General features: G+C 72.2%; 95 protein-coding genes (1 of these 95 running past the window's edge). 48 read left to right on the top strand and 47 right to left on the bottom strand.

Features of this window, described 5'->3' with window-relative positions; all coding sequences use genetic code 11:
- Nucleotides 1-98: 98 nt before the first annotated feature.
- Nucleotides 99-686 carry a hypothetical protein gene (locus ACFWYW_RS32575; RefSeq protein WP_379616913.1) on the bottom strand — a complete coding sequence of 196 codons (588 nt, stop codon included), beginning with the start codon at nucleotides 684-686 and terminating at the stop codon, nucleotides 99-101.
- Nucleotides 683-1,450 (bottom strand): hypothetical protein, encoded by a 768-nt coding sequence (locus ACFWYW_RS32570; protein ID WP_379616911.1) that lies wholly within the window; start codon nucleotides 1,448-1,450, stop codon nucleotides 683-685. Before ACFWYW_RS32570 ends, ACFWYW_RS32575 begins: the two co-directional genes overlap by 4 nt.
- A 175-nt stretch (nucleotides 1,451-1,625) precedes the next feature.
- Here ACFWYW_RS32570 and ACFWYW_RS32565 point away from each other — a divergent pair, with 175 nt between their 5' ends.
- Both ACFWYW_RS32565 and ACFWYW_RS32560 read left to right on the top strand, forming a co-directional pair.
- Nucleotides 1,626-2,381, top strand: coding sequence for a tRNA(His) guanylyltransferase Thg1 family protein (locus ACFWYW_RS32565; protein ID WP_379616909.1), 756 nt, complete (start codon nucleotides 1,626-1,628; stop codon nucleotides 2,379-2,381).
- Between the two features lie 2 nt (nucleotides 2,382-2,383).
- Entirely contained in the window at nucleotides 2,384-3,307 is a 924-nt protein-coding gene (locus tag ACFWYW_RS32560) for a phosphotransferase (protein WP_379616907.1), read from the top strand.
- 4 nt (nucleotides 3,308-3,311) lie between these two features.
- On the opposite strand, the gene ACFWYW_RS32555 is transcribed toward ACFWYW_RS32560, so the two are convergent.
- On the bottom strand, nucleotides 3,312-4,001 hold the full coding sequence (locus ACFWYW_RS32555) for an SDR family oxidoreductase (protein ID WP_379616906.1): 690 nt from the start codon (nucleotides 3,999-4,001) through the stop codon (nucleotides 3,312-3,314).
- Between the two features lie 51 nt (nucleotides 4,002-4,052).
- Nucleotides 4,053-6,020 carry a hypothetical protein gene (locus tag ACFWYW_RS32550; RefSeq protein WP_379616905.1) on the bottom strand — a complete coding sequence of 656 codons (1,968 nt, stop codon included), beginning with the start codon at nucleotides 6,018-6,020 and terminating at the stop codon, nucleotides 4,053-4,055.
- A gap of 298 nt (nucleotides 6,021-6,318) precedes the next feature.
- On the opposite strand from ACFWYW_RS32550, the gene ACFWYW_RS32545 reads away from it, so the two are divergent.
- Both ACFWYW_RS32545 and ACFWYW_RS32540 read left to right on the top strand, forming a co-directional pair.
- Nucleotides 6,319-7,596, top strand: a complete 1,278-nt coding sequence (locus ACFWYW_RS32545) for a proprotein convertase P-domain-containing protein (RefSeq protein ID WP_379616903.1) — start codon at nucleotides 6,319-6,321, stop codon at nucleotides 7,594-7,596.
- A gap of 53 nt (nucleotides 7,597-7,649) precedes the next feature.
- The gene (locus ACFWYW_RS32540; RefSeq protein WP_379616901.1) at nucleotides 7,650-8,537 is read left to right on the top strand and encodes a multiprotein-bridging factor 1 family protein; all 888 of its coding nucleotides are present in this window, start codon (nucleotides 7,650-7,652) and stop codon (nucleotides 8,535-8,537) included.
- Here ACFWYW_RS32540 and ACFWYW_RS32535 read toward each other — a convergent pair.
- Nucleotides 8,534-9,028 carry an ion channel gene (locus tag ACFWYW_RS32535; RefSeq protein ID WP_379616899.1) on the bottom strand — a complete coding sequence of 165 codons (495 nt, stop codon included), beginning with the start codon at nucleotides 9,026-9,028 and terminating at the stop codon, nucleotides 8,534-8,536. The two genes, ACFWYW_RS32540 and ACFWYW_RS32535, sit on opposite strands and share 4 nt — an antisense overlap.
- Before the next feature lie 63 nt (nucleotides 9,029-9,091).
- Here ACFWYW_RS32535 and ACFWYW_RS32530 point away from each other — a divergent pair, with 63 nt between their 5' ends.
- Nucleotides 9,092-10,306 (top strand): glycosyltransferase, encoded by a 1,215-nt coding sequence (locus ACFWYW_RS32530; protein ID WP_379616897.1) that lies wholly within the window; start codon nucleotides 9,092-9,094, stop codon nucleotides 10,304-10,306.
- Nucleotides 10,307-10,308: 2 nt separating this feature from the next.
- On the opposite strand, the gene ACFWYW_RS32525 is transcribed toward ACFWYW_RS32530, so the two are convergent.
- On the bottom strand, nucleotides 10,309-10,902 hold the full coding sequence (locus tag ACFWYW_RS32525) for an Lrp/AsnC family transcriptional regulator (RefSeq protein ID WP_246509277.1): 594 nt from the start codon (nucleotides 10,900-10,902) through the stop codon (nucleotides 10,309-10,311).
- A 136-nt stretch (nucleotides 10,903-11,038) separates the two neighbouring features.
- Here ACFWYW_RS32525 and ACFWYW_RS32520 point away from each other — a divergent pair, with 136 nt between their 5' ends.
- From ACFWYW_RS32520 to ACFWYW_RS32490, 7 genes are all read left to right on the top strand, one after another.
- The gene (locus ACFWYW_RS32520; protein ID WP_379616895.1) at nucleotides 11,039-12,619 is read left to right on the top strand and encodes an ABC transporter substrate-binding protein; all 1,581 of its coding nucleotides are present in this window, start codon (nucleotides 11,039-11,041) and stop codon (nucleotides 12,617-12,619) included.
- Nucleotides 12,616-13,662 carry an ABC transporter permease gene (locus ACFWYW_RS32515; protein ID WP_379616893.1) on the top strand — a complete coding sequence of 349 codons (1,047 nt, stop codon included), beginning with the start codon at nucleotides 12,616-12,618 and terminating at the stop codon, nucleotides 13,660-13,662. The genes ACFWYW_RS32520 and ACFWYW_RS32515 overlap by 4 nt, the downstream gene beginning before the upstream one ends.
- Nucleotides 13,659-14,540, top strand: a complete 882-nt coding sequence (locus tag ACFWYW_RS32510) for an ABC transporter permease (protein WP_379616891.1) — start codon at nucleotides 13,659-13,661, stop codon at nucleotides 14,538-14,540. The genes ACFWYW_RS32515 and ACFWYW_RS32510 overlap by 4 nt, the downstream gene beginning before the upstream one ends.
- The gene (locus ACFWYW_RS32505; protein ID WP_379616889.1) at nucleotides 14,537-15,328 is read left to right on the top strand and encodes an ABC transporter ATP-binding protein; all 792 of its coding nucleotides are present in this window, start codon (nucleotides 14,537-14,539) and stop codon (nucleotides 15,326-15,328) included. The genes ACFWYW_RS32510 and ACFWYW_RS32505 overlap by 4 nt, the downstream gene beginning before the upstream one ends.
- Nucleotides 15,325-16,233: an ABC transporter ATP-binding protein gene (locus ACFWYW_RS32500; RefSeq protein ID WP_379616887.1), complete on the top strand. Its 909-nt coding sequence runs from the start codon at nucleotides 15,325-15,327 to the stop codon at nucleotides 16,231-16,233. Before ACFWYW_RS32505 ends, ACFWYW_RS32500 begins: the two co-directional genes overlap by 4 nt.
- Entirely contained in the window at nucleotides 16,230-17,522 is a 1,293-nt protein-coding gene (locus ACFWYW_RS32495) for a M24 family metallopeptidase (protein WP_379616885.1), read from the top strand. Before ACFWYW_RS32500 ends, ACFWYW_RS32495 begins: the two co-directional genes overlap by 4 nt.
- A gap of 85 nt (nucleotides 17,523-17,607) precedes the next feature.
- On the top strand, nucleotides 17,608-19,176 hold the full coding sequence (locus ACFWYW_RS32490; RefSeq protein WP_379616883.1) for a Na+/H+ antiporter: 1,569 nt from the start codon (nucleotides 17,608-17,610) through the stop codon (nucleotides 19,174-19,176).
- Here the strand turns inward: ACFWYW_RS32490 and menC are convergent.
- Together menC and ACFWYW_RS32480 are read right to left on the bottom strand one after the other, a co-directional pair.
- Nucleotides 19,173-20,273: an o-succinylbenzoate synthase gene (gene menC, locus ACFWYW_RS32485; RefSeq protein WP_379616880.1), complete on the bottom strand. Its 1,101-nt coding sequence runs from the start codon at nucleotides 20,271-20,273 to the stop codon at nucleotides 19,173-19,175. The genes ACFWYW_RS32490 and menC overlap by 4 nt on opposite strands.
- Nucleotides 20,270-21,034 (bottom strand): GNAT family N-acetyltransferase, encoded by a 765-nt coding sequence (locus ACFWYW_RS32480; protein ID WP_379616878.1) that lies wholly within the window; start codon nucleotides 21,032-21,034, stop codon nucleotides 20,270-20,272. The genes menC and ACFWYW_RS32480 overlap by 4 nt, the downstream gene beginning before the upstream one ends.
- 327 nt (nucleotides 21,035-21,361) lie before the next feature.
- On the opposite strand from ACFWYW_RS32480, the gene ACFWYW_RS32475 reads away from it, so the two are divergent.
- Together ACFWYW_RS32475 and ACFWYW_RS32470 are read left to right on the top strand one after the other, a co-directional pair.
- The gene (locus tag ACFWYW_RS32475) at nucleotides 21,362-24,745 is read left to right on the top strand and encodes a beta-N-acetylglucosaminidase domain-containing protein (protein ID WP_379616876.1); all 3,384 of its coding nucleotides are present in this window, start codon (nucleotides 21,362-21,364) and stop codon (nucleotides 24,743-24,745) included.
- 78 nt (nucleotides 24,746-24,823) lie between these two features.
- Nucleotides 24,824-26,290: an RCC1 domain-containing protein gene (locus tag ACFWYW_RS32470; protein ID WP_379616874.1), complete on the top strand. Its 1,467-nt coding sequence runs from the start codon at nucleotides 24,824-24,826 to the stop codon at nucleotides 26,288-26,290.
- Between the two features lie 42 nt (nucleotides 26,291-26,332).
- On the opposite strand, the gene ACFWYW_RS32465 is transcribed toward ACFWYW_RS32470, so the two are convergent.
- The 9 genes from ACFWYW_RS32465 to ACFWYW_RS32425 all read right to left on the bottom strand — a co-directional run bounded on the left by ACFWYW_RS32465 (nucleotide 26,333) and on the right by ACFWYW_RS32425 (nucleotide 38,320).
- Nucleotides 26,333-27,019 (bottom strand): ABC transporter ATP-binding protein, encoded by a 687-nt coding sequence (locus tag ACFWYW_RS32465; RefSeq protein WP_379616872.1) that lies wholly within the window; start codon nucleotides 27,017-27,019, stop codon nucleotides 26,333-26,335.
- Nucleotides 27,016-28,815 (bottom strand): dipeptide/oligopeptide/nickel ABC transporter permease/ATP-binding protein, encoded by a 1,800-nt coding sequence (locus tag ACFWYW_RS32460; RefSeq protein WP_379616870.1) that lies wholly within the window; start codon nucleotides 28,813-28,815, stop codon nucleotides 27,016-27,018. Before ACFWYW_RS32460 ends, ACFWYW_RS32465 begins: the two co-directional genes overlap by 4 nt.
- Nucleotides 28,815-29,741 carry an ABC transporter permease gene (locus ACFWYW_RS32455; RefSeq protein WP_379616868.1) on the bottom strand — a complete coding sequence of 309 codons (927 nt, stop codon included), beginning with the start codon at nucleotides 29,739-29,741 and terminating at the stop codon, nucleotides 28,815-28,817. The genes ACFWYW_RS32460 and ACFWYW_RS32455 overlap by 1 nt, the downstream gene beginning before the upstream one ends.
- Nucleotides 29,742-31,316, bottom strand: a complete 1,575-nt coding sequence (locus ACFWYW_RS32450; RefSeq protein ID WP_379616866.1) for an ABC transporter substrate-binding protein — start codon at nucleotides 31,314-31,316, stop codon at nucleotides 29,742-29,744.
- 103 nt (nucleotides 31,317-31,419) lie between these two features.
- Nucleotides 31,420-33,024: a PucR family transcriptional regulator gene (locus ACFWYW_RS32445; RefSeq protein WP_379616864.1), complete on the bottom strand. Its 1,605-nt coding sequence runs from the start codon at nucleotides 33,022-33,024 to the stop codon at nucleotides 31,420-31,422.
- Between the two features lie 8 nt (nucleotides 33,025-33,032).
- On the bottom strand, nucleotides 33,033-33,872 hold the full coding sequence (locus tag ACFWYW_RS32440; RefSeq protein WP_379616862.1) for a serine hydrolase: 840 nt from the start codon (nucleotides 33,870-33,872) through the stop codon (nucleotides 33,033-33,035).
- Nucleotides 33,865-35,187 (bottom strand): serine hydrolase domain-containing protein, encoded by a 1,323-nt coding sequence (locus ACFWYW_RS32435; protein ID WP_379616860.1) that lies wholly within the window; start codon nucleotides 35,185-35,187, stop codon nucleotides 33,865-33,867. Before ACFWYW_RS32435 ends, ACFWYW_RS32440 begins: the two co-directional genes overlap by 8 nt.
- A gap of 2 nt (nucleotides 35,188-35,189) precedes the next feature.
- A complete protein-coding gene (locus tag ACFWYW_RS32430; RefSeq protein ID WP_379616858.1) occupies nucleotides 35,190-36,503 on the bottom strand; it encodes a serine hydrolase domain-containing protein in 1,314 nt (437 codons plus the stop codon).
- On the bottom strand, nucleotides 36,467-38,320 hold the full coding sequence (locus ACFWYW_RS32425; RefSeq protein WP_379616856.1) for a S9 family peptidase: 1,854 nt from the start codon (nucleotides 38,318-38,320) through the stop codon (nucleotides 36,467-36,469). Before ACFWYW_RS32425 ends, ACFWYW_RS32430 begins: the two co-directional genes overlap by 37 nt.
- Nucleotides 38,321-38,635: 315 nt before the next feature.
- On the opposite strand from ACFWYW_RS32425, the gene tuf reads away from it, so the two are divergent.
- The gene (gene tuf, locus ACFWYW_RS32420; protein ID WP_379616854.1) at nucleotides 38,636-39,802 is read left to right on the top strand and encodes an elongation factor Tu; all 1,167 of its coding nucleotides are present in this window, start codon (nucleotides 38,636-38,638) and stop codon (nucleotides 39,800-39,802) included.
- 41 nt (nucleotides 39,803-39,843) lie between these two features.
- Here the strand turns inward: tuf and ACFWYW_RS32415 are convergent, their stop codons facing one another.
- The 10 genes from ACFWYW_RS32415 to ACFWYW_RS32370 all read right to left on the bottom strand — a co-directional run bounded on the left by ACFWYW_RS32415 (nucleotide 39,844) and on the right by ACFWYW_RS32370 (nucleotide 48,046).
- A complete protein-coding gene (locus ACFWYW_RS32415; protein WP_379616852.1) occupies nucleotides 39,844-40,677 on the bottom strand; it encodes a class I SAM-dependent methyltransferase in 834 nt (277 codons plus the stop codon).
- 80 nt (nucleotides 40,678-40,757) lie between these two features.
- Entirely contained in the window at nucleotides 40,758-41,666 is a 909-nt protein-coding gene (locus tag ACFWYW_RS32410; RefSeq protein WP_379616850.1) for a hypothetical protein, read from the bottom strand.
- Entirely contained in the window at nucleotides 41,663-42,733 is a 1,071-nt protein-coding gene (locus ACFWYW_RS32405; RefSeq protein WP_379616848.1) for a hypothetical protein, read from the bottom strand. Before ACFWYW_RS32405 ends, ACFWYW_RS32410 begins: the two co-directional genes overlap by 4 nt.
- Nucleotides 42,730-43,176 carry a DUF4188 domain-containing protein gene (locus tag ACFWYW_RS32400; RefSeq protein ID WP_379616846.1) on the bottom strand — a complete coding sequence of 149 codons (447 nt, stop codon included), beginning with the start codon at nucleotides 43,174-43,176 and terminating at the stop codon, nucleotides 42,730-42,732. Before ACFWYW_RS32400 ends, ACFWYW_RS32405 begins: the two co-directional genes overlap by 4 nt.
- 69 nt (nucleotides 43,177-43,245) lie before the next feature.
- Entirely contained in the window at nucleotides 43,246-43,926 is a 681-nt protein-coding gene (locus tag ACFWYW_RS32395) for a response regulator (protein WP_379616844.1), read from the bottom strand.
- A gap of 130 nt (nucleotides 43,927-44,056) precedes the next feature.
- Nucleotides 44,057-44,776, bottom strand: a complete 720-nt coding sequence (locus tag ACFWYW_RS32390) for a MerR family transcriptional regulator (protein WP_379616842.1) — start codon at nucleotides 44,774-44,776, stop codon at nucleotides 44,057-44,059.
- Nucleotides 44,777-44,808: 32 nt separating this feature from the next.
- A complete protein-coding gene (locus ACFWYW_RS32385; protein WP_379616840.1) occupies nucleotides 44,809-46,230 on the bottom strand; it encodes a serine hydrolase domain-containing protein in 1,422 nt (473 codons plus the stop codon).
- A 49-nt stretch (nucleotides 46,231-46,279) separates the two neighbouring features.
- Nucleotides 46,280-46,915, bottom strand: a complete 636-nt coding sequence (locus tag ACFWYW_RS32380) for a DUF1707 domain-containing protein (protein ID WP_379616838.1) — start codon at nucleotides 46,913-46,915, stop codon at nucleotides 46,280-46,282.
- A 60-nt stretch (nucleotides 46,916-46,975) separates the two neighbouring features.
- Complete coding sequence (locus tag ACFWYW_RS32375) at nucleotides 46,976-47,293, bottom strand: hypothetical protein (protein ID WP_379616836.1); 318 nt, start codon at nucleotides 47,291-47,293, stop codon at nucleotides 46,976-46,978.
- A 141-nt stretch (nucleotides 47,294-47,434) separates the two neighbouring features.
- Nucleotides 47,435-48,046, bottom strand: a complete 612-nt coding sequence (locus ACFWYW_RS32370; protein ID WP_379616834.1) for a MerR family DNA-binding transcriptional regulator — start codon at nucleotides 48,044-48,046, stop codon at nucleotides 47,435-47,437.
- Nucleotides 48,047-48,139: 93 nt separating this feature from the next.
- On the opposite strand from ACFWYW_RS32370, the gene ACFWYW_RS32365 reads away from it, so the two are divergent.
- The 6 genes from ACFWYW_RS32365 to ACFWYW_RS32340 all read left to right on the top strand — a co-directional run bounded on the left by ACFWYW_RS32365 (nucleotide 48,140) and on the right by ACFWYW_RS32340 (nucleotide 55,292).
- Complete coding sequence (locus ACFWYW_RS32365) at nucleotides 48,140-49,903, top strand: ABC transporter ATP-binding protein (protein ID WP_379616832.1); 1,764 nt, start codon at nucleotides 48,140-48,142, stop codon at nucleotides 49,901-49,903.
- Nucleotides 49,900-51,651, top strand: coding sequence for an ABC transporter ATP-binding protein (locus tag ACFWYW_RS32360; RefSeq protein ID WP_379616830.1), 1,752 nt, complete (start codon nucleotides 49,900-49,902; stop codon nucleotides 51,649-51,651). Before ACFWYW_RS32365 ends, ACFWYW_RS32360 begins: the two co-directional genes overlap by 4 nt.
- Nucleotides 51,648-52,631: an ABC transporter substrate-binding protein gene (locus ACFWYW_RS32355; RefSeq protein ID WP_379616828.1), complete on the top strand. Its 984-nt coding sequence runs from the start codon at nucleotides 51,648-51,650 to the stop codon at nucleotides 52,629-52,631. Before ACFWYW_RS32360 ends, ACFWYW_RS32355 begins: the two co-directional genes overlap by 4 nt.
- Nucleotides 52,628-53,620: an iron chelate uptake ABC transporter family permease subunit gene (locus ACFWYW_RS32350; protein ID WP_379641141.1), complete on the top strand. Its 993-nt coding sequence runs from the start codon at nucleotides 52,628-52,630 to the stop codon at nucleotides 53,618-53,620. Before ACFWYW_RS32355 ends, ACFWYW_RS32350 begins: the two co-directional genes overlap by 4 nt.
- A complete protein-coding gene (locus ACFWYW_RS32345) occupies nucleotides 53,617-54,600 on the top strand; it encodes a FecCD family ABC transporter permease (protein WP_379616824.1) in 984 nt (327 codons plus the stop codon). Before ACFWYW_RS32350 ends, ACFWYW_RS32345 begins: the two co-directional genes overlap by 4 nt.
- A 119-nt stretch (nucleotides 54,601-54,719) precedes the next feature.
- Complete coding sequence (locus ACFWYW_RS32340) at nucleotides 54,720-55,292, top strand: hypothetical protein (RefSeq protein ID WP_379616822.1); 573 nt, start codon at nucleotides 54,720-54,722, stop codon at nucleotides 55,290-55,292.
- Between the two features lie 14 nt (nucleotides 55,293-55,306).
- Here the strand turns inward: ACFWYW_RS32340 and ACFWYW_RS32335 are convergent, their stop codons facing one another.
- From ACFWYW_RS32335 to ACFWYW_RS32325, 3 genes are all read right to left on the bottom strand, one after another.
- Nucleotides 55,307-55,705, bottom strand: a complete 399-nt coding sequence (locus ACFWYW_RS32335; RefSeq protein WP_379616820.1) for a DoxX family protein — start codon at nucleotides 55,703-55,705, stop codon at nucleotides 55,307-55,309.
- A 158-nt stretch (nucleotides 55,706-55,863) separates the two neighbouring features.
- Complete coding sequence (locus ACFWYW_RS32330; RefSeq protein ID WP_379616818.1) at nucleotides 55,864-57,396, bottom strand: phenylacetate--CoA ligase family protein; 1,533 nt, start codon at nucleotides 57,394-57,396, stop codon at nucleotides 55,864-55,866.
- A gap of 138 nt (nucleotides 57,397-57,534) precedes the next feature.
- Nucleotides 57,535-60,912: a phosphodiester glycosidase family protein gene (locus tag ACFWYW_RS32325; RefSeq protein ID WP_379616816.1), complete on the bottom strand. Its 3,378-nt coding sequence runs from the start codon at nucleotides 60,910-60,912 to the stop codon at nucleotides 57,535-57,537.
- A 104-nt stretch (nucleotides 60,913-61,016) separates the two neighbouring features.
- On the opposite strand from ACFWYW_RS32325, the gene ACFWYW_RS32320 reads away from it, so the two are divergent.
- Nucleotides 61,017-62,198 carry a cytochrome P450 gene (locus tag ACFWYW_RS32320; RefSeq protein ID WP_379616814.1) on the top strand — a complete coding sequence of 394 codons (1,182 nt, stop codon included), beginning with the start codon at nucleotides 61,017-61,019 and terminating at the stop codon, nucleotides 62,196-62,198.
- Here ACFWYW_RS32320 and ACFWYW_RS32315 read toward each other — a convergent pair whose 3' ends face one another.
- Both ACFWYW_RS32315 and ACFWYW_RS32310 read right to left on the bottom strand, forming a co-directional pair.
- Nucleotides 62,199-64,016, bottom strand: a complete 1,818-nt coding sequence (locus ACFWYW_RS32315; protein WP_379616812.1) for a PQQ-dependent sugar dehydrogenase — start codon at nucleotides 64,014-64,016, stop codon at nucleotides 62,199-62,201.
- A gap of 110 nt (nucleotides 64,017-64,126) precedes the next feature.
- Nucleotides 64,127-67,015, bottom strand: a complete 2,889-nt coding sequence (locus tag ACFWYW_RS32310; protein ID WP_379616810.1) for a YbhB/YbcL family Raf kinase inhibitor-like protein — start codon at nucleotides 67,013-67,015, stop codon at nucleotides 64,127-64,129.
- A gap of 179 nt (nucleotides 67,016-67,194) precedes the next feature.
- Between ACFWYW_RS32310 and ACFWYW_RS32305 the strand changes: the two genes are divergently transcribed.
- Together ACFWYW_RS32305 and ACFWYW_RS32300 are read left to right on the top strand one after the other, a co-directional pair.
- A complete protein-coding gene (locus tag ACFWYW_RS32305) occupies nucleotides 67,195-67,854 on the top strand; it encodes a hypothetical protein (protein WP_379616808.1) in 660 nt (219 codons plus the stop codon).
- Between the two features lie 323 nt (nucleotides 67,855-68,177).
- Nucleotides 68,178-68,900, top strand: coding sequence for a VIT1/CCC1 transporter family protein (locus tag ACFWYW_RS32300; RefSeq protein ID WP_379616806.1), 723 nt, complete (start codon nucleotides 68,178-68,180; stop codon nucleotides 68,898-68,900).
- 334 nt (nucleotides 68,901-69,234) lie between these two features.
- Here ACFWYW_RS32300 and ACFWYW_RS32295 read toward each other — a convergent pair whose 3' ends face one another.
- Nucleotides 69,235-70,419, bottom strand: a complete 1,185-nt coding sequence (locus ACFWYW_RS32295; RefSeq protein WP_379616804.1) for an MFS transporter — start codon at nucleotides 70,417-70,419, stop codon at nucleotides 69,235-69,237.
- Nucleotides 70,420-70,486: 67 nt separating this feature from the next.
- Here ACFWYW_RS32295 and ACFWYW_RS32290 point away from each other — a divergent pair, with 67 nt between their 5' ends.
- Nucleotides 70,487-71,089 (top strand): ArsR/SmtB family transcription factor, encoded by a 603-nt coding sequence (locus ACFWYW_RS32290; RefSeq protein ID WP_379616802.1) that lies wholly within the window; start codon nucleotides 70,487-70,489, stop codon nucleotides 71,087-71,089.
- Here the strand turns inward: ACFWYW_RS32290 and ACFWYW_RS32285 are convergent.
- On the bottom strand, nucleotides 71,079-71,666 hold the full coding sequence (locus ACFWYW_RS32285; protein WP_379616800.1) for a DUF1989 domain-containing protein: 588 nt from the start codon (nucleotides 71,664-71,666) through the stop codon (nucleotides 71,079-71,081). The genes ACFWYW_RS32290 and ACFWYW_RS32285 overlap by 11 nt on opposite strands.
- 58 nt (nucleotides 71,667-71,724) lie before the next feature.
- On the opposite strand from ACFWYW_RS32285, the gene ACFWYW_RS32280 reads away from it, so the two are divergent.
- Nucleotides 71,725-72,330 carry a TetR/AcrR family transcriptional regulator gene (locus ACFWYW_RS32280; protein ID WP_379616798.1) on the top strand — a complete coding sequence of 202 codons (606 nt, stop codon included), beginning with the start codon at nucleotides 71,725-71,727 and terminating at the stop codon, nucleotides 72,328-72,330.
- Here the strand turns inward: ACFWYW_RS32280 and ACFWYW_RS32275 are convergent.
- From ACFWYW_RS32275 to ACFWYW_RS32255, 5 genes are all read right to left on the bottom strand, one after another.
- On the bottom strand, nucleotides 72,289-72,813 hold the full coding sequence (locus ACFWYW_RS32275; RefSeq protein ID WP_379616796.1) for a hypothetical protein: 525 nt from the start codon (nucleotides 72,811-72,813) through the stop codon (nucleotides 72,289-72,291). The two genes, ACFWYW_RS32280 and ACFWYW_RS32275, sit on opposite strands and share 42 nt — an antisense overlap.
- Entirely contained in the window at nucleotides 72,813-73,133 is a 321-nt protein-coding gene (locus ACFWYW_RS32270; RefSeq protein WP_379616794.1) for a hypothetical protein, read from the bottom strand. Before ACFWYW_RS32270 ends, ACFWYW_RS32275 begins: the two co-directional genes overlap by 1 nt.
- A gap of 15 nt (nucleotides 73,134-73,148) precedes the next feature.
- Nucleotides 73,149-74,366 (bottom strand): MFS transporter, encoded by a 1,218-nt coding sequence (locus ACFWYW_RS32265; RefSeq protein WP_379616792.1) that lies wholly within the window; start codon nucleotides 74,364-74,366, stop codon nucleotides 73,149-73,151.
- 44 nt (nucleotides 74,367-74,410) lie between these two features.
- Entirely contained in the window at nucleotides 74,411-75,892 is a 1,482-nt protein-coding gene (locus ACFWYW_RS32260) for an RCC1 domain-containing protein (RefSeq protein WP_379616790.1), read from the bottom strand.
- Between the two features lie 69 nt (nucleotides 75,893-75,961).
- Entirely contained in the window at nucleotides 75,962-76,411 is a 450-nt protein-coding gene (locus tag ACFWYW_RS32255) for a winged helix-turn-helix transcriptional regulator (RefSeq protein ID WP_379616788.1), read from the bottom strand.
- An 86-nt stretch (nucleotides 76,412-76,497) separates the two neighbouring features.
- On the opposite strand from ACFWYW_RS32255, the gene ACFWYW_RS32250 reads away from it, so the two are divergent.
- Nucleotides 76,498-77,655 carry a thiolase family protein gene (locus ACFWYW_RS32250; RefSeq protein ID WP_379616786.1) on the top strand — a complete coding sequence of 386 codons (1,158 nt, stop codon included), beginning with the start codon at nucleotides 76,498-76,500 and terminating at the stop codon, nucleotides 77,653-77,655.
- On the opposite strand, the gene ACFWYW_RS32245 is transcribed toward ACFWYW_RS32250, so the two are convergent.
- Nucleotides 77,652-77,951, bottom strand: coding sequence for an SH3 domain-containing protein (locus ACFWYW_RS32245; protein WP_379616784.1), 300 nt, complete (start codon nucleotides 77,949-77,951; stop codon nucleotides 77,652-77,654). The two genes, ACFWYW_RS32250 and ACFWYW_RS32245, sit on opposite strands and share 4 nt — an antisense overlap.
- 67 nt (nucleotides 77,952-78,018) lie before the next feature.
- On the opposite strand from ACFWYW_RS32245, the gene ACFWYW_RS32240 reads away from it, so the two are divergent.
- From ACFWYW_RS32240 to ACFWYW_RS32225, 4 genes are all read left to right on the top strand, one after another.
- Complete coding sequence (locus tag ACFWYW_RS32240) at nucleotides 78,019-79,713, top strand: IlvD/Edd family dehydratase (RefSeq protein ID WP_379616782.1); 1,695 nt, start codon at nucleotides 78,019-78,021, stop codon at nucleotides 79,711-79,713.
- 97 nt (nucleotides 79,714-79,810) lie between these two features.
- Nucleotides 79,811-81,445, top strand: a complete 1,635-nt coding sequence (gene pgi, locus ACFWYW_RS32235; RefSeq protein WP_379616780.1) for a glucose-6-phosphate isomerase — start codon at nucleotides 79,811-79,813, stop codon at nucleotides 81,443-81,445.
- A 1-nt stretch (nucleotide 81,446) separates the two neighbouring features.
- Nucleotides 81,447-82,799, top strand: coding sequence for a glucose-6-phosphate dehydrogenase (zwf, locus tag ACFWYW_RS32230; RefSeq protein WP_379616778.1), 1,353 nt, complete (start codon nucleotides 81,447-81,449; stop codon nucleotides 82,797-82,799).
- Between the two features lie 27 nt (nucleotides 82,800-82,826).
- Nucleotides 82,827-83,174: a spore germination protein GerW family protein gene (locus ACFWYW_RS32225; protein ID WP_379616776.1), complete on the top strand. Its 348-nt coding sequence runs from the start codon at nucleotides 82,827-82,829 to the stop codon at nucleotides 83,172-83,174.
- Nucleotides 83,175-83,224: 50 nt separating this feature from the next.
- On the opposite strand, the gene ACFWYW_RS32220 is transcribed toward ACFWYW_RS32225, so the two are convergent.
- Nucleotides 83,225-83,830: a nitroreductase family protein gene (locus ACFWYW_RS32220; protein WP_379616774.1), complete on the bottom strand. Its 606-nt coding sequence runs from the start codon at nucleotides 83,828-83,830 to the stop codon at nucleotides 83,225-83,227.
- Nucleotides 83,831-83,894: 64 nt separating this feature from the next.
- Between ACFWYW_RS32220 and ACFWYW_RS32215 the strand changes: the two genes are divergently transcribed.
- Nucleotides 83,895-84,617: a carbon-nitrogen hydrolase family protein gene (locus tag ACFWYW_RS32215; RefSeq protein WP_379616772.1), complete on the top strand. Its 723-nt coding sequence runs from the start codon at nucleotides 83,895-83,897 to the stop codon at nucleotides 84,615-84,617.
- 63 nt (nucleotides 84,618-84,680) lie between these two features.
- Nucleotides 84,681-86,648, top strand: a complete 1,968-nt coding sequence (locus tag ACFWYW_RS32210) for a family 20 glycosylhydrolase (protein WP_379616770.1) — start codon at nucleotides 84,681-84,683, stop codon at nucleotides 86,646-86,648.
- Between the two features lie 14 nt (nucleotides 86,649-86,662).
- Here ACFWYW_RS32210 and ACFWYW_RS32205 read toward each other — a convergent pair whose 3' ends face one another.
- Both ACFWYW_RS32205 and ACFWYW_RS32200 read right to left on the bottom strand, forming a co-directional pair.
- The gene (locus tag ACFWYW_RS32205; RefSeq protein ID WP_379616768.1) at nucleotides 86,663-87,343 is read right to left on the bottom strand and encodes a cache domain-containing protein; all 681 of its coding nucleotides are present in this window, start codon (nucleotides 87,341-87,343) and stop codon (nucleotides 86,663-86,665) included.
- A complete protein-coding gene (locus ACFWYW_RS32200; RefSeq protein WP_312896444.1) occupies nucleotides 87,324-88,091 on the bottom strand; it encodes an FCD domain-containing protein in 768 nt (255 codons plus the stop codon). Before ACFWYW_RS32200 ends, ACFWYW_RS32205 begins: the two co-directional genes overlap by 20 nt.
- A 74-nt stretch (nucleotides 88,092-88,165) precedes the next feature.
- Between ACFWYW_RS32200 and ACFWYW_RS32195 the strand changes: the two genes are divergently transcribed.
- The 5 genes from ACFWYW_RS32195 to ACFWYW_RS32175 are packed head-to-tail and all read left to right on the top strand — an operon-like array spanning nucleotide 88,166 to nucleotide 93,596.
- The gene (locus ACFWYW_RS32195) at nucleotides 88,166-89,350 is read left to right on the top strand and encodes a (Fe-S)-binding protein (RefSeq protein WP_379616766.1); all 1,185 of its coding nucleotides are present in this window, start codon (nucleotides 88,166-88,168) and stop codon (nucleotides 89,348-89,350) included.
- Nucleotides 89,347-90,849, top strand: coding sequence for an FAD-binding oxidoreductase (locus ACFWYW_RS32190; protein WP_379616764.1), 1,503 nt, complete (start codon nucleotides 89,347-89,349; stop codon nucleotides 90,847-90,849). The genes ACFWYW_RS32195 and ACFWYW_RS32190 overlap by 4 nt, the downstream gene beginning before the upstream one ends.
- A complete protein-coding gene (locus ACFWYW_RS32185; RefSeq protein ID WP_379616762.1) occupies nucleotides 90,846-91,100 on the top strand; it encodes a hypothetical protein in 255 nt (84 codons plus the stop codon). Before ACFWYW_RS32190 ends, ACFWYW_RS32185 begins: the two co-directional genes overlap by 4 nt.
- Entirely contained in the window at nucleotides 91,084-92,547 is a 1,464-nt protein-coding gene (locus ACFWYW_RS32180; RefSeq protein WP_379616760.1) for an APC family permease, read from the top strand. The genes ACFWYW_RS32185 and ACFWYW_RS32180 overlap by 17 nt, the downstream gene beginning before the upstream one ends.
- Entirely contained in the window at nucleotides 92,544-93,596 is a 1,053-nt protein-coding gene (locus ACFWYW_RS32175; protein ID WP_379616758.1) for an LLM class flavin-dependent oxidoreductase, read from the top strand. Before ACFWYW_RS32180 ends, ACFWYW_RS32175 begins: the two co-directional genes overlap by 4 nt.
- A 44-nt stretch (nucleotides 93,597-93,640) precedes the next feature.
- On the opposite strand, the gene ACFWYW_RS32170 is transcribed toward ACFWYW_RS32175, so the two are convergent.
- Complete coding sequence (locus ACFWYW_RS32170; protein ID WP_379616756.1) at nucleotides 93,641-94,228, bottom strand: TetR/AcrR family transcriptional regulator; 588 nt, start codon at nucleotides 94,226-94,228, stop codon at nucleotides 93,641-93,643.
- A gap of 71 nt (nucleotides 94,229-94,299) precedes the next feature.
- Here ACFWYW_RS32170 and ACFWYW_RS32165 point away from each other — a divergent pair, with 71 nt between their 5' ends.
- A complete protein-coding gene (locus tag ACFWYW_RS32165; RefSeq protein ID WP_379641140.1) occupies nucleotides 94,300-95,172 on the top strand; it encodes an NAD(P)H-binding protein in 873 nt (290 codons plus the stop codon).
- Here the strand turns inward: ACFWYW_RS32165 and ACFWYW_RS32160 are convergent.
- Entirely contained in the window at nucleotides 95,141-95,662 is a 522-nt protein-coding gene (locus ACFWYW_RS32160; protein WP_379616749.1) for a GNAT family N-acetyltransferase, read from the bottom strand. The two genes, ACFWYW_RS32165 and ACFWYW_RS32160, sit on opposite strands and share 32 nt — an antisense overlap.
- A 45-nt stretch (nucleotides 95,663-95,707) precedes the next feature.
- On the opposite strand from ACFWYW_RS32160, the gene fxlM reads away from it, so the two are divergent.
- Together fxlM and ACFWYW_RS32150 are read left to right on the top strand one after the other, a co-directional pair.
- On the top strand, nucleotides 95,708-96,877 hold the full coding sequence (gene fxlM, locus ACFWYW_RS32155) for a methyltransferase, FxLD system (RefSeq protein ID WP_379641139.1): 1,170 nt from the start codon (nucleotides 95,708-95,710) through the stop codon (nucleotides 96,875-96,877).
- Between the two features lie 105 nt (nucleotides 96,878-96,982).
- On the top strand, nucleotides 96,983-97,270 hold the full coding sequence (locus ACFWYW_RS32150) for an iron-sulfur cluster biosynthesis family protein (protein WP_184963581.1): 288 nt from the start codon (nucleotides 96,983-96,985) through the stop codon (nucleotides 97,268-97,270).
- Nucleotides 97,271-97,327: 57 nt separating this feature from the next.
- Here ACFWYW_RS32150 and ACFWYW_RS32145 read toward each other — a convergent pair whose 3' ends face one another.
- On the bottom strand, nucleotides 97,328-98,305 hold the full coding sequence (locus tag ACFWYW_RS32145) for an acetylxylan esterase (protein WP_379617793.1): 978 nt from the start codon (nucleotides 98,303-98,305) through the stop codon (nucleotides 97,328-97,330).
- A 109-nt stretch (nucleotides 98,306-98,414) separates the two neighbouring features.
- Between ACFWYW_RS32145 and ACFWYW_RS32140 the strand changes: the two genes are divergently transcribed.
- From ACFWYW_RS32140 to ACFWYW_RS32110, 7 genes are all read left to right on the top strand, one after another.
- Nucleotides 98,415-99,632, top strand: a complete 1,218-nt coding sequence (locus ACFWYW_RS32140; RefSeq protein WP_379617795.1) for an alpha/beta fold hydrolase — start codon at nucleotides 98,415-98,417, stop codon at nucleotides 99,630-99,632.
- A gap of 33 nt (nucleotides 99,633-99,665) precedes the next feature.
- A complete protein-coding gene (locus ACFWYW_RS32135) occupies nucleotides 99,666-100,256 on the top strand; it encodes a DsbA family protein (RefSeq protein ID WP_379617797.1) in 591 nt (196 codons plus the stop codon).
- A gap of 227 nt (nucleotides 100,257-100,483) precedes the next feature.
- On the top strand, nucleotides 100,484-100,849 hold the full coding sequence (locus ACFWYW_RS32130; RefSeq protein ID WP_379617799.1) for an ArsR/SmtB family transcription factor: 366 nt from the start codon (nucleotides 100,484-100,486) through the stop codon (nucleotides 100,847-100,849).
- Complete coding sequence (locus tag ACFWYW_RS32125; protein ID WP_379617801.1) at nucleotides 100,846-101,460, top strand: SRPBCC family protein; 615 nt, start codon at nucleotides 100,846-100,848, stop codon at nucleotides 101,458-101,460. Before ACFWYW_RS32130 ends, ACFWYW_RS32125 begins: the two co-directional genes overlap by 4 nt.
- A gap of 114 nt (nucleotides 101,461-101,574) precedes the next feature.
- Entirely contained in the window at nucleotides 101,575-102,684 is a 1,110-nt protein-coding gene (locus tag ACFWYW_RS32120) for an alkaline phosphatase PhoX (protein ID WP_379617803.1), read from the top strand.
- Between the two features lie 10 nt (nucleotides 102,685-102,694).
- A complete protein-coding gene (locus tag ACFWYW_RS32115) occupies nucleotides 102,695-103,540 on the top strand; it encodes an SGNH/GDSL hydrolase family protein (RefSeq protein ID WP_379617805.1) in 846 nt (281 codons plus the stop codon).
- A complete protein-coding gene (locus ACFWYW_RS32110; protein WP_379617807.1) occupies nucleotides 103,537-104,406 on the top strand; it encodes a bile acid:sodium symporter family protein in 870 nt (289 codons plus the stop codon). The genes ACFWYW_RS32115 and ACFWYW_RS32110 overlap by 4 nt, the downstream gene beginning before the upstream one ends.
- On the opposite strand, the gene ACFWYW_RS32105 is transcribed toward ACFWYW_RS32110, so the two are convergent.
- On the bottom strand, nucleotides 104,366-104,920 hold the final stretch of the coding sequence (locus tag ACFWYW_RS32105) for a PucR family transcriptional regulator (RefSeq protein ID WP_379617809.1). 654 nt of this gene lie beyond the right edge of the window; the window shows 555 of its 1,209 coding nt (coding positions 655-1,209); its start codon lies beyond the right edge, outside the window — the gene reads right to left on this strand; the stop codon is at nucleotides 104,366-104,368. The two genes, ACFWYW_RS32110 and ACFWYW_RS32105, sit on opposite strands and share 41 nt — an antisense overlap.

The raw sequence follows: 104,920 nt of genomic DNA, 5'->3' as shown, positions 1-104,920 counted from the left end.
TTTTTTTTTTATATTCACTTCTATCTTTTTGCCCCCGCCCCCCCCCCCCGGCGCCCGGGGGGGGCCCCCCGCGCCGGGGGGGGGGCCCCACGGCGGCGCTAACGGAAGGCGCCGAAGGCCACGGCGGTCGTCGAGGCGATCGCGGTGGTCAGCACCACCAGCAGGAGCACCGTGCCCAGCGGATTTCTGCGCGGGGGCGGGGGCTCGGGGACGCGCACGCGGGCGCGCCGCGCGCTGGGTGTCGGTTTGGGGGACGGGGTCGGTGTGGCCGTCTCACGCTCGACGACCCTCGGCTGGACCACCGGCTGGGTCGCGGGTGAGCGCGTGGGCGTGGGTGTGGGCCGCACGGGCGTCGGCGTCGGTTCGGGGGTCGGCTCCGGTGTCGGTTCCGGGGTCGGCTCCGGTGTGGGCTCCGGCGTCGGCTCGGGGGGCGGGGGCGGCGGAGGTGGCGGCGGAGGCGGCTCCTGCGCGCACCCCAGCCGCACGCTCACCGGCCCAAGCTCCAGGCAGAGCGAGATGTCCACCGGCCCCGCCACGGCCTCGGAGTCCGGCTCCGGGTCCTGCCCGTACCTGGCCGTGGCGTGGTCGGGCGGAGGCGAGAAGGCGGCCGCGCCCGGCGCGACCGCGCACAGCACGAGGGTCATCGCCGCCACCAGCAGCGGCGTGCGCGGCAGAGCCACGGTCACACGCCCCCGGATATGCGGGCGAACTCCTGCAGCGCCGCGCGGAACGCGTCGGGCCCGACCGCGAGCGGCCCGTCGAAGACGCGCATGATGTCCCAGGTGAGGTAGATGCCGAAGCCGAGCATCCCGGCCAGCGCCATCAGCGGCAGCACCGACCAGCCGCGCGGCCGGGCGCCGGCCAGTAGCGGGAACAGCACCACGATGACGCCGGACAGCGCCGTCAGCAGGAGCAGGCCGTTCGGCGGCGTGGCCCCGGCGTCGATGACGCGCTGGGATCGCGCGGCGGCGAGCTCCTGGACGTGCGCGAGGACCTGGTCCTGCGCGTCCGCCACGTCGTCGGACTTGGTCGCGAGCCCGGTCACCTGCGTGCGCAGCGCGTCGACCCGCTCGGCGCCGACGGGGTCGACCGCGCCCTGGGCCATGAGCGGCCACTCGCTGTCGACGACGAAGCCCACGTAGTCGCGCAGCCCGGAGCGGACCGCGTCGCGCGTCGCGGGGGGAAGGCCGTCGGCCGCCCAGTAGGCCTCGACGGCCGCCTGGCTCTCCGTCTGGGTGTTCTGGCGGGCGGAGTCGGCCTTGGTCCAGGGGACGATGATCGCGATCGCGAACGCGATCAGGAACAGCGCCGACAGCATGGCGCCCGCGTGCGCGACCGACGGACCGCCGGGGTCGTTGTCGTCGCTGCCCTTGCCGATCTTCCTGAACACGAGGGCGGCGAGCGCCACCACGCCCACCGCCGCCCCCACCGCGAGCGCGTAAGCCACCATCGTTTGTTCTCCCGAGAATCGCCGTGATTACCGTGCGTCACGTAGCTATCACGTACGGCAGCCGCGTGTCCGACGATCTCGGTGAACTGGCCGGACCCGGCCAGGACGGAACAGGACTTTTCGGCCAGGGCCAAATCCGGATGCCGCGCCGCCGCATCCTGTGCCAGGCTCGGGTGTGCACTACAGCGAACTCGAAGCCCGGATGCGGGCCGGCGATCGATTCCACGATCTCCGGCTGGACCCCGGAGCCTGGGCGATCGTGCGGGTCGACGGCCGCAACTTCTCGCGCTATACCGAACGGCGCTACGGCAAGCCGTTCGACGAGAGATTCTCGGCGATCATGGCGGACACGGCCCGCGCGCTGCTGGAGGAGTTCGGCGGACGCTACGCCTACACCGAGAGCGACGAGGTCTCCGTGGTGCTGGCGCCCGACTTCGCGATGTTCGGCCGCGGGCTGCAGAAGCTGGTGTCGATCTCGGCCGCGGTGGCCGCCTCGGCGTTCACGCACGGGGCGGGCGAGCCGGTGCAGTTCGACAGCCGGGTGTGGCTGGGCGCGGGCGTGGAGGACGTGATCGACTACCTGTCGTGGCGGCAGGCGGACGCGGCCCGCTGCGCGGTCAACGGCTGGTCCTACTGGACGCTGCGCGGCACCGGCCAGAGCCGGCACGAGGCCGCCAGGGCGCTGGAACGTACCAGCGTCGCGGCCAAGAACGAGCTGCTGTCCCGTCACGGCGTCGACTTCAACGCCCTGCCCGCCTGGCAGCGCCGCGGCGTCGGCCTGTGGTGGGAGAACCACGAGCACCCCGGCCACGACCCCATCCGCGGCGTGGACGTGATCACCCGGCGCCGGCGCGTACGCGTCGAGCGCGAGCTGCCCATGAAGGGCGACTACCGGCGGCTGCTCGCGCGGCTGCTGCACGAAAGGACGTGACCTTGCGCAACCCTCCCGCCGACATCCGTGCCGACGACCTGCTGCGCGCGCTGCGTGAGCACTGGGACCTGCCCTTCGAGCGGCTGACCCACGCCCCGGTCGGCTTCGGCGACCACCACTGGACGGCCGACGGCCGCTGGTTCGTCACCGCCGCGCGCCCGGCCCGCTCCTTCGCCGCCCTGGCCGCCGCGATGCGCACCGCCGCGAGCCTGGACCTCGACTTCGTGGTCCGCCCGCTGCCCGCCCGCGACGGGGCGCCGATCGCGGCCTTCCCGCCGCACTACGCGCTGACGGTCTACCCCCTCGTCGAGGGTACGGCCGGCGAGTTCGGCCAGGAGCAGACCGGCTCCGACCGTACCGCGATGGCCGCCCTGCTGGCCGACCTCCACGGCAGCACCGCCACCGGCGTCCCGGTCTTCGACCCGTCGCTGACCGGCCGCGCCGCCCTGGAGCGGGCCCTGGACGAGCTCGACCGGCCGTGGACAGGCGGCCCGTACGCGGAACCGGCCCGCCGCCTCCTGTCCGGCCACGGCGCGGCGAAGCTGCGCGAGGTCCTGGCCGGGTTCGACGCCCAGGCGGCCGCGCACGGCACCGGCACGGTGATCACGCACGGCGAGCCGCACCCGGGCAACGTCCTGCGCGCCGGGTCCAGGCGGCTGCTGATCGACTGGGACACGGTGGCGCTGGCCCCGCCCGAGCGGGATCTGTGGCTGGCGCTGGGCGAGTGCCGCCGGGCGCGGGAGGCGTACACGGCGGCGACGGGTCACGAGGTCGCGCAGCCGGCCATGGACTTCTTCCGGCTGCGCTGGCAACTGGACGACATCTCCATCTACGTCCAGGACTTCCGTTCCCCGCATGAGGACGACCCCGACACGAGGACGGCCTGGGCGGGTTTCCGCGAATACGTGGCGGCCGTGGCCCGCTGACCGGTCACAGGGACGCGGAGAGCCCGGCCTTCACCTCGCGCGTGAACACGTCGGCCAGGACCTCTTCGCGCCCCTGCTCGACCGCGTCGAGCGCCTGCGCGGCCACCTCGGCCGGGCTGATCTTGGGCTGGGTGACGCGGGCGGCCATGTCGGTGTCGATGAACGCCGCGTGGACCCCCACGACCAGGGTCTTCTGCTCGCGCAGCTCCTGGCGAATCCCGTTGGTCAGCGACCACGCCGCCGCCTTGGAGACGGAGTAGGAGGCGGCCTGGGGCAGGACCATCCAGGACAGCACCGACAGCATGTTGACCAGCGCGCCGCCGCCGTTGCGGGCCAGCACCGGGGCGAAGGCCCTGGACATCTCCAGCGTGCCGAAGACGTTCGTCTCCATCTCCGCCCGCGCGGCCCGCGCGTCGGGCTCGGTGACGAGCCCGCCGGTGCGGGAGATCCCGGCGTTGTTGATCAGGAGGGTGACGTCGCCGAGCTCCGTGGCCCCGGCGGCGACCTGGTCGGGGTCGGTGATGTCGAGCCGGACCGGCACGACGCCCGGTTGCGTGACGGCGCCCGGGTCGCGGGCGCCCGCGTAGACGGTCCGCGCGCCCCTGTCCAGCAGGGCCCGGGTGAACGCCCGGCCCAGCCCTCGGTTGCCTCCGGTCACGAGCGCGACCGCGCCTTCGATCGGCAGTCCGGTCATGGCGGCCCTCCTAGTGAGTTTGAATTTCCAACTCACTCTACACCCGGCGGATCACCTCAGGACAGGCACCTTGTATCCGTGCTCGTTGACGGCCGACAGGGCGGGGGCCGCGCTCGTGGCCTTGGCGGCGTACCGGCCGGTGCTCTCGCGGCCGTCGAGCGTGATCCGGACGACCCGGCGGCTGCCCGCGCTCACGAAGTACCGCCTGCCGGAGGGCGCCGTCCACGTCGCCCCCGCGACCACGTCCCGGCTCAGGCGGCTGCAGTCCCAGGTGCCGGTCCTGGCCGCGGTCGCCGTGCCCACGATGCGCCCGCCGCGCCGCGTGACCAGGACCGCCCGCACCGAGTTGCCACCGGTCGCGTCGGACAACCGCAGGCACATCCACCGCCCGCCAATCCCCTCGGGCAGCCGCCCGGCCCAGAACTCCCACGCCGTCGCCGCCTGGATCTCCCCCGACGGCCGGTCGAGCACGCAACCCAGCGCCCGCCACGCGCCGAACCCCTCCTCCAGCGCGTCCAGCTCCCACGGCCCGTACCGGTTCACGTCGGCCGGTGGCGGCGGCTGGTAGGTGGCACTCGCCGACGACAACCTCCCGAAGTCCAGCATGGTGTACGGCATGCCGTGCGCGATCTCCGGCGCCCGCAACCGCAGCACCGGCCCCCGCCAGCACCCCTGCCCGGAGGCGGCCGATCCCGTGACATCGGGGGCGATCGGGGCGGTGACCCCGTCCTTCAGAGCGATCTTGCGCCAGCGTGGTTCCCCGCCCGACAGGGCCGCCGCCGACACCTCGGTCACCCACGGGGGCACCAGGTAACGGTTGCCGCGCGGGGTGAGGAGCAGCTTCAGCGGACTCGTGCCATCGGGCTTGACCCGAGGCGCGGGCAACACCTCCAGCCCGTCCCGCCCCCCGCCGGCACCCTGCCCGCCCACAACCTCCCGCCCGCCCGTGACACCCTGCCCGCCCGCAGCACCCTGCCCGCCCGCAGCGCCCTGCGCGCCCATGGCCTCCTTGCCGCCCGAAGTCGCCTGTCCGCCCATAAGCCCCTTGCTGCCCGTGACGCTCTGCCCGGCCGTGGTGCCGTCCGGGGTGCCATGCCCGTCCGGGGTGCTCTGACCGGCGGGGGTGCTCTGACCGGCCGTAGCGCTCTGCGCGCCGGTCAAGCCCGTGGCGGGCTGGCCGGTGGTGGGGTTGTGGCCGGTGGTGGTGAAGCGGGCGATCCGGTCGTGGCGGCGGAGCAGGACGATCCGGACCCCGTCCAGCTCGCCCGCGTAGATCAGCTGGACAGGGCCGGAGCCCCAGGCTCGCTGGGCCCGCCGTACCAGCTCGACGTCGTCGGTGAGTGAGCCGCGCGGTGGCCAGGAGGCGAGCGTGAGGTCGGTGCCCGCGCGCCAGGCACCGGCCTGCGCGCGCTCGACCCGCAGCGGCGCGGCGCTGACCGGCCCGCCGGAGCCCACGTCGGGCGCGGCCACGGCCACCGCGCCGAGCAGCAGGAGGGCGGCGAAGGCGATCCGGGCGCGGCGCAGCGGGCGGCCGTAGACGCGGGCGACGGTCGGGTCCAGGGCGAGGGTGCCGTGCGCCCGCTCCACCGCCCTCGCCTCGGCCAGCGCGCCGCCGGGGTCGGCGGCTCCGGCGCCCGCGAGGATCTCCACCACCTCGGCGGCCGGGCGGCCCTCCAGCAGGAGCATCGCGTAGGCGGCACGGCCCGCCCCGGTGAGGCCGTTGAGCTCGCGCAGGAGCGCGACGTCGGACCTGGACACCACGACGGGCACCACCTCGACCGGCCCGAGCCGCCCCGACCACGGCATGAGGCGCAGCCGCAGCACCCTGCGCAGGAACACGCGGCGCAGGCCGGCCTCGTCCAGCCTGCCGTGGCGGGCGACGGCGGCGGCGGCCAGCCGGTGCGCCCAGGCCAGGCGGCGGTCCTCGCCGCCGGTCGCGGGCAGGGCGAGGTAGCCGAGCAGGACCAGGTCCCGGTAGGGCTTGGCGAGGATCCGGTTCCCCCGTATGGACCGCCGCATCACAACTTCACCGTCCGTGTCCGCATGCCTGCATATCGTGACTAGGAAGGTACGGCAGGCATTGCGGCCGTGAGGGCGTTATCAGGAAATCTCCGCCGGCGGCCTCAACGCTGAAACTTCAATCCCCCAGTAACAGCTCATGCCGCCGACCTGCCAGAACACAAGCCGTCTTCAGCGTTGAAGGCGGATTTATCAGCGTATTGGGGCGGCCGCCCCAGCGGGTGGTTGTTGCCCTGCCGCGGACTGGTGGACGGTACACGGCGAGAGACCGCCTCCGGAGTGAGAAGGAGAGCCTTCGATGAGGCACCGCCGTTTATCCACCGTTTTCGCAGTCATCGTCCTTTCCGCCGCGTCCATGGGCGCGGCGGCCCCCTCAGCCTCCCAGCCTGACCTCGACTCGACCGTCGTCCAGCTCATGACCGCCCGCAGCCAGGCCGACGGATCCCGACTCGCCGCCGCCGGCGCCGGCACCGAAGTCAACGTGCAGCGCCGCAGCCCACGGGGCGACTGGGTGTTCGGCTCCTCGGTGATCAAGGCGCCCAACGTCGAGGGCGCCTACCCCGAGGGCTGGCTGTTCGTCGCCCAGCGCACCGCCGCCGGATGGAAGGCCGGCCTGGACGGCACGCCCGAGTTCGCCGCCCTGGCGCAGCGGGCGCCCACGTCCGTGGTCAGCGACGGCGAGAAGCGTACCTTCGCCGGCAACGCCAGGGCCCAGACCCAGGCCGCCCCCACCGGCCTGTCCCTGCCCTACCAGCAGGGCGCCTCCTGGAAGATCATCGGCGGACCGCACGGCTGGTCGGGCCAGCCCAGGCCGTGGAGCTCGATCGACCTCGACAGCCGGGCCAGCGACCGCAGCGTGCTCGCCGCGCAGTCCGGCCGCGCCTACTGGGTCTGCTCCAACGGCGGGCACATCCGCATCATCCACGACAACGGCTGGACCACCGAGTACTACCACCTGCTCAACGAGATCCGCCCCAACGGCACCCAGCTCAAGATGGGCGACTACCTCGGCCTGACCAGCACCCGCATCCCCTGCGGCGGCTCGGCGGGCAGCAACCACGTGCACTTCGCGCTGAAGAGCGGCTCCTCGTGGGTCCCGCTGCAGGACAAGACCATCGGCGGCTGGACCTACTTCGAGGGCTCCGGCGCGTACGGCGGCGGCGCCCGCAGAGGCACCACCACCCGTTACGTCGGCGACTGGATCCAGAACTACGGCCCGGAGACCCCCGGCGGCCGCACGTTCGAGAACGCGGCCAACGTCGACGTCGCCGACCTGGGCCAGGGCGAGTCCCCGATCACGGTCACCGGCGTGCCGGGCAACGCGCCCGCCACGCTCGGCGTCTACGCCGACGTGCACCACGGCTGGCGCGGTGACCTGCAGCTCGACCTCGTCGGCCCGACCGGCGTGGTCTACCGGCTGCGCGATCCGGCGCCGGCCGACGACGGCACGATCATCCACGAGACGTACACGAAGAACGCCGCCGACTCGCCCGCGAACGGCACCTGGCGGCTACGGGTCAAGGACGTCGACTCCAACCACTCGGGCTACATCGACGCCTGGAGCCTGACTTTCTGACACATGCGCTGTAAATTCGGGCTGATCACTCCTGAAACAGGGGAGTTGTCCCGATGGAGCAGCATTTCGACCGCCTTCTCCGTGACGCGATCACCGCGCGCGGACTCAGCCTGGAGCGCCTGCACGCCCGCCTGTCCCAGCGCGGCATCAAGGTCAGCCTGGCCAGCCTCAGCAACTGGCAGCGCGGGAAGTGCCGCCCGGAGCGATCGCAGTCGCTCCGGGCGCTCCACGCGCTGGAGGAGATCCTCGCCCTGCCGGGTGACACTCTCATCGCCAGCCTGGGTCCGCCCAGGCCGAGGGGACGCTGGGTGAGCCATGTGCCGGGCGCGGTGCCGTACCGCGATCTGTGCCCTGAAGCGGGGAGCCTGCAGCGGCTTCTCGGCGAGATCAAGAACGTCACCGACGGACAGCTCGCGCTGCTGTCCTACCACGACCACATCACCACGGGGACGGACCGCGACGAGCGCTCGGTGCGCACCCGGGCGGTCTTCCAGGCCCGCTCGGACGGCGTGGACCGGCACGTGGCCATCCACTACAACGAGCGCTCGCACCTGCCCGAGGACTTCTCGGCGTCCTTCTGCCGGCTGGGCCGGGTCAAGAAGGACGAGCCCGCCGGGCTGACCGCGCTGGAACTGCTGTTCGACCGGCCTTTGGCGGCCGGGGAGACCTATGTGGTGGAGTACGAGTTCCGCTACAGGAAACGCGGGCCGCAGGCGCTGTTCTACAACCGCTGGTTCCGCTTCCCCGCGCACGCGTACCTGCTGACCGTGCAGTTCGCGCCGGGGACGACGCCGGTGCGCTGCTTCCGCACGCACCAGCCGACGACCGCGACCCCGCCCGCCGACGTGGGCGAGTTACGGCTGAGCGGCTGGGACTCGGTGCACATCGCCGACGTCGAGGTACGGCCCGGCGTGCACGGCGTCCGGTGGGAGTGGGCCTAGTGTTCCTCGCGGGTCATGGCGGCGCGGTAGGCGCCGACCAGGGACGCGAGGATGACCAGGTCGAAGATGATCTGCGTGGCGACCAGCGCGCGGGCCAGTTGCCCGACCGCGTGCACGTCGCCGAAGCCGACGGTGGCGATGGTGGAGACGGTGAAGTACAGAGCGTCCGTGCGTGTGCGCAGGCCGGCGAACTGGGCCGGGTCGATCGTGGCCACCATGAGGTAGCCGAGGGCGAAGAAGATCGTGACCACGTACAGCAGCAGCAGGAGCGTGCGCAGCCTGGCCTGCTTGTCGTGGTGGGCGACCGCGATCGTGTGCCGGCCGAACACCCAGACCAGCACCAGCACGCCGAGCATGAACAGCCCGGCCGCGACCCCGAGCCGCGCCACGTTGGAGCCGTCGCCCAGCGGGACCAGGTAGTAGAGGGCGACGAGTCCGGCCATGACGGCCAGGTGCTGCAGGCCGGTCAGCAACCGGCGGCGATCGGCCATGACTCACTGTGACCGCACGGTGGCTCCGGCTTCGGGCGGGACACGCCGGGGTAGTGGGAAAACGTGAAGGTGCTCCTGCTCACGATGGGCAGCCGGGGCGACGTGCAGCCGTACGTCGCGCTGGCGCGCGGGCTGCTGGCCGCCGGGCACGAGCCGGTCGTGGCGGGGCCGCGGCGTTTCGGGTCGCTGGCGGCGCCGTTCGGGATCGCCTTCCGGCCGCTGCCCGACGAGATGCTCGACCTTCAGGACCAGGTCAAGGGGCAGGGGGCGGGCGCGGCCATCACGGCGGCGCGCTCGGTGAAGCCGATGGTGCGCCGGGTGCTGGACGAGGAGGCCGCGCTGATCGAGCCGGGCCTCGACGTGATCGTCTACCACCCGAAGGCCCTCGGCGGACCCTATCTGGCGGAGAAGGCCGGGATTCCGTCGCTGGCCGGGCTGCTGCTGCCGCTGTACGTGCCGACCGCCGCCTTCGCCTCCCCCATCCTCCCGGTACGGCTGCCGCCCGCCGTCAACCGGGCCACCTGGCGGGTCGCGGCGGCGGTCGAGGCGCCCTACCGCTCGGTGGTGCGCACGTGGCGGACGGAGGTCCTGGGCCTGTGCGAGGGTTTCCGCCCGGCGGCGGAGCTGATCGCGGCCGGGCCGGTGCTGCACGCGTGGAGCCCGCGCCTGCTGCCGGCGCCGGCCGACTGGCCCCCGCGGGCGGATCCGATCGGCTTCTGGACCCTGCCCGCCGCCGGTGACTGGACGCCGCCAGAGCGGCTGGCCGCGTTCCTGGAGGAGGGACCGCCACCGGTCTACGCGGGGTTCGGCAGCATGGCGGGGCGTGATCCGCGCGGTCTCGCGGCGACCGTCGTGGAGGCGGCGCGGCTGGCCGGGCGGCGGGCGATCCTGGCGACGGGCTGGGGCGGCCTGCGCCCCGGCGAGGACGCGGAGGACGTCCTGGTGATCGAGGAGGCGCCGCACGACTGGCTGCTGCCGCGCGTGGCCCTGGCCCTGCACCACGGCGGCATCGGAACCGTCGCGGCGGCCCTGCGCGCCGGGATTCCGCAGGTCGTCCGCCCTTTCCTCGGCGACCAGCCGTTCTGGGCCGACCGCCTGCACCGGCTGGGCGTCGCGCCCCCGCCGCTGCGGGGACGGCCGCGCGCGCCGGAGGTGGCCGCCGCGTTCGCCTCAGCCCTGGAGCTCTCCGGTACGGCGGGCGCCGTCGCCGCCGGCGTGGCCGCGGAGGACGGCGTGACCGAGGCGGTCTCCCGCATCGAGGCCCTCGCGGCCCGCTAGGTTCATTCCTTCCGGAGGGCGGCGCGGCCCTCGGCGGCGCCGACGAAGCGCATCTTGCCCAGCGGCACCTCGGCCGGGCTCGGGTCGGGAGCCTGGCGGCGCTGCGGGCGGGGCCCGTCGCTGGGCAGCACGTACGGCCGCTTGAGCACCTCGTCCAGGATGAAGACGGTCTCCGTGGCCTTGACCGCGGGGATGCCGGCCAGGCGGTCGGTAACGAGCGTGTGCACCTCGGCCACGTCGGAGACCCGCACCTGGATCATGGCGTCGTGCTGCCCGGTGGTGATGGCGCAGTACTCCACCTCCGGCATCCGGGCCAGTTCCGCGCGGAACTGCTTCCACATCTGCTGGCGCACGGTCACGAAGATGAGCGCGGTGATGCCGAGCCCGGCCCTGACATGATCGATCTCGGCGGTGAAGCGCTTGATGGCGCCGTCGGCGCGCAGGGCCTCGAAGCGGGTGTAGGCGTTCGCCCGCGAGATGCCCACCCGCTCGGCCAGCGCGGCGACCGAGATGCGGCCGTTCTCGCGCAGGACCTGCAGGATCTTCAAATGGACGGCGTCCAGCTCAAGGCCGATGCCGATCCGTCCAGAGCGCAACCCACTCTCTCCACCATTTCTGGAAATTTCCGCCATCAGTACCACACTCCTCGACAAACCGTCTCACCGACGTGACACGGGCTGGACGTTCTGCCGGACAATCCACGACAACTTTCACAGAATATCTGGAGGACCCATGGCGACCCGCTCGCAGACGGCGGCTGTACTGCTCGCCGGTGCACTCGCCCTCGCCGCCTGCGGAAGCGGCGGCTCCAAGACCCCCGCTGCCGGTGGCACCGCAGCCGGCAAGACCCTCGTCATCGACACCTCCTTCGACCTCAAGACCGGCGACCCGGGCCGCACCTACGAGCCGACCGGCCTCATCATCGGCAAGGCGGCCTACGAGACGCTTCTCACCTTCGACGGCGCCGATGTGACCAAGCCCGTCCCGGCGCTGGCCGAGTCGTACGAGCTGTCGCAGGACGGCAAGACGCTCACGCTCAAGCTGAAGCAGGGCGCGGTCTTCGCCGACGGCTCCCCGGTCACCGCCGACGACGTGGTCTTCTCGCTGACCCGCGTGCGCGACATGAAGGGCACCCCGTCGTTCCTGCTGGACGGCGTGGAGGTGGCCAAGGACGGCGACTCGACGATCAAGCTGACGTCGAAGGCGGCCAACCCGGCGCTGCCGTTCATCCTGCCGAACCCGGCGCTCGGGATCATCAACAGCAAGGTCGCCCAGCAGCACGGCGCGACCACCGACGCCAAGGACAAGGCGGAGCAGTACCTCAACTCGGCCTCGCTCGGCTCCGGCCCGTACGCGATCGAGTCCTTCAACGTCAGCAGCCAGGTCGTCCTCAAGGCCAACCCGAAGTACTACGGGACCAAGCCCGCCTACGACAAGGTCGTCATCCGCAACGTCGAGGCGGCCACGCAGAAGCTGAACGTCCAGCGCGGCGACAGCCAGGTGGCGCTCAACCTGTCCGGCGACCAGGTCACCGGCATGCCGAACACGCTGCAGGTCAAGAAGACCGCCTCGGCCAACGTCATCTTCCTGCTGGCCAACCAGAACTCCGAGATCAGCAAGACCACCACGAACGCCAAGTTCGTCGAGGCCGTGCGCAAGGGCGTCGACTACGCGGGCCTGCTGGAGCTGGCCGGTGAGGGCTCGACCCAGGCGCCGGGCGTGATCCCGTCGCAGCTGCTCGGTGCGCTGCCCGCCGACCAGGCCGCCAAGCGGGACGTCGAGGGCGCCAAGGCCGCGCTGGCCGCCAGCGGGCTGTCCAACCCGAGCGTCAAGCTGGAGTACCCGAGCGAGCTGACCGTCAACGGCCTGTCCTTCCAGCCGCTGGCCGAGCGCATCCAGGCCAACCTCAAGGAGGTCGGCATCACGGTCGAACTGGCCCCCGCGCCGGTCGCCACCGCCCTGGACAACTACCGCAACGGCAAGGAGGAGATGGGCCTGTGGTACTGGGGCCCTGACTACCCGGACCCCAGCGACTACCTGGCCTTCCTGCCCGGCAAGACGGTCGGCCTGCGCGCCGGATGGAAGCCCGGCGCGGCCAAGGAGATCGAGGCGGCCGGCGAGAAGGCGGCGGCCACCATCGGCGACGACGCCCGCAAGACCGTCTACCACGACGTCCAGACCAAGCTCAACGCGGGCGGCCCGTTCGTCCCGCTGATCCAGCCGAGCCAGAACATCGTGACCGCCGCCACGGTGACCGGCCTGGAGTACCACCCGGTCTGGACCGTCGACGTGGCCGACCTCGGCGTGAAGTGAAGGCCACCGGCACCCGGGCCAGGCACCCCCTGGCCCGGTTCCTGATCCGCCGGATCCTCATCGCCCTGCTGCTGGCCTGGGGGATCACGCTGGTCACGTTCGTGCTGACCAACATGGTGCCCGGCGACCCCGTCGCCGCCAACCTGGGCCAGCGGGCGCTCGGCGACCCGGCGATCGTCGCCCAGTGGAAGGCCGAGCACGGCCTGGACAAGCCGCTGCCGGAGCAGTACCTGCTGCACCTGCGGGGCATCCTCCAGGGCGACCTGGGCACCAGCCAGCAGAGCCACCGCCCGGTCAGCGACGACCTCGCCGAGTTCGTCCCGGCGACGCTGGAGCTGGCCGGGGCGGCGATCCTGATCTCGCTGGTGCTGGGCGTGGCGTTCGGCGTCGTGGCGGCCCTGCGCCGCGACCGGCTGCCCGACCACCTGCTGCGGGTGCTGAGCCTGATCGGCATCTCGGTGCCGACGTTCTGGCTGGCGCTGCTGGCCTTCTACGTCTTCTTCTACCGCCTGCAGCTCACCCCGGGCAGCGGCCGCATCGACCCCGGCATGACCGCGCCGGGGCCGATCACCGGCCTGCACACGCTCGACGCGGCGCTGACCGGGCAGTGGGACGTCTTCGCCAGCGCCGTCGGCCACCTCATCACCCCGGCGCTGGTGCTGGCCCTCTACACGATCGGGCTGCTGACCCGCTTCACCCGCAGCGCGGTGCTGGAGGTCCTGGGCCAGGACTACGTGCGCGCCGCGCGGGCCAAGGGCCTTCCCGGGCGGACGGTCCTGTTCCGTTACGTCCTGCGCTCGGCCCTGGTGCCCATCATCACCGTGGCCGGTCTGGCGTTCGGCTCGCTGTTGTCCGGGACCGTGCTGGTCGAGGCGATCTTCGCCTGGCCGGGGGTCGGCCAGTACGCGTACAAGAGCGCGACCTCACTCGACCTGCCCGCGGTGATGGGCGTCGGCCTGGTGGTCGGCGTCGTGTACCTGGTCATCAACCTGATCGTGGACGTCTTGTACGGGATCATCGACCCGCGAGTGAGGCTGCAATGAGGCGTGCTCTGAGGCGTGACCCGCTCGCGCCCCGCAGGCGGCGCGTGCCCGAGGCGTGGCGGCAGCCGCTGGCCGTCGCCGGGGCCGTCATCGCGGTGGCCTGGCTGGTCATCGCGCTGGCCGCGCCGTTCCTGGCCCCGCACGACCCGCTCGCGCAGGACCTGCCCCGCCTGGCCGAGCCGGGCCCCGGGCACTGGTTCGGGACCGACCAGCTCGGCCGCGACATCCTCAGCCGCGTCATGTACGGCGCCCGCGTCTCCATCCCGCTCACCCTGCTCCTGGTGGCCATGAGCGTGCTGGTCGGCGGGTTGCTCGGCGCCGCCGCCGGATATTTCGGCAGGTGGGTGGGTGAGACCATCATGCGGATCGCCGACCTGGTCTTCGCCTTCCCCACGGTCATCCTGGCCATGGTCGTGGCCGCGGCGCTCGGGGCCAGCCTGACCAACGCGGTGCTGGCCGTACTCGTGGTGGCCTGGCCCGCCTACGCCCGCGTCACCCGCGGCCTCGTGCTCGGCGTGCGCGAGCGGGAGTTCGTGCTCAGCGGGCGGCTGCTCGGCTTCTCGCCCTGGCGCTCGCTGCGCGTGGACGTGCTGCCCAACGTGACCGGCCCCGTCCTGGTGCTGGCCACGCTCGACATCGGCACCGCGCTGCTGCTCCTGTCCGGACTCAGCTTCCTGGGCCTCGGCGCGAAGCCGCCCTCGCCCGAGTGGGGCGCGATGGTCGCCTCGGGCGTGGAGGTCTTCGACTCCTGGTGGGTGGCGACCTTTCCCGGTCTCGCCATTCTGACCGTGGTGCTGGCCTTCAACTTCCTCGGCGACACCCTGCGCGACGCCCTCGACCCGCGTACGGCCCGCGCCATCAAGGAGCGCGCACTGTGAAGATCACCGACCTGAAGGTGGACATCCACGGACGGCAGATCCTCAAGGGCGTCTCCGTCACCCTGCGCGAGGGCCGCGTCCACGGCCTGGCCGGCGAGTCGGGCTCCGGCAAGACCATGACCGGCCTGGCCGCCCTCGGCCTGCTCCCGCACGGCGCGAGCGCGACGGGCTCGATCGTCCACAACGGCCGCAACCTGCTCGAACTGTCCGCCAAAGAGCTCAACAAGGTACGCGGCGGCGAGGTCGCCATGGTCTTCCAGGACCCCGCCACCAGCCTGCACCCCATGCTCACCGTCGGCAGGCAGCTCACCGAGCACATGCGCCACCACCTCGGGCTGGGCAAGGCCGAGGCGCGGGCGCGGGCCGTCGAACTGCTCGGCAAGGTCCGCATCCCCGGCGCCGACGAGGCGTACGGTCGCTACCCCCACCAGTTCTCCGGCGGCATGCGGCAGCGCATCGCCATCGCGATCGCGCTGGCCTGCTCGCCCCGGGTGCTGATCGCCGACGAGCCGACCACGGCGCTCGACGTGACCGTCCAGGCCGGCATCCTGCGGCTGCTGCGCGGACTGTGCGACGAGCTGGGGCTGGCCGTACTGCTGGTCACCCACGACCTCGGGGTGATGTCCGCGGTGGCCGACGAGGTCAGCGTCATGAAGGACGGCCTGATCGTGGAGAGCGGGCCCCGCTCCCACGTCCTGCGCACCCCCGACCACCCCTACACCCGCTCCCTCCTGGCCTCCCTGCCCGAGAGTCCGCTCGCCCCCGCACCCGACGAGGAGCGCTCATGAGCCTGCTCACCATCGACGACCTGGTCGTCGAGCACCGCTCCCCCGGCCGTCCCGTCGTCCGCGCGGTCGCCGGGGCCAGCCTCACGGTGCGCGCCGGTGAGGTCGTCGGCCTCGTGGGCGAGTCGGGATGCGGCAAGTCGACGCTGGCCAGAGCCGTCTGCGGGCTGAACCCGGTGACCGAGGGCGCCATCCGGTTCGAGGGACAGCCGGTGACGCCGCTCGGGCTGCGGCGCCGTACGCTGACCGGGATTCAGATGGTCTTCCAGGACCCGTACGCCTCCCTCAACCCGCGCCGGCGCGTGGGCGACCAGATCGCCGACGGCCTGCGGGTGGCGCGCGGCAGCACCGCCACCCCGGCCGACCTGCTCGAACGCGTGGGCCTGCCGAGAGAGTTCACCGATCGCCATCCGCACGAGTTCTCCGGCGGGCAGCGGCAGCGCATCGCCATCGCCCGCGCGCTGGCCGCCGAGCCCCGCCTGCTCATCGGCGACGAGCCCATCTCCGCCCTGGACGCCTCGGCGCAGTCGCAGGTGGCCCGCCTGATGCGCGACCTCGCCGTGGAGTCGGGGGCCGGGCTGCTGTTCATCAGTCACGACCTGTCCGTGGTACGCCTGATCGCCGACCGGATCGCCGTCATGTACCTGGGCAAGATCGTCGAGATCGGCGGGACCGCCGAGGTGTGGGACAACCCCCGCCACCCCTACACCCAGGCCCTCCTGAACGCGATCCCCCTGCCCGACGGCCAGGGCACGCTGCCGGCGGAGCTGCCCGGCGACGTCCCCGACCCGGCCAGCCCGCCGGGAGGCTGCCGCTTCAACCCGCGCTGCCCGCACGTGATGGACGTCTGCCGCGACAAGGAGCCGGACTTCGGCCCGGTCGCCTGCTGGCTCCACGAGCCCACGTGACCCCCACACCCGACCCCGGCCCCCTCGGTTCCGGCCGTCCGGGGTCCGACACCCCGGGCTTCGACCCCTCGGCCGCCACCCCGCACCCCTCCAGCTCCCCCGAGGCCACGGCCAAGCCCCGTCAGGGGGAAGGCGGTCAGGTGGAAGACTGCCTGGCCGAGGACACGTCCTCCGAAGGCGGTTCGCCCGGCGCCGCGCTTCCGGCGAGCGGACACGACCAGGACCAGCCACCCGCGAGCGGGCTGAGCCAGGACCGTGGGCAGAGGCAGGACCGGCCTGTCGTGTGCGGGCCCAGGCAGGACGGGCAAGGCGCGGGGCCGGCTGAGCGGGTGGAGGCGGTGCGGGCTGCCATGACCGCGGCCGAGGTGGACGCGCTGGTGCTGCGGCCCTCGCCCGACTTCCGGTTCCTGGGCGGGCGGGGCGAGGGGTTCCTGGTGGTCACGCGGGACGACTACGCCGAGACCACCACACCCGGTGCGCTCATCCCGGCCGCGGCCCGCCGGGTCGGGGTGGATCCGGAGATGCGGGTGCGGGAGCTGTTCGGACTGTCGGTGGACGCCGAGCTCGTGCCGGCGGGAGCCGTACTCGCGCCTCTGAGGTTGCGGAAGGACGCAGGCGAGCTCGACGCGATCGCCACGGCGGCCGCGGCGGCGGACGGGGTGGTGGCGCGGGCTCGGGAGTGGCGGTGGTTCGGGGCCACCGAACGCGCCATGGCCCGCCACCTGCGGGTCGCGATGCTGGAGAGCGGCTGCGAGGAGATCCTGGGCGTTCAGGTGGCGGCCGGGGAGCACACCGCGGTCCCCGCGCACCGCCCGACCGACCGGGTGATCAACCCGGGCGACGCGCTCCAGGTCGCCGTGCGCGGGCGGTGGGACGGCTACTGCGCCGAGGTGGCCAGGGCTCTCGCGGTGGCCGAGCCGCCGGAGGACTTCGACGCCCTGTACTCGGTGGTCCTCGCCGCTCAAAGCGCCGCCCTCGACGGTGTACGGCAGGCCCTCCCCGCCGCCTCCGTCGCCAGGTCCGCCCAGTCGATGATCGAGGAGTCCGGCTACGGCCAGTTCGCCGCCGGCCACTACGGCAGAGGCGTGGGCCTGGCCGGCGACGAACCGCCGCACCTGTCCCCCGCCGACCCCACCACGCTGGCCCCCGGCATGGCGCTCTGCCTCGAACCGGCCGTCTACCTCCCCGACCTGTTCGGCGCCCGCCTCGCCGACGTGGCCGTCTGCACGGAGTCCGCCCCACGCCTCCTCACCACCCCGCCCCCGGCCCTCCTCGTGCTCGACCGCTGACGACCCCCAAGACCCGGGGCCGAGGTGCGCCTTTTCTCCCGGTGCCCTGTGGCACGCTGGTTGACGACGATCATCGGGGGGTGTCGTGGGCCAGTTCGTGCTGCTCATGCTCGTGCTGCTCGGGGCGCTGGTCACGGTGCCGCTCGGCGACCGGCTGGGGCTGCCGGCACCGGTGCTCATGACGTTGTACGGCATCGTGCTGGCGGTGCTGCCGTTCGTGCCGAACGTGGACATCCCGCCGGAGCTCGTGCTGCCGGCCCTGCTGCCTCCGCTGCTGTACGCGGCGGCCAGCCGTACCTCGTGGCGGCAGTTCGCGGCCAACTGGCGGCCCATCTTCCTGCTGGCCGTGGCGCTGGTGTTCGTGACCACGGCGGCGGTCGCGGGGGTGGCGCACGCGCTGGTGCCCGGCCTGTCGCTGGCCGCGGCGGCGGCGCTGGGCGCGCTGGTCGCCCCTCCGGACCCGGTCGCGGCCACCAGCGTCGCGGGCTCGCTCGGGCTGCCCAGGCGGCTGGTGTCGCTGCTGGAGGGCGAGGGGCTGTTCAACGACGTGACGGCCATCGTGCTCTACCACGTGGCGATCGCCGCGGCCCTCACCGGCAGCTTCTCGTGGCCGGTCGCGGCGGGCGAGCTGGTGTTGTCGGCGGTGGTGGCGGTCGTGGTCGGGTTCGGGGTGGGGTGGGTGGCGGCCCGGCTGGACAGCCTGCTCGGCGATCCCACGTTGCAGATCGGGCTGTCGGTGCTGGTGCCGTACGCCAGCTACGTGCTGGCCGACCAGTTGCTCGGCTCCGGCGTGCTGGCGGTGCTGACCACCGCTTTCTACCTGCGCGAGAAGACCAGCGACGCCGACGACTCGATCGGCCGGCTCACCGGCGCCGCCTTCTGGCAGGTCGTGGACACGCTGGTGACCGGGGTGGCGTTCGGGCTGATCGGGCTGGAGCTGCACAACGTGCTCGGCACCGTGACCAGCAGGTTCGGCGAGGTGATGGTGTGGAGCCTGATCGTGGTCGCCGTGGTCGTGGGGGTCCGGCTGCTTTGGCTGCTGCCGACCGCCTCGCTGGCCAGGCGGCTGCACCAGTTGCGCGGCGACGACTCCGAGACGCCGATGAGCTGGCGCGAGACGGTCGTGATGTGGTGGGCGGGCATGCGCGGCGTGGCCTCGGTGGCGCTCGCGCTGGCCATCCCGCTGGAGGTGCCGCAGCGCGACGTGCTGGTCTTCGTCGCGTTCGCGGTCATCCTCGCCACGCTGCTGGTGCAGGGCCTGACCCTGCCCTGGGTGGTACGCCTGCTCGGCGTCACCTCCGACACCGAGGCGGAACGCGCCTTCGAGCGCAGGCTCGCCAAGCAGGCCGCGGGCGCGGCGAAGCAGCGGCTGAGGGAGCTCGTCGACACCGAGCAGGTGCCCGACGACATGGTGGAGATTCTCGGCCGCCGCCTGTCCGACATCGCGGTACGGATCAGCCCCGAGCTGGCCGACGAGGAACGCCGCGAGGCGTTCGGCCAGCGCCTCGAACGTTTCAGGGTGGTGCGCCGGGTCAACGACGAGATGATGTCGGCGGCCCGGCGCGCCGTCCTGGACGCGCGCCGCGACCCGGACGCCGACCCGCAGGTCATCTCACGCGTGCTGCGCCAGCTCGACCTGCGGAATCTGGGCTAGAGCGTGATCCACTCGGTGGACGTGGTGACCTCGTCGAGTATCGCCTGGATCGGCTCGACGCCGAGCCCGGGTCCCGCGGGGACGTCCAGGTGGCCGTCGCGCAGCTCGAACGGCTCGGTGATGTCGGTCGCGTAGTAGCGGCGCGAGCCCGAGGTGTCGCCGGGCAGCGTGAAGCCGGGCAGCGCGGCGAGCGCCACGTTGGCGGCCCGGCCGAGGCCGGTCTCCAGCATGCCGCCGCACCACACCGCGACCCCGTGCGCCCGGCACAGGTCGTGGATGCGGCGGGCCTCCAGGTAGCCGCCGATGCGGCCGGGCTTGATGTTGACGATGGAGCAGGAGCCCAGCGCGATCGCGGCCGCCGCGTGCTCGGCCGACTCGATGGACTCGTCGAGGCAGATCGGGGTCCTCAGCTGCTTGGCGAGCTGGGCGTGCTGGACGAAGTCGTCGTTGGCCAGCGGCTGCTCGATGAGCAGCAGCTCGAAGTCGTCCAGTTTGGCGAGCTGGCGGGCGTCCACGAGCGTGTAGGCGGCGTTGGCGTCGACCTGCAGGAGCACGTCGTCGCCGAAGCGCTCGCGCACCGCGCGCACCGGCTCGACGTCCCAGCCGGGTTCGATCTTCAGCTTGATCCGGACGTAGCCTTCGTCCAGGTAGCCGCCGACGGCCTCCAGCAGTTCGGGGATGGAGTCCATGATGCCGACGGAGACGCCACAGGGCACCCGGTCACGTTCGGCGCCCAGGAAGCGGCCGAACGACTCGCCGGCCGCGCGCAGCTGGGCGTCCAGCACCGCGGTCTCCACGGCCGCCTTGGCCATCCGGTGGCCCTTGATCGGCTCCAGGGCGCGGCCCACGCCGTACGCGTCGACCTGGGCGGGCAGCGACGGCAGCAGGAACCGCTTGATCACCTCGGCCGCGCCGTCGACGAACTCGGAGGAGTAGAGCGGCTCCGACATGGCCACGCACTCGCCCCACCCCTCGGCGTCCGGTGTCACCACGCGCACGAGCAGCACGTCGCGCGAGGTCTCGGTGCCGAACGAGGTGCGGAACGGCGCCACCAAGGGCATCGCGATCCTGCGCAGCTCTACTCCTGTGATTTTCACGCCTTCTCCACTACGTAGTACTTCTTGTCATGAAATCCAGTGACCTTGCGGCCTTCGGCCAGCATGCCGCCCAGCACGTCGCGTACGGCATGCCGCCACGCCTTGGCCGTTCCCGGATCAACGCCGCGCAACCCCTCCACATCGGCGGGGATCGCCACCAGCACGACCGGCGCGTCCATGTCACCGGGCACCGGCCTGCCGCCCTCGTTGCGCAGGGCGATCACCGTTCCCGTGGGGATGTCCGGCGTGTACGGCTCCCGCCGTACCGCCGCCTCGACGTGCGGCGCGGTCAGGTCCCAGACGGCGAGCACCCGATCGGACTCGTCGCCCTGGTTGATCGCGTCGCCCATGACCCCGTAGAAGCTGGGCAGGTACTCGTGCGGCCTGGCCCCCAGCTTGGCGAGGTTGAAGTGCGCGTTGCGGCGCACCAGGGGGTCGTAGGTCCAGGAGATGCGCGTCAGCCCGCGCTCCAGTGCCCAGCGGCGCTGGTGCATCTTGAGCTCGAACCCTATGCCGCGCCCGACGGCCGCACCGGTGATGTGCGAGTGCAGTACGCCGCCGACCGCCATGAAGCCCACCGACGCGCCCACCAGTGTGGCTCCGTCGTATGCGCCGGTGATGTAGTTGCCGGCGTGCGAGAAGGCCCGCATCAGCTCGACCGAGATCGGCTCGCCGCCCGGGTCGAAATGCCAGATATCACCGAACAGCGCGTGGACCTCTTCCAGGTCCGCGATCTCGTGAAGCTCCCTGATCGCGATCACGCATGCCCTCCGAGTCGTCCGTTGTCACGGCGACGGTAAACCATCGTGAGGACGCGTCGATTCGTGCCAGCCCACCAAGCACCCCCGCACCCTTGGTGCGCGTGCCCAATGGCCCGATCTTCGTCGGGGCGGCGGGTACGGCGCGGTCCGTACCGCGCCGGGGCGGACGACCAGGTCGGGTCTCATGAGCGGGCGTTCCGCCCTCCGGCTCGGGGCGGGCCGGAGAGCCCGCCTGGTCCGTACCAGGGATATTCGTGACTTGTACTGGTATTGACCAGTTGCGGGGAGGATGATCCTATGGTGGCACCTTCTCGTCTAGGAGACAGTGTGCACCTGAACCGTCTTTTAGCCACCGCCCTCCTCGCGACTCCCCTGCTCATCGCCGCTCCCGCCGCGGCCGGCACCCTCCGGCTCGCCCCCGTGGCCCAGCAGCTGAAGCCCCGCTCCGACGGCTTCCCGATCCCGTCCGTCGTGGGACTGGTCCGTACCAGCGAGAGCGACCCCCACGCCGAGGCCGTCGTCAGGAAGGTCCTCGCCGACGCCGGCGTCAAGCGGGTGACCACCACCGACGGGACCGACCCCCGCACCCCCGTGACCGTCTGGCTCGGGGACGGCGACGCCCGCCTGACCAGGCTCGGCGTCAAGAACGCCGACGGCCTGCCCGCCGAGGGCTACGTCCTGGCCGCCGGGCGCGGCGACATCGTCCTGGACGGCGTGGACGCCGACGGCACCTACTACGCCGCCCTTTCGCTGCGCCAGCTCGTCCAGAGCCGCCACGGCCGCGACCGGATGCCCGGCGTGGAGGTCCGCGACTGGCCGTCGATGCGCTACCGCGGCTCCATCGAGGGCTTCTACGGCACGCCGTGGTCCCACCAGGACCGGCTGAGCCACCTGGACTACCTGGGCGCCCACAAGATGAACACCTACGAGTACGCGCCCAAGGACGACCCCTACCACCGGGACCGGTGGCGCGAGCCGTACCCGCAGGACAAGCTCGCCCAGCTCGGCGAGCTCGTCACCCGCGCCCGCCGGAACCACGTCGACTTCACCTTCGCCCTCTCGCCCGGCCTGTCCGTCTGCTACACCGACCAGGCGGACGTGGCCAAGCTGCTGGCCAAGTTCGAGGCGATCTACGGGCTCGGCGCGCGCGCCTTCAACGTCGCGCTCGACGACATCGACGCCGGCCGGTGGAACTGCGCCGGCGACCAGGCGAAATACGGCCCGCCCGGCGGCGCGGGCGCGGGACGGGCCCAGAGCGACCTGGTCAACGCCGCCCAGGCGTGGGCGCGCTCGAAGGGCGACGTCGCGCCGGTCCAGATGGTGCCGACCGAGTACTACGACGCCAGGGAGACGCCCTACAAGAAGGCCGTCAGGGAGGTCCTCGGCAAGGACGTCGTCGTGCACTGGACCGGCCTCGGCGTCATCCCGGCCACCATCACCAAGGCCCACGCCGCCGAGGCGAGGCGCGTCTTCGGCCACGAGATCCTGATCTGGGACAACTACCCGGTCAACGACTACAACCCGGGCAGACTCCAGATCGCCGACTACGCCGGGCGCGAGCCTGGCCTGTCGGAACACCTGGCCGGCATCATCTCCAACCCGATGAACCAGGCGGCGGTCAGCGAGATCGCCCTGTACTCCTTCGCCGACTTCGGGTGGAACGACCCGGTCTACGACGCGCAGGCCTCGTGGCTGCGCGCGCTGGACGAGGTGGCGGGCGGCTCGCCGCAGGTCGTGCGGGCGCTGCGCGACTTCGCCGACCTCAACACCTACGACGGCACCGTCCACCACAGGCAGGCGCCCGCACTGGCCGCCGAGATCGCCCGCTTCTGGCCCGCCTGGCGAGCCGGCGACCGATCCACACACAACGCCCAGCCCCCCGCCAAACCCGATGAAGCCGGCGAGCGCGCGGAAGCCGCCGCGAGTGCCAGGGACGCCCTGCGTGAGCACGCGCAGCGGCTGCTGGCCGCGCCCGCCGTGATCGAGCGCGGCGTCGCCGACCGGGCCTTCCTGGAGGAGGCCGGGTCGTGGCTGGAAGCCGCCCGGCTCTGGTCGCGCGCGGTGCTCAAGGCCCTCGACGTGCTCGACGCCGTCCGCCGCGACGACGGACGTACGGCGGTGCGCGCCAGGCAGGAGGCGCTCGACCTGGTCACGCGGGCCAAGGCCATCCGCGACCCGCGCCAGCCGCACGCCGGCACCTTCCCCCGCGTCGGCGACGGCGTGATGGACCGCTTCGTCGAGGACGCGCTGAAGGAGCTCGACCGCTGGATCGGCGTGGCCGACGAGCGCCCGTCCGCCTCCAGCACCCTCGGCACCTACGCGGACAACACCCCGGACCGCATGACCGACCGCGACCCGGCCACCTTCTACTGGAGCAACAACGCCCCCGGCCCCGGCGACGCCGTCACCCTCGACCTCGGCTCCGTACGGTCCATCGGCGAGGTCGCGGTCCTCATGGGCAAGCAGGGCAGCCCTGACGACTACATCCGCGCCGGCGTCCTGGAGCACTCCCCGGACGGCGCCGCCTGGACGCCGCTGGCCACCGCTACCACGGCCGAGGTGAAGGCCACCGCCCCGGACGGCACCCGCGCCCGCTACGTCCGCTACCGCGCCACGGGCGCCAACGCCAACTGGCTGGTCGTGCGCGAGTTCCAGGTGTCGACGCCGGACGACGACCGTACCCGCATCACGGTCACCGGCACTCCGGCGGGCACCGGCCTGGCCGCCGCCGCGGACGGCAACCTCGCCACCGCCTGGACCGCCTCGGCCGCGCCCGCCGCCGGTGACGCGCTGGAGGCGGCGCTGTCGCGGCCCAGGGTGCTCGACCGGGTCGCCGTTGTGGGTACCGGGCAGGCGTCGGTGCAGGTCAGAGCAGGTGGGCAGTGGCGGACGATCGGGCGGCTGGCGGGGCCGTACACGGAGATCGATCTCGCGGACACCACCGCGGACGCGGTACGGCTGGCCTGGACGCCCGGCGGCGCGGCGCCGAGCGTCGCCGAGATCGTCCCGCGCTACGCGGACGTGCCCGGCGTGATCCTGGCGGCCGACCCGGCGGCGCTGGAGAGCGCGGCGGGTGCCGAGGCGACGACGACGCTGAGCGTCAGCGGCGAGCGGGCGGCCGACGTGGGCGGCACGCTGGCCGTCCGCGGCCCGCGGGGATGGAAGCTGCCCGCCGACCGGCGGCTGACGCTGCCGCGCGGCGGGCTGCTGACGGTGCCGGTCGTGTTCACGCCGTCGGGCTCGGGCACGCTGGAGATCTCCTTCGCCGGTGTGACGACCAAGGTCGAGGTCACCGCCCACCGGCCCGTCGGGACGGAGAACCTGGCCAGGGGCAGGACCGCCACGGCCTCCGGCGTCGAGGGCGGCACCACGTTCGAGCCGGGCAAGGCGGTCGACGGCGACCCCGCCACCCGCTGGTCGTCGCCGCCCGCGGACGGCGAGTGGCTCCAGGTGGACCTCGGTACCGCCGTGGACGCCGGCCAGGTGGTGCTGCGCTGGGAGACCGCGTACGGCGCCGCCTACCGCGTCGAGTCCTCCACCGACGGCGCCGCCTGGACCCCGCTGGCCGAGGTCAGCGCGGGCGACGGCGGCGTGGACACGCTCTGGATCGACCGGCCCAACGTCACCCGCCACCTGCGCGTCCAAGGGGTACGGCGGGCCACCGACTTCGGCTACTCGCTCTGGGAGGTGGAGGTCAGGGCGGCCGCCTGACCCCGATGGAACGGCCGTGGAACGGGATGTCACGCCCCTTCGCTGTGAAGCACGAAATCAGTGAGAGGAGCAGGCGTGGTGTCACGATGGAAGACCTGGGCGGCGGCGCTGGCCGTCGCCGGGGCGGCCCTGGCCGTTCCCTCCCACCGGGCCGCGGCACAGGCGGACCCGCCCGTGCACGCGGTCTCATGGGGAGACAACCACACGGGGCAGCAGGGCATCGGCTCCCTCATCCCGGACCGCAGGACCACGGCCGGCGTGGTGAACCGGATGGAGCTGCGCTTCGCCAAGGTCGCGGCGGGCTCGGCGCACGCCCTGGCCGTCGCCGGTGACGGCACCCTGTGGGCGTGGGGCCTCAACGGAAACGGCCAGCTCGGGGACGGCACCACGACCAACCGGCCGAGCCCGGTCCAGGTGCCCGGCCTCACGGACGTGGTCGGCATCAGCGCGGGGTCCGGGCACAGCGTCGCGGTCACCGCCGACGGCGGCGTGTGGACGTGGGGCGACAACTTCGGCGGCCAGCTCGGCGACGGCACCACGCAGGACCGCCCGGCCCCCGCCAGGGTCGCGGGGCTGCCCGGGGCCGTCTCCGTGGCCGCCGGGATGGACCACACCCTGGCGGTGCTCGGCGACGGCACCGTGCGTTCCTGGGGCAGGAACCTGTCCGGCAAGCTCGGCGACGGCACCACGACCAACCGGCCCACCCCGGTGCCGGTGCTCGGCCTGACGCAGGTCCGCGGCGTCTCGGTCGGACCCGAGCACAACCTGGCGCTGCGCTCGGACGGCCGGGTGTTCGCCTGGGGCAACAACAACCACGGCCAGCTCGGCGACGGCACCTTCCAGACGCGGATCACCGCCCAGGAGGTGGGAGGGCTCCCGCCCATCGCGCAGGTCTCGGCCGGGTTCTTCTACGCCCTGGCCCGCGGGGTGAACGGCGCCGTCTTCGGGTGGGGCTCGAACACCAGTGGCCAGCTCGGCGACGGCACGTTCACCGACCGGCTGCTGCCGATCCGTGCGCAGGCCGGGCCGGTGTCGCAGATCTCCGCCGGTGACACGTTCGGGGCCGCGGTCCGCGCCGACGGGCGGGTGGTGGCGTGGGGCGCCAACCACAGCGGCCAGCTCGGCGACGGCACGCTGACCTCGCGGCCGGTTCCGGGACTGGTCACGGGGCTGGTCGACGTCCGCCAGGTCGCGGCGGGCGGCCAGTTCGCGCTCGCCGTCCAGAAGATCCCGCAGTTCACCCTCAAGGTGACCTCTGGCAGCGGAACCGTCGGTTCCGGCACCTCGATCACGATGACCATCGAGAACGTGCCGCGCAACGGCTTCTCCCCCACGGTCTCCCTGTCGCTGTCCGGCCTGATCGCCGGCCTGGACTTCACCCTCACGTCGGAGACGCTGGGCCCCGGTGAGATCGCCGAGCTGACCATCGCGGGCACGGGCGACGTCATCTTCACCCCGCCGCGCAAGATCCTCATCGGGATCCGGGGCAGCGCTCCCGGCGTGCCCACCGAACAGGCGGCCTTCATCCTGGTGGCCAGCGGCTGACCGGTGAAGCTCCGGCGGCGCCTGCCCGCCGCCGGAGCGGCTTCAGCGCTGCAGGCGGGGCACGGCCTCCAGCAGGGTGCGGGTGTAGTCGTGCGCGGGCCGGCCGACCACGGCCTCGGTCGGGCCGTGCTCGACGATGCGGCCCCGGTGCATGACCGCCACCGTGTCGCAGACGTAGCGGACCACCGCGAGGTTGTGCGAGATGAACAGGATCGACAACCCCAGGGTGTCGCGCAGGGAGCGGATGAGGTTGAGCACGGAGCCCTGGACGGAGACGTCCAGGGCGCTGGTGATCTCGTCGGCGACCAGCAGGTCGGGGCGGGCGCCGAGCGCGCGGGCGATGGCGACGCGCTGGCGCATCCCGCCCGACAGCTCCCGCGGGTAGCGGGAGGCGAGCTCCGCGGGCAGGGAGACGAGGCCGAGCAGGCGGGTCACCTCGTCGGGGCGGGCGGCCCTGGGCAGTTCCAGCAGGCCCTCGGCCACCGACTCGCCGACCTTCATGCGCGGGTCGAGTGAGGCGTAGGGGTCCTGGAAGACCATCTGCACCCGGGAGACGCCGGTGATCTCCCCGGAGTACCGTACGAGGCCGCTGACCGCCTTGGCCAGCGACGACTTGCCGGAGCCCGACTCTCCCACCAGCCCGACGATGCCGCCGGGCGGCACCTCCAGGCTGACGGAGTCGACCGCGGTGAACGATCCGAATCGCACCGTCACGTCAGTAAATTTCATGAAACCTCCCAGCAGGCCACCGTGTGCGCGATGCCGTACTCGGTGACCGGCGGCAACGACGTCGAGCAGCGATCGGTCGCCAGCGCGCACCGTCCCGCGAACGCGCACCCCGCCCCCACCATTGCGGGCGCCGGCTGCGTGCCGGGGATGCTGGCCAGCGGCAGCGAGCGGTCGGTCTCCATGTCGGGCAGCGAGTCCACCAGGGCCTTGGTGTACGGATGCGCCGCCCCCTTGGCCAGCGCCGACACGGGCAGTTCCTCCACCACCCGCCCCGCGTACATGACCACGACCCGGTCGCACAGCTCCCCCACGACCGCGATGTCGTGCGAGATGAACAGCGCCGCCGCCCCGCTCTCGTCGACCACCTCGCGCAGGAGCTTGAGGATCTGCCGCTGCACGGTGACGTCCAGCGCGGTCGTCGGCTCGTCGGCGATGATCAGCTTGGGCGAGCCCATGAGCCCCATCGCGATCACCGCGCGCTGCCGCATGCCGCCCGACAGCTCGTGCGGATGCCGCCTGGCCTGCTTCTCCGGCTCCGGCAGGTGCACGTGACCGAGCCGGTCCACGGCCCGCCGGGCGGCCTCGGCGCGGGTGGCGCCCTGGTGCACGATCGCCACCTCGGCCAGCTGCCCGCCCACGCGCAGCGCCGGGTTGAGCGAGGCCATCGGGTCCTGGAAGACCATGGCCAGGCTCGTGCCGAGCTCCTTCTGGCTGAGCTCGGCGACCTCCCGGCCGTCCAGGCGCAGCGCGGCGTGCGTGACCGTGCCCGGATAGGGCACCAAGCCGCCGATCGCCGCCGCGGTCAGGCTCTTGCCGCTGCCGGACTCGCCGACGATGCCGACGATCTCGCCGGGCCGTACCGTCAGCGACAGGCTCCGCACGGGCGTGACGCCGCCGGGGAAGGTGACGGTCAGGTCCCGCACCTCCAGCAGGGCCCGCGGATCGGGCGCGCCCGCCGGCTCCGGCGCGGCGAGCTCTTCCTTCCTCGCCGGTACGGCGGTGCGCGAAGCCCGCTTGGCCAGCGTGTCGCCGAGCAGGTTGAACCCGATGCCGGCCAGCGCGACCGCCACCGCGGGCCCGATCGCCACCTCCGGCGTGACGTAGATGCGGGCGAAGCCGTCGAACAGCAGCCGCCCCCAGTCGAAGTCCGGCGGCTGCACGCCGAGGCCCAGGAACGACATGCCGGCCAGCCCCAGCAGCGCGCCGCCGAGCGCCTGGGCGAGGTTGAGGATGAGCGGTTCGGCGATGTTGGGCAGCACGTGCCTGCCCAGCACGCGCCGGCGCGGGACGCCGAGCATGCGGGCGGCCAGCACGTAGTCGGCCCCGGCGACGGAGGCGGCCAGCGTCTGGGTGAGCCGGGCGAAGCTGGGCGCGATGGCCACGCCGATGCCGAGGACGGCGCCGCGCGCCCCCATGCCGGACACGACCGCGGTGAACATCGCCAGCAGCAGTCCGGGGAAGGCGACCAGCGCGTTGACGGTGCCGGTGACCAGGCGGGCGCCGCGCCGCGGCAGCACCGACGGCAGAGCGCCGAGCACGATGCCGATGACGGCCCCGATGAGCGTGGCGGCCAGGGCCAGCGCCAGCGAGTAGCGGCCGGCCACGAGCACGCGGGCCAGCAGGTCGCGGCCCAGGTTGTCGGTGCCCAAAGGATGGGCGGCCGAGGCGCCCTGCAGGATGGCGCCGGCGTCGATCTTCTCCGCGGCCTCGCCCCAGATCGGCGGGCCGATGATCGCCAGCACCACCATGAGGGTGACCAGCACCGCCGAGACGACGGCGGCGGGAGTGCGTGGCATCAGGTCTCCTTGATGGAGGAGGTCGGGTCGAGCTTGCCGAGGAGCAGGTCGACGGCGAAGTTGACGACCAGGACGATGGCGCCGTAGACGAGGATCACGCCCTGGGCCACGGGATAGTCCTTCTGGGTGATCGACTCGACGATCTTCAGGCCGAGGCCGGGCCAGGCGAAGACGTACTCCACCAGGACGCTGCCCGCGATCAGCGCGGTGAGCAGCAGGCCGCCGATGGTGAGGGTGGCGGTCAGCGTGTTCGGCAGCACGTGGCGCAGGTAGAGGCGGGCCGCGGGCAGGCGCTTGGCACGGGCCAGCCGTACGTAGTCGGTGCCGAGCTCGCGCAGCGTCTCCACGCGGGAGATGCGGGAGATCATCGCGATCGGCCCGATCGCGAGCGCGAGGATGGGCAGCACGTACGAGGCGGGCCCCGACTTGCCCGCGGGCGGGAACAGCCCGAGGCCGATGGCGAAGACGGTGACCAGGCCGATGGCGTAGAGGAACTCGGGAACGGCCACCGCGGTGCCGGTCACCGAGGTGAAGGTGGCCTCGGTGCCGCGGTTGCGGCCGTTCTCGGTCCTGATCGCCGCCCACATGCCGATCGGCACGGCCGCCAGCATCGCCACGACGGTGGCCAGCAGGGCCAGCCCGAGCGTGTTGGGCAGCCGGGTGAGGATCACCTGTCCGACGGGCTCGCCGGTCAGGAACGAGACGCCCATGTTGCCGGAGAACAGGTTCGCCACGTAGGTGGTGAACTGCTCCAGCAGGGGGCGGTCAAGCCCGAGCGCGGCCGTCCTGGCCTGAACCAGCTCGATCGGCGCGGCGGGGCCCAGCGAGGCGCGCACCGGGTCGCCGGGGATGAGGTGGATCATCGCGAACGACGCCACCAGCAGCACCCCCAGCGACACGATGAAGCGCACCAGATGCCGCAGCACTCAGCCTCCTTCGGTCAGGCGGATGGACGTGGGGATGAGGACCGTGGCGACCAGGTCGAACGTCACGCCCTTGCCGGCCACGAGCACGGTGTTCTCGGTGACCGGGACCATGTCGGAGTTGTCGAACAGCGCGGACTCGGCCTCCAGCCAGAGCTTGCAGCCCTCCTCGCCCGGCTTGAGCTTGGCCTGGGCGATCAGCTCGGAGTAGCGGTCGTTGTCCAGATGGGCGAAGTTGGCGCCCTTGGGCGCGGCCGGGCCGGACAGGAAGCCTTCGAGCTGCGAGGGCAGGAAGACGCCGATGGGCAGCCAGACCACGTCCCAGTCCTGGGTGGCGTTGAGCGACTCCGACATCTTGGTGTCCAGCACGCCGTTGAGCTTGACCTCCACGCCGGCGCTCTTCCAGGCCGCGGCCACGTACTCGGCGGCGGCCTGGACGCCGGCGCCCCTGGTGGTGCCGTAGAGGTAGCGCAGCGTCAGCCGCTTGCCGTCCTTGACCCGGACGCCGTCGGGACCGGGCTTCCAGCCGGCGGCGTCCAGCCCCGCGGCGGCCGCGGCGGCGTCGAAGGCGGGCACGTGGCCGGTGACGGTGTCGCCCTTGCACGGGCGGGGCTCCATGACCAGGCCGGTGACGGGCCTGCCGGTGCCGCTGGAGGCGATCCCGGCCAGCTCCTTCAGGTTGAGCGCCTGGGTGAGGGCCTTGCGTACGGCCGGGTCCTTGGTGGGCCGGTCCTCGCCCTGGTGGTAGAAGAACTGGCCGTTGCCCGCCATCGGGGTCTTCTTGAGCAGGCCGGGCGTGGCCTCCAGGCGGGTGCGGTCGGCGCCGAAGAAGACGGCGGCGTTGAGGCCACCGGAGATCAGCAGGTTGGCGGAGGTCTGCTCGTTCGGCACGATCTTCAGCACGACCTTGTCGGGCATGCCCTCGGTGCTCGCGCCGCCGGGCGCCCACTTGTAGTCCTTGCGGCGGGTGAAGGTGTAGTGGTCGCTGGGCATCGACTCGCTCAGCACGTACGGGCCGCTGCCCGAGGTGGCGCGGGCGATGAGCGAACGGTCCTTGACCGCCTTGCCGCAGACGATGAACAGGTCCCGGGCGCTCTGCAGGATGAAGGCGAACGGCTTGTCCGTAGCGAGCGTCACGGTCCCGGCCGCGTCGTCCGCGGTGGCCTTCATCCCGGACGGCAGGAGCACGCCGTAGACGGGCGACTTGGTGGCCGGGTCGGCGATGTGGTTGACGTTCTGGGCCACGTCGGCGGCGGTGAGCTTGGAGCCGTCGGAGCAGGTGACGTCCTTGCGCATCGTGAAGGTCACCGAGTCCGGCTTGACCTCCCACTTCTCGGCCAGGCCCGGGACGGTCCGCCCGTCGCGGTCGGTGCTGACCAGCGTGTCGTAGGCGAAGCCCAGCACGGTGTTGGTCACCGACAGGACGGCCGTCGCGGGGTCGAGCACACCGGGGTCGGCGGGGATGGCATAGGTGAAGGTGCCGCCGGCCACAGGCCGGCCGGAGGGCGCTTGGGCCGTTCCGCCGCCGCACGCGGAGGCGAACATGGCCAGGCAGGCGAGCGCCGCGACTTTCTTCATACGGGACTCCGTGTGAGCGGGTGGGGGGGTTGGTCACCCACCTTCGTCCCTGCCCGGCGCGGGTTCTTCGTGCCCTGTGACGAAAACTACAGCCGCCCTCGTCCTAGGGCCCGAAGATCCGCATCTGGAGCATCACGGTGAGCCGGGCGTCGGGGTCGGCCAGGTCGAGACCGCTGATCTCGACCAGCCGCTTGAGCCGGTAGCGGAAGGTGTTGGCGTGCACGTGGACCTGCGCGCTGGCCAGGTTGACGTCGCCGAACGCGTCGAGATAGGCCCGCAGGGTGGCCACGAGGTCGCTGCCGTGTTCGGCGTCGTGCTCCAGCAGCCGCTGGTACGGCCCGGTGGGCGTCTGTTCCTCCGCCGTCACGACGTCGGCCACCTGCATGAGCAGCGACTCGAAGTGAACCGTGGTGTAGCCGGCGGCCTGCCCGGAGGTGCCGCGGGCACGCAGCACGCGCAGCGCCCGGTCGGCGTCGGCACGCGATCTGGCCACCTGGGCGAGGTTGGCGGCCAGCCGGCCCACGCCGATGTTGGCCTCGTAGCGCGGGCCCACCCGCGACAGGAAGCTCTGGGCGACCCGCACGGCCCGCTCCTCCTCCTCGCCGCCGGTGCTGAGCGGCAGCACGGCGTAGGCGACCGAGCCGACGAGGGCGGCGGCGGCCCGCGGGTGGATGGCGCCCACGTGCAGGGCGAAGGCGTCGCAGAAACGCTGGCGGTCGCTCTCCCCGCGCGCGGGGTCGGCGTCGGTCAGGTCGGTGAGCTGGGCGGCCAGCACGCAGAGCCGTTCGGTGGCGACGCCCAGCCGGCCCGCCGCCTCGGCGGCGTCCGCGCCGCCGGCCAGCACGGTCGACAGCAGGTCGGCGCGCAGCCGCCGCTGGGTGTCGGCCCCGGCGCGCTCGCGCAACAACTGCAGCGCGACGATCTTCGCCGCGTCGGCGAAGGCCCGCTGGCGCTGCTCGCTGAGCGGTTCGCGCACCGCCGCCCAGATCGAGCCGAGGATCTCGTCGCCCGACCGTACGGCGACCGCCGTCCTGTTGATGCTGGTGCCGTCGTGGAGTTCGATGTAGACCGGCTCGCGGCTCTGGTAGAGCTGCTTGAAGAAGCCGCGCTCGTCCAGCATGCGCTGGAAGCGCTCGGGCACCTGCAGGCCGAGCACGGTCTCGACGCGCCCGGGGTCGGCCTCGTCCTGCCGCCCTGAGTAGGCCAGCACCCGCGAGGAGCGGTCCTCGATGGTGACCGGCGCGTCCAGGAGCGCGCAGACCGCGTTGGCCAGCGCGAACAGGTCGCCCTGCGGCTCCTCGCCCGGCTCGTCGAGGTCGCCCTCGGCCAGCAGGGAACGCAGCAGCGCCGCCACCTGCGACCAGGACGCCGCCCTGGTCAGCCCGAGTACGGCGATGCCGGTCTCCAGGACGGCGGCGCGTACCTGCTCGTCCACCTCGACCGGCACCTTGACCACGATCGCCGCCGCGGTCCTGGCCCGGTAGAGCAGGTCGCGGATGTCCCCGGCGGCATGCACGCCGACGGCCAGCAGGATGCCGCCCGGCGGTACCAGCAGTTCGTCGAGCGGGTCGTAGATGTGCACGCCGGTGACCTCGGTGCCGAGGTCGCCTGGCGACGCGGCCACTCCCATCACGGTGGTGCCGAGGTCGAGCAGGATACGACCGAGGCTGGCGAGCGGGCGGTCGATCACCCGCTCACCATACGTCACCTCGGACATCAGACCCGCAACCGGTCCACCGCCACCCGCGCGGCGCGGCCGATGGCGGCGTCGGCCGCGGGGTCGCGCAGGCCGAGGCCGACGGTGCGCAGGAACACCGCGACGGCGTAGCGCCCGCCGTCGGGGAACTCCACCACGCCCACCTCGTTGCGCACGCCCCACAGCGTGCCGGTCTTGCCGGAGACCTTGACCTCGTCGCCGAAGCCGGAGCTGAGCCGGTGCGGCCACACCTGGTTGCCCATGATGCGCCGCACCTCCTCGCAGGCCTCGGCGGGACCGGCCTCGTCGCGCCAGATCAGGCTGAGCAGCGTGGTGATCTCGCGCGGCGTGCCGGAGGTCGTGCGTTCCGGGTCGCGGATGGCCAGTGACCTGATCCGCTCCCCGGTCAGCTTCTCCAGGTCCACCGGGCCCAGCTCCTGCCTGACCTGCTCGAACAGCTCCGCGCAGCCGCCGATGAGCCGGGTGCGCGACAGGCCCAGCGACCTGAGCGTGGTGTGCACCCGGTCCAGCCCCACCCGGCGCAGCAGCACGTCGGTGGCGGCGTTGTCGCTCATCGTCATCATGAAGTGCGCCAGGTCGCGCAGCGTCAGCGAGATGTCGTCGGCGCAGCCGGAGGTGCCGATGCCGCCGTCCTTGTCGGCCGCGGTGACCATGAGGCGCTCGGTGCGCTCCAGCTCGCCGGCCGCCGCCTGCAGGGCGTACTCCAGCACGATCGGGATCTTGAACACCGAGGCCAGCACCACGGGGTCGTCGGCCCCGAAGGCCACCTCGGCGTCGCCGTCCACCTCGCGCGCGTGGACGAACCCGGCCGCGCCGGCGGCGTCGAAGATCTCACGCACGCGGGACCGCCCGGCTGTTGTGCAGGTAGGCGGCGACGCCGTCGCGCATCACGAACGTGACCGTGGCGTGCATCCCGCCGTCCGCCTGCTCGGCGACGAAGTGGTCGTCACTCAGGTGGACGTACCGGGTGGTCTTGCGGGTCGCGCCCATACTGGCCATGAACGCGCCGGGGATCTCGGTGATGTCCAGTCCGCCGTCCGCGCCGGTGACCTCCAGCGACAGGACCGGCCCGGTGAACGTCCCGGCGTACGGCGCGGCGTCCACGGCCGAGGGCCGCTCGGGGGGAAGCGGCAGTCCCGGCACGTCGATCCCGGTCGTCTCGCGCAGCACCGGGAGCACCACGTCCTCGATGAGGCCGGCGAAGGCGCCGCCGTTCGCGCTCATCGCGAGCACGACGTCGCTGCCCGGCACGATCCGCCACAGCGTGCTCTGCCCGGGGGTGCCGCCGTCGTGGCCGAAGGCGCCCCAGTCGAACAGCTCGAAGCCCAGGCCCCAGGCGGTGGCCAGCAGTCCGGGCACGGTCGGCACCTCGGTCTGCGGCGCGCGCATGTCGGCCAGGGTCTGCTCGGCCAGCACGCGGGTGCCGTCCTCGGCCAGCCCGCCGGCCAGCGCCATGCGGCCGAAGCGGACCAGCTCGCGCGGCGCCAGGCACAGGGTGGACCCGGCGGGCCCGTTGGAGCGGGGCATCTGCCACTTGGGGTAGACGACCTGGTCGGGGCCGATGTGCCCGGCCGAGGCGCGGAACAGCACGGCCTCCTCGCCGAACAGCGCCGTCTGGGTGGCGCCGAGTGGCTTGAACAGGTGCTCGGCCATCGCCTCCTCCCAGGTGACGCCGCGTACCCTGGCCACGATCGCGCCGAGCACCGCGAACCCCGAGTTGCAGTAGGAGAACAGCGCGCCCGGCTCGTGCACCTTGGTGGTGCCGTGCAGGTAGGTCAGGTACTTGTCGAGGCAGTCGTCGCCGCGGCCGGTGTCCTCGAACAGGTCGCCGTCGAAGCCGCCCGTGTGCGTCAGCAGGTGCCGCACGGTGATCTCGGCCTCGTAGGCGAGACCGAACTCGGGCAGGTAGTCGGTGACCGGCCGGTCGAGCTCGACCTTGCCCTCCTCGACGAGCTGCATGATCAGTGCGGCGGTCCACACCTTGGTCGTGGAGCCGACCTGGAAGACGCTGTCGGGCGTGGTCTCCACGCCGGTGTTCTTGTTGACGACGCCGGTGGCGGCCTCGTGCAGCTCGCCACCCGCCCAGACCGCGATCGCGGCGCCGGGCACGCCGTGCTTGGCCGCCGCCTCGTCCAGGCGCTTCTGCAGGTCCATGGTCAGCTCACCTTCGGGGTCGCGCGGGCGCCGGCGTGCACGTACAGGGTTCCGTCGGGCAGCTCGAAGAAGACGGCCGACAACCAGTCGGGGTCGCCGGGGCGGCGGCCGACGAAGGTGACGTCGTCCACGGCGACCAGCGGGATCTCCTCCGGCTCCTGCAGGCCGGCCAGCGCGCCGGTCGACTCCATGAGCAGCGACGGGCCGCCGTCCTTGAGGCCGACCGTCAGGCGGGCGCCGGCCCGCTCGTAGACGCCGAGGTAGCGGGAGAAGTCGGTCTCGACCGGCTGCGCGGGCGGCCCGAGCGTGGGCGGCACCTCCAGGCCGTCGAGCTCGGCGAACAGCTCGGTGGCCACCGCGTGGGTGAACGCGCCGCTGTGGCCGCCGTTGGCCACCACGCACACGACCGTGCCGGTGCCCGGCACCGCCCAGAGCATGGCGTGCTGGCCGATGGTGTTGCCGCCGTGGGAGATGACCTTCTGGCCGCTCCACTCGTCGAGGATCCAGCCGACGCCCCAGTGGGCGCCGAGCGTGTGCGGGTTGGGGATGGCGACCTGCGGCTCCCACATCGCCTGCGGGTTGTCCAGCAGCCCGCCCTCGAGGTGGGCGCGGCCGAAGGCGACCACGTCGGCGGGGCGGGCGCTGATGAGCCCGGCCGGGCCGCACGAGCGCATGAGGCCCCAGACCGGGGCGGGCTCGCCGCCGTCCATGTGGCCCATGGCCGCGCGGAAGCGCAGCGCCTCCTCGGGCAGCGTGACCGCGTGGGTGAGGCCGAGGGGCTCGAAGATCTGCTCGCGCAGGGCCTCGTCCCACGTCTTGCCGGTCAGCTTCTCCACGATGCGCCCGGCCACGATGAACCCGGAGTTGCAGTAGGACTGGGTGGCGCCCAGCGGGTGGTTCTGCGGCAGGTCCGCGCAGGCCGCCACGTACTTCTCCACGCAGTCGTCGCCGCGCCCGGTGTCCAGGAACAGGTCGCCGTCGATGCCGCTGGTGTGGGCGAGCAGGTGGCGTACCGTGACCGCCTTGGTCACCTCCGGGTCGGCCACCTTGAACTCGGGAAGCAGCTCGGCCACCGGCGTGTCCAGCGTCAGCAGGCCGCGCTCGGCCAGCTGCATCAGCAGCGTCGCCGTCCAGACCTTCGTCACGGAGCCGATCTGGAAGAGCGAGTCGGTCGTGGTCTCGACGCCGGTGCCGCGGTGGAGCACGCCCGCGGCGTACTCGTGCAGCTCGCCGTTGTGCAGGTAGGCCAGGGCGGCGCCCGGGACCTCGTACTTCGCGATCAGTTCGGCGAGCCGCTGACCCATTGCTCCAGCCACGCGATGATCCTCTCGTTGTAGTCGTAACGGTGTGAGGGACGCCCCTGGACGATGAACAGGTGGGAGCCGCCCGGATAGCGAACCAGCCGGACCGGCACCTCCCGCTCGCGCAGGGCTTCGAACCACTGCTCGGCCTGTCCGACCGGGCAGCGTTCGTCGGCGTCGCCGTGCAGGATGAGCGTGGGCGTCGTGACCTCGCCCACGCGGGTGAGCGGCGACTGCGGCGCGGGGTCGCCCGAGCACTCCCACATCTTGAGGAAGTACCCCGCGTCGGAGGTTCCGGCCATGCTGGTCAGGTCGCTGACGAGGCCGCCGGGGATCGCCGCCCTGAACCTGCCGGTGTGCCCCGTCAGGTAGCAGGTCATGTAGCCGCCGTAGCTGTAGCCGGTGACCGCGAGCCGCTCGGGGTCGGCCGTGCCGTCGGCCACCAGCTCGTCGACGGCCGACAGGAAGTCCTGGGCGTCGGCCACGCCCCATTCGCCGAGGGCGGCGGTGTAGAAGGCCTCGCCGTACCCGTCGCTGGCGCGCGGGTTGAGGGTGAGGACGGTCCAGCCGCGGGCGGCGAGCACCTGGTGGTAGAGGTGGACCCCGTCGAAGACGGGGGCCCAGGCGTTGTGCGGGCCGCCGTGGATGTCGAGCAGCAGCGGGCCGCCCTTGCCCTCGCCGGTCAGGAAGCCCTCGACGCGGGTGCCGTCGGGCGCGGTGAACATCCGGCTGCGCGGCGGGTAGAGCTCGACGTCGGCGAGGGCGTAGGCGGTCAGCTTCTCGCCGTCGAGGTAGACCTCCCCCACCGTGTACGGCGAGGCCGCCACATAGGCCGGCAGCCCGCCGGCGACACCGGCGCCGGAGACGCTGAGCTCGCCGCCCACGATCTTCTCCGCGGCCGCGGCCCCGTCCCGGAGCCGGTACAGATGGGTGGCCCCGGCGTCGCGGGCGCAGAACAGCAGGTCGCCGCCGTCCAGCGCGGGCGGCGCGCCCGGGTAGCCGGGACCGCCGATCATCACGTTCCTGTCCAGCCCGGTGGCGATCTCCTCCTGGCCGTCCTCGCCCACGGCGAACAGCCGCGTGTGCCCGATCGGCCCGTCCTTGAACACCGTCGCGACCAGCCTCCCGCCCAGCCACCACACACCCGTGCAGACCACGTCCTGGGTGGTCAGGCGCTTGGGCTCGCCGCCGGTGGCGTCCACGACGTAGACGGCGCCGCTGGGGACGAGGTCGCGGTCGGGCTCCATGGACGTGGTGAACGCCAGCCGCTGGCCGTCGGGCGACCAGGCGGGCCCGCCGGCGTGGAAGTCGCCCTCGGTGACCTGGGTGAGCGCGCCGGAGGCGACGTCCGCCACGAACACGTGCGAGGTCAGCCCGCGCAGCAGCCCGGGGCCGTCGGCCTTGTAGTCGAGCCGGTCGGCGACGATGGGGGCGTTCGGGTCGGGGCCGTCCGCCGAGGGCGCGAAGTGCGGCCCGCCGTACGCGATCTTGGTGCCGTCGGGCGACCAGACCGGCGCGCCGGCGCCGAGCGGAGCGGTGGTGAGCACGCGCGGCTCGCCCCCGTCCATCGGCAGCAGGTGGATCTGCGGCTTGCCGTCCACGGGGCGGACGAAGGCCAGCGTGCCGCCGTCCGGCGACCAGCGAGGGAGGTTGCCGGTCGCCAGACGGCGCGGCTCGGACCCGGGGGCGGCGAGCCAGATCTGGGTGATGTTGTCGTCGGTGTCACGCTCGGCGGTGGTGAGCGTGTAGGCCACGGCGACCCCGCCGGGACGCACCTGCGGATCAGACGGTACGGCCAGGCGGTAGAGGTCGTCCAAGGAGAGACGGGGCATGGCCGAACGCTAGGCGACCGTCGCGGGCCCATGCTTCGGCCTTTGCGACGAACCACCGCCCCTGTGTTGTGCGCCACACCAACGCGGCGGGAATATCCGTTTGCCTCCTGTTGCTCAGGTACGTCACTATGACGCTCATGTTCCGGCACGTTCACCCGATGACTCCCGCGATCGCCGCGGGTGTCTTCGAGCGTGCCTGCGACGGCCTGGAGCGCTGACCTCTCCCCGTAAGTCCTGACGGTGACCCGGCGGGGGGAGGTTGACCGGCCCGGCCACGGGTCACACATCCAAGGCTCTCGCGAACGGAACACGATCATGGCCAAGCAGGCCTACGTGCGGAACAAGCCGCATCTCAACATCGGCACGATGGGACACGTCGACCACGGCAAGACGACGCTGACCGCCGCGATCACGAAGGTGCTCGCCGAGCGGGGCGGCGCCACGTACACGCCGTTCGAGAGGATCGACCGCACGCCCGAGGAGGCGCAGCGGGGCATCACGATCAACATCTCGCACGTCGAGTACGAGACGGCCACGCGCCACTACGCCCACGTCGACATGCCGGGCCACGCCGACTACGTGAAGAACATGATCACGGGGGCGGCGCAGCTCGACGGCGCCATCCTGGTGGTGTCCGCGCAGGACGGGATCATGCCGCAGACCCGCGAGCACGTGCTGCTCGCCAAGCGGGTCGGCGTCGAGCACCTCGTCGTCGCGCTCAACAAGGCCGACGGCGCCGACCCCGAGCTGGCCGACCTGGTCGAGCTGGAGCTGTCGGAGCTGCTGGCCGAGCACGGGTACGCGGACGTGCCCATGGTCCGGGTCTCCGGGCTGCGGGCGCTGGAGGGCGACCCCGAGTGGACGGCGTCGGTCGAGGCGCTGCTCCAGGCGGTGGACGACCACATCCCGGTGCCGGTGCGCTACGTCGACGCGCCGTTCCTGATGCCGGTGGAGAACGTGCTCACGGTCACCGGCCGTGGCACGGTCGTCACCGGGGCGATCGAGCGCGGCGTCGTGCGCGTCGGCGACACCGTCGAGGTCGTCGGCTTCGGCGAGACGTTCTCCGCCGTCGTGACGGGGGTGGAGACGTTCGGCAAGACGATGGAGCGGGGCGAGGCGGGGGACAACGCCGCGGTCCTGCTGCGCGGTGTGCGCCGCGAGCAGGTACGGCGGGGCATGGTCCTGGCCGAGCCCGGCACGCAGCAGGCGCGCAGCTCCTTCACCGCCCGCGTCTACCTCCTCACGGCCGAGGAGGGCGGCCGGCGCAAGCCGGTCGCCGACGGGTACCGGCCGCAGTTCTACCTGCGCACGACCGACGTGCCCGGCCGGATCGACCTTGCGGCCCCGGCCCAGCCGGGTGACACGGTCGAGGTCGAGGTGGAGCTCGGCAAGGCCGTCGCGCTGGAGGAAGGGCTCGGCTTCGCGATCCGCGAAGGCGGCCTGACCGTCGGCGCGGGCACGGTCGTCGCCGTGACCGGTTGAAGCACGGGACCCGTGGACGGGTCCCGTGTGCGCGAAGAAGGCTACGGCCGGGTTCTCAGGAGGGAGCCCGGCCGTAGCGCCGTGGCGAAGCGGACGGTGCGCGGCAGCACGTACACCTCCTCGGGCAGCGACGACTCCAGTGCGGCGCGCGCGGCGTTGTGCCGTTCCCGGGGGATGCTCTCCAGGGAGGCGCGGCGCGCGGCCGACCACAGCCAGTCCCAGACCTGGCCGCGCTCGACGCTGACCTCGAAGACGACCTCCTCGCATCGCACCCCGGCCAGCCCGTTGCCGGACAGCAGGTCGGCCAGCTCGCGTTCGGTGTTGAGGCGGTGGGTGAACGGCGCGCCGCCGGCCCCGGTGGTGAAGGGGGCCAGGGCGAGCGCCACCTGGCCGAGCAGGTCGGCCTCCGCGGGGCTGGGCTGGGCGAGGAGGCTGGCGGCCAGGCGGCCGCCGGGGCGGAGGAGCCCGGCCATCGCGCGTACGGCGGCCGCGGGGTCGGGCAGGAAGTACAGCATCATCCCGGCCAGCACGGTGTCGAAACGCGCGGCGGGCAGCAGGATGGACGCCTGTTCGATGTCGCCGGACAGCACGGTGGCGTTGGACAGGCCGTGCCGTTCGATCTCGGCGTTGGCGACGGCGAGCATGCCGGGCGCCAGGTCCAGCCCGACGACCAGCCCGAGCGGGCCGACGGCGCGGGCGGCGGGGATCAGGCTGGCCCCGGTGCCGCATCCGGCGTCCAGGACGCTCTCGCCTCGCCGCAGGCCCGCCTGGCGCACGAGCTCGGCGCCGACCGGCCCGAAGAAGGGCACTCCCACCCGCTCGTACGTCCCGGACGCCCGGTCGAACACCCCGGCCATATAGGTCTTGGCGTCCACGCAGCAACCCCCAACCCTGCCGATTCAACCCCGCCGATGATCCACCTAACTCGGCACTTTTCAACGCTGGAGGTGGTTTGTCAACGGCTGATTCTGGCAGAACGCGGCGCGTCCCCCTTGGGCAGGCCCGCACGGGCGAGGTGCAGGAGGCTCGCGGGATCGTCCACGCCCAGGTGAGCGGCCAGAAGCGCGCGCGTGGGCGGGCTGTCGATGATCTGGCTGAGGGGATGGGTGGTGTAGCCGCGCGTGGACAGCGTCAGCCAGAGCCGCATGAGCTCCCGCCCCATCGCGACCTCGCCCCCCGGCGGCCCGACGAGCACCAGCGCCTCGCCGTCGTAGTCGAGCAGCCCCTTACCGGCCGCCGCCAGAACCCTGGGCAGCCCGGCCCGGCGCAGAACGGGATGGACCGCCAGCGCCGCCCGCAGGCCGAGGGCCTCGGTCCTGGAGAGCGCGAGCGCCCGGTCCGTCAGCCCGTCGAGGTCGTAGCGCCGATGCCGCGGCGTGAGCCGCAGCCATTCGCGCAGCTCGGCGGTGACCGCCGCGTCCCCGAACTGGTGCAGGTCCGCCGCGTACAGCAGCGCCGCCAGATCCCGGCAGGCCACCCGCCGCACCCCCGGCACCAGGTCGGCGGGCAGCCGTCCCGGGTGGTAGGGGCCGCGGTTGGAGCCGCGCCCGCGCACGTCCGCCGTCGTGAACTCCGTCCGGTACGGCTGCGCCGTCTCGTGCAGCACCCCCACCCGCAGCGGCCCCGGATCGGCCCGGAACCCCACCCGCAGCCCCGCCGACGCGCAGACGATCAGGCAGGTCTCCACGAACGCCCCGAGCCCGAGCCGCAGGTCCCGCCCGGTGGGGTCGCTCACGGGCAGCGCCCGCTCCGGGTCCCAGCCGACGACCGCCCCGGTTTCGGTGTAGGTCAGCGTCCAGGGCTGGGTGTTGTGCGCGCTGGGAGCCCGCCAGAAGTCGGCCTCCAGCTCCCTCAACGCCTTCACAGCGCCTTCTCGTAGAACGTGTAGCCGTGCAGCGGCCGCCCGCCCATGGCCTGGAACTGGGCGGCGGAGCCGGGATTGCTCCGTTCGACGTAGGTGCTGCGCAGCGTGTGATAGCCGCCCTCGGCCAGCCCCCGGTGAAGCTCCCGCGAGAGCAGCCGCATGTAGCCGTGCCCCTGCTCGGCGGGGATCGTCCCCTTGATGATCAGGACCGCCTCGCGCCGGTACCGTCCCCGGGTGAGCAGCAGCCGGAGCTGGTTGACCAGGTGCAGATCCCCGCGAACGCGGGCCACGAACGCCGAGATGTCCGGCACGCACAGCACGAACGCCACCGGCCGGCCCGCCTTGGTCAGATACAGCAGCAGCGACTCGTCCAGCAGGAACGACAGCCCGTCGGTCTGCCGGGCGAGCTGCTCGGCGGAGATCTCCGTGTAGTACCCGAGCTGCGCGAAGGCGGCGTTGAGCATCTCCCGCAGAATCGGCAGCTGCTCCCCCAGCCGCCGCCGCTCGCCGCGATGCACCTCCAGCCCCTCGGCCGCCAGGCGGGCGTCATCGAAGCCGAAGACCGGTTCGCCCGGCACGGGACAGATCCACGTGTCGGCCTCGAACCGGCGCACGAACCCGTGCTTCTCATAGGCCGGCGGGTAGTAGGGGTGGTTCCAGGCGCTGTCGATGAACCCGCGATCCCCGAACCCGGAGGTGATCACCCCGCCGCTCTGGTTGGGCAGCAGCGAAACGGGCCCGAAGACGCTCTGCCGCCCCGCCGCCCGCCCCTCGGCCGCGATCGCCTCGAACAGCTCCCCTGCCGCATCCTCCTCGAACTCCGTCAGCCCGAACAACTGCGTCCTCCTGCCCAGCTTGGCGTCGAACGCGGCGTCGGTGTGCAGGGTCGTCCTGGCCACGACCCGGCCGCCGCGGCGCAGGACGGCCAGCCGTACCCCTTGGCGGTGCCAGGCGCGGACCTGCGCGCGCAACGGCGGCACGTACCCCGAACCCGCCGGATAGACCCGGTCGGCGAGGGCCAGGAACTCCGCCAGGTCCCGGCGCGACTCGACGGTGCGCAGACTCACGCCCGCGTCACCGCCGGCCCGTCGCCGTCCTCGCCGGACAGCGGAGTGAACGTCGCGATGTGCGCCATGGGCCCGCCCTCGGCCCGCCAGACGCCGTTGGAGTAGCCCTCGGGCTCGGCGTTGTAGAGCCGGATGTACCCGCCGGTGGCGTTCTTGGTCCCGTCGGTCACCCACCGCATGAGCTCGCGGTGGTGGCGGCTGCGCGCGAACACCAGCAGCGAGTCGCGGTCCTCGAAGAAGGCCAGGGTCCCGAGCGTGAACGGGAACTCCCAGTAGACCTTGTGCCAGCGGTATCCGCGCATGCGCTTCATGTCGCGCACCATGCGTACCCACGTGAAGGTGAGCGTGAGGATCGACAACGGCCCCCGATACCGCGTCGCGCCCACGAACATCGCCCCCGCCTGCCCTTGGGGCGGCGCCTTACTGAAGTCGGTGGTCCTCATCAGTCCTTCACCAGCTCGCCGGAATCACCCACGAGCACAATATCCAGCAAATCACCGCACGCCGGCCCCTCACTGATCGGGGGGAGAGGTCTGGTTGAGCTCGGCGAGCGTGATGAGCCCGTCGTCGAGGGCACGGCCGACGAGTTCGCTCTTGGTACGCGCCGCCCGTCCCACGTTGGCGTACTTCACCCGGACCCGCGCGATGTAGGTGTCGACGGTCTTCACGGTGATGTTGAGCTTGGCGGCGACCAGGTCCTTGGACGAGGACACGAACCACGCCCGCAGCACCTCGGACTCGCGCTGGGACAGGCGTGGCCGGCCGGGGTCCTCGTCGGCGATGAGCGCACCGGACAGCGACGGCGCGGTGTAGGACTCGCCCCGCGCGACCGCCCGGATGGCGGGTACCAGGTGCTCGGGCCCTTCGCGCTTGGTCAGGTAGGCGAGCGCGCCCAGGTCCACGCATTTGATCGCGGTCGCGTCGTCGGTGTGCTGGGAGTACACGATCACGCGCCGGCCGCTGTCGACCAGCCTGCGCAGTTCGCCGAAGTCCGGCCGGCGCGGCACCAGCTCCAGGTCGAAGATCACGACGTCGGCCTCGGCGCCGGGTCCGGTCCAGACGTCGGCGAGCCGGTCCCCGGCGTCGATGAGGGCGATCTCCGGGTCGGCCCGTGAGCACCAGGAGTGGACGCCCGCGCTAATGGCCGCGTGATCATCGACGATCACCGCGGTGATCAACTCGCCACCTGCCATCGGGCCTCCATCCAGACCGTGCCGCGCCGCCTCCCCGGCCGACCGTCACGCCCCACCGCTCGCGAACTCGCCCGCAGCCGCAGCCAGCCTAGTGGCCGCCGCCGGCATCGAAGCCGTGGCGTGCTCGTGGCTAGCCGGCCATGAGCCGGGCCAGCCGGTCGTAGGCCGGGGACGAGGCTCCGGGCTGGGACTGCGCGGCCAGCCGGGCGATCTCCGGGTTGTGGACGGGGCGGCTCTCGGCCCGGCTGGGGTGCCGGGCGAACCAGTCGCGGGTACGGTCCGCCAGGCCGGGCAGGCGGGGGTCGTCGGGCGACCAGTCGTAGGCGGCGTCATGGTCGAGGTAGAGAGCGCGGAACTCGGGATCGGTCATGAGCTCGCGTTTCTCCGCGATCCACACCAGGGCGTCCTCGGGCGAGGCCGTCTGCATGAGGATCCAGCCGTCGCGTTCGACCTGGACGGCGCGCTCGCTGGCGCCGAGGTCGCACAGGTCGTCGAGGTAGTCGGCGACCTCCGGGGAGACGAAGAGCCGGTCACCGCCGTGCAGCTGGGCGAGTTGTTCACGGGACCGGGTCAGCTGCGCGATGCGATCCTCGAGGTCGTGGTCGATCTCGGCGATGGCCACCGCGAGCGCCTCCGGGCCCGCGTCGAGAAGGTCCCTGACGCGGGCCAGCGGCACACCCGCGTGGGCCAGAGTCCTGATCTTGACGAGGGTGATGGCGTGCGCGGCGGTGTAGCGCCGGTAGCCGGAGGAGTCGCGGCCGGGCTCGGTGAGCAGGCCGCGCTCGTGATAGTGGCGGATGGCCTTGGTGGTCACTCCGGCGTAGTCCGCGAGCTGGCCTATCGTGAGCATGCCGGCCATCCTTCCACCTCGGCGTCAGCCGGTCAGACCCGGCGGGTCAGGCGGCCGCCGCCGTTGCGGAAACGCGTCTGCCCGTCGCGGACGTCGTGGAAGGAGACGAGCAGCAGCCGCAGGTACCCGTCGAACACCTCCGTCGGGTAGCCGGCGGGCGCGAAGAGGCCGGGCCGGATCGGCACGTAGCGCTGCGGCGGGGCGGAGGTCGTGCCACCGGCGAACTCGGTGAAGATGCGCTCCTGAGAGGCGTCCGCCGGTTCGTAGGTCGTCCGCTCCTCGAGCTGGCCGTCGACGATGCTGACGTCGACGCGGAGCTGGTTGGAGCGGTAGGTGCCCACGTAGGGGGTGAGGTCGACGTCCTGCTCCCACTCGGTGATCAGCTTGGGGATCCGGACGCCGAGGTGCTCGCTCAGGAGCCACCCCAGGAGCTGGTCCTGCAGCATGATCGCCGCCGGGTTGTTGCCGTAGGCGGCGAAGACCAGGTCGTACTCGGGGATCACGCACAGGAGGGAGACGCCGCCGGGCGAGGCGCCCGACATGGCCAGGACGGTCGTGCCGCCGAACGGGTACAGCACCCAGCCCAGGCCGATCGGCGGGGTGTTGGGGCTGCCCATGTCGTGGGAGACCCGCTGCATCAGCGCGGTCGACTCGGCCGACAGGACGCGCGTACCGGAAGGCGACACGCCTCCCGCGAGGTGGGTGCGCCCGAACGCGAGCAGGTCGGCGATGGTGCCGATCGGGGTTCCGCCGGCCGGGCCCCAGGTGTCGGGCAGCGTGAACATGTTCGTGGGCCTGGGCTCCATGGTCTCCGGGTCGGGAAAGTGGCCGACGGCCGTGCTGCGCAGGATGGCCTGCTCGGCCGAGGTGCCGGAGTCCTTCATGCCGGCGGGGGCGTAGACGTCGCGTTCGAGCAGGTCGGGGAAGGACAGGCCGGTCACCACCTCCAGCAGGCGGCCCGCGACGATCATGCCGCCGTTGGAGTAGCTGAGCTGCTCGCCGGCTTCGAACAGCGTGCCGCAGCCGGCCAGGCCCTTGACGTAGGCGTCCAGGGCCCCGCGGCCCTTGTCGGCGGGGAAGTACAGGTCGGCGTCGATGCCGTTGGTGTGCCCGATCAGGTGCCGGACCAGGATCTTGTCCGCGGCCCCCGGTACGGCCAGCGCGAACTCGGGCAGGTACCTCGCCACCGGCGCGTCGAGGTCGAGCGCCCCGCGGTCGACCTGCTGGAGGACCAGGGTGGTGGTCAGGACCTTGGTGACGGAGCCGAAGAGGAATCCGGTCTCGCGCAGCATGGGCGCGCCGGTGGCGACGTTGGCGGTGCCGTGGGCGACGATGATCTGCTCGCCGGCCTGGTAGACGCCGGCGACGAACCCGGGGATCCCGGCGGACTCGCAGTGGGCGGCGACCTGGTCGCGGATCTGGGCTTCGATGGTGTGCGGTGCGTTGTTGTTCATGTGGAGCATCCTCGAAGCTTGCCCCTGGGGCAAGGTCAAGCCGTGAGGTTCAATCGCCCGCGGAAGGCGCGGGCCCGCGCAGCAGCCACTGCCCGAACGTCCGGCGCGGAGGCCGCACCACCACGCGGCCGTGGACCTTCTGACCGACCAGTTCCACCCGCAGGGTGACCGGCGCCTCGGGATGGCGACGGTGCTTGACCTTGCTGTGCACCAGCTGCAGACCGTCGGTGTCGACCACGACGCCCGGCCGCGTGACCAGCGTCAGGGTCTTGCCCGCCATGCTCACGTCGATCCGCAGGGTGTCGTGCGTGATCACCGCGTCGGTGAAGTCGAGCGTCACGGCGCAGTAGGTGACGGCGAGCTCCAGCCTCCGGGGCACCACCCAGCGTCCCGTGCGCTCGATCGGCCCGCTGTGGACCTGCTCGATCCGCACCAGGTCCTTGACCTCCGCGACGGCCGCCCCGGAGGTGGCCGACACGGGCGGCAGGTCGGCGGTGAGCGGGGTCAGTTCGCTCAGGGTCCGCGCCGACAGGGCGGCCTCCACGCGCTCGTCCAGTTCGTCGGCGGTCAGCAGCCCTTCGCCCGCCGCGATGCGGAGCACGTCCACCACGCGGTCCCGGTCGGCATGAGAGGCTCGCAGCTCCGGCGACGAGCCCTTCCCGGTGGGCGGAGTCTCTCTCGGCATGCTTCCATCCTGGTCCTGTCGAGCCGCTGCGCGCGACGCGACCAAAGCCTAGCGCTCTCCTCAGCGGGGACGGCTGTGCGCGGCCTCGGCCAGATCCGTCCATTCCCCGGCAGAGGAGTGGGGCACGACCACCCAGTCCTTCATCTCCCTGCCCTCCCCCGAGGGGTCGAAGAGCGACGCCCCGGGCAGCTTGAGCGCGGTCGCGTGCTCGGCGGTGTCCCTGACCAGCCGGAACACCATCGCGCCGTCACGCTGCAGGCTCGCGAACACCTTCCCCGCCTGATCCTTGAGCGCCGGCCTCCCCATCATCCCGGAGATCCGCACACCCAGATCGGCCAGCTCGGCGCCGACCTGCTCGAAATCCTCTTCAGCGCTCATCGTCAGTCGATCCCCCACTCCATGGCGGGGTCGAGCGGCTCAGCCCCGTGACACGATCGCCTCGGCCCCCGCCTCCCGGCAACACGGCGATCAGGCTAGTCGTCGCGGGGACACCGATCAAGGCCGGGGTGGAGGCGCCGGTCAGCCGTCACGAGAGGTTTCGCGGCCGCGGCGGTACGACCTCTGGCGGCACGCGGGCGAGCAGTACGTCCGGCGACGCCCCCGCGCGGGCTGGGTGAAGGGCTCTCCGCAGACCGCGCAGCGATCCACGGCTTTTTCGTCACGCGGTGGCGGTATTTCGTCACGTGCCGACCGGGCCGCGGCGACGAGACCCCGTACCGGGACGAGCCCGCGCGGCGTGTGGCTGACCAGTTCGCCGTCGAGATCCGGGCACTCGCCGACGATGTCGTCGTCCGGGCACAGCAGCAGGTGCACCAGATAGTCCTGCGCGCTGCGCAGATGCCTGATCCTCTCCTCGATCAGCTCGGCGTGGCGCCGCACCGTGTCCTGCCAGTGCCGGTTCCGGCTGCCCGCGGTGACGACGGACGCCTGTTCGAGCGGCATCGCCCCCGTCACGCAGCACAGGTACGCCAGCCCGATCCGGCGCAGCCCGGTCTCGGTGTAGACCCGGCGCCCGTTGACCCGCGGCGGCTCGGGCAGCACACCCTGGGACTCCCACCAGCGCAGCGTCGAGGGGGCGAGGCCGTAGAGGGCCGCCGCCTGGCCGATCGAGACGCCGAGAGGCTCATCCATGGAGCCCATTTGACATCAAGTCGCCTTCAAGTCTCAAGCTTGGACTGAGGTTAGGCATACCTAAGTCCCTGTGGTCCCAGGAGGAACGAAGACTTGAGCACGACAACAGCAGATCCCCCGGCCGCGCTCGCGAAGGCCGGGGCCCTGGCGCGGCTGCTCGCCCCGATCCGGGCCCACCTCGTGGTCTGCGCGACCCTGTCGACCTTGAGCGCGGCGGCGGGCATCGTGCCGTACATCGCCGTCGCCGAGATCGCGCGCGTCATGCTCGGCGACCCCGCCGGGGCCGGCGCCGCCATCTGGACCTGGGTGGGCATCGGCGCCGCCGGCGCCGCCCTGTGGCTCCTGCTGCTGGTGCAGTCCTCGCGCGTGGGGCACTACGCGGACGCGGCGATCCTGCACGACCTGCGGGTACGGATCGTCCGTCACCTCGGCGCGCTGCCCCTGGGCTGGTTCCGCGCCTCGGGCTCCGGCCGGGTCAAGCGGGCGATGACGGGCGACCTGGAGGAGATGCACGAGGTCATCGCGCACGCCCTGGGTCAGCTGACCGGAGCGGTCACGGTGACGGTCGTCGGCGCGGGATACCTGTTCTTCGTCGACGTCCCCATGGCGCTCATCGCGCTGGCCGTCCTGGGACTGATGGCGCTCTTCTACCGGGTCTCCATGCGTTCCATGACGACCCACATGAACCGGCTCATCGCCGCCGACGCCCGCATCAGCGCCGCCAGTGTCGAGTACGCCGACGGGATCCAGGTGGTCAAGACGTTCGGCACCGGAGGCCGCGTCCTGCGCCGGTTCGACGACGCCGTGGACGAGCACACCCAGGCGTTCGCCGCGTGGGTCGCCGAGGTGCGCTACAGCTCGGCGGTGTCACGGCTGCTCGGCTCGGAGATGGCCGTCCTCGCCGTCGTGACCGCCGCCGGGCTGGCCTTCCTCGGCCACGGGTCGCTCGCCGTCGCCGACCTCGTGGCGTTCCTGGTCGTCGCCGTCGGGCTGCCGAACTCGATCCTCCCGGCCGTGAGCGCCGCCCAGGGCGTACGCAAGGGCCGGATGGGCGCGGCCAACATCGAGCGGCTGCTGTCGCGCCCGCCGCTGCCCGAGCCCGCCCGCCCCGAAAAGCCGCGGGGGCACGGCGTGGAGTTCGACCGCGTCACGTTCTCCTACGACGGGGTGACCCACGCGCTCGAGAACGTCAGCGCCGTCTGCCCGCCAGGACAGGTGACCGCGATCGTGGGCCCGTCGGGCGCGGGCAAGACGACGCTCGCGAGCCTGCTGCCGCGCTTCTACGACGTGACGGACGGCGCGATCCGGATCGGCGGAACCGACGTGCGCTCGATCCCGTCGGCCGACCTGCTGGCGTCGATGTCGCTGGTGTTCCAGGACGTGGCGCTGCTGCGCGACAGCGTGGCGGAGAACATCCGCATCGGCCGGCCCGGCGCGAGCGACGCCGAGGTTCGCCGGGCGGCCACCGACGCGCACATCCACGAGGTGATCGAACGCCTGCCCGAGGGCTACGACACCCTGCTCGACGCGGGCGGCGGCAGCCTGTCCGGCGGCGAGCGCCAGCGGCTGACCATCGCGCGGGCGATCCTGTCCGGGGCGCCGATCGTCGTGCTGGACGAGGCGACGGCCGCGCTCGACGCCGACAGCGAGGCGGCGGTCCAGGACGCGCTGGCCACCCTGGCGATCGGCAAGACGGTGATCGTCATCGCCCACCGGCTGCACACGATCGCCGGCGCCGGCCAGATTCTCGTGCTCGACAGGGGGCGGCTGGCCGAGCGCGGCAACCACGACGACCTGCTCGCGAGCGGCGGCCTGTACGCCAGGATGTGGGCCGCGCAGGAAGGGGCGCTCGCATGATCCGGCGGCTGTACCGGCTCTGGCCGGAGCCGAAACTGCTGGCCCGGCTGTGGCTGCTCACCGCCGCGCAGGCCGTTCTGCAAGGTCTGCTGCTCGGCCTGCTGGTCCCGATCCTGGACGCCGTCGTACGGCCGGAGCCCGACCTCGCCGCGGCCACCCCCTGGCTCGTGCTCGGCGCGGTCGGCGCGCTCGCGTACGCGGTGCTGAGCGTCATCGCCACCCCCGTCGGGTTCGCGGCGTCGGGCGCGCTGGCGGCGCAACTGCGGCGGGGCCTGATGCGGCAGGTGAGCGCGCTGCCGCTGGGGTGGTTCACCGCCGAGCACAAGGCGCGGCTCGCCCGTGGCGTGACCGCGGACGTCGGCGACTCCGCGCACCTGGCCGTGACCGTCGCCGGTCCCGCGATCACCTCGACGTTGCTGCCCGCGACGATCGTCGCCGTGACGTTCGCCGTCGACTGGCGGATGGCGTTGCTGCTGTGCGCGATCGCGCTGATCGCCTTCTGGGCGCTACGGCGGGCCGCGCGCATCGCCGAGATCGCCGAGATCGAGCTGGAACGGGCCTCGGCCGGGGTCGCCGGCCGGGCGATCGAGTTCGGCCAGGCCCAGCCGGTCCTGCGCGCGGCCGGATACGCCGACGGCACGCCCAGGATGCGCGCCGCGCTCGTGGACCACCGCGAGACCTACCGCGACGGCATGCGCCGCGCGCGCCGGCCGTTCTTCGTCTACACCGGCGTGATCATGGGCGGCTTCGTCGCGGTGCTCGCGCTGGCGGCCGGGCTCGTGCTCGGCGAGCACGTCCCGGTTCCCGAGGCGATCGCGCTGCTCGTGCTCGCCGCCCGCTTCCTGGAGCCGCTCGGCAACCTCATCGACCTCATCGGGGCGCTGCGCGCGATGACGAACAAGATCACCCGCATCGAGGAACTGCTGGCCACGCCCACGCTGCCCGTGCCGGCCGACCCGGTGCGCGGCATCGAGGCGGCCGACGTCGAGTTCTCGCGCGTCAGCTTCACCTACCCGGGCGGCCGGGCCCCCGCGCTGCGCGAGGTGTCGCTGCGCTGCCGGCCGGGCACCACCACCGCGCTGGTCGGGCCCTCCGGCTCCGGGAAGACGACGGTGACCAGGCTCGTCGCCCGGTTCTTCGACGTCGGCTCCGGGCACGTGCGCGTCGGCGGCGTCGACGTCCGCGACCTCGATCCGGGCGCCCTGCTCGACGAGATCGCCATCGTCTTCCAGGACGTCTACCTGTTCGACGACACCATCGAGAACAACCTGCGCCTGGCCCACCCGGAGGCGAGCTGGCACGAGCTCGAGGAGGCGGCCGCCGCCGCCCGGCTCGACGAGGTGGTCGAACGGCTGCCCGACGGCTGGCGTACCCGCGTGGGCGAGGCCGGCGCCCAGTTGTCGGGCGGCGAACGCCAGCGCGTCGCGATCGCGCGGGCGATACTCAAGCGGGCGCGCATCGTGCTCGTCGACGAGGCCAGCTCCGCGCTCGACCCCGAGAACGAGGCCGCGATCACGCAGGCCATCGCCAACCTCGGCGACGACCCCTCCCGGACGGTGATCGTGATCGCCCACCGCCCCGCCACCCTGGCCGCGGCCGACCACGTGGTCTCGCTCGACGAGGGCCGCGTCACCGAGACCGGCACACCCTCGGAACTGCTGCGCACGGGCGGGGCGTTCGCGCGGCTGTCCCGGCAGTACGAGCGGGCACGGCACTGGCGCATCGCCGAGAAGGGACACCCGTCGTGAAGCCGCGCCTCCTGGCGATCGTGCTCGCGGTGGCGCTCTCGCTCGCCGCGTGCGGCACCGCGTCGCCGTCCGCGCCGGAACCAGGCGGTGGAACGGTGACCGTGACGTCAGCAAGCGGCGAGGTCACCGTGCCCGTCACCGACTCCGGGATCTGGGCGCTGGACTACCAGACCGCCCTCAACCTCCTGGCGCTGGGCGTCGTCCCCGGGCACGCCGGGAAGTACGGCTACGACACCGACCCGTTCGTGTCCGCCGCCTACACGATCCTGGAGAAGGCCGGGGTCGAGCTGGTCGAGCCCGGCAAGGCCGAACTCGTCGCCGCCGCCGGGCCGGAGCTCGTCGTCGGCCTGCCGAACACCGGCAGCGACACGATCGTTCCGCAACTGCGCGAGATCGCGCCGGTCGTGATCCTGCCCGGCCTGCCCGTGCTGGAGGACACCCTCGGCACCCTCGGCGCGATCACGGGACACCAGGCCCAGGCCGCGGCCGTGGCTGGGCGTCTCAAAACGGCACGCACCGACCTGGCGCGCCGCGTCAAGGGCTCGAAGTTCGCGGGCGCCGCCGTGTCGGCGCTGTCCGCGTGCGGCGAGGACACCTTCTGCGTGTACGGCAACGCGCGCGGCTTCGGCCCGATCCTTACCGAACTCGGCCTGAGGCGGCCCGCCGGGCAGGCGCTCAAGGGCAACGAGTGGGGATACGAGAACCTCTCGCCGGAGAAGCTCGGCGAGCACAAGGCCGAGATCATCATCGCGTTCGCCGGCTCGGTCACCTTCGGGGCTCCGTCTCCGCTCGAGAACCGGCTGCTCGACACCTCGGGATCGCGGACCGGCGAGGTGGACTTCTCCGCGTGGTTCGGGGTCGGCCCGCTGAACCAGCTCTGGGTGCTCCACGACCTCGACGCGCTGCTCTTCGGCGACGGCCGGGCCGCCGGGGCGGCGGACGGTCCCGCGCTGTGGTCGCAGGTCACCGCAGCCTCATGAGCGCGCGGCCGTTTCGCCTGGTCGTGGCCGCGCTCGCCCTGGTGGTGGCGGCGATCCTGAGTGTCGCCGTCGGGGCCAAGCCGATCGACCTCGCGGCGATCGCCGGGTCACTCACCGGCTTCGACGGGTCGGGCGACCACCACATCGTGCGTGACCTCCGTCTTCCGCGTACGGCCGCCGGGCTGCTGGCCGGGGCCGCGCTCGGCGCGTCGGGCACGCTGATCCAGGCGCTGACCCGCAATCCGCTCGCCGACCCGGGACTGCTCGGGGTGAACGCCGGGGCGGCGCTGGCCGTCGCGATCGGGATCGCCGTGTTCGGGGCCGGGTCGGCCGGCGGGTACCTGTGGTTCGCGTTCGCCGGCGCGCTGGCCGCGACGCTCGGCGTCTACCTGATCGGGTCGGCGGGGAAGGGAGCCGCCGACCCGATCAGGCTCACGCTCGCCGGTGTCGCGATGGGCGCGGTGCTGATGGGCGTCACCTCGGCGATGATGCTGCTCCAGCCCCGCGTCTTCGACCACATGCGCGGCTGGAACGCCGGCACGCTCGCGGGCCGCGGCCCGGACGTGCTGCTGCCCGCGCTGCCCTTCGTGTCCGCGGGCCTGCTGCTGGCCCTCGTGGCCGCGCGATCGCTGAACGGCGTCGCCCTCGGCGACGAGGTCGCCGCCTCCCTCGGCGTGCGGGTCGGCCGTACGCGGGCCCTCGTGGTCGTCGCGGTGACGTTGCTGGCCGGTTCGGCGACCGCGATCGCGGGCCCGGTCGCGTTCGCCGGTCTGATGACGCCCCACGTCGCGCGGTGGATCACCGGTCCCGACCAGCGATGGATCCTCCTCCAGACGATCGTCCTCACGCCGGTCCTGCTCCTGCTGGCCGACGTGATCGGCCGGGTCGTGACCGCACCCGGTGAGGTGCCCGTCGGCATCGTCACCGCCTTCGTCGGCGCGCCCGTGCTCATCGTCCTGGCCAGGCGCGCGCGGGCGAGCCGGCTGTGACCGGGGTCCGCGCCATGGTCGTGAGCCTGTCGCTCCTGCTGCTGTGCGGCGCGGTCGTCCTGTGGTCGCTGACCACCGGCGATCTCCGGCTCGGCATCGGCGAGGTCGCCGCCGCCCTGACCGGCGGGGAGGACCGCGTCACCCGCATGGTCGTGCTCACGTGGCGCCTGCCGCGCGCGGTGGCGGCCGTGGTCTTCGGCGCCGGGCTGGGCGTGGCGGGCGCGATCTTCCAGTCGCTGACCGGGAACCCGCTGGGCAGCCCGGATGTCATCGGGTTCTCCAGCGGCGCGTACACCGGCGCGCTGATCGTGATCATCGGCGTCGGCGGCGGCTACCTCGACGTGGCCGCGGGCGCGCTGATCGGGGGCCTGGCCACCGCCGCCGTGGTCTATCTGCTCGCCTTCCGTCGCGGCGTCCAAGGGTTCCGGCTCATCGTCGTCGGCATCGGCGTCTCCGCGATCCTCACCGCGGCCAACACCTGGATGCTCCTGCGCGCGCAGCTGGAGACCGCCATCACGGCGGCGGTCTGGGGCGCCGGAACGCTCAACGGCATCGGCTGGGATCGCGCCGCTCCGGCCTGCCTCGCGACCCTCTCCCTCTTGATCGCCCTCAGGCGGTTCCAGCCGTCCCTGCGCGTCCTGGAGATGGGCGCCGACACCGCGCGGGCCCTCGGCGTCCGCGTCGAAGGCAGCCGCCTCATCCTGCTGTTCACCGCCGTCGTGATCACCGCCGCCGTCACCGCCGCGGCCGGGCCGATCGCCTTCGTCGCCCTGGCCGCGCCACAGATCGCCCGCCGCCTCACCCGCGCTCCCGGAGTCACGTTGACCGCCTCGGCGCTGACGGGAGCGCTGCTGCTGGCGAGCGCCGACCACGCGGCCCAGCACCTGATGCCGCGGGTCCTCCCCGTAGGTGTCGTCACGGTGATCGCCGGCGGCGGCTACCTGGTCTGGCTGCTCATCCACGAACAGCGCCGCCGCTGACGAATTCCCGATGGGGTCCGAACCTTTGTCGCGCCGGTGCCATCCAACCCTACGAAAGATCCACATACGACCGGGGGCTGATATACATGCGGATCGCCATGGTGATGACCGGAGTAGCGGTGGCGGGAATGCTCACGAGCCAGGCGGCCGCGGCCGAAAGCCGGTCGATTCCGAAAAACTTCCTGCTTTACGAGAAGCAGGCGCGCCAGGACGTCAAGAACAAGCACTGGTATGTCAACGAGGGCGAGGGGCGCGATCTGGCCGAGGTCAACAACATTCAGTGTTCCGACGCCAGGCTCAAGGGCTGGATCGACCGGCGTGACGTCACCTTCAACCCGAAGAACGACGGCAACGAGAAAACCCACTCCTCCCGCGGCGAACAGGTCTTCCTCTTCGCCAGCACTCCGGGGGCCGAGAAGATGATCAAGCAAATACGCGAGCGCATGGCACGATGCGAAGGCGTCAAGGTCGTCCGGCCGGCGATCGGCGACGGCGCGGTGGGCGGATCGCGCACGGTCCGGCAGGCGGGTGCGGCCGCGCAGGTCCAGAAGTTCGTGGCGGTCCGCAAGGGTGCCGCGGTCGCGCTCTACTGGGACCTGCGCAACGACGCCGAGGCACTGCGCACCCTCGCCCAGCACGGCAAGGACGCCGAGCGGATGGCCGCCAAGCTCTGCCGGATCGGCGGCTGCTGAAACGCCTCCGGCTCCTATCGCGTCAGCGGCCTTCTTTCTTCCGGCCTGAAGTGCCATGAAGCTGCCGCGAGAATGAGAAGAAAGAGCGCCGGAAGCAGCTGATACCAGGCGTCGCCCGTGGCGATGTGCGAGAACATCCCTCCGGTGAACAGAAAGAACATGCCCGCGTACGCCCATTCCTTGAGCAGCGGATACTTGGGAAGCAGAATCGCCAGCGCCCCCAGGAGCTTCCACCCGCCCAGAATGGTGAGAATGTAGACGGGGTAACCCAGTTCCGCGATACCCCACGCATAGGGCGGCGCCAATGCCTCCTTTCCCTCGATCCTCAGAATTTGCTGAACTCCAGAACCGACCAGCCCCGATGCGAGCCCAATGGTGGAAACCCAGTAGACGATCCTCCGTGTCTTCGCCATATCGCATCGACTCCTCGCTGATTTCGTTCCGTGACTACCCAGGTCACGTTATTGCGAGGCGATCGGCCGACGCTTCTCGATTCCTGATCGATGCTTCGGTAGAGGCGCGTACCACCCATCGGTGTGCCTGCGGCGGCCGCCCCCCCTGAAGGTGAAGCTCAGACGAGGTAGACGTTCTTCATCTTGGTGAAGGTGGCGAAGGGGCCTTCGCCTTGGTCGAAGAGTTTGACGCGGAGGTCGGCCGCCGTCGGGTCCTCCTTGAGGGATTCGGCGAAGTCGCGGGAGACGTGGCTCAGGTGGGCGACGACGCCCTTGCGGCAGATGTCGGTCAGCGCCTCGTGGTCGGTGGTGGCGCCCTCGCGGAGTTCGATGTTGATGACGGGGCGGTATTCCAGGCCGGGAAGTTCTTCCAGTGACAGGCAGAAGCGGGCGATCGAGGCGGCGTAGGGGTTGCCTTGGTACAGGCCGTATTCGACGTCCTGCGGGTACAGGTTGGCGCCCATGTAGGAGATGGTCGAGTCCTTGCGGCCGAACAGGAACAGCAACGGCAGGTTCATGCGCTCGTCGGTCCACATGCCCGCGTAGTCGGCGCCCAGGGCGCGCTTCACCTCGGGCAGCGTTCTCAGCAGGGCCTCGTCGCCCACGTTGTAGCGGAGCTTGGGCTGCAGGCAGCTCTTGGTGTTGATCGTGCACAGGAGTTCGCCGGAGTCGTTGACCTCCAGGAAGGTCTCCAGCGGGTTGTAGTGGAAGATCATGGGGAGGCGTTGCTCGTCCGGGCCCAGCAGGGTCTCGCGCAGGTGGCGGTCGGTGGCCAGGCGTTTGCGGAGCCGTACCGTGAAGCCGGTCTCCGCGCCCATCCCGATGGTGAGGTCGCTGGCGCCGTAACCCGAGCGGACCTCCTCGAAGCGCTCCTCCAGGTAGTCGCGCAGCGCCTCGGTCATGCCCTCGCCGCCGACCATGCCGCGGATGCGGTAGTCCGTCCAGGGGAAGCCGCTCGTGTCCAGGCGGTCGCGCAGGTGTTTCAGGAACGGCGGGTACGCGGCCACCACGTAGTCGTAGCCGGGGCCGAAGTGTTCGAGGGTGTCGGCGATCTTCTCCAGGTCGGGGCCGGTGTTCTTGACCATGGCGATACGGGCCATGGCGGTGCCCGTGGTGGTGCCGGTGGCCCAGGCGCCCATCGAGTACGCGTTGATCACGAACAGGCGGCGGCCGGGAAAGACCAGCTCGATGTAGCCGGCGGCGTTGCGGTAGATGCCCTTCAGCTCACGCGGGCCGCGCACCCAGTTGTACGGCTTGCCGCTCGAACCCGATGACTCGTCCACGATCACGCCCGGCCGGTGCAGGCGGCCCTCCTGGCAGCGGCTGCGCTCGTCGTAGGCGCCGGCGTAGTTCTGCTTGGTGGTCTCGGGGAAGTCGGCCAGGCGCCTGGCCTGCCCCGCGCCGCGTTCGCGCAGGAAGTCGCGGTAGGCGGGCACGTCCACGGCGGCGAACTGGCAGGCCACGCGGGCGTGCCGGGCGGCCAGCCGGTCGAGCGCGGGATGGTAGGAGCGGGCCACGAACTTCCACACCGCCGGGTGCATGGCGCCGAGCCGGTAGGCGCCGGTCAGCAGCCACGAGTAGGCCTGGAGCCGGGCTCTGCGCCAGTGCTGGCGGGGGGTGAGCGGTCCCAGACGCGGACTCAGTCGGGTCATGGCCGGTTAACCTAGCGAATCGCGATTGATGATCGCTTGATACGCACTGTCACGAAACAGCGGAGAACGCCCGGCGGCTGCGGCCACCGGGCGTTCTTGACGCCGTCAAGATCGGGGTGAGAGGTCAGGGGTGAGGGGTCAGGCGGCGGCTCTGGCGGTCAGGGCGATCGTGGCCTCGCGCTTGACGCCGTTGACCGTCACCGCCACCACGATCGAGCCTTCCCGCAGCGCGGTCAGGGTGCCGGTCTCGGGGTCGAGCACGGCCTTGTGCCACGGCCGGACGCCGGAGCGGGCGCCGATGTGCAGCGCGGGCGAGCCGCTCCACGACGCCGAGACCGGGTAGGCCACGGGCACCTGGCGCGCCCCCTGCTTGACGGCCGCGGTGACCGCCGCCGGACGGCCCACGGCCACGGTGGCGGGCGCGGTCAGCGTGAGCTCGTCCACGTGCGGGCGTACCTGGGTGCCGATCCACGCGGGCGCGTCCACGAACCAGTTGCGCCGCACGTGCTCGGCCTCGCGCGGGGTGACGGGGTCGACGCCCCACAGCGACCAGCCGGTGAAGCCGCCGTCGCCGGGCGCGGTGGCCGGGTTCTTGCCGGAGTTCCCGTTGATGAAGTACGGCACCGCGTCCACCCGGGAGGCGTGGAAGGTCCCGACGTGGGCCCCGATGTAGGCGGCGCCCTTGCCGGTCTCCCGCTGGAAGTCGGCCAGCCACTGCTCCACCAGCGCCGCTTCCTTGCGGTCGCCGAGCTGGCTGCCCTTGCCCGGCGTGGGGTCGCGCGGCGGCACGTGGAACAGCACCGCCACCGACCCGATCGCCGGGTCCTTCGCGGCGGCGTCGAGCCGTTCGCGCAGGAGGGCGACCTGGTCGAACCCGCCGCCGCGCACGTTCAGCCGCGAGGTGTCGAGGGTGACGAACCGGGTGCCCTTGTGGTCGAAGCTGCGGTAGGTGTCGCCGAAGACCGCCCGGAAGTTGTCGATTTTGCCGCCCATCACCTCATGGTTGCCGGGGATGTACTGATATTTCAGCTCACCGCCCAGCTCCTCATCGAGGATCTTCTTGGCCAGCGCGAAGTCCGCCGGCGACGCCTCGTCCACGAGGTCGCCGTTGATCAGCAGGAAGTCCGGCTTCGCCGCCTTGATCTCCCGCAGCGTACGGCGGGCGTTGCGCACGATGTCGCTGTCCGGGTCGCGCGCCACGAACTGGGCGTCCGACATGACCGCGAACCGCCACGGCATCGCCTCGACCGACGCCTTCACCACCGGGTCGGCGATCTTCTCCGCCGGCGGCGCCTGCACCGGCGGCGGCACCTTGGCCACGAGCCCGTCGATGAGGATCTCGTTGGTGTACGAGGCGTCCGCCTTCGTCTCGGCCACGTAGAACCGGCGCAGCTTGAGCGGGTAGGACACCCCGGGCGGCACCTGGAACTCCACGTACTTCCACCCGGTCCAGGTCAGGAACGGCCCGCGCAGGATCTGCGACTGCCCCTGGGCGTCGTAGAACTCCAGCGAGGGCCACTCCCCCTTGCCGGTGGAGTTGATCCAGAGCCCGAACGCCTGCGGCTGGCCGGGCACCACGATCTGCTGCGGCGGGCTGGCGTACGCCGCCCGGGTGGCCGTCGACTGGGTGAAGTCGTAGGCCAGCTTCAGCCCGCCGCCGCTCTGGCCGGGCGCGGCCGACAGCGAGCCGGTGGCCCGCGCGGCGGCGAAGGCCCAGGAGCCGGCGTCGTCGAAGGTGGCGACGCTCTGCTCCTCGGTGCCCACGGTCACGGGCACGGCGGTGGTGACGCGGCCGACCTTGGCGGTGATGAGCCCGGCGCCCTTGTCCTGCTTGGCCTTCACGGTGAAGAAGCCGTTGGGGCTGGGCGTGACCTCGAACAGCGCGCGGTCGTAGTCGAGCGACAGGTCGCCCGGCTCGATGGGCGCTGAGTTGCCGTTGCGGTCGTAGCCGACGAGGCCGAACGTGCCGGTGGCCTGCGCCGCGGCCAGGCCGACCCGGTCGGTGGTGGCGCCGAGGCGGGCCAGCGGCTGGAGCACGGTCAGCTCCAGCGTGCCCTTGGCCTCGCCGCGGGCGGCGGTGACGGTGGTCTGGCCGGGGACGAGGGCGCGGAAGACGCCCTTGTGGTCGACGACTCCGTGCACGACCGGCTTGGAGCGCCAGCTCGGGGTGCCGGCGGCGGGGCCGTACGTCTCGTCGAAACCGGCGGCGCTCAGCCGCCGCGAGAGCCCGGGGAAGACGCGGTCGGGGCGGCCACCGGCGACGGGGCCGACGCCGGGCGCCTTGGCGGGGTCGCTCGCGGTCTCCAGCCAGAAGCCCTTGAGCTTGCCGCTGCCCTCCGGGGCGTAGAGAGCCAGGCCGTTGGGGACGGGGCGCTCGCCGCCGTCGGAGGGGCTGTTCTCGACCTGGGGCTCGGCGGCGCCGGGCTCGCGGGCGAGCATCGTGGAGGAGCCGCCGCCGTCGAGGTTGAGCGCGTTGTGGGCGCCGAGCTCGATCATCATGGCGGCCAGCTCGTTCAGCGTGACGCCGCGGCTGTCGGCCTGGCGGCCGTCGACGGTGAGCAGGTACATCTTCCTGCCGTCGGCGGAGAAGCCGACCGCGGTGCGCGGGTGCGCCGCCTGGTCGGTGGAGTGCTGGACGGCCCCGTCCTTGACAAGGACGTAGTTGCCGCCGATGGCGGTCTCGACCTGGCCGCCGTCGGAGGGCTTGGGCGTGTACCTGACGTCGATCTTGTCACCGGGCTTGAGCGCGGCGAGGGCGACGGCCCCGGCGTCCCTGCCGAGCAGGATCGTGGTGCCGGCCGGGATCGGGCCGCTGCCCGCGGTGGTGCGGACCTCGGTGACGGCGCCGGCGGTGAGGACGACCTCGGTGACCTTGGCCGCGCCCTCGACCGCGCGGGCCCGGGTGTGGCTGCCCCACAGCGGGGTGAACAGGCCCACGCCGTCGTTCTGGATGAGCTGGTTGAACTGGGTGAGGGCGATCGGGGAGCTCGCGCCCTGCGGGGTGGCGCTGCCCTCGAAGTACATCTTGAGCACGCGGCCGACGCCCTCGCCGGTGAGGGCGACCGCGTTGTTCCAGCCGCTGGTGGGCGACTGGACGAGCGTGCCCTTCTGGACGCCGATGCCGAGTGCGGCGCCCGAGCGGTTGATGTCGAAGAAGTCGCCGTTGACCGCCGCGACCGCGCGGGCGCGCTTGGCGGGGCCGGACAGCGGCTCGGTCTTGGAGACCTCGCCCGAGTTCAGGTAGCCGGCCTTGACGCCGCCGGACAGGTCCGCCGACAGCGCGTCGGCGCGCAGCCAGCCCGCCGCGTCGTAGCGGTCGAAGGCGGTGAAGGTGATGCCGGGCGCCACCGGCCGGCTCTTCTTGGCCGTCTCCAGGTGCTTCGGGGCGGGGGCCGCGAGGAGGGTGGAGGCGGGCGGGTAGGACGACGCGGGGGGCGCGTCCTCGATGGGGGCTTGGGGGTCCACCGCCGCTGTTAACACCAAGGCCGCGGCGGCCACGACTTTGAGGGTGATCACGCCCCGAACTCAATCGCTCGCGGATATAACTTTCAAGACCCAGGGGTGAACTAAAAGAAAATTTCATCGTCCGGGATGGGTAGGTCTGGGCGAAGATGGGCCCTGTGGATCTCCAGGCCTTGTACCGCGACCCGTTCCCCACCTACGAAGCCGCCCGGCGCGAACCGGGCCTCACCTTCGTCCCGGAACTGCAGGCATGGCTCGTCTCCCGGTACGAGGATGTGCGCGAGGTGCTCGGCCGCCCCGAGGACTTCTCCTCCGAGGGCGCGCTCCGGCCCGACCACCTGCCGCGCCGCGCCGCGCTGAGCGAGCTGGTCAAGGGCTTCGGCGGGCGGCCCGCGGTGCTGAGCAGGGACGGCGAGGAACACCGCCGCCTGCGCAAGCCGCTGGTGCGCGGCCTGTCGCCCGCGCGGGTCGCCACCGCCGTGCCGTTCATCGCCCGCCGCGCCGCCGAGCTCGTCGACGCCTTCGCCGCCGACGGCCGCGTGGAGTGGATGTCGGCGTACGCGCGGCCGCTCGCCGCCGACGTCATCGGCCACCTCATGGGCCTCGACCCCGCCGACGTACGGCCGGCCGTCGAAGCCGGGAACCGGGCCGAGGACCTGCTGTTCCAGCCCATGACCGACGAGGAGCAGGCCGCGGCGGCCCGCGACATCGTCCGGCTCCAGCACCTGCTCGACGACTACGCCCGTGCCCGCAGGAAGGAACCGCGCGACGACCTGACGACCGAGATGGTGCGGGCGCTGGCCCCCGGCACCGCCCTGCTGACCACCGAGGAGCGCAACGAGATCGTCTCCAACCTGCAGAACCTCCTGCTGGCCGGGCACCTGACCACGACCGCGCTGATCGGCTCCGCCGTACACCATCTGCTGCGTGACCGCGCGCAGTGGGAGACGTTGTGCGCGCGCCCGGAGCTCATCCCGGCCGCGATCGAGGAGACCGCCCGCTTCGAGGCGCCCGTGCAGGGCTTCCGTCGTACGGTCACCCGCCCGCTCACCTTCGCCGGAACCGAGCTGAAGGACGGAGACGCGGTCTTCGTCTCCTACGGCTCCGCGGGCCGCGACGGCGCCGGAGGGTTCGACATCACCCGGCCGCCCACCCGCCACCTCGGCTTCGGCCACGGCGTGCACGGCTGCCCCGGCTCGCAGCTTGCCCGCGAGCAGCTGCGGATCACGCTGGAGGAGCTGATCCGCAGGCTGCCCGGGATCCGGCTGGAGAGCCCCGAGGTCACGATGGCGCCGACGTTGATCCACCGCGCCCCGGAGGCGCTCCATCTGCTCTGGTGATCAGCGGGTGCCGGTCACCTTCCAGACCTTGCCGTTGGCCTTGGACAGCACGAACAGGTCTCCCGCGCGGTCCATGCCGAAGCGCAGGTCCACGCGGGAGTTGCCGGCGAGCGTCTGCATGGTGACCTGGCTGCCCGCGGCGTTGTAGATCTTGAGCTGGTGCAGCGGCGCGAGGTCGGTGCCGCCGCGGGTCATCTCGGTCTCGTTGGTCGCGAAGATCCAGCCCTGCACGAGGTCGCCGAACAGGTACTTGCCCTGCAGGGCGGGCAGCGCGGCGGCGCGGTAGACGAAGCCGCCGGCGATGGCGCGGCCGAGGTCTCCGGTGCAACCGGGCGGGCCGTTGTGGTCGTAGGCGGCGACCGGGTAGGTGTAGCCGAACCGGCTGTCGTCGGCGGGCAGCGGGTAGAGGTAGCAGGGTTCGTTCCGGTCGAAGCGGAAGGCGCCCTCACGCTCGCTCCAGCCGAAGTTGTCGCCGGCCCGCACGTCGTAGACGGCCTCGATGTCGTGCTCGCCGATGTGCCCGAGGAACATCCGGCCGCTGCCGCCGCGGTCCCAGCTGAAGCGGTGCGGGTCGCGCATGCCCAGGGCGTAGATCTCGCCGAGCGTGCCCTGCTGGCCGGTGAACGGGTTGCCGGGCGGGATGCCGTACCGGCCGTTGGCGCTGTCGCTCCCGCGCGGGTCGATGCGCAGGATCTTGCCGAACGGCTGGTTGCGGGCCTGCGGGACGATGCCGCTCGTGCCCCTGCCGCCGTCGCCGGCGGCCACGTAGAGCAGGCCGCGGTCGGGGCTGCCCGGCGCGGCGTTGGGGTTGAAGTCGATCTGCTGGATCCCGTGGATGTAGGTGCCGAAGCCCAGGCGGAGCAGTTGCCTGCGGGTGCCGCTGAAGACGGGCGCCGCCGGGTCGCTCGCGGTCCACTCCGTGACCACGCCCTGCACGACCGCTCCGGACTGCGTCCAGTCGGCGCGCTGGGTGTTCAACGCCTGGAACGCCTCGCTGTGCGCGGTGTAGAAGCGGCCGTTGGCCGCGAAGTCCGGATGGAAGGCGACGAAGCCGAACCCGCTGCCGAGGCCGCGGCCGGAGAAGAAGTTGCCGCCCACCGCGGCCCGGAGGTCGAGGTAGACGCTGGGTGCGCCGCCGCCCGCGGGCAGGGTGTAGAGCCTGCCGTTGAGGTCGGGGACGTACCTGCGGCCGTCGGCGAGCTGGCCCAGGTGGTTGATCCGGGCGTGGCGGCGCAGGCGGGAGTCGGTGGGCGAGGGTACGGGGTCGGTCTTGGGGAACTGGGCGTACTCGGTGAGGACCAGGCCGAGGCTGGACTGGATGGGGTTCTGCGGGATCGGGTCGGCGATGGGACCGGTGCCGCCCCCGTCCTGCGCGCCCTCGGTCAGGGCGTCGACGTTGGGCAGGCCCGCCGCGGTGGTGGCGGTGAGGCGGACGCTGTTGGCGCCCTGGGCGAGGCCGGCGGCGACGGTCTCGTTGTTCCACGTCGTCCACGCGCCGGTGCCCGCGAACCGCAGGGTCTCGATGGCTGATCCGTTGATCGTGAGCGTGGCCGGACGGTCGGTGGCCGTTCCGTTGGCGTACCTGAAGGCCAGGTTGGTGTCACCGGCGCCGGTCACGGTGAACTCCACGTACGCGCCCGCCGCGTTGGCGCTGTTGACGAAGCCGGTGCCGGAGAAACCCGCGTGGTTGCTCTCCACCACGCCGTTGCCGATGGCCGCGCTCTCGGCCTCGTAGACGACCGAGGCCGCGGATGCCGTCTGGCCGGGCCAGACGAGCAGGCCGGCCACTAAGATCATGGCCAGCGTGGTTCTGTGCATGGGGGCCCTTTCCCGCGAAAGATGGGATCTCTTATGAGAGATCGCTTCCCACTCCTCCGATGTTTCGAGGGGCCGGAGGCGAGTGCCTCCGGCCCCTCCCGTCACTCAGGTCAGCGCGTGGACGCGTTCGAGTTGCCCGCCAGCTTGGTCGAAGCCAGGTCGCGGGCCAGGATCGCGCTCTCCACCGCCGCCACCGACGAGCCGGAGGTCACGCCCGGCAACGTCGCGGTGTCCAGCGCGTAGAGCGTGAACTCGTACTTGTGGGTCGAGCCGCCGGGGCAGGGCCCGAAGTACTGCAGCGACTTGTTGCCGCTGCTCATCGCCTTCTGCTTGGCAGGAGCCTGGTTCGGCACCTCGAACCCGAGCCCGAGCCCCTCCGGCAGCGACGACTTGGCGGCGGGGATGTCCCAGATCGCCCAGTGCTTGCCGCCGTTGGCCGTGTCGATGAAGGTGATCGCGTAGCTCTGCGTACCGGCCGGCGGGCTGGACCAGGCCAGCTGCGGCGAGATGTCGTTGCCCGACACCCCGTCCTGCGCGCAGGTGAACCGCGCCGGGATGTTGCCGTTGTTCGCGAAGGCCGTGCTGGTCAGCGCGAACGGCGGGCCGGCGAACTTCAGCCTGACGATGTCGTTGTCGATGGTGCTGGGGGTGCCCCCGTTCTTGTCGTTGTTGGTCGAGGTCAGCCAGAGGCCGCCGTCGGGGGTCTTGACCACGGTGCGCAGCCGGCCCCAGTTGCCGTTGAAGAAGGCGCGCGGGGTGTCGGTCGTGTTGCCGGTGATCTTCATGACCCACAGGCGCGAGCCGCGTACGGCCGCCATGTAGATCCAGTCGCCCACGATCTCCAGGCCGCTCGGGGAGGCGCTGGAGACGCTCCACGTCCTGACCGGGTTGACGTACCGGCTGTCGCTACAGGTGCCCTCGCAGGTCGGCCAGCCGTAGTTCTTGCCCGCCTGGATGATGTTGAGCTCGTCCCAGGTGCCGTCGCCGAACTCCGACTCCCACAGCCTGCCCTGGGAGTCCCAGGCGATGCCCTGCGGGTTGCGGTGGCCGAGGCTGTAGACGCGCGGGGCGTTCGGGAACGGGTTGCCGGGAGCGCCGGCGCCGGTCGGCGTGACCCGGAGGATCTTGCCGTTGAGCGAGTTGAGGTCCTGCGCCCTGCTGCTCGTCTGGGCGTCGCCGGTGGTGATGTAGAGCATCCCGTCCGGGCCGAACTTGATCCGGCCGCCGTTGTGGAACTTGGCCTTGCTGATGCCGGTCACGACCGGCTCGCGGGCGCCGATGGCGTTGTTCTCGTACTTAAAGCGGACGACCCGGTTGTCGCCCGAGGCGGTGTGGTAGGCGTAGACGTAGTGGTCGGTGGCGAAGTTCGGCGACAGCGCGAGCCCGAGCAGGCCGCCCTCGCCGACGGTGCCGACCGCCTCGGTGATCTTGCCGACCACGGTCTTCTGGCCGGCGGCCGTGACCCGGACGATCTCGAACCGGTCGCGCTCGGCGACCAGCGCGCTGCCGTCCGGCAGGAACGCGATGCCCCACGGCAGGTCGAGCTGGGTGACGTCACGGTCGAAGACCGGGTCGCCGCCGGTCGCCTGTGTCGAGGTCCTGACGTTCAGTGCGGGGCTCTTGGCCGAGATGTTGCCGTTGGCGTCGAAGGCCTCGACCTGGAAGGAGTACTGCGTGTTCTGCGTGAGCCCGTCCGCGGTGGCGGTCAGGTCGGGCACGGTCGCGAACTTCGTCCCGTCGCGGTAGACGTTGTAGCCGGTGACCTCGACGTTGTCGGTGGAGGCGTTCCAGGCCAGCGTGATGCTGGTGGCGGCCACGTTGGTGGCGCGCAGGTTGCCCGGCACCGTCGGCGCCTGGTGGTCGTCGCTCGGCGGGGTGGTGAAGGGAACGTTGTTGCTGGCGGGCGAGCCGTTCCCGGCCGCGTCGTAGGCCAGCACGCTCAGCACGTAGCCGGTGTTCGGCGTCAGGCCGGTGACCGTGGCCGTGGTCTGGTTGCCGCCCACGGTCTTGATCACGTTGCCGCCGTTGTAGATGACGTAGCTGGAGACGCCCACGTTGTCGGTGGAGGCGTCCCAGGCCAGGTCCACGGCGTTCGGCCGGACCTCGCCGACGAGGCGGAAGTTGCCCGGCGCGGTCGGCGGCTCCGGGTCGGGCGGCACGGTGGTGCTGATCCGGTCGAGGTTCGGCCCGCCGTTCGCGGTGGTGGCGGTGGCCCTGATCTTGTTGGCGCCCGCGATCAGCGAGGCGGTCACGGACTTCTCCACCCACGTGGTCCAGGCCCCGGTGCCGGGGAAGCTCACGTTCTGGGCGGCGCCGCCGTTGGCGGTGATGGCCATGGCCCGGTCGGCGGTGGTGCCGTTGGCGAAGCGGAACTTCACCTCGTAGTTGCCCGCGGTGGGCGCGTTGACCGTGAACTCCACGTAGGAGCCGACGACGTTGTCGTAGTTGACGAAGCCCGTGCCGGTGAACCCGGCGTGGTTCGACTCCACCACGCCCTGGACGATCGTGGCGTCCTCGGCCTGCAGGTCGGAGCTGGGCGCGGCCACCTCGACGTCGACGTAGTCCAGGTTGGGGTTGCCGTTGGCCGTGGTGGAGGTGATCCGGATCTTGTTGGCGCCCGCGGTCACGGGTGCGGTGAGCGTGGAGGTCGCCCACGTGGACCACGCGCCGGTGCCGTTGAACGCGCGGGCCGCGGAGACCACGGTGCCGTTCACGGCGATGTCGGCGGCCCGGTTGACGGCGGTGCCGTTGGCGTAGCGGATGGCGATCTCGGCCTGGCCCGCCGCCGCGGCGTTGACGGTGAACTCGGTGTAGCTTCCGGCCACGTTGTCGCCGTTGACGAACCCGGCACCGGAGTAACCCGCGTGGTTGGATTCCACGAGGCCCTGAGAGATGGTGGCGTTCTCCGCTTCGTGGCGGGTCGGCGCGGCCGAGGCCGGCACGGCCGTCACCACGCTCATCAGTAACGCCGCCACAAGCGCGCCGGCTAACACGCGCATGGATCCTCCTTGATGGGGGGTGATAGTTAGGAAAACTTCCTAACTCGTATTGATGGGATCACTCCCCACCATCACTGTCAAGCGAGTTGACTCCGTTCCCAAGACCTCCCACCACTGGCTTCTCGCGCGACAGGAGCGCAGACTGGAAAGACAGGCGAACGTGGAGTAGTGGAGCATCCGTGGACAACCACCTCGACCACATGCCGGTTCTGTCGCGAGGCAGGCACCGCAATCCGAAACGCGGCGCGTGCTTCATGGAGCTGGCTTCCTACCTGGCAGGAGAGCGCTGGAGCGACCATCCGGCCTGCACGCACCCGCTGCTGGCCGCGCTCGCCCGGCTCGTCAACGACAACACCGGCGACGAGAACCGCAACGGCCTGGCCGAACTCGTCCCGTCCATCATCGGGCTGTCCAGCGACGACCTGCGGGTCGACGCCACGATCGCCCTGCGCTGCGCGACCACCGCCCTGCCCGTGGCCGCCGCGGAACGCCAGCTCGCGCTGGCCGTCTCCGTCCTGGCCGCCGAGGAGATCCTCGCCCGGCTCGACGGGCGACCGGCCGGGCAGTTGTCGGCTGTGAGCCGGCGGGCCATGGACCAGGTCCCGCAGACGGCGCGCGAGGCACGCAGGTTCAGCCGGGCGGCGCGGATCACCGAGAAGGGCTTCCGCCGGTACGCGGCGCCGAACGCGGTGCAGTTGTCGGTGGTGGGGATCGTGCAGGCGTGCATCCCCCATCCCGACCAGGTGCTGCGGACGTTGCTGGAGTCGGCCATCGCGGACTGCCGCCGCCTCATCCCCACCCCCGACCCCCACCCGCACGCCCTCCCCACCCCGGTCTGACCACCCCCACACCCCCAGGCCCGCCCTTGCCCTCATCCGCGTCCGCGCGATGGGGGCAAGCTCGCTTTCGGGCCAGGCAGCTCCGCGACTGCCTCCCTTCGCACCGCACCCCCTGCGGATCGCACCCGGCGTCGCGGGCTCGCGGTCCTCCCCTTGCCATGCGCCGCGTTCGCCGCCGAACCTTCGCCGGTTTTCGGGAAGATGTTCGCGTCATGGTGTCACCATCGGGTCTTCCCGCAGGTCAGGCTAGCCTCCCCTTCGTTGCGGATCTTCCTGAAATATGCCTAGATTTGGCGACAAGGTGTCATCATGTGGAGGAAGTCATGACTGTCGAGCTGGCCGCGCCGTACTCACCTGAGAGACATCGCCATCACCGCGATGTCACCGGCGGGTGGTTGCGACCGGCGGTGTTCGGGGCGATGGACGGGCTGGTGTCCAACTTCGCGTTGATCGCCGGGGTGGTCGGTGCGGCGGGGGCCGGGCGTGGGGCGGTGCTGGCCGGGTTCGCGGGTCTGGTCGCGGGGGCGTGCTCGATGGCGGCGGGCGAGTACACGTCGGTGAAGTCCCAGACCGAGCTGATGCGTGCCGAGATCGCCGTGGAGCGCCGTGAGCTGGCCCGCGACCCGGAAGGCGAGCAGGCCGAGCTCGCCGCCCTCTACCGTGCCCGCGGCCTCGAACCCGATCTGGCCGCCAAGGTGGCCGCCGGGCTGTCGGTCAACCCGGAGCAGGCCCTGCGCGTCCATGTTCGTGAGGAACTCGGCGTGGATCCTGACGACCTTCCCTCGCCGTACCTGGCCGCGGCCTCGTCGTTCGGCGCGTTCGCGGTGGGGGCGCTGGTGCCGTTGGCGCCGTTCCTGTTCGGGGCTTCCGGAATGGTGGTGGCGGTGGTGCTGAGCTTGCTGGGGTTGTTCGGGTTCGGGGCGGTGGTGGCGCGGATGACGGCCCGTCCGTGGTGGCTGGGCGGCCTGCGCCAGCTCGCCCTGGGCGTCGTGGCCGCGTCGGTCACGTTCGGCCTCGGACATCTGCTCGGCGTCACGATCTCCTAGCCGGTACGGCTCCCGCCCAGCTCCCCCGGGGCATGGTGACCCCCATGCACCGTGTCCCGGGGATCACCACCACGGGCCACCCCGCTCCATGCCGGCGGCCGAGTTCAGCGCCAGCGGGGTCGCCGAGGTGGCGCGGACCGCACCGGTGCCGACGCGCATGGGGAGGGCCGCTCCCCCGGAATGCGTGCGGGAGTGATGGAGCGCCCCGTGTTGCCCGGGGCACGTGGGCAGGGCCTGGCGCGACGGCGGCGGACGAGGTGGGACCGGTGGTTTCGGTGCGGGTTGGAGGTCGCGGTCCAGGAGCCGACGGCAAGGTCGTGGCGGCGTGGGGTGGTTACTCGGCCATGGCCGGGGTGCGGCGGAGGGTTGGGGAAAGGGTGGCGACGGCGCAGCAGACGGCCAGGTAGCCGCAGATCACGAGGATGGCGGTGACCGGCCCGCCGTACTGGGTGAGGACTCCCCCGACCAGCGGGGCCAGCGGCGTGATGCCCATGGTGGCGACGTTGAGCAGCGACTGGACCCGGCCCTGCATGTGGTCGGGGACGGACCTGGCCACCTCGACCACCAGCGCAATGTTCAGAGCGGGCGCGACCAGGCCGGTGACGAACAGGACGCTCGCGGGCCAGTACCAGCCGAGCGGCAGCACCATCAACGGCAGCGCGATCGTGAGGAACCAGCACCCGGCCAGCATGAGCGCGCCGATGGGCAGCAGCCTGATGAGCCGGCCGGAGATCGCGGCGCCGATCAGGCCGCCGACGCCCAGGGCGGCCATGACGAGGCCGACCTGTTCCGGGGCGCCGACCAGGACGATCAGCGGGATCGTGGTCGCGTTGAACGCCAGGTTGACCGCCAGGACGAGACCGCAGACGGCGCGCAGCAGGCGGCGGCCCCACATCCAGCGGACGGCTTCGGCGATCCCCTCGTACATGCTCTGGCGCGGGGCCGGCTCCTCCGGCCGGCGGGGTATGCGCACGAGTGCCACGCAGACGAAGGAGACCAGGTAGGTGAGCGCGTCGACGACGAACGGTAAGGCCCGCCCGATGGCGAACAGGAGGCCGCCGAGGGGTGGCCCGGCCAGTTCGGCGGCGTGCTGGCGGGTCTGTTCCTGGGCGTAGGCACTGGGCAGCTGCTCTTCGTGCACCAGTGTGCGCAGGGAGGCGGCGTGGGCGGGTTCGAAGATGGCGCCGGCGGCGCCGTTCACGATGGCCACCGCCACCAGGTGCGGCAGGACCAGGCCGTCGCTCACGGCGGCCAGCGCGACGCTCGCCATCGTGGCGGCGCGGACGAGGTCGGCGCCCAGCAGGACGCGGCGACGGTCCCAGCGGTCCACCAGCACGCCGGCGGGCAGCGCGAAGAGCATCCCGCTCGCCAGGCTGACCGCGCTGATCAGCCCGGCCTGGCCCGGTGAGCCGGTCAGCGCCAGGACCAGCAGCGGATAGGCCAGCAGGGTGAGGGTCGAGCCCAGTCCCGAGGCGGCCGAGCCCAGCCAGAACAGCTGGAAGCGGAGGTTCTTTCTCAACGGCTGCACGATCGACGACAATAGTTGTACAAGAATCCTTGTACAACTTTTCCAGTAGGGTGACGGCATGGAACAGGCTCGCCGCCACCTAGGCCCCAAGGACGCCGGCACGCTCAAGGCGCTCAGCCACCCCGTGCGGATGCGGCTGCTCCTGCTGGTGCACGAGGCCGGACCGGCCACGGTGGGCATGCTCGCCGAGCGGCTGGCGCAGCCCGTGGGCGTGGTCAGCTACCACATGCGCCAGCTCGCGCTGCACGGGCTGGTGACGGAGGTTCCCGAGCTGGCCCGCGATCGGCGCGAGCGCTGGTGGCGGCTGGTGCCGACCGAGAGCGTGTCGATGACGCCCTCGGAGTTCGCCGGCGACCCGGTCGGCCGCGTCGCCTCGCGGGCCACGATGCTCCAGCTGATCGACGCCACGGCCGAGCGGATGCGGGACTGGGTGAACGGCATGCACACCTGGCCCCCCGAGTGGCAGGACGCCTCGACCCTCGCCCGCAAGGGCCCGATGCGGCTGACCGCGCAAGAGCTGAGCCGCTTCGACGAGGAGCTCGACGACCTGGTGATGCGCTACCAGACGCTCGGCGAGAACGCCGGGGACGACCCGGCCGAGCGCCGTCCGGTCATCTTCTTCTGCTACACCGAGCCGATCGGCCCGCCGGTCAGCGAGTGACCCGTACGGCCAGCGGCGTGCAGGCGTAGCCGTTGGTCGGCCAGTTGTCCACCGAGCACGAGGTGAGGACGAACCACAGGTCCCGCAGCGCGCGGAAGGTGATGCCGTCCCCCGCCTTCGAGGCCGCCGTGCCGACGGGCAGGCTGCCGTCGGGCCGTGGCGGGGAGTTCTGGAAGAGGTTGACCGGATCGGGCACGACCGGCAGCGACAGGCCGGCCGCCGCCACCGCGCCCAGGAAGTTGTCGTGGCAGTTGGGGTGCCCGAACAGGCCCTCGGCCTCGTACAACGGGGCGTTGCACGGTGGGTAGAGCATGTCGTGCGGGCCGGGCGAGGTGTCGGCGACCAGTTCGAGCATGGGCTCGCCGGCCTGGTCCCTGAACGCCTCGCCGGTTTTCGGGAACAGGCGCTCCAGCCGGTCGCGGGTGTGCGCCGTGGACAGCCAGCGCTCCGGAGCGGCGCTGTCGATGGCCCACATGTCACCGACCTGACGGCCTTCCAGGTCGACGACCTCGATCAGGCTGCCGCGCGCCACCTCAAGCGCCCGGCCGGTCTGGGGTTCAATGATCACGTTTTCCATGGGGACCAGCCTACGGTAATTTGTTGTACGCACGTTCAATTAGCAGGGGAGGACGGCATTGAACGAGGCCGTGGCCAGCACGGACGGGCGTAAGGCCAGAGGAGAACGACGCCGGCGGGAGATCATCGAGGCCACGCTCAGGGTGATCGAGCGGGAGGGCGTCGCCGGGGTGACGCATCGCTCGGTCGCGGCCGAGGCGGGCGCGCCGCCGAGCCTGGCGCTCTACTATTTCGCCACGCTCGACGACCTGCTGGTCGCGGCGCTGACCGCGGCCTCCGGCGAGTACGCCCGCCAGCTGCGCGCCATCATCGACGAGGGCCGCGACGGCGTGGACGGCCTGGCCCAGCTCATTTCCGACGCGGCGGGACCCGGCCGCGCCCGCGCGCTGGCCGAACGCGAGCTGACCATGCTGGCGACCCGCCGCCCGGCGCTGCGCCCCATCGCCGGGCACTGGCGCGCCACGGTCGCCGAGATGGCCCGCCAGTACACCGACGACCCGATCCTCATCCGCTCCCTGGTCGCGGCGTCGGACGGCGTCTGCGCCGGGGTCCTGCTCGACGACAACCCGATCCCCTACTCCGAGATCCGCGCCCTCCTCCGCCACGCGCTGGGGCTCCACGGCTCAGGCGCGGACCAGCACCCGTCCCTCGGGCATGAAGGCTGACAGCTGCCACGTCCACGTACCCACCGTGACGATCTCCGCGTCCCCCGGCAGCGGCACCGGAGCGTCCCGCAGCCACGACAGCGGCGACAGTGCCAGCCCGCCCGGCGGGATGACCACGCTCTCCAGCGGCGTCCGCGTCGTGGGCCCGTCGGCCTCGTCCAGCAGGCTCGGCACCCACGTGGGCGGGCCGGCGAAGTGGGCCAGCGCCACGGCGCCGTCCGGGGCGGCGGAGTCGTGGCGGAGCGTGCCGGCGGGCAGCCAGGCGTGGTGGCCGGGCAGGTAGGTGACGCCGGAGACGTGAAGGGCGCCGGCCAGGATGACGAACTCCTCCCCCGCCAGATAGTGGCCGCGCCCGCGGCGTTCCCACCCGGCGGGGAAGCGGACCACGGACGTGGCGCCGTGCAGACGGGCCAGGCGGACCGGCAGCGTGGAGCCGGGAATGTGGAACTCGGGCCCCGGCGCGGCCGTCAGCAGGTCGATCATCACCCCAGTGTCTCGTACGCGCCGTCCTCGTCGTTGAGCAGCACGTACCCGGGCCGCCCGCTCGCCTCCAGCAGCCGGGCCAGCACCTCGCCCACCGGCGGAACGGCCAGCGCGAGCATCCAGGACACCACCGAGCGGCCACCGCCGAGGTCGTACTCGCTCTCCAGCCCGGGGACTGCCGCCTCCATCTCCGCCACTCCCCCGAGGCCCAGGCAGTCGGCCCAGTAGGGCACCCGCACGACGTCGAACCCGAAGGGCCAGGCGAGCAGCCGGGCGGCCTCGGGGGTGCGGCGGACGAGGTCGAGGAGGGGTTCCGTCATGGCGGGCAAGCTCTCTCACCCCTCCCGTGGTACGGCGGGCCGCGCCCGCAGGGCGGCGGGCAGGAACGCCGCGCAGGCGATCAGCAGCACGACCCCGGAGGCGACCAGCGACCCGGCCACCCCGAACGCGCTCGCGGCGGGCCCGCCCAGCGCCACCCCGCCCAGCGTGAAGTTGACCATGACGGTGTTGAGCAGCCCCACGCCTCTGCCCCGCAGCTCCTCGGGCAGGTCGCTGAGCATGGTGTTGGCCAGCGGCACCTGGAAGAGGCTGGCGAAGAGGCCGACGACCAGGCACCAGCCGACGATCACGGCCAGCCCGGGGCTGCCGCCGAGGAGGGCGGGGGTGAGCAGGGCCAGGCCGAACAGGGTGACGGTGGCCACCAGCATCCGGGGCGTCGAGCCGTAGCGGCGGATCAGGGCGGGGCCGAGGAGGGCTCCGGCGATCGAGCCGCCGGCGAACAGGGCCTGGGCGGTGCCGTACTCCATGGCTCGCAGGTCGAAGACGGTCAGGAGCTGGGCGTTGAAGCCGGTGGTGAACAGGCCGGTCACGAGCGTGACGGGGATGAGGAAGGCGAGCAGGAAGCGCAGGGACGGGATGGCGAGCACGCCGCTGACCCCGGCCCGCAGCGCCTGCCAGTACGGCTCTGCTGCGGCCCGCGCGAGCGGCCCGTCGCGCAGCACGCCGAGGCTGCCCAGCAGCACGGCCGAGACCACGAAGGTCGCGGCGTTGAGTCCCAGCACGACCGGCACGCTGCCCAGGGCGACGAGCAGGCCGCCGAGCGCGGGACCGATCATGTTGACCGTCTGGTTGGTGCTCTGGAACAACGCCACCGCCGAGGCGATGTCGTGACCGCCGACGACCCTCGGGATGGCGGTGATCCTGGCGGTCTCGAAGAACGCCTTGCCCACGCCTTCGAGCAGGATGAGTGCGAGCAGCAGCCCCATCGAGTCGAGCGCGGGGATCATGGCGAGCACGACGGGGACCCGGGCCAGGTCGGCGCCGATGAGCAGCGTCCGGGTGGGCAGCCGGTCGGCCAGCGGGCCGACGAACGCGCCGAGCACCCCGGAGGGCAGCAGTTGTGACAGCACGACCAGCGAGATGACGACCGGGCTGTCGGTCAGCCGGCCGGCCAGGAAGATCAGCGTGACGCGGGTCATCGCGTCACCGAGGAAGGAGATGACCACCGCCAGCCAGTAGCGCAGGTAGGTGCCGTCCTTGAGGAGCTCGATCATGATGCGCTCGACGCTACTGGCGGGGCGGACGGCCGGGACAGGCGTTACGCCGGGCGCGGATCCGCCGTGAGCGTAGTGATGACGGTCAGCGTGAACAGGTCGAGCGCCAGGTCCTCGGTGGTCCGGGCGAGCACGGTCAGTCCGAACGGGCGCTCGGAGGAGGTCGCGGTGGGATCGGCCGTGAGCGTGAGCTCGGCGGACTCGCCCGCCACCACGGCCGGCGGGTCGAAGGTGGCGCCGACCCGCGGCGGCAGCCCGGTCACCGCCAGGTGCACGGGCCCGGTGAAGCCGGCGACGGGCTCGGTCCGCACCCGCACGGTGATGGAGCCGCCGGGCGGCAGCTTGCCGTCGGCGGGGTCGAGGGCGATCACGATGCCGGGCTTGGCCGGGGGCACGGGCGTGCCGAGGTCGCGCAGGGCCAGGACGTGGCGCGAGGTCGCGGAGGCGGCGAAGGAGGTGAAGCCGGGCTGCGCGATCGCCTTCGGCAGCGTGCGCGTGGTGAGTGTGGCGTCGCCCGCCTCGCCCAGGCCGTTGGCGCCCCAGGCGAACGTGGTTCCCGCCGCGCTCTGGGCATAGCCCGACTGGCTGCCGGCGGCGATGCGCGCGATCCCGGTCAGGCCGGGCACCTGCTGCCTGACCAGGCGCTTCTGCTGGGTACCGTCACCGAGCTGGCCGGCCTCGTTGGCGCCCCACGCCCACACCCGGCCGAGGTTGTCGCGGGCCATGCTGTGCGCGCCGCCCGCGTCGACCGAGGTCACGCCGGTCATGCCGAGGCTGACCGGGGTCGTCCGCTTGACCAGGGTGCCGTCGCCGATCTGGCCGTTGTTGTTGTGGCCCCACGTGATCACGTTGCCGTTTGACAGCGCCGCCATGCCGTGGACGCCGCCGGCCGCGATGTCGGTGACGCCGCCGACGTTCGGCATCTGGATCGGCAGGGGGCGCGCCAGGATGGTGCCGTCGCCGAGCTGGCCCAGGCCGTTGGCGCCCCAGCCGTAGGCGTTGCCGGTGGCGCCCCTGGCCAGGCTGAAGGCGGCGCCGGCCTCCAGTTCCACGATGTCCTGCGGCGCGGCGACGCGGCGCGGGCTGAGCCTTTCCGTGGTGGTGCCGTCGCCGAGCTGGAAGGAGGAGTTGAGTCCCCACGCCCAGACCAGGCCGCCGGTGTCGACGGCGAGGCTGAAGCGCTGGCCGGCGGCGACGTCCACGATGTTCGCCAGCCCCGGCACCTGGGCCGGAGTCAGGCTGGGTGAGCGGGTGCCGGTGCCGAGCTGGCCGTTGGAGTTGTCTCCCCAGGCCCACACGGTGCCGTCGTCGGCGATGGCCAGGCTGTGCGTGAAGCCCGGCTCGACCTGCTTGAAGCGCGAGTCGCCGGCGGCGGCGACGGGCTGGTTGACCGCGACGCGGGCGTCGCCGAGGCCGAGCTGGCCGAACTGGTTCCACCCCCAGCCCCAGGTCTGGGCGGGCGCGAAGACCGCCGACGGAGCGAATGCGGTGACGGCGGCGGTGAGCGCCGCTGCGATGGTGTGCACGGGTCTGCCTCCCGGGTCTGGTCCCTCACGTAGAGGCGTTCCACCCCGTTCCAGCCCGTTCCGGCGGCGTCAGCGCGCGCCGGACGCGCCCCAACCCGGCACCCTGAAGTCGGCCGTCAGCGAGCCCGGCGCCACGCTCTCCCCGCAGCCGCGGCAGGTCACGACCGGGTCGAGCTCCTGTCCGCAGGCGTGCGAGAAGACGACCGGCGGGTCGCCGGGCAGGTGCCGGTCGCCCCACTGGCGCAGCAGGTGCAGCACGCCCTGCAGCTCCACCCCGGCCGCCGTCGGCCGGTACTCGAAGCGTGGCGGGCGCTCGCTGTAGGCGACCTTCTCCAGCAGCCCGGCCTCGACCAGGCGCTTGAGCCGCGCGGTCAGGATGTCGCGGGGCGCGCCGATGTTGCGGGCCATCGCGTCGAAGCGGCGCACGCCGAAGAAGACCTCGCGCAGGATGAGCAGGGAGTACTTCTCGCCGACCACCGCGAGGGTGTCGGCGATCGTGCAGGGCCGTGCCGTCGTCATCATCCCAGGGTACGGCAGTGCGTTGGAAAACCGGACGAACTCGGTCTACAGTAGGTCCAGTTTTCCAACTAACAGCAGGAGGGCTCATGCGTGACGCCGTCATCGTGCAGGCCGTGCGCACCCCCATCGGCAAGGGCAAACCGGGCGGCGCCCTGGCCGGGGTCCATCCGGTCGAGTTGCTCGCCCACACGCTGCGTACCCTGGTGGAGCGCTCGGGAGTGGACCCCGCGCTGGTCGACGACGTGATCGGCGGGACCGTCGACCAGGTCGGCGAGCAGGCCATGAACACCACCCGTTACGCGTGGCTGTCGGCCGGTTCCCCCGACTCGGTTCCCGCGGTGACCGTGGACCGCCAGTGCGGCTCGTCCCAGCAGGCCGTGCACTTCGCCGCCCAGGGCGTCATCGCCGGCGCCTACGACCTGGTGGTGGCCTGCGGCGTGGAGTCGATGAGCCGGGTGCCGATGTGGTCGAACGTGCCGCCGGGCAAGGACCCGTTCGGGCCCGGCGTGGCCGGGCGTTTCCCCGGCGGCCTGGTGCCCCAGGGCGTCAGCGCCGAGCTGATCGCCGCCAAGTGGTCGCTCGGCCGCGAGCAGATGGACACCTTCTCCGCCGCCTCCCACGCCAAGGCCGCCGCCGCCGACTTCACCGGGGAACTCGCCCCGATCGCCGGTCTCGCCCACGACGAGTCGGTACGGCCCGCCACCACGACCGAGATCCTGGCCGGGCTGAAGCCCGCCTTCGCCGACCCCGGCTACGCCGAGCGCTTCCCGCAGATCGGCTGGTCGGTCACCGCGGGCAACTCCAGCCCGATCAACGACGGCGCCGCCGCCCTGCTCATCACCACGAGCGAGAACGCCGCCCGCCTGGGCCTGCGCCCGCTGGCCAGGCTGCACTCCTTCGCCGTGACCGGCTCCGACCCGCTGCTCATGCTCACGGGCGTCATCCCGGCCACCGACAAGGTGCTGCGCAGGGCCGGGCTGCGCCTGGACGACATCGACCTGTTCGAGGTCAACGAGGCGTTCGCGAGCGTGGTGCTGGCCTGGCAGCAGGAGACCGGCGCCGACCCGGCCAAGGTCAACGTGAAGGGCGGCGCGATCGCGCTGGGCCACCCCCTCGGGGCCAGCGGCGCCCGCATCATGACCACCCTGGTCGGGGCCATGCGCGAGCGCGGCGCCCGCTACGCCCTGCAGACGATGTGCGAGGCGGGCGGGCTGGCCAACGCGACGATCCTGGAGGCGCTCTAATAGTCGTACTCGACCGGCTCCAGGTACGGGCCGTAGGCCCAGCCCTCGGAGTCGCCGGTCCACACGCGCATCCAGGCGCGGCCGCCTCCGCAGGAGCCCTCGACGGTCTCGCCGTAGCCCACCGCGCCCACGCGCTCGTACTGCGTGCCCGGCCCCGACCTGATCCACAGATTGGCCGGGTACGGCGGCGCCACCTCGTACACGCACGGCGAGGCGGCGGACGCGGGCGTGAGGGCGAACAACGACAGCGGTGCGGCGGCGGCCAGCGAGGCCACGAACAGGATGAACCGGCGCATCACATACCTCCCCTTAAGGGGGGATATGTCTTATATATCCCGATCAAGAGGACGCTAAGCTGCCGAGATGCCTCTCCGCAGTGCTCAGTGGTACGCAGGCGACGACAGAAACTCCTACATCCATCGCGCCTGGATGCGCCGCGGCACCCCGGCCGACGCCTTCGAGCGCCCCCAGATCGCCATCGCCAACACCGCCTCCGACCTCACCCCCTGCAACGCCCACTTCGACGAGGTGGCCAAGAGCGTCGCCGCCGGCGTCTGGGCGGCCGGAGGCGTACCGCTGAACCTGCCCGTCGTCTCGCTCGGCGAGACCAACGTCCGCCCGACGGCCATGCTCTGGCGCAACCTCGCCGCCATGGCCACCGAGGAGATACTGCGCGCCAACCCCGTGGACGGCGTCGTGCTGCTCGGCGGCTGTGACAAGACGATCCCCTCGCTGCTCATGGCCGCCGCCTCCGTGGACCTGCCCGCGCTTGTCGTGCCCGGCGGGCCGATGCTGACCGGCCACTTCCAGGGCATGCCGCTGGGCTGCGGCACCGACGTGTGGCGGCTCAGCGAGGAGGTGCGGGCCGGCACGCTGACCCGCGCGTCGTTCCTGGAGTCCGAGTCCTCCATGATCCGCAGCCGCGGGCACTGCAACACCATGGGCACCGCCTCGACGATGGCCTGCGTGGCCGAGGCGCTCGGCATGACCATCCCCGGCACCGCGGGCACTCCAGCGGCCGACAGCCGCCTGCTCGAACGCGCGCACGCGAGCGGCGCGCTCGCGGTCGAGCTGGTCCGGGAGGACCGGCGGCCCAGCGCGGTCATGACCCGCCCCTCCTTCCTCAACGCGATCGTCACGCTGGCCGCGATCGGCGGCTCCACCAACGCGGTCGTGCACCTGCTGGCCATCGCCGGGCGGCTCGGCGTGGAACTGGACCTGGACGACTTCGACCGGACCGGCGCCGGGGTGCCGCTGCTGGCCGACCTGCAGCCGGCCGGGCGGCACCTCATGGACGACCTGTTCAGGGCGGGCGGGCTGCGGGCCGTACTCCATCAGGTGGAGGACCTTCTCGACCCCGCGGCGCGCACTGTCACCGGACGCCCGCTCACCGGCTACCTCCGCGACGCGCCGATCTGGGACGCGGGCGTGATCCGGCCGCGCGCCGACCCGCTGCTGCCCGACGCGGGCATCGCCGTGCTGCGCGGCAACCTGGCCCCGGACGGCGCGGTGATCAAGCCCGCCGCCGCCTCGCCGGAACTGCTGCGCCACCGCGGCCGGGCGATCGTCTTCGACAGCGTCGAGGACCTGCACGCGCGCCTGGACACCGTGGACGCCGACGAGAGCTCCGTGCTGGTGCTGCGTGGCTGCGGCCCCAAAGGCTACCCGGGCATGCCGGAGGTCGGCAACCTGCCGCTGCCCGCCAAGCTGCTGGCCAAGGGGGTGCGCGACATGGTGCGCATCAGCGACGCGCGGATGAGCGGCACCGCCTACGGCACCGTCGTCCTGCACGTCGCGCCCGAGGCCGCCGCGGGCGGGCCGCTGGCCAGGGTCAGGACCGGCGACCCGATCGTGCTCGACGTGCCGGGCAGGACGCTGCGGGTGGACGTGCCCGACGCCGCCCTGGCCGCCCGCGAGCCGGTCACGACCGGTTTCGCCCGCCCGGCCAGAGGCTGGGAGAAGCTCTACGTGGAGCACGTCCTGCAGGCCGACCGGGGCTGCGACCTGGACTTCCTCACCGGTACGAGCGGCTCGTCCGTGGCCAGGGAGTCGCACTGAGCACGGCAAAGAGTCTTCTGCGCCACGCGCGGAAATGGTCAGGCTGGGTACGGCGTTACGGGACGATGTGATCGGTTTGACGGCCCGAGGAGGACACATGAACAGCGGCGACATCACCCAGAGCCAGGAGTGGACGGCACTGGCCAAGCACCACGAGGAGATCGCGGGCACCACCCTGCGCGAGCTGTTCGCGGCCGACCCGGGCCGGGCGGAGCGGCTGAGCGTGCGCGCCGGCGACCTCTACCTCGACTACTCCAAGCACCGCGCCACCGCCGAGACCTTCGACCTCCTGCTACGGCTGGCCGAGCGCGCCGGGCTGAGCGACCGCATCGAGGCGATGTTCCGCGGCGAGCACATCAACGTGAGCGAGGACCGGGCGGTGCTGCACACGGCGCTGCGCCTGCCCGCGCACGCGGAGCTGGTGGTCGACGGCCAGGACGTGGTGGCCGACGTGCACGCCGTCCTGGACAAGATGAGCGCCTTCGCCGACCGGGTACGCGCGAAGGAGTGGCGCGGCGCGACCGGCGAGCCCATCGCCACCGTGGTCAACATCGGCATCGGCGGCTCCGACCTGGGCCCGGCGATGGCCTACGAGGCGCTGAAGGACTACGCCGACGCCGGGATCACGGCCCGGTTCGTCTCCAACATCGACCCGGCCGACATCCACGGCAACCTGCGCGGCCTGGACCCGGCCACGACGCTGTTCGTGATCAGCTCGAAGACGTTCACGACGCTGGAGACGCTGACCAACGCCCGTGTGGCGCGCGACTGGCTGGTCTCGGCACTGGGCGAGGACGCGGTCGGAAAGCACTTCGTGGCCGTCTCCACCAACGCGGAGAAGGTGGCCGGGTTCGGCATCGACACCGCCAACATGTTCGGCTTCTGGGACTGGGTCGGCGGCCGCTACTCCTTCGACGGCGCCATCGGCCTGTCGCTGATGATCGCGGTCGGGCCCGCGCGCTTCCGCGAGATGCTGGCCGGCTTCCACGCGATCGACGAGCACTTCCGCACCACGCCGTTCGAGCGGAACATGCCGGTGCTGATGGGGCTGCTCGGCATCTGGTACAACGACTTCTTCGGCGCCCAGACCCGGGCGGTGCTGCCCTACAGCCAGCGGCTGCACCGCTTCCCCGCCTACCTGCAGCAGCTCACGATGGAGTCCAACGGCAAGTCCGTGCGCGCCGACGGCACGCCGGTCACCACCGACACCGGCGAGATCTTCTGGGGCGAGCCGGGCACCAACGGCCAGCACGCCTTCTACCAGCTCCTGCACCAGGGCACCCGGCTCGTGCCCGCCGACTTCATCGGCTTCGCCGAGCCGTACGAGGACGCCGCGGGCATGCACGACATCCTCACGGCCAACCTCCTGGCCCAGACCACCGCGCTGGCCTTCGGCAAGACCGCCGAGGAGATCGCCGCGGAGGGCGCCGCGGCCGAGGTCGTGCCGCACAAGGTGATGCCGGGCAACCGGCCCACCTCGACGATCCTGGCGCCGAAGCTCACCCCGTACACCCTCGGCCAGCTCGTCGCCCTCTATGAGCACATCGTCTTCGTCGAGGGCGTCATCTGGGGCGTCGACTCCTTCGACCAGTGGGGCGTCGAGCTGGGCAAGAAGATGGCGCTCGGCCTGGAGCCCCTGCTGACCTCGGAAGAGCCGCCTGTGGCGTTCCCCGACGCTTCCACCGCCCAGCTGGTAAAGAAGTACCGGGAACTCAGAGGAAGGCGCATTTGACATGACGCGTGCGGGCGCGATGGTCCTGTTCGGGATCACCGGTGATCTGGCCTACAAGATGTTGCTGCCCGCGCTCTACCGGCTGACCGCCGACGGGGTGCTCGACCTGCCCATCGTCGGCGTCGCCAAGACCGACCTCGACCTGGCGGGCCTGCGCGAGCGGGCCCGCCAGGCCTGCGGCGGGGTGAGCGACGCGGCCTTCGAGAAGTTCGCGGGCAACCTGCGGCTGGTGGCGGGCGACTACCGCGAGGAGTCCACGTTCGCCGCCATCCGCGACGAGGTGGACGGCGCGGGCTTCCTCGTGCACTACCTGGCGGTGCCGCCGGCGCTGTTCGGCGCCGTCGCGCAGGGCCTGGCCGGCGTCGGGCTCCACCGCGACGCGCGGCTCGTGGTGGAGAAGCCGTTCGGCCACGACCAGGCCTCGGCCCGCGAGCTCAACGCCGAGCTGCTCAAGTACTTCGACGAGGACCACCTGCGCCGCGTCGACCACTTCCTCGGCAAGGAGCCGGTGGAGGACCTGCTCGTCTTCCGGCTCGGCAACATGCTGCTGGAGCCCATCTGGAACCGCAACTACGTGCGCAACGTCCAGATCACGATGGCCGAGAGCTTCGACGTCTCCGACCGCGGCGCCTTCTACGACGCCAACGGCACCATCCGCGACGTCGTCCAGAACCACCTGATGCAACTGCTGGCCATCCTCGCGATGGACGCGCCGCCCTCGAAGGACGCCCGCGCGCTCATCGACGAGAAGTGGCGCGTGCTGCGCGCCGTGCAGGACATCCAGCCCGCCGACGTCGTACGCGGCCAGTACACCGGCTACCTCGGCACCGCAGGCGTGCGGCCCGGCTCCACCACCGAGACGTTCGTGGCCATGCGCGCCGCCATCGACAACTGGCGCTGGGCCGGCGTGCCCTTCTACATCCGCTCCGGCAAGGCGTTGCCCACCACCGACCTGGAGATCGTCGCCGAGCTGCGGATGCCGCCGGTCACGCTGTTCCACGGCGAGGTCAAGCCCAACCTGATCAGGTTCCGGCTGCAGCCCGACGCGGGCGTCACCTTCGACCTGCTGGCCAAGGAGCCGGGCCGCGACGCCACCCGGCAGGTGCCGGTGAGCGTCGACTTCACCAAGGTGCTCGGGCCCATGGAGGCCGCCTACCAGCGCATCCTCACCGACGCGGTGTCGGGTGACCCGCGGCGCTTCGTCCGCTTCGACCTGGCCGAGGAGTCGTGGCGGATCGTGCAGCCGGTGCTCGACCTGCCGCAGGCGCCGCTGCCGTACGAGAAGGGCACGTGGGGTCCCGCGGCGGCGGCCGGCATGGTGCGCTGGCACGAGATCTCCACCACCTTCGACTGACCCCCTCCACGGTGGGAGTGTGGAGGCATGGACATCATGGAACTGGTGGAGAAGACCAAGGACGCGGCGACCGTCAAGCGGGTCTTCGGCGAGCCGATCCGGCACGGCGACGTCACCGTCATCCCCGTCGCCAAGATCGGCCAGGGCGGGGGCGGCGGATCCGGCACCTCCGAGGGCGGCGAGCACCCCGGCCAGGGCGCCGGCGGCGGGTTCGGCTTCGGTGCCGCCCCGGCGGGCATCTTCGTGATCAAGGACGGCGAGGTGCGCTGGCAGCCGGTCGTCGACGTCAACCGCATCGTGCTCGGCGGCCAGATCGTGGCGGTCGTGCTGCTGCTGACCATCCGGGCCATCGTGAAGCGCCGCCGTAAGCGCTGAGATCTCCCGCGCCTTCCCCAGGCGCCTGTCCGGGGAAGGCGCATCGGACGTCAGTGGCGGCCCCAGGCGCCGCGGTGCACCACCTCGCCGGTGGGCTTGCGGCCGCGCTTCAGGGACGGCGAGGCCTTGTCCTGCGCCCGGTAGCCGACGCTGATCACGCCGATCGGGGTGTAGGCGCCGGGCACGCCGAACGACTCCTTCAGCAGCGCCGTCCGCTCACCCGGCGGGACCCCGAAGAAGCACGCGCCGAGCCCCTCGTCCACCGCGGTGAGGAGCATGAGCAGGGAGGCCATGCCGGTGTCGATGTCCCAGTACGGCACCGGCCAGCGGCTCTCGTCCTTGTCCGTCCAGCCCTTGTCGGGGGCGGCGTAGCGGTCGAGGTAGGCCTGTTTGTGCGAGAGCGGGATGATCAGGAGCGGGGCGCGGCGCAGCCCTTTGCCCCAGTCGTCGGCCTCGTCGCCGGACACCTTCCAGAACCGCTCGATGTCCTGCGGCTCCTCCAGCACCAGGAACGCCCAGCCCTGGCTGAACCCGGCGGAGGGCGCGTGCAGCGCGTTGCCGAGGATGCGCTCGCGGATCTCGGCCGGAACGGGGCGGTCGGGGTCATAATTGCGGACCATGCGCCGGCGCCGTACCACTTCCTGAAATTCCGTCATGCGCCCAGCTTCCCAGACCCGGCCCCGCGGCACCCGTGGCGTGGGCGGCTGCGACGATGACGGGGTGAAGGTCTTGACGATCGCCCCCGCCGCCTGGTCGCCCGACGGGCACGACAACTTCGACGCCGCGGACGAGCTGCTGGAGGAGAGCGATCTGGTGGTGCTGCCGGAGCTGGCCGGGTCGCGGTTGCCGAGGGCGGAGTATCTGGAGCGGGTGTCCGGGCTGGCGCGGCGGGCCGGGGCGTACGTGGTGGGCGGGTCGCACTACGACGCGGTCGACGGCGGGAGCGTCAACCGGGGCGTGGTGGCCGATCCGGCCGGGCGGGTCGTGGCCGAGTACGAGAAGGCGCATCCCTACGGGGTCGAGCATCGGGCGGGGGTGCTGCCGGGGCGGCCGTCGCAGACGTTCGAGCTGGCGGGGCGGCGGGTGCGGGTGCTGGTGTGCGCGGACCTGTGGTACTCGGCCCGGCTGGCCGCGCCGGTGGACGCGGTGCTGGTGCCGGCCTTCTCGGTGACGCAGTGGGACTCACCTGATCCCTCGCGGGCGCTGTGGCAGCACATGAGCGTGGCCAGGGCGTACGAGTTCATGACGTACGTGGCGGTGAGCGACTGGCAGCACGGCGCCAGCTACCACGGGGCGCCGTGCGCGGGGGTGACGGGGTTCGCCGACCCGTATCCGGCGCGGCCGGCGGAGTACTACGTCCGGGGCGCCGGTGTGCGGGTCATGGACTTCGAGCGGCTGGACGCGCTGCGGGCCGACCGGGCGGGGCGCGGGTTCTTGTCTTGACCGGACGACTTGGGGAAGTAAAGCTTACTAACCATTAACCGGGAGCATCCGCGGAGGACCGCCATGGGCCGTTCCAGGATCGGCACGCTCGCCACTCGCACCCTGCTGGCGGGGGTGCTGCTGGCCGCGCTGGGGACGTTGCCCACCGGGGCCGCCGGCGCGGGCGGCCTGGTCGCCTCGGCCGGCGCGGCCCAGGCGCTCGGGGACGTGATCCCGGCGCCGGTGTCGGTTCAGGCGGCGGCCACGCCGTACACGCTGGCCGCGGACGCGACGATCGCCAGCGACGACGCGGGCGTGGGCGGCTACCTCGCGGGGCTGCTGCGCTCTTCCACGGGGTACGCGCTGCCGCTGCGCAGCGGCGGCCAGGGCAGCGTGTCACTGCTGCTGTCCGGCGCTGACCCGAGCGTCGGCGACCAGGGCTACCAGCTCGACGTCGCCACGAGCGGCGTCACGATCCGGGCGCGGACGGCGGCGGGACTGTTCAACGGCGTGCAGACACTGCGCCAGCTCCTGCCGCCCCGGGTGGAGAGCGCGAGCGTGCAGCCGGGGCCGTGGACGGTGCCGGGCGGGCGCATCGTGGACCATCCCCGCTTCGCCTACCGGGGCACCATGCTCGACGTCGCCCGGCACTTCCACCCGGTCGCCACCGTCAAGCGGCACATCGACAGGATCGCGCTCTACAAGATCAACTATCTGCACCTGCACCTGTCCGACGACCAGGGCTGGCGCATCGTCGTCGACTCCTGGCCGCGCCTGGCCACGTACGGCGGCAGCACCCAGGTCGGCGGCGGGCCCGGCGGCTACTACACCAAGGCCCAGTACCAGGAGATCGTCGCCTACGCCGCCCAGCGCCACATCACGGTCGTGCCGGAGATCGACGTCCCCGGCCACACCAACGCCGCGCTGGCCTCCTACGCCGAGCTCAACTGCAACGGCGTGGCGCCGCCGCTGTACACCGGGACGGGCGTGGGCTTCAGCTCGCTGTGCGCCACGAAGGAGATCACCTACACGTTCGTGGCCGACGTCATCAGGGAACTGGCCGAGCTGACGCCGGGGCCGTACCTGCACATCGGGGGTGACGAGGCGGACGCGACGCCCGACGCGCAGTACGCGACGTTCATGAACCGGGTGCAGCCGATGGTGGCCGGGCGCGGCAAGGCGGTCGTGGGCTGGCACCAGATCGGCGCGCCGGCGGTGCGGCACTCGCCCGGCCGGGTGGCCCAGTACTGGGGGACGACGACATCGGACTCGCTGATCACGAACGCCGTGTCCAAGGGCGCCAAGGTGATCATGTCTCCGGCCAACAAGGCGTACCTGGACATGAAGTACACCGCCTCGACGCCGCTCGGGCAGGACTGGGCGGCGCTCATCGAGGTGAAGACCGCCTATGAGTGGAATCCCGGCAGCCACCTCAGCGGCGTGCCCGCCTCAGCCGTGCTCGGCGTCGAGGCGCCACTGTGGACCGAGACGCTGGTCACCGAGGAGCACATCGAGTTCATGGCCTTCCCGCGCCTGCCCGCCATCGCCGAGCTGGGCTGGTCGCCCTGGTCGACGCACAACTGGACCGCCTTCCGCGCCCGCCTGGGCGCGCAGGCGCCGCGCTGGGCGGTCATGGGCATCGGCTTCTACCGCTCGCCGCAGGTCTCGTGGGCGGCGACCCCGCCGCAGGGCCGCCATGAGGCCGAGAACGCGGTGATCTCGCGTGGCGTGGTCGAGTCCAACCACGCCGGATACTCGGGCACCGGGTTCGTCAACTACGACAACGCCACGGGTGGCTATGTCGAGTTCACCGTCACCGCCGCCACGACGGGCCCGGCCACGGTCCGCCTGCGCTACGCCAACGGCACCACCGCCAACCGCCGCATGAACGTGGCCGGCACGGTGCACGACTTCCCCGGCACCGGCGCGTGGACCACCTGGCAGACGAAGACGCTCACGCTGCCCCTGAACGCGGGTTCCAACGTCATCCGGGCCACCGCCACCACGTCCGACGGCGGCCCCAACCTCGACTACCTGGAAGTGGCGCCCTAGCTCTCCCGTGTGTGCTACCCCGCGTGCGTGGTCGTCTCCAGGGACATCAGCCGCCAGGGCAGGCTGGGCAGGGGGTCGCCGCCGGTCACCGGCAGCAGCGAGCCGGACGGGCGGCGCGGGGAGTTGGCGGCCACGACGCGGCCCTCCGCGTTGACCAGCGCCACCTCGGCCGAGCAGGCGCTCAGCACGCCGAGCAGCAGTTCCTCGAAGCGGGCCGCGCGCACGTCGGCGCCGACCACGCCGAGGAAACGGCGCTCGACCTCGACGGGCGTGGTGAGCGTGAGCATGTAGGTGTCGGTGCCGCCGTAGTCGACGTACGGGCCGACGACGTGGCGGCGGCGGGTGCGCTCGGGCACCGCGAACCACTCGGCGGCGGTGTAGTCGTAGAAGTCGAGGCTGTCGGGGTTGAGGTCGACGTCGAGGAAGGTCGGGTCGGGCGCCTGCCACCACTCCAGCCAGCGCGGCCGGTCGGCCAGCACGCCGGGGGCCAGGATGAGCCCGGCTCCGGCCAGCACGTCCGGCGAGCGGCGCAGGCAGCCGAAGATCTGCGGCCGGATCGCCACCAGGTCGGAGGTGGACAGCTCCGGCCGGTAGCAGGCGACGGCGGCCGTCCTGATCTCCTCAAGGGAGCTGAAGATGTCTTCGATGATCGTGTGAACCCGGTCGGCCACCCGGTCAACGCGTGGATCCTCCATCGTCACCTCCCGCTGTCGCGACGAGCCGCCAATGGAACTCCATCAGACGCTGGACGCCCTTGTCGATGTGCGCTTCGGTGAGGCGTCTGGCGCTCTCTGCGTCGCGGGCGGCCACGGCGTCGATGACCGCGGTGTGGCTGTGCACGACCTCGGCGGGGTCGACGGCCTCGCCGTACGGGAGCCAGAGCAGTTCGCCCGCCTCGGCCTGGATGTCGATCTCGGCGCGGGTGAGCCGGACGGACTGGGCGGCGGCGGCGAGTTCGATGTGGAAGCGGCCGTCGGCGCGGCGGCGCTCACCCATCGTGGTGGCCTTCTCCAGCTTGGCGACGACCTGGCGCAGGCGCTGGACGTTCTCCCCCGAGGCGCGCAGCGCGGCCAGGCGGGCGGCGGTTCCGGCGATGGCGGCGCGGTAGTCGCCGATCTCGCGGAGTTCGGAGCTGCTCAGCTCGCGCAGGCGCTGGCGCAGGCGGGCGGCGGACGGGTCGGCGGGGCCGCGGACGAACGTGCCGCCGCCCCTGCCCCGCCGTGTCTCGACCAGTCCGCGCTCGCGCAGGGCGGCCAGGGCGGCGCGCAGGGTGACGGTGGAGACGTTGAGCGCTCCGGCCAGCTCCAGCTCCGAGGGGAGCTGGTCGCCGTCGGCGACGAGGCCGAGGGCGATGGCCTCGGCCAGGCGGCGCACGACGACCTCCACGCGGCCCGATCCGTCGTCGAGCGGGGCGAAGACGGCCGACACCGGCAGCTGGGTCACGGGCACCAGCATATTGCCTTTTGAAATATGAACTCATAGTTTTAAGCGCAACCCTGAAACGTTGGGAGGCCCCCGTGCCCGACGCCGACAAGAGGTTCGCCGAGGAGTGGCGCGACGCCGCCTACAACTGCTTCTCCTCCGGCCACAAGTTCTGCCGCGAGGTCTGCCCGGTCATGCAGGTCACGCGGAACGAGTCCTGGAGCCCCACCGCCTTCCACGCCAACGTGGTCGCGATGGAGAAGGGCGAGCTGGAGATCTCCGAGGTGGCGGCGGACTACGTCAACTGCACCGGCTGCGGAGCCTGCGAGCTGCGCTGCCCCAACTCCCTGTTCACCGGCGACTTCTACCGCTTCCGCACCCGGACCGTCGACCTGGTCAAGGCGGCGCGGGCGCTGGCCGTCTCGCAGGACGTCCACCAGGACGCCTGGCGGCGCTGGAACACCGAGACCGACGAGCGCTCCCACGAGCCCGTCACCGAGGCCGCCGGGCAGGAGCGCGTGCGCGACTGGGCCGAGGGCCTGGAGCTGGCCATCGGCGGGGAGACGATCCTGTTCGTCGACTGCGAGGCCGCCTTCCACCGCACGAGCGTGCCGCGCGCCGTGGCCCGCATGCTCAACCTGGCCGGATACAAGTTCGGGCTGATGAACGAGCAGTGGTGCTGCGGCGGACCGGCCGCCGAGATGGGCTACGAGGAGCAGGCCAGGCGCTTCGCCCGGCACAACCTCGACGACTGGAGGGCCTCGGGCGTGCGGCGGGTGCTGGTGCTCGACCCGCACGACTACATCACCTTCACCGAGGACTACCCCAAGTACTTCGGCGACGACTACGACATCGAGATCGTGCTGGTCGTGGAGCTGCTGGCGGAACTGGTCCGGGAGGGACGGCTCACGCCGCACGTCCCCGTCGAGCGCAGCGTCACCTACCACGACCCCTGCCGCCTCAACAAGCGCAAGGGCGTCTGGCGGGAGCCGCGCGAGCTGCTGCGGGCGATCCCCGGGCTGACCTTCACCGACGTGGACCGGGTCACCCAGTGGTCGTACTGCTCGGGCGGGGGCGGCGGGCTGCCGATCGAGAAGCCGGAGCTGACCGCGCGGATCAGCGCGAGCCGTATCGACAAGGCCGCCGAGCTGGGGGTGGACACGCTGGTGAGCGCCTGCCCGTGGTCGGAGCGGCCGCTGTCGGAGGCGGGCAGGGCCCGCTCGATCGACGTGGTGGACCTGTTCGAGCTGCTGGCGCTCTCCCTGGGGGTGGCGCCGTGACCGTCACCGCGCTCAGCGACCCCGTGCTCGGCGAGCTGCGCCAGATCCTCGGCGACGGGCAGGTGCTCACCGGCAGGGCGGACCGGCTGAACCGGGCCCGCGTGCCCGCGCCGTTCCCCGTGCACCGCTGGGCGGAGCGGCTGCCCGACCTGGTCGTCCTGCCCGGCAGCACCGAGGAGGTGGCCGAGGTGCTCAAGCTGGCCAACCGCCTGCGGATCCCGGTGGTGCCGCGCGACGGCGGCACCGGGCTGACCGACGGGGCGGTGCCGCTGCGGGGCGGCATCCTCGTGGACGTGAAGCGGATCAACCACATCAAGGATCTTGATCTGGACAACCGCACCTGCACGGTCGGCACCGGCATCAACGCCCTCAAGCTCAACGAACGGCTGGCCGTACACGATCTGATCTATCCGGACGATCCGGCCTCCTACCCGTGCTCGCTGGTCGGCGGCCGGATCGGCACGAGCGGCTGGTCGCTCATCGGCTCCCGCTACGGGCACACGCGCGACCTGGTCCTGAGCTTCGACCACGTGCTGCCGAGCGGGCAGGTCATCCACGTAGGGGATGGCATAGGCCGGAAAATCACGAAGTCGTCGAGCGGCTACCAGCTCAAACACCTTTTCATGGGCCATCAGGGCACGCTCGGCATCGCCACCGAGGCCACGCTCAAGCTCTTCCCCAAGCCGGAGGCCGAGTTCTCCCCCTTCTGGGCCTTCGCGGACTACGCCGACGCCTACCGCTGCGTCGGCCTGCTGGCCCGCGCGGGGGTGGCCACGTTCGCCGGGGCGGTGCTGTTCGACGAGTGGAAGGTCGCCTACCTGCGCCGCGACGACGAGGCCTACATCCCGCAGCCGTCGTCGGTGAAGGCCCTGGTCTGCGCCGCCCTGTACGGCTACGCCGACGAGGTCGAGGCGGGCGGCAGGCGGCTCATGCGCATCGCCCGCGACGCCGGCGCCCGCTACCTGGGCGACGAGATCTCCCAGGGCGACTGGGCGGCCCGCCACGACCGCTACGCCACCCCGCTGCACGGGCGCACGAAGTCCGGCCAGGTGGCGCCGATGAGCTGGCACTGCGAGGACGCCTCGATCAACTACACCAACCTCCCCTCGGTCCGCCTGGCCTGGCACGAGATCGCCGACCGGCTGCGCCGCGAGAGCGACGTCTTCGACGACTGGGGCATGTTCGCCTACACCAACGGCGCGACCGGCGCCGACTACCTGACCGAGATCGACATCGGCATCTGGGAGCAGCGCCTGGACGACCGGGCGTGGGCGGCCTGGGTACGCGCCAAGCGGGACCTGGCGGCGGTGGCCCTGGCCCACGGCGGGTCGATCAGCGCCTGCCACGGCTCGTGCCGCGAGGGCGAGGTGGACCTGGTGCCGCAGGAGCTCGGCGGCGGCTTCGAGGTGATGCTCCAGATCAAGCGGGCGCTGGACCCCAACAACATCATGAACCCGGGCAAGTACCTGCTCGACCAGGCATACGGAGCACCATCATGAAATATCGCCGGTCGGATGAAATGTCGCCACCGCCTGCCGTACCTGTGACCGAGGTGGCGATCACCCGGTTCGAGCACGTGTACGAGGTCGCGCCGGAGCTGATGACCGAGCACGTCCTCCAGCAGGAGTTCCCCAACTGGGACACCCTGCGGCTGGTCCACTCCCGGGCCGGCCACCTGGCCTGGATGCACCGCCACTTCGCGCACACGGTGGTCTCGGGCGAGGAGCTGCTCCATGAGCTCGACGGATGACCGGCGCCTGGCCGACCTCGGCTACACCTCGGAGTTCCGCAGGGAGATGAGCCTGTGGGCGAACTTCTCGCTCGGGTTCACCTACCTCTCCCCCGTCGTCGGGATCTACACGCTCTTCGCCACCTCGCTGGCGGCGGGCGGGCCGCCGATGATCTGGAGCCTGGTGCTCGTGGGCGCCGGGCAGTTCCTCGTGGCGCTGGTCTTCGGGGAGATCGTCTCGCAGTACCCGCTGACCGGCGGCATCTACCCGTGGGCACGACGGCTGTGGGGGCGGCGGTGGGCGTGGATGACCGGGTGGGTCTACCTCGTGGCGCTCCTGGTGACGATCGCCAGCGTGGCCTACGGGGCGGGGCCGTACCTGTCGGCGTTCCTCGGCATCGGGGTGAGCACCTGGAACACGATCCTGGGCGCGGTGGTGATCATCGGGGTGGCGCTGGCGATCAACCTGGCCGGGACGCGGGCGCTGGCGGTCGCGGCCATCGTCGGATTCGCGGCGGAGCTGGCCGGGGCGCTGGCCGTGGGCGGCTGGCTGCTGCTGACGCAGCGCCATCACGGGCTGGGGGTGCTGTTCGACACGTTCGGCGCGGGCAGCGGGTCCGGATACTTCACCGCCTTCCTGGCGGCCGGGCTGATCGGGATCTTCCAGTACTACGGGTTCGAGGCGTGCGGCGACGTCGCGGAGGAGGTGCCCGACCCCACCCGGCGCATCCCCAAGGCCATGCGCATGACCATCTACGTCGGCGGCGCCGCCGCCACCTTCGTCTGCCTGGCGCTGCTGCTGGCCGTGCCGGACTTCGCCGCGGTGATCGGCGGCACGAGCACGGACCCGGTGACCGGCGTGCTCACCGCCGCGTTCGGCGAGGGCGGGCTGCGGGTGGTGCTCGGCGTGGTGCTGCTGTCGTTCCTGTCGTGCGCGCTCAGCCTGCAGGCCGCCGCCGGCCGCCTGCTCTACTCCTACGCCCGCGACGACATGATCGCCGGCAGCCGGATCTTCAAGCGCTTCTCCCCCGTGCGCCACATCCCGCCCTACGCGCTGCTGGTGGCGGCCGTCGTGCCCGCGCTCGTGGTGCTCGGCTCCGTCATCTCCGCGGACGCGCTGGTGAAGATCATTTCGTTCGCGGTCCTCGGCATCTACCTGGGCTTCCAGATGGTCGTCCTCGCCGCGCTGCGGGCGCGGCTGCGCGGCTGGCGTCCGTCCGGGCCCTTCACGCTGGGCGCCGCCGGGCTCGCGGTCAACATCGCGGCCCTGGTGTACGGCGTGCTGGCCATCCTCAACATGGTCTGGCCCCGCACACCCGACGCGCCCTGGTACGACGGCTACCTCGTGCTGCTGTCCGGCGTGGCGGTCGTCGCCGCCGGGCTGGTCTATCTGGTGGCCGCCCGGCCGTACGAGCACGGCGCCGCCCCCGCCGGCGACGCCATCCCCCAGAAGGCAGGTTCCCCATGAAGTTCAGCTACGTGATGCTCCCCGACTACCCGCTGACCGACTCCCTGCGTTCGATCAAGCTCGCCGACGACCTGGGCTTCCACGCCTGCTACGCGGCCGACGAGACCTGGCACAAGGACCTGTGGCTGCTGTTCGCCGCCGCCTCGCTCCAGACCTCGCGCATCCGGTTCGGCCCGAGCGTCTCCTCGGTCGTGCTGCGCGAGCCGTCCCTCATCGCCCAGGCCGCCGCCACGCTCGACGAGCTCAGCGGCGGGCGCGCCGAAGTGGTGCTGAGCTGCGGCAACTTCGGGCTCCTCGCCCAGTACGGCATCGACTGGACCGTCTCCAAACCCCTGTCGCGGGTCAAGGAGGCGGCCCACGTGGTCCGCACCCTGCTCGACACCGGCGCCATCACCCACCAGGGCGAGTTCTTCACCTACAACGGCCTGTTCACCTTCGCCCGGCCGGTGCAGGAGCGGGTACCGGTCAAGTTCGGCGCCATGCGCGGCCCGCGCTCCTTCCAGGCGGCCGGCGAACTGTCCGACGGCGTCCACCACGCCCTCAGCTACACGCGCGAGGCCTACGACTACCTGGTCGAGCAGTTCGGCGCCGGCGCGGCGAAGGCGGGCAAGGACCCGTCCACGCTGGACATCGGCGCCTGGGTCGTCTTCGCCACCGGCCCGGACTCGGCCGTCGCCAAGGAGGCCGCCCGCAGCATGGTCGGCCTGTACGCCTCGTCGATGCCCGCCGAGCAACTGGAGCGCAACGGCGTCAACCCCAACGCGATGAAGCCCGTGGTGGAGGCGCTCGGCGCCGGGGACCTGGCCCGCGCCATCGAGCTCACCACCCCGGAGATCGGCGAGCGCCTGTCCATCGCCGGCACGCCCGAGGAGTGCGTGGCCAAGATCAAGCGAGAGATCGAGCCGGCGGGGGTCAACCACATGATCCTGGCGGTGACCGACGCGACGCTGGTCAAGCAGTTCATGGGCCGCGACCTGCCGGACGTGGCCGACGTGGACACCCAGCTCCGGCTGATCCACGACCGGATCATGCCCGCCTTCGCGGGCTGAGGGCGCCGCCCCGCCGTACCGTGGAGGGCAGGGTACGGCGGGGCCTACAAGGAGTCCAGCCAGGCCAGCAGGCGCGCGCCCTCGCGGTCCATGACGCCGGGTTCGCGCAGGGCGTTGGCCAGGAGCGACATGCCCTGGTAGGCGCCGACGAGCGTGAGGGCGAGGCCGTCGGGGCCGGGCAGGCCGAGCTCGCGGAACTGGCGTTCGGCCCAGTCGAGCAGCAGCCGGATCACCCGCCCCGCCTCGGCGTCGAGCCCGCCTTCGGCGCGCTTGTCGAGTTCGGCGGCGAGGGTGCCGGTGGGGCAGCCGTAGCGGGCGGCGAGTTCGCGCTGGCTCACCCAGGCCTCGACCAGCCCCTTGAGCCGGGCCCGCGGATCGGGCAGCTCGTCCAGGCGGCCGGTGAGCTCGCCCAGCCGTCTGGCGTGCTCCGACAGCGCGGCGGCGACGAGTTCGTCCTTGGTCTTGAAGTAGTAGTACACGTTGCCCACGGGGACGTCGGCGGCGCGGGCGATGTCGGCGATCGTGGTCCGCTCGGCGCCCTGCCGGTGGACGACCTCGGCGGCGGCGCTCATGAGCCGCTGCCGCTTGGCGCCGGCCGCCCGCACCCGCGTGGAACCCTTCGAGTCAGTCACCTGACTCACTATAGCGGCGAACCTGTGCTAGGGTTCTTTTCAGTCAGCCAACTAACTAACTGGAGAACCTCATGTTCGTTGTCACGGGAGCCACCGGGAACGTCGGCCGCGCGCTGGTGCGCGCGCTGCACGAGGCGGGCGAGCAGGTCACCGCCGTCGCCCGCCGGATCACCGCCGCCGACGCGCCCCAGGGCGTCCGCACGGTCGCCGCCGACCTGACCGACCCGGCCACGCTCGGCCCGGCGCTGCGGGGCGCGCGGGCGGCGTTCCTCATGGTGCCGCCGGTGCTGGCGCCGGAGACCGACGCCGCGGTGATGGCGGCGGTCAAGGCGGCGGGCGTCCGCCGGCTCGTGGTCCTGACCTCGCAGTCGGCCGCGACCCGGCCCGAGTCGCCCGGCCACGGCCTGCGGGTGCGGCACTTCGAGGACCAGGCCAAGGCCGGCGGCCTCGGCTGGACGGTGATCAGGCCCGGCGGCTTCGCCTCCAACGCCTACGCCTGGGCCGAGACGGTGCGCGCGCGGCGGGAGGTCTTCGCGCCGTTCGCCGACGTGCCGCTGCCGGTCGTCCATCCGGACGACATCGCCGAGGTGGGAGCCGCCGCGCTGCGGGACACGGCCCACGACGGACGGACGTACGTGCTGACCGGGCCGGAGCTGATCACGCCCCGTCAGATGGCCGCGGCCCTGGGCGACGCGCTGGGCGAGGAACTGGCCTTCACCGAGCTGACCCGCGCCGAGGCCAGGGCCCGCATGCTCGCGTACATGCCCGAGGCGGTGGCCGACGGCACGCTGGACATCCTCGGCGAGCCGACGGCCGAGGAGCAGAAGATCAGCCCGGACGTCGAACGGGTGCTCGGCCGGGCGCCGCGCTCCTTCGCCACCTGGGCCCGGCAGAACGCCGCCGCGTTCGGGCTCAGCGCAGTTCGCCCTCCAGCAGCCCCATGACGATCTGGTCGTGCCACTGTCCGTCGCGCCGGAACGACTCGCGCTGGCAGCCCTCTTCGACGAAGCCCACCTTCTCGTAGACGCGCCGGGCCGCGGCGTTCTCGGCGACGACGGTCAGGCCGATCCGGTGCAGGCGCATCTTCTGGAAGCCGTAGCGGCAGATCACCCGCATCGCGTCGGTCGCGTAGCCCTGCCCCCAGGTGTCCTTCTCGCCCAGGTAGATGTCCAGGGTGGCGTTGCCGGTCTCGGGTTCGGCGCCGCGCAGCGCGCAGATGCCGATCGTCCGCCCGTCCAGGTCGTCGATCATCAGGGTGAGGCTCTCGTAGGAGTCGGGCTTGCGCTCCTCGAGCTGCCGGGTCAGCGCGGCCAGCGAGGGCGGGTACGGGTCCTCCAGCCAGCGCATCACCTCGGGATCGGTGTGCCAGCGCAGCAGGAAGACGGCATCCGACGGTTCGATGGCGCGCATGCGCACGCGGTCTCCGGTAAGCACGTGCGCATTCCTAGCAGAAGGGCGGACAGGCGTGATAATCAAGCCATGAGGCAGGCGCGGGAGGCCATGGTCCGGCAGTTGCTGCAGCATGCGGAGATCAGCGAGCGGGTGGCCGGGGTCCTGCGCACGGTGCCGCGGCACCTGTTCCTGCCGGAGGTGGACCCGCGCGAGGCCTACCGCGACGAGCCCATCGTCACCAAGCGCGACGAGGACGGCCTGCCGATCAGCTCCTCCTCCCAGCCCGCCATCATGGCCACGATGCTCGACCAGCTCGGCGTGGAGCCCGGCCACCGGGTGCTGGAGATCGGCGCGGGCACCGGCTACAACGCCGCCCTGCTGTGGTCGCTGACCGCGCCCGGCGGCCAGGTGATCACCGTCGACATCGACGGCGATCTGGTACGGCGGGCTCGCGACCACCTGGCCGGTGCCGGATTCCCCGAGGTCCGCGTGGAGTGCGCGGACGGGGCGGCCGGTTTCCCCGGCGGCGCGCCGTACGACCGGATCATCGCGACCGTCGGCGTCTGGGACCTCGCGCCCGCGTGGGCGGCGCAGCTCGCGCCGGGCGGACGGCTGGTCGCCCCGCTCGACCTGCGCGGGGTGCAGGTCTCCGCGGCGTTCGAGCGCGCGCCGGGCCGCTGGAGCAGCGTCTCGGTGGTGCCGGCCGGCTTCATGCGGATGCGCGGCGCCGCGGCGGGACCGGAGCGGCTGTGGCAGGCGGCCGACGGGCTCACGTTGTTCCTGCCCCAGCCGCGCGAGGTGGGCGACGTGGCGCGCGCCCTGGCGCAGGAGCCCGTCGCCGAGGTGCGCACCGGCGTGCGCGCCGGGATGGGCGAGGTCAGCGTCGGGCTGAGCCTCTGGCTGGCGATCCACGATCCCCGCTGGTGCACGCTCTACGGCGACTCCAAGCTGCTGCCGCCCGCGCCGGTCGCCCATGGTGGCGTCAGGATGACCTCGGGCCTGGCCGTGGACGGCGGGCTGGCGGTGCTCACCGGCGAGCTGGCCGCGCTCGGCTTCGGCCCGCGCGGGCCTGAGCTCGCCGACGGCCTGGCCGCGCACGTGACCGCCTGGCAGGAGGCGGGCCGCCCCGCCGCGGACGGCCTGCGCGTCGAGGCGTGGGACCTGCCCGCGTCCGTCACGCCGCCCGCCGACTGCCTGGTGATCGACAAGCGCGACACCCGGCTCCTGATCTCCTACGGGGCCGCTGAGCGGCCGTGATCCCGGAAGTCACCACCGGCAAAGAATTTTCGTCAGGATGATTGGGGCGCGCGATAACGGGAAGGGCAGGCAACTCATGCACGCCGAGAACGAGGAGGAGCCCTAGTGCTCACCCTGACACCTACCGCAGCCCAGGCCATCCGGGATCTCACCGCGACCACGCCGGAGCCGGCGCAGAGCGGCGTCCGCATCTCGTCGAAGGGCGAGAGCGCGGGATCGCTGACCCTGACACTGGCCTCGGCGCCCGAGCCGCTGGACGAGGTGGTCGAGACCGAGGGCGCCCGCGTCTACCTCGACCCGGTGGCCGCGAGCGTCCTGGAGGACAAGTCCCTGGACGCGGGCGCCGACGACCAGGGCGGCGTCTCCTTCGTCGTGATGGAGAAGCCCGCCTGATCCGCGGGCGGGGCCCCGCGCGCCGGGGCCCCGCCCGTCCTCAGGACGTGAAGAGCCTCAGGACGTGAAGAGCTTGAACAGGTAGCGCACCTGCTCCTCGCGCTGGAAGCCGCCACCGCCCTCGTGCTGGTTCCAGGGCCAGACGGTGATCTCCTTGGGGCCCTGCCAGTGGTTGTAGGCGGCGAAGACGGTGGACGGCGGGCAGACGTCGTCCATGAGCGCCACCGAGTACAGAGCCGGAGCGTTCCCGCGGGCGGCGAAGTTGAGCCCGTCGAAGTAGGACAGCGTGCGGAAGACCTGGTCGGCGTTGCCGCGCAGGCTGGCCAGATAGCGGACGATCTCCTGGTACGGGTCGCGGCCGGTGATCTCCAGGGCGCGCCGGAAGTGGGTCAGGAACGGCACGTCGATCAGGGCCCCGGCCACGTCGTCGCGCAGCCCGGTGACCGCCTGCGCGATGCCGCCGCCCTGGCTGCCGCCGGAGGCCACGACGCGGGAGCCGTCCACGAGAGGGTGGGCGAGGGCCACGTCGACGGCGCGGACGGCGTCGGTGAAGACGCGGCGGTAGTAGTAGTCGTCCGGGTCGAGGATGCCCCGGGTCATCATGCCGGGCGCCTGGGCGGAGGCGCCGCCACGCGGGTCGGGGGTGGCTCCCGGGCTGCCCACGCTGGCGCCGCCCTGGCCGCGCGTCTCCACGACGAACACCGCGTAGCCCGCGTTCGGCCACAGGAGGTGGTCGTGGGGGAAGCCGCGCCCGCCGCTGTAGCCGATGTAGTGCATGACGCACGGCAGCGGCCCCTCGGCGCCGCGCGGCGCGATGAACCAGCCGTTGATCCGGTCCCCGCCCCAGCCGGAGAACTGGACGTCGAACACCTCCACCCCGGCGAGCGGGAGGTCATAGGGCGTGTAGACGGGGTCGGCGGGGAAGGCGCGGGCCTCCTCCAGGGTCCGGGTCCAGAAGGCGGCGAAGTCGGCGGGCTCGTCGCGCTCGGGGCGGTAGCCGCGCAGGCGTTCCAGCGGCAGGTCGAACAGCGGCATGGGGGGATCTCCAAACCTCTCGTAGAGTTCCCCGATATTTCACCGCATTCACCCCGGAAACCGCTATCCCACCCACCACGGGAGCCGCGAGTCGGTAGTTTCGGCCGGTGTGAGGCGCTTCTTCCGCGTAGCGGGTCGGCTGGTCTGCGGGCTGGCCGTGCTGCTGCTGTCACCGGTCCTCGGCCTGGCCACGCTGGCCGGGATGGCTACGGTGATGGCCGGGCCGCAGGTGTTCAGCGTCGCGGGCCTGGCCGTCTTCGCCTCGGTGTTCTACCTCGGGCTGCTGTTGTGCGTGCCGCGGCCGGCGGCCAGGTGGGCGCGGTGGGTGCGGGCGGTGGCGCTGCTCGGGGTGGAGGCGGTGGTCGTCTGGCACGTCTGCGCGCAGGTGCTGACCGAGCCGCCGGGCACGCCGCCGCCCGCCGCCCGGGTGGAGGGCCAGCGGGAGTGGGAGCTGCCGACCGGCTCGCGGCTGGCGTACGTGCGGGTGGCCGACGGCAAGGCGGACGCGGCGCCGGTGGTCGTGCTGCAGGGACGCGGCGACCTGGCCGGGGACGCCGCGTTTTTCGGGCAACTGGCGAGCGGCGGGCGCGAGGTCTACGTCTACGACGCGCTCGGCACCGGGCGCTCGGAGCGCCTGCGCGACCCTCGCGGGTACGGCCTGCCGCGCGACGTCTCCGACCTGGAGGCGATCCGCGACGAGCTGGGCGCCGAGCGCCTCGTACTGGTGGGCCACGGCGAGGGCGCCCGGCTGGCGGCGGCCTACCTGGGCGCCTTCCCCGGCCGGGTGGAGCGCGTGGTCTTCTCCTCCCCCACCCCGCTGCGTCCCCCGCCGACCGTGCTGGGCTTCCCCGCCCCCGGCGAGTCGCTGCGGATGGCTGACGTCGACGCCCGCATGCTGGTCACCCACGCGCTGCTGCGCGTGGAGCCCACGGCCGCGCTCTCGTTCGCGGGTGACGGCGAGCTGGACGCCCGCCTGGACCGCGCCCGCGCGCTGGCCGCCGCCTCCCACCACTGCCCCGGGGCCGAACCCGCGCCGCATCCGCGCGGGTCGGGCGGGTACGCGAGCCTGGCGCCGCGCGACGTCGAGCCGCCGGGCACGAGCGGGGTGCCGGTGCTGGTGGTCAAGGGGTCGTGCGACTTCCAGCCGTGGTCGTCGATCCGTGACTATCCGCCGGGCGCGCTGGTCTACGTCGAGGGCGCCGGGCACGCGGTCTACGCCGATCGGCCGGGGCCGTACCTGAAGGCGTTGCGTTCCTTCCTGGCCGGGCGCCAGACGGGTACGCCCGCCGGTGACCGCCCGCCGCCCGGCTACCTCGGCCCGGCTTGAACTCAACCGCACTTGAGGTTGCAGGATGCCGTCATGAAACTTGAGATCTACGCCGACATCCTTTGCCCCTGGTGCTACATCGGCAAGCGCCGCCTGTCCCGGGCGCTGGAAGGGCTGGCCGATCCGCCGGAGATCGTGTGGCGTAGCTTCGAGCTCGACCCGGGGGCGGGCCGTACTCCCGGGCCCACGGCCGAGGAGGCGTTGCGGGAGTGGTGGGGCGAGCGCGCCCCGGCCCGCGCCGAGCTGATCAGGACGACCGGCGCGGCCGACGGGCTGGAGCTCAACCTGCACCTGGCCAGGCCGGTGAGCACCTTCGACGCCCACCGGCTCTGGAAGCTCGGCCGGGATCACGGCAAGGGCGAGGAGATGGTGGAGCGGCTGCTGCGCGCGTACCACACCGAGGGCGCGAACATCGCCGATCCCGGGGCACTGGACGCGCTGCGTGAGGAGGTGCTGCCCGGTGTGCCCCTGCCCGGCGACGCCTACGCCGAGGAGGTGCGCGACGACGAGCGGCGGGCCGCGGCCCAGGGGGTGAGCGGCGTGCCGTCCCTGGTGATCGACGGCGCCCGGCCGGTCTCCGGCGTGCAGCCGCCCGAGGCGATCAGGCGGCTGCTGACCGGCTGAACGGCAAAAGTGCCCGTCGCGGCGAAAGCCCACGGGCCCTGCCGGTCGAGCCGACGTGGATCGGCGACCGGGCAGCCATCGGACGGCGACGAGACACGGTTCCGTCCGGTTCATGTGGTAGGTGGGGAGGTGATCGACGGTACGCGGCGGACGGGCGCGGCGCCACCGAATAAACCCCGCCTATATAAGCATTGACTAATATAAGCGGGCACTGCGATAGTGGGGCCGTGCACGCATTCGACGTCCTCGGCGACCCGGTCAGGCGCCGGATCCTGGAACTGCTCGCCGGCGGCGAGCAGACCTCCGGCTCGCTGACCACCGCCATCCAGGCGGAGTTCGGCATCTCGCAGCCGGCCGTGTCCCAGCATCTCCGGGTCCTGCGGGAGTCGGGGTTCGCGACCGTGCGGGCAGAAGGCGTGCGGCGGCTCTACGCCGTCAACGCCGCCCCCCTGCAGGAGGTCGACGTGTGGTTGCAGCCGTTTCGCAGGTTCTGGGCCCAGCACCTCGACGCCCTGGCCACCGAACTCGCCCGCGGCAAGCGCGAGCGCCGCAAGACCGCCGAAGAAGAAACCGACGAGAAGAGAGAATCATGATCGACATCGCCGCCCACATCAACGCCACCCGCCGCGACGTCACGCGCGACGAGGAGAGCGTGTCCGTCGTCATGAGCCGCACCTACGACGCCGCCGTGGACGACGTCTGGGAGGCCCTGACCGACCCCGACCGCATCAAGCGCTGGCTCATGCCGATCAGCGGCGACCTGCGCGTCGGCGGAACGTTCCAGCTGGAGGGCAACGCGGGGGGCGAGATCCTGGAGTGCGAGCCGCCCGCCCGCTACAAGGTCACCTTCGGCGACGCCACCAGCGTCATCGAGGTACGGCTCAGCCAGGCGGGCGACGAGCGCACCGACTTCGTCCTGGAGCACACCGTCCCGCTGGCCATGGCCCAGAGCGGCGCCGGCGCGTTCACCGTCGGCCCCGGCTGGGACGGCGCCCTGCTCGGCCTCGCCCTGTTCCTGGCCGGGGAGGTCAAGGAGGGCGACGACCCGGTCGAGGCGGCGAACTCCGAGGAGGCCCAGCGCTACTCCCTCGCGTCGGTGCTGGCCTGGGAGACGGCCATCACGGCGTCGGGCACGGCCACCCCCGAAGAGGTCGCGGCGGGCAAGGAGATGTCGATGGGGTTCTTCGCGCCCGGCGTCGACTGACCAGGCGGCCTTCACCGGCGTCAAGGGGCTTTGTGATGGGTCACAGGAAACCCGCCCCAGGTTTGCCGCCCCACCCAATTCACAGATCCGCGAGCCCGCCTCATGGTGTGTGCCATGCAGCGACGCACGTTCCTCCTCGCCGTCTCCGCCGCCGCCTTCTCCGGTTCACTCTGGCAACAAGCCGCCCACGCCTCCGCAGGGCTGAGTCCTTACGGCCCGCTGGGCCCGCCCGACGCCAACGGCATGGCGCTGCCCGCCGGGTTCACCGGCCGGATCATCGCCCGCTCCGGCCAGACCGTCGGCGGCGCCCGATGGCATCCCGCCCCCGACGGCGGCGCCTGCTTCCCCGACACCACCGGCTGGATCTACGTCTCCAACTCCGAGATCCCGCTCGCCGGCGGCGCCTCGGCCATCAAGTTCAGGGCCGACGGATCGGTGGAGCGCGCCTACCGCATCCTGTCCGGCACCAACCTCAACTGCGCCGGCGGGGCCACGCCGTGGAACACGTGGCTGTCGTGTGAGGAGATCTTCCGCGGCAGGGTCTACGAGACCGACCCGTACGGCGTGCGCTCCGCCCAGCCGCGCAACGCCATGGGCCGCTTCAAGCACGAGGCGGCCGCCTGCGACCCCGACCACGGGGTCATCTACCTGACCGAAGACGAGTCGGACGGCTGTTTCTACCGGTTCGTCCCCAACACCTGGGGCGACCTGTCGAGCGGCCGTCTTGACGTGCTCTGCGCCGGGCCGGCCTGGAAGCGGGTGCCCGATCCCGGCCCCGCCGTACTGGAGCGTCAGACCAGGCACCAGGTGAGCGACGCCCTGCACTTCAACGGCGGCGAGGGCTGCCACTACGCGGGCGGCGTCTGCTACTTCACCGCCAAGGGCGACCGCAAGGTCTGGTTCTACGACGCCGGCCGCAACGTGCTCGGCACCGTCTACGAAGGCGGCGGCTCGCTCGACGGCGTCGACAACATCACCGGCAGCAGCGCCGGAGACCTGTACGTCGCCGAGGACGGCGGCAACATGGAGATCAACGTCATCACGCCCGACCGGGTCGTGGCCCCGATCATGCGCCTGGACGGCCAGTCGCGCTCGGAGATCACCGGCCCCGCCTTCTCCCCCGACGGCAGCCGCCTGTACTTCTCCTCCCAGCGCGGCACCAGCGGCGAGACGGCGGGCACGGGCGGCATCACCTACGAAGTCACCGGTCCGTTCCGACGCTAGGGAGCGCACGATGATCCGTCGATTACTCACCCTGTGCACGGCCGCCGCACTCGTCCTCACCGTGGCGCCGCCCGCGCACGCGGCCGCCGAGGTGTACGTGGCGCTCGGCGACTCGGCCGCCTCCGGCCCGCTCATCCCGAACCAGATCCTGCCCCAGCTCGGCTGTTTCCGCTCCGACCGCAACTACGCCCACCTGTCGTCGCGCGATCTCGGCGGCTCCCTGCGTGACGTCACGTGCTCCGGCGCCGATATCCAGGACATGTACGAGTCGCAGCGCACCGACCTGGGCAGCGTGCCGCCCCAGCTCGACGCCGTCGGCCCGGACGCCACCCTGGTCACGGTCCAGATCGGCGCCAACGACCTCGACCTGACCGGCTTCATCGAGGACTGCCTGAGCCTGCTGCCCGGCGACCCCTGCCACGACGAGTACCAGGACAACGGCCGCGACCGCTTCCGCGACGGCACCGACGCCCTGCGCCCCCGCCTCGACCAGCTGATCCGCGACATCCGCTCCCGCGCTCCCCAAGCCCGGATCTTCGTCGTAGGCTACGGCACCTACGCCCCCAGGAACGGCTGCTGGCCCCGGGTCCCGGTGCTCGCCGTCGACGCCAACTACATCCGCGCCACCATCGCCTACTTCAACCAGGCCCTCCGGGAGCAGGCGGCGGCACAGGGAGTCGGCTTCGTCGACTTCCAGACACCGAGCGAGGGCCACGATCCCTGCAAGTCCTCCAGCGTCCGCTGGATCGAGCCCTACGTCCCCGCGTCGGCGGCCACGCCGTTCCATCCGAACGCCCTCGGCATGCGGAACTTCGCGGCCATCGTCACCCGTACAGTCAGGACCCCGCTTCTATGAGCCTTGCCAGCGTCCTCCTGCCCATCGCCCTGGCCATCATCATGCTCGGCCTGGGGCTCGGCCTGACCGTGGCGGACTTCCGCCGCGTGCTGGCCTATCCGAAGGCGAGCGTGATCGCGCTCGTGTGCCAGATCCTCCTGCTCCCCGCACTGTGCCTCGGCCTGGTGCTGCTGTTCGACCTGCCGCCCGTGCTGGCGGTGGGCATGATGCTGCTGGCCGCTTCCCCCGGCGGGACGACCGCCAATCTCTACAGCCATCTGTTCGGCGGCGACGTCGCGCTCAACGTGACGCTGACCGCCATCAACTCGGTGCTCGCGGTGTTCACGATGCCGCTGGTGACGAACCTGGCCATCAACTACTTCGGCGCGGAGTCGGGCGCGCTGGGCCTGCAGTTCGACAAGAGCCTGCAGGTCTTCGCGCTCGTGCTGGTGCCGGTGGCGATCGGCATGCTCGTGCGGGCGCGGTTCGGCGCGTTCGCCGAGCGCATGCACAAGCCCGTCAAGATCGCCTCGGCGATCATCCTCTTCCTGGTCGTCGTCGGCGTGGTCCTGCAGGAGCGCGCCAACATCGGCGGCTACATCCGCGACGTCGGGCTGATCACCCTGGTCTTCAGCGTGCTCAGCCTGGCGATCGGCTACTGGGCGCCGCGCCTGTTCAAGGTGGGGCGCGAGCAGGCGATCGCGTCCTGCATGGAGATCGGCATCCACAACGCCACCCTGTCGATCACGGTGGCGATGGGGCTGCTGGCCATCCCGCAGATGGCCGTGCCCTCGGCCACCTACGGCGTGATCATGTTCTTCACCGCGGCCGCGGCGGGCTTCCTGCTCAGGCGGCGGAGTCCGGCAGAGGTCCCGGCCGGTTCGTGACGCGCCGGGCGGCCAGCGCCGCCCCGATGCTCTGCAGCTGCGCCGGGTCCACCGGGTCGAGACCGGTCAGGGTGACCGCCCGGCGCAGCCGGTAGTCGACGGTGTTGGGGTGCACGTGCAGCCGTTCGGCGGTGCGCCTGCGGTCCAGGCCGGTCTCCAGGTAGACGGTGAGCGTCTGCAGGAGGTCGGGGTTGTCGGTGAGCGGGTCGAGCAGGGTGGCCAGTCCGCTCATCGCCTCGCTCGGCCGGGTCAGCTGGTATTCCAGCAGCACGTCGGCCAGCCGGTAGAGCCCGGCCGGGTGGTGGAAGAGGTGGACCACGTCGAGCACCTCCTGGGCCAGCCGCGCCGCCGCGGCCACGCCCTCGGGCGCGGCGACCTCCGCCGCCGCCCGCACCTCGACCCCGGCCGCCTCCGCCATCGAAGCGACCAGCGCCGCCGCGGCGCACCAGTCGAGGTCGGGCACCAGGATGAGCCCGCCGGCGGGTTCGAGCAGCGACAGCACCGGCTCGGCGGC

Source organism: Nonomuraea sp. NPDC059023, from assembly GCF_042740095.1.
In the GTDB taxonomy this organism is placed as follows: Bacteria; Actinomycetota; Actinomycetes; order Streptosporangiales; family Streptosporangiaceae; genus Nonomuraea.
Note: the sequence above shows the minus strand (reverse complement) of the source record. Positions and strands in the feature narration are given on the sequence as shown.

Excerpts from the sequence above, each read along its gene's own strand:
- ACFWYW_RS32570 (WP_379616911.1), bottom strand. The coding sequence starts at position 1,450 with ATGGTGGCTTACGCGCTCGCGGTGGGGGCGGCGGTGGGCGTGGTGGCG.
- ACFWYW_RS32555 (WP_379616906.1), bottom strand. The coding sequence starts at position 4,001 with ATGACCGGACTGCCGATCGAAGGCGCGGTCGCGCTCGTGACCGGAGGC.
- ACFWYW_RS32550 (WP_379616905.1), bottom strand. The coding sequence starts at position 6,020 with ATGCGGCGGTCCATACGGGGGAACCGGATCCTCGCCAAGCCCTACCGG.
- ACFWYW_RS32545 (WP_379616903.1), top strand. The coding sequence starts at position 6,319 with ATGAGGCACCGCCGTTTATCCACCGTTTTCGCAGTCATCGTCCTTTCC.
- ACFWYW_RS32540 (WP_379616901.1), top strand. The coding sequence starts at position 7,650 with ATGGAGCAGCATTTCGACCGCCTTCTCCGTGACGCGATCACCGCGCGC.
- ACFWYW_RS32535 (WP_379616899.1), bottom strand. The coding sequence starts at position 9,028 with ATGGCCGATCGCCGCCGGTTGCTGACCGGCCTGCAGCACCTGGCCGTC.
- ACFWYW_RS32520 (WP_379616895.1), top strand. The coding sequence starts at position 11,039 with ATGGCGACCCGCTCGCAGACGGCGGCTGTACTGCTCGCCGGTGCACTC.
- ACFWYW_RS32510 (WP_379616891.1), top strand. The coding sequence starts at position 13,659 with ATGAGGCGTGCTCTGAGGCGTGACCCGCTCGCGCCCCGCAGGCGGCGC.
- ACFWYW_RS32500 (WP_379616887.1), top strand. The coding sequence starts at position 15,325 with ATGAGCCTGCTCACCATCGACGACCTGGTCGTCGAGCACCGCTCCCCC.
- ACFWYW_RS32465 (WP_379616872.1), bottom strand. The coding sequence starts at position 27,019 with ATGAAATTTACTGACGTGACGGTGCGATTCGGATCGTTCACCGCGGTC.
- ACFWYW_RS32460 (WP_379616870.1), bottom strand. The coding sequence starts at position 28,815 with ATGCCACGCACTCCCGCCGCCGTCGTCTCGGCGGTGCTGGTCACCCTC.
- ACFWYW_RS32450 (WP_379616866.1), bottom strand. The coding sequence starts at position 31,316 with ATGAAGAAAGTCGCGGCGCTCGCCTGCCTGGCCATGTTCGCCTCCGCG.
- ACFWYW_RS32435 (WP_379616860.1), bottom strand. The coding sequence starts at position 35,187 with ATGGACCTGCAGAAGCGCCTGGACGAGGCGGCGGCCAAGCACGGCGTG.
- ACFWYW_RS32425 (WP_379616856.1), bottom strand. The coding sequence starts at position 38,320 with ATGCCCCGTCTCTCCTTGGACGACCTCTACCGCCTGGCCGTACCGTCT.
- tuf (WP_379616854.1), top strand. The coding sequence starts at position 38,636 with ATGGCCAAGCAGGCCTACGTGCGGAACAAGCCGCATCTCAACATCGGC.
- ACFWYW_RS32400 (WP_379616846.1), bottom strand. The coding sequence starts at position 43,176 with ATGAGGACCACCGACTTCAGTAAGGCGCCGCCCCAAGGGCAGGCGGGG.
- ACFWYW_RS32395 (WP_379616844.1), bottom strand. The coding sequence starts at position 43,926 with ATGGCAGGTGGCGAGTTGATCACCGCGGTGATCGTCGATGATCACGCG.
- ACFWYW_RS32390 (WP_379616842.1), bottom strand. The coding sequence starts at position 44,776 with ATGCTCACGATAGGCCAGCTCGCGGACTACGCCGGAGTGACCACCAAG.
- ACFWYW_RS32385 (WP_379616840.1), bottom strand. The coding sequence starts at position 46,230 with ATGAACAACAACGCACCGCACACCATCGAAGCCCAGATCCGCGACCAG.
- ACFWYW_RS32380 (WP_379616838.1), bottom strand. The coding sequence starts at position 46,915 with ATGCCGAGAGAGACTCCGCCCACCGGGAAGGGCTCGTCGCCGGAGCTG.
- ACFWYW_RS32375 (WP_379616836.1), bottom strand. The coding sequence starts at position 47,293 with ATGAGCGCTGAAGAGGATTTCGAGCAGGTCGGCGCCGAGCTGGCCGAT.
- ACFWYW_RS32370 (WP_379616834.1), bottom strand. The coding sequence starts at position 48,046 with ATGGATGAGCCTCTCGGCGTCTCGATCGGCCAGGCGGCGGCCCTCTAC.
- ACFWYW_RS32360 (WP_379616830.1), top strand. The coding sequence starts at position 49,900 with ATGATCCGGCGGCTGTACCGGCTCTGGCCGGAGCCGAAACTGCTGGCC.
- ACFWYW_RS32350 (WP_379641141.1), top strand. The coding sequence starts at position 52,628 with ATGAGCGCGCGGCCGTTTCGCCTGGTCGTGGCCGCGCTCGCCCTGGTG.
- ACFWYW_RS32335 (WP_379616820.1), bottom strand. The coding sequence starts at position 55,705 with ATGGCGAAGACACGGAGGATCGTCTACTGGGTTTCCACCATTGGGCTC.
- ACFWYW_RS32330 (WP_379616818.1), bottom strand. The coding sequence starts at position 57,396 with ATGACCCGACTGAGTCCGCGTCTGGGACCGCTCACCCCCCGCCAGCAC.
- ACFWYW_RS32315 (WP_379616812.1), bottom strand. The coding sequence starts at position 64,016 with ATGCACAGAACCACGCTGGCCATGATCTTAGTGGCCGGCCTGCTCGTC.
- ACFWYW_RS32310 (WP_379616810.1), bottom strand. The coding sequence starts at position 67,015 with ATGCGCGTGTTAGCCGGCGCGCTTGTGGCGGCGTTACTGATGAGCGTG.
- ACFWYW_RS32300 (WP_379616806.1), top strand. The coding sequence starts at position 68,178 with ATGACTGTCGAGCTGGCCGCGCCGTACTCACCTGAGAGACATCGCCAT.
- ACFWYW_RS32290 (WP_379616802.1), top strand. The coding sequence starts at position 70,487 with ATGGAACAGGCTCGCCGCCACCTAGGCCCCAAGGACGCCGGCACGCTC.
- ACFWYW_RS32285 (WP_379616800.1), bottom strand. The coding sequence starts at position 71,666 with ATGGAAAACGTGATCATTGAACCCCAGACCGGCCGGGCGCTTGAGGTG.
- ACFWYW_RS32275 (WP_379616796.1), bottom strand. The coding sequence starts at position 72,813 with ATGATCGACCTGCTGACGGCCGCGCCGGGGCCCGAGTTCCACATTCCC.
- ACFWYW_RS32270 (WP_379616794.1), bottom strand. The coding sequence starts at position 73,133 with ATGACGGAACCCCTCCTCGACCTCGTCCGCCGCACCCCCGAGGCCGCC.
- ACFWYW_RS32265 (WP_379616792.1), bottom strand. The coding sequence starts at position 74,366 with ATGATCGAGCTCCTCAAGGACGGCACCTACCTGCGCTACTGGCTGGCG.
- ACFWYW_RS32255 (WP_379616788.1), bottom strand. The coding sequence starts at position 76,411 with ATGACGACGGCACGGCCCTGCACGATCGCCGACACCCTCGCGGTGGTC.
- ACFWYW_RS32250 (WP_379616786.1), top strand. The coding sequence starts at position 76,498 with ATGCGTGACGCCGTCATCGTGCAGGCCGTGCGCACCCCCATCGGCAAG.
- ACFWYW_RS32245 (WP_379616784.1), bottom strand. The coding sequence starts at position 77,951 with ATGCGCCGGTTCATCCTGTTCGTGGCCTCGCTGGCCGCCGCCGCACCG.
- ACFWYW_RS32240 (WP_379616782.1), top strand. The coding sequence starts at position 78,019 with ATGCCTCTCCGCAGTGCTCAGTGGTACGCAGGCGACGACAGAAACTCC.
- pgi (WP_379616780.1), top strand. The coding sequence starts at position 79,811 with ATGAACAGCGGCGACATCACCCAGAGCCAGGAGTGGACGGCACTGGCC.
- zwf (WP_379616778.1), top strand. The coding sequence starts at position 81,447 with ATGACGCGTGCGGGCGCGATGGTCCTGTTCGGGATCACCGGTGATCTG.
- ACFWYW_RS32225 (WP_379616776.1), top strand. The coding sequence starts at position 82,827 with ATGGACATCATGGAACTGGTGGAGAAGACCAAGGACGCGGCGACCGTC.
- ACFWYW_RS32220 (WP_379616774.1), bottom strand. The coding sequence starts at position 83,830 with ATGACGGAATTTCAGGAAGTGGTACGGCGCCGGCGCATGGTCCGCAAT.
- ACFWYW_RS32210 (WP_379616770.1), top strand. The coding sequence starts at position 84,681 with ATGGGCCGTTCCAGGATCGGCACGCTCGCCACTCGCACCCTGCTGGCG.
- ACFWYW_RS32205 (WP_379616768.1), bottom strand. The coding sequence starts at position 87,343 with ATGGAGGATCCACGCGTTGACCGGGTGGCCGACCGGGTTCACACGATC.
- ACFWYW_RS32185 (WP_379616762.1), top strand. The coding sequence starts at position 90,846 with ATGAAATATCGCCGGTCGGATGAAATGTCGCCACCGCCTGCCGTACCT.
- ACFWYW_RS32180 (WP_379616760.1), top strand. The coding sequence starts at position 91,084 with ATGAGCTCGACGGATGACCGGCGCCTGGCCGACCTCGGCTACACCTCG.
- ACFWYW_RS32175 (WP_379616758.1), top strand. The coding sequence starts at position 92,544 with ATGAAGTTCAGCTACGTGATGCTCCCCGACTACCCGCTGACCGACTCC.
- ACFWYW_RS32165 (WP_379641140.1), top strand. The coding sequence starts at position 94,300 with ATGTTCGTTGTCACGGGAGCCACCGGGAACGTCGGCCGCGCGCTGGTG.
- fxlM (WP_379641139.1), top strand. The coding sequence starts at position 95,708 with ATGAGGCAGGCGCGGGAGGCCATGGTCCGGCAGTTGCTGCAGCATGCG.
- ACFWYW_RS32145 (WP_379617793.1), bottom strand. The coding sequence starts at position 98,305 with ATGCCGCTGTTCGACCTGCCGCTGGAACGCCTGCGCGGCTACCGCCCC.
- ACFWYW_RS32135 (WP_379617797.1), top strand. The coding sequence starts at position 99,666 with ATGAAACTTGAGATCTACGCCGACATCCTTTGCCCCTGGTGCTACATC.
- ACFWYW_RS32125 (WP_379617801.1), top strand. The coding sequence starts at position 100,846 with ATGATCGACATCGCCGCCCACATCAACGCCACCCGCCGCGACGTCACG.
- ACFWYW_RS32120 (WP_379617803.1), top strand. The coding sequence starts at position 101,575 with ATGCAGCGACGCACGTTCCTCCTCGCCGTCTCCGCCGCCGCCTTCTCC.
- ACFWYW_RS32115 (WP_379617805.1), top strand. The coding sequence starts at position 102,695 with ATGATCCGTCGATTACTCACCCTGTGCACGGCCGCCGCACTCGTCCTC.
- ACFWYW_RS32110 (WP_379617807.1), top strand. The coding sequence starts at position 103,537 with ATGAGCCTTGCCAGCGTCCTCCTGCCCATCGCCCTGGCCATCATCATG.